114 protein-coding genes, 7 tRNA genes and 1 other RNA gene (2 of these 122 running past the window's edge) are annotated in these 112,987 nt (G+C 58.2%); 36 read left to right on the plus strand and 86 right to left on the minus strand.

What is annotated here, in order from left to right:
• The 20 genes from tyrS to ACOYW0_RS09640 all read right to left on the minus strand — a co-directional run.
• A protein-coding gene (gene tyrS / locus ACOYW0_RS09545; protein ID WP_482418269.1) for a tyrosine--tRNA ligase crosses the window boundary here: on the minus strand, positions 1-1,024 show its 5' portion. 266 nt of this gene lie to the left of the window's left edge; the window shows 1,024 of its 1,290 coding nt (coding positions 1-1,024); its start codon is at positions 1,022-1,024; its stop codon lies off the left edge, out of view.
• Positions 1,025-1,311: 287 nt separating this feature from the next.
• A complete protein-coding gene (gene rny / locus ACOYW0_RS09550) occupies positions 1,312-2,874 on the minus strand; it encodes a ribonuclease Y (RefSeq protein ID WP_482418270.1) in 1,563 nt (520 codons plus the stop codon).
• A gap of 324 nt (positions 2,875-3,198) precedes the next feature.
• Positions 3,199-3,383, minus strand: a non-coding RNA gene (gene ssrS / locus ACOYW0_RS09555) — 6S RNA.
• A gap of 57 nt (positions 3,384-3,440) precedes the next feature.
• Positions 3,441-3,758, minus strand: coding sequence for a cell division protein ZapA (gene zapA / locus ACOYW0_RS09560; protein ID WP_180137604.1), 318 nt, complete (start codon positions 3,756-3,758; stop codon positions 3,441-3,443).
• Positions 3,759-3,769: 11 nt separating this feature from the next.
• Complete coding sequence (gene zapB, locus ACOYW0_RS09565; protein ID WP_180137605.1) at positions 3,770-4,015, minus strand: cell division protein ZapB; 246 nt, start codon at positions 4,013-4,015, stop codon at positions 3,770-3,772.
• A gap of 61 nt (positions 4,016-4,076) precedes the next feature.
• Positions 4,077-4,832 carry an NTP transferase domain-containing protein gene (locus ACOYW0_RS09570; protein WP_482418271.1) on the minus strand — a complete coding sequence of 252 codons (756 nt, stop codon included), beginning with the start codon at positions 4,830-4,832 and terminating at the stop codon, positions 4,077-4,079.
• A 221-nt stretch (positions 4,833-5,053) separates the two neighbouring features.
• On the minus strand, positions 5,054-5,461 hold the full coding sequence (locus tag ACOYW0_RS09575) for a F0F1 ATP synthase subunit epsilon (protein ID WP_180137607.1): 408 nt from the start codon (positions 5,459-5,461) through the stop codon (positions 5,054-5,056).
• 58 nt (positions 5,462-5,519) lie between these two features.
• Complete coding sequence (atpD, locus tag ACOYW0_RS09580) at positions 5,520-6,932, minus strand: F0F1 ATP synthase subunit beta (protein ID WP_482418272.1); 1,413 nt, start codon at positions 6,930-6,932, stop codon at positions 5,520-5,522.
• A gap of 59 nt (positions 6,933-6,991) precedes the next feature.
• Positions 6,992-7,882, minus strand: coding sequence for an ATP synthase F1 subunit gamma (gene atpG, locus ACOYW0_RS09585; RefSeq protein ID WP_482418273.1), 891 nt, complete (start codon positions 7,880-7,882; stop codon positions 6,992-6,994).
• Between the two features lie 53 nt (positions 7,883-7,935).
• Positions 7,936-9,453 (minus strand): F0F1 ATP synthase subunit alpha, encoded by a 1,518-nt coding sequence (gene atpA / locus ACOYW0_RS09590; RefSeq protein ID WP_482418274.1) that lies wholly within the window; start codon positions 9,451-9,453, stop codon positions 7,936-7,938.
• Positions 9,453-10,004 (minus strand): ATP synthase F1 subunit delta, encoded by a 552-nt coding sequence (gene atpH / locus ACOYW0_RS09595; RefSeq protein WP_482418275.1) that lies wholly within the window; start codon positions 10,002-10,004, stop codon positions 9,453-9,455. Before atpH ends, atpA begins: the two co-directional genes overlap by 1 nt.
• On the minus strand, positions 10,001-10,522 hold the full coding sequence (gene atpF, locus ACOYW0_RS09600; protein ID WP_482418276.1) for a F0F1 ATP synthase subunit B: 522 nt from the start codon (positions 10,520-10,522) through the stop codon (positions 10,001-10,003). Before atpF ends, atpH begins: the two co-directional genes overlap by 4 nt.
• A gap of 80 nt (positions 10,523-10,602) precedes the next feature.
• Positions 10,603-11,028 (minus strand): F0F1 ATP synthase subunit B family protein, encoded by a 426-nt coding sequence (locus ACOYW0_RS09605; protein WP_180137612.1) that lies wholly within the window; start codon positions 11,026-11,028, stop codon positions 10,603-10,605.
• A gap of 391 nt (positions 11,029-11,419) precedes the next feature.
• A complete protein-coding gene (rodA, locus tag ACOYW0_RS09610) occupies positions 11,420-12,523 on the minus strand; it encodes a rod shape-determining protein RodA (protein ID WP_482418277.1) in 1,104 nt (367 codons plus the stop codon).
• On the minus strand, positions 12,516-14,393 hold the full coding sequence (gene mrdA / locus ACOYW0_RS09615; protein ID WP_482418278.1) for a penicillin-binding protein 2: 1,878 nt from the start codon (positions 14,391-14,393) through the stop codon (positions 12,516-12,518). The genes rodA and mrdA overlap by 8 nt, the downstream gene beginning before the upstream one ends.
• A complete protein-coding gene (gene mreD, locus ACOYW0_RS09620; RefSeq protein ID WP_482418279.1) occupies positions 14,386-14,913 on the minus strand; it encodes a rod shape-determining protein MreD in 528 nt (175 codons plus the stop codon). Before mreD ends, mrdA begins: the two co-directional genes overlap by 8 nt.
• A complete protein-coding gene (mreC, locus tag ACOYW0_RS09625; protein ID WP_482418280.1) occupies positions 14,913-15,734 on the minus strand; it encodes a rod shape-determining protein MreC in 822 nt (273 codons plus the stop codon). Before mreC ends, mreD begins: the two co-directional genes overlap by 1 nt.
• A gap of 3 nt (positions 15,735-15,737) precedes the next feature.
• A complete protein-coding gene (locus ACOYW0_RS09630; RefSeq protein ID WP_180137616.1) occupies positions 15,738-16,781 on the minus strand; it encodes a rod shape-determining protein in 1,044 nt (347 codons plus the stop codon).
• A 252-nt stretch (positions 16,782-17,033) separates the two neighbouring features.
• Positions 17,034-18,143: a serine hydrolase domain-containing protein gene (locus ACOYW0_RS09635; protein WP_482418281.1), complete on the minus strand. Its 1,110-nt coding sequence runs from the start codon at positions 18,141-18,143 to the stop codon at positions 17,034-17,036.
• Complete coding sequence (locus tag ACOYW0_RS09640; protein WP_482418282.1) at positions 18,136-18,999, minus strand: S66 peptidase family protein; 864 nt, start codon at positions 18,997-18,999, stop codon at positions 18,136-18,138. The genes ACOYW0_RS09635 and ACOYW0_RS09640 overlap by 8 nt, the downstream gene beginning before the upstream one ends.
• Positions 19,000-19,159: 160 nt before the next feature.
• On the opposite strand from ACOYW0_RS09640, the gene ACOYW0_RS09645 reads away from it, so the two are divergent.
• Positions 19,160-19,236: transfer RNA gene (locus tag ACOYW0_RS09645), tRNA-Pro, on the plus strand.
• 133 nt (positions 19,237-19,369) lie between these two features.
• On the opposite strand, the gene ACOYW0_RS09650 is transcribed toward ACOYW0_RS09645, so the two are convergent.
• From ACOYW0_RS09650 to ACOYW0_RS09685, 8 genes are all read right to left on the minus strand, one after another.
• Entirely contained in the window at positions 19,370-20,269 is a 900-nt protein-coding gene (locus ACOYW0_RS09650) for a CBS domain-containing protein (RefSeq protein WP_482418283.1), read from the minus strand.
• Positions 20,270-20,315: 46 nt separating this feature from the next.
• A complete protein-coding gene (locus ACOYW0_RS09655; protein WP_482418284.1) occupies positions 20,316-20,843 on the minus strand; it encodes a hypothetical protein in 528 nt (175 codons plus the stop codon).
• Positions 20,844-21,022: 179 nt separating this feature from the next.
• Entirely contained in the window at positions 21,023-22,876 is a 1,854-nt protein-coding gene (locus tag ACOYW0_RS09660) for an SLC13 family permease (RefSeq protein WP_482418285.1), read from the minus strand.
• Between the two features lie 15 nt (positions 22,877-22,891).
• The gene (locus tag ACOYW0_RS09665; RefSeq protein WP_482418286.1) at positions 22,892-23,356 is read right to left on the minus strand and encodes a sigma-54-dependent transcriptional regulator; all 465 of its coding nucleotides are present in this window, start codon (positions 23,354-23,356) and stop codon (positions 22,892-22,894) included.
• A gap of 363 nt (positions 23,357-23,719) precedes the next feature.
• Positions 23,720-25,399, minus strand: coding sequence for a sensor histidine kinase (locus ACOYW0_RS09670; RefSeq protein ID WP_482418287.1), 1,680 nt, complete (start codon positions 25,397-25,399; stop codon positions 23,720-23,722).
• A 308-nt stretch (positions 25,400-25,707) separates the two neighbouring features.
• Positions 25,708-27,168 carry a sigma-54-dependent transcriptional regulator gene (locus ACOYW0_RS09675; RefSeq protein ID WP_482418288.1) on the minus strand — a complete coding sequence of 487 codons (1,461 nt, stop codon included), beginning with the start codon at positions 27,166-27,168 and terminating at the stop codon, positions 25,708-25,710.
• Positions 27,169-27,607: 439 nt separating this feature from the next.
• Complete coding sequence (locus ACOYW0_RS09680) at positions 27,608-29,068, minus strand: ATP-binding protein (protein ID WP_482418289.1); 1,461 nt, start codon at positions 29,066-29,068, stop codon at positions 27,608-27,610.
• 29 nt (positions 29,069-29,097) lie between these two features.
• Positions 29,098-30,150, minus strand: a complete 1,053-nt coding sequence (locus ACOYW0_RS09685) for a hypothetical protein (protein ID WP_482418290.1) — start codon at positions 30,148-30,150, stop codon at positions 29,098-29,100.
• A 298-nt stretch (positions 30,151-30,448) separates the two neighbouring features.
• On the opposite strand from ACOYW0_RS09685, the gene ACOYW0_RS09690 reads away from it, so the two are divergent.
• The 19 genes from ACOYW0_RS09690 to ACOYW0_RS09780 all read left to right on the plus strand — a co-directional run bounded on the left by ACOYW0_RS09690 (position 30,449) and on the right by ACOYW0_RS09780 (position 48,236).
• Positions 30,449-31,894: a sigma-54 interaction domain-containing protein gene (locus tag ACOYW0_RS09690; RefSeq protein WP_482418827.1), complete on the plus strand. Its 1,446-nt coding sequence runs from the start codon at positions 30,449-30,451 to the stop codon at positions 31,892-31,894.
• A gap of 494 nt (positions 31,895-32,388) precedes the next feature.
• Positions 32,389-32,754: a NifB/NifX family molybdenum-iron cluster-binding protein gene (locus ACOYW0_RS09695; RefSeq protein WP_482418291.1), complete on the plus strand. Its 366-nt coding sequence runs from the start codon at positions 32,389-32,391 to the stop codon at positions 32,752-32,754.
• Complete coding sequence (locus ACOYW0_RS09700; RefSeq protein WP_482418292.1) at positions 32,738-34,474, plus strand: sensor histidine kinase; 1,737 nt, start codon at positions 32,738-32,740, stop codon at positions 34,472-34,474. The genes ACOYW0_RS09695 and ACOYW0_RS09700 overlap by 17 nt, the downstream gene beginning before the upstream one ends.
• Positions 34,471-34,833, plus strand: a complete 363-nt coding sequence (locus tag ACOYW0_RS09705; protein WP_482418293.1) for a response regulator — start codon at positions 34,471-34,473, stop codon at positions 34,831-34,833. The genes ACOYW0_RS09700 and ACOYW0_RS09705 overlap by 4 nt, the downstream gene beginning before the upstream one ends.
• The gene (locus ACOYW0_RS09710) at positions 34,830-35,432 is read left to right on the plus strand and encodes a histidine kinase (RefSeq protein WP_482418294.1); all 603 of its coding nucleotides are present in this window, start codon (positions 34,830-34,832) and stop codon (positions 35,430-35,432) included. Before ACOYW0_RS09705 ends, ACOYW0_RS09710 begins: the two co-directional genes overlap by 4 nt.
• 489 nt (positions 35,433-35,921) lie before the next feature.
• Positions 35,922-37,154 (plus strand): response regulator, encoded by a 1,233-nt coding sequence (locus ACOYW0_RS09715; RefSeq protein WP_482418295.1) that lies wholly within the window; start codon positions 35,922-35,924, stop codon positions 37,152-37,154.
• 67 nt (positions 37,155-37,221) lie between these two features.
• Positions 37,222-37,656 (plus strand): response regulator, encoded by a 435-nt coding sequence (locus ACOYW0_RS09720; protein WP_180137631.1) that lies wholly within the window; start codon positions 37,222-37,224, stop codon positions 37,654-37,656.
• Positions 37,657-37,734: 78 nt separating this feature from the next.
• Positions 37,735-39,207, plus strand: coding sequence for an SLC13 family permease (locus ACOYW0_RS09725; protein WP_482418296.1), 1,473 nt, complete (start codon positions 37,735-37,737; stop codon positions 39,205-39,207).
• Positions 39,208-39,932: 725 nt separating this feature from the next.
• Positions 39,933-40,490, plus strand: coding sequence for a Na+/H+ antiporter subunit E (locus ACOYW0_RS09730; protein ID WP_482418297.1), 558 nt, complete (start codon positions 39,933-39,935; stop codon positions 40,488-40,490).
• On the plus strand, positions 40,483-40,773 hold the full coding sequence (locus ACOYW0_RS09735; RefSeq protein ID WP_180137633.1) for an MrpF/PhaF family protein: 291 nt from the start codon (positions 40,483-40,485) through the stop codon (positions 40,771-40,773). Before ACOYW0_RS09730 ends, ACOYW0_RS09735 begins: the two co-directional genes overlap by 8 nt.
• Before the next feature lie 16 nt (positions 40,774-40,789).
• Positions 40,790-41,137: a monovalent cation/H(+) antiporter subunit G gene (gene mnhG / locus ACOYW0_RS09740; RefSeq protein ID WP_482418298.1), complete on the plus strand. Its 348-nt coding sequence runs from the start codon at positions 40,790-40,792 to the stop codon at positions 41,135-41,137.
• On the plus strand, positions 41,121-41,366 hold the full coding sequence (locus ACOYW0_RS09745) for a Na(+)/H(+) antiporter subunit B (protein WP_180137635.1): 246 nt from the start codon (positions 41,121-41,123) through the stop codon (positions 41,364-41,366). Before mnhG ends, ACOYW0_RS09745 begins: the two co-directional genes overlap by 17 nt.
• Positions 41,363-42,196 (plus strand): Na(+)/H(+) antiporter subunit B, encoded by an 834-nt coding sequence (locus ACOYW0_RS09750; protein WP_482418299.1) that lies wholly within the window; start codon positions 41,363-41,365, stop codon positions 42,194-42,196. Before ACOYW0_RS09745 ends, ACOYW0_RS09750 begins: the two co-directional genes overlap by 4 nt.
• Before the next feature lie 4 nt (positions 42,197-42,200).
• Complete coding sequence (locus tag ACOYW0_RS09755; protein ID WP_482418300.1) at positions 42,201-42,608, plus strand: cation:proton antiporter subunit C; 408 nt, start codon at positions 42,201-42,203, stop codon at positions 42,606-42,608.
• A 2-nt stretch (positions 42,609-42,610) separates the two neighbouring features.
• On the plus strand, positions 42,611-44,101 hold the full coding sequence (locus tag ACOYW0_RS09760; RefSeq protein ID WP_482418301.1) for a proton-conducting transporter transmembrane domain-containing protein: 1,491 nt from the start codon (positions 42,611-42,613) through the stop codon (positions 44,099-44,101).
• A 2-nt stretch (positions 44,102-44,103) separates the two neighbouring features.
• Entirely contained in the window at positions 44,104-45,591 is a 1,488-nt protein-coding gene (locus ACOYW0_RS09765) for a monovalent cation/H+ antiporter subunit D family protein (RefSeq protein WP_482418302.1), read from the plus strand.
• Positions 45,592-45,607: 16 nt separating this feature from the next.
• Positions 45,608-45,838, plus strand: coding sequence for a hypothetical protein (locus tag ACOYW0_RS09770; protein WP_180137640.1), 231 nt, complete (start codon positions 45,608-45,610; stop codon positions 45,836-45,838).
• Positions 45,839-45,869: 31 nt separating this feature from the next.
• Entirely contained in the window at positions 45,870-47,657 is a 1,788-nt protein-coding gene (locus tag ACOYW0_RS09775) for a Na(+)/H(+) antiporter subunit D (RefSeq protein WP_482418303.1), read from the plus strand.
• Between the two features lie 96 nt (positions 47,658-47,753).
• Complete coding sequence (locus ACOYW0_RS09780; RefSeq protein ID WP_482418304.1) at positions 47,754-48,236, plus strand: Crp/Fnr family transcriptional regulator; 483 nt, start codon at positions 47,754-47,756, stop codon at positions 48,234-48,236.
• 368 nt (positions 48,237-48,604) lie between these two features.
• On the opposite strand, the gene ACOYW0_RS09785 is transcribed toward ACOYW0_RS09780, so the two are convergent.
• Positions 48,605-49,468 (minus strand): hypothetical protein, encoded by an 864-nt coding sequence (locus ACOYW0_RS09785; protein ID WP_482418305.1) that lies wholly within the window; start codon positions 49,466-49,468, stop codon positions 48,605-48,607.
• Between ACOYW0_RS09785 and ACOYW0_RS09790 the strand changes: the two genes are divergently transcribed.
• The gene (locus tag ACOYW0_RS09790; RefSeq protein ID WP_482418306.1) at positions 49,467-49,754 is read left to right on the plus strand and encodes a hypothetical protein; all 288 of its coding nucleotides are present in this window, start codon (positions 49,467-49,469) and stop codon (positions 49,752-49,754) included. The genes ACOYW0_RS09785 and ACOYW0_RS09790 overlap by 2 nt on opposite strands.
• 14 nt (positions 49,755-49,768) lie before the next feature.
• On the opposite strand, the gene ACOYW0_RS09795 is transcribed toward ACOYW0_RS09790, so the two are convergent.
• Together ACOYW0_RS09795 and ACOYW0_RS09800 are read right to left on the minus strand one after the other, a co-directional pair.
• Complete coding sequence (locus ACOYW0_RS09795; protein WP_482418307.1) at positions 49,769-51,475, minus strand: FAD-dependent oxidoreductase; 1,707 nt, start codon at positions 51,473-51,475, stop codon at positions 49,769-49,771.
• Positions 51,476-51,856: 381 nt separating this feature from the next.
• Complete coding sequence (locus tag ACOYW0_RS09800) at positions 51,857-52,450, minus strand: hypothetical protein (protein ID WP_180137645.1); 594 nt, start codon at positions 52,448-52,450, stop codon at positions 51,857-51,859.
• Between the two features lie 131 nt (positions 52,451-52,581).
• On the opposite strand from ACOYW0_RS09800, the gene ACOYW0_RS09805 reads away from it, so the two are divergent.
• Positions 52,582-53,622, plus strand: coding sequence for a GGDEF domain-containing protein (locus ACOYW0_RS09805; RefSeq protein ID WP_482418308.1), 1,041 nt, complete (start codon positions 52,582-52,584; stop codon positions 53,620-53,622).
• A gap of 158 nt (positions 53,623-53,780) precedes the next feature.
• Here ACOYW0_RS09805 and rplQ read toward each other — a convergent pair whose 3' ends face one another.
• From rplQ to ACOYW0_RS10040, 47 genes are all read right to left on the minus strand, one after another.
• A complete protein-coding gene (rplQ, locus tag ACOYW0_RS09810; RefSeq protein ID WP_180137647.1) occupies positions 53,781-54,164 on the minus strand; it encodes a 50S ribosomal protein L17 in 384 nt (127 codons plus the stop codon).
• Positions 54,165-54,170: 6 nt separating this feature from the next.
• Complete coding sequence (locus tag ACOYW0_RS09815; protein ID WP_218950962.1) at positions 54,171-55,190, minus strand: DNA-directed RNA polymerase subunit alpha; 1,020 nt, start codon at positions 55,188-55,190, stop codon at positions 54,171-54,173.
• Between the two features lie 55 nt (positions 55,191-55,245).
• Positions 55,246-55,872: a 30S ribosomal protein S4 gene (gene rpsD, locus ACOYW0_RS09820; protein WP_092214354.1), complete on the minus strand. Its 627-nt coding sequence runs from the start codon at positions 55,870-55,872 to the stop codon at positions 55,246-55,248.
• A gap of 53 nt (positions 55,873-55,925) precedes the next feature.
• Positions 55,926-56,315: a 30S ribosomal protein S11 gene (gene rpsK, locus ACOYW0_RS09825; protein WP_092214356.1), complete on the minus strand. Its 390-nt coding sequence runs from the start codon at positions 56,313-56,315 to the stop codon at positions 55,926-55,928.
• A gap of 48 nt (positions 56,316-56,363) precedes the next feature.
• Entirely contained in the window at positions 56,364-56,732 is a 369-nt protein-coding gene (rpsM, locus tag ACOYW0_RS09830) for a 30S ribosomal protein S13 (RefSeq protein WP_180137648.1), read from the minus strand.
• Between the two features lie 13 nt (positions 56,733-56,745).
• The gene (rpmJ, locus tag ACOYW0_RS09835; protein ID WP_092214360.1) at positions 56,746-56,859 is read right to left on the minus strand and encodes a 50S ribosomal protein L36; all 114 of its coding nucleotides are present in this window, start codon (positions 56,857-56,859) and stop codon (positions 56,746-56,748) included.
• A 46-nt stretch (positions 56,860-56,905) separates the two neighbouring features.
• Positions 56,906-57,124: a translation initiation factor IF-1 gene (gene infA, locus ACOYW0_RS09840; RefSeq protein ID WP_092214362.1), complete on the minus strand. Its 219-nt coding sequence runs from the start codon at positions 57,122-57,124 to the stop codon at positions 56,906-56,908.
• A 293-nt stretch (positions 57,125-57,417) separates the two neighbouring features.
• Positions 57,418-58,716, minus strand: a complete 1,299-nt coding sequence (gene secY, locus ACOYW0_RS09845) for a preprotein translocase subunit SecY (protein WP_482418309.1) — start codon at positions 58,714-58,716, stop codon at positions 57,418-57,420.
• 6 nt (positions 58,717-58,722) lie between these two features.
• Entirely contained in the window at positions 58,723-59,160 is a 438-nt protein-coding gene (gene rplO / locus ACOYW0_RS09850; RefSeq protein ID WP_482418310.1) for a 50S ribosomal protein L15, read from the minus strand.
• Complete coding sequence (rpmD, locus tag ACOYW0_RS09855; protein ID WP_180137651.1) at positions 59,150-59,344, minus strand: 50S ribosomal protein L30; 195 nt, start codon at positions 59,342-59,344, stop codon at positions 59,150-59,152. Before rpmD ends, rplO begins: the two co-directional genes overlap by 11 nt.
• 16 nt (positions 59,345-59,360) lie before the next feature.
• Positions 59,361-59,855, minus strand: a complete 495-nt coding sequence (gene rpsE / locus ACOYW0_RS09860; RefSeq protein WP_180137652.1) for a 30S ribosomal protein S5 — start codon at positions 59,853-59,855, stop codon at positions 59,361-59,363.
• 18 nt (positions 59,856-59,873) lie between these two features.
• The gene (gene rplR / locus ACOYW0_RS09865; RefSeq protein ID WP_180137653.1) at positions 59,874-60,239 is read right to left on the minus strand and encodes a 50S ribosomal protein L18; all 366 of its coding nucleotides are present in this window, start codon (positions 60,237-60,239) and stop codon (positions 59,874-59,876) included.
• A 93-nt stretch (positions 60,240-60,332) separates the two neighbouring features.
• Positions 60,333-60,866, minus strand: coding sequence for a 50S ribosomal protein L6 (gene rplF, locus ACOYW0_RS09870; protein ID WP_180137654.1), 534 nt, complete (start codon positions 60,864-60,866; stop codon positions 60,333-60,335).
• A 15-nt stretch (positions 60,867-60,881) separates the two neighbouring features.
• Positions 60,882-61,280, minus strand: coding sequence for a 30S ribosomal protein S8 (gene rpsH / locus ACOYW0_RS09875; RefSeq protein ID WP_482418311.1), 399 nt, complete (start codon positions 61,278-61,280; stop codon positions 60,882-60,884).
• A gap of 65 nt (positions 61,281-61,345) precedes the next feature.
• The gene (locus ACOYW0_RS09880) at positions 61,346-61,516 is read right to left on the minus strand and encodes a type Z 30S ribosomal protein S14 (RefSeq protein ID WP_281374462.1); all 171 of its coding nucleotides are present in this window, start codon (positions 61,514-61,516) and stop codon (positions 61,346-61,348) included.
• Between the two features lie 92 nt (positions 61,517-61,608).
• Positions 61,609-62,148: a 50S ribosomal protein L5 gene (gene rplE / locus ACOYW0_RS09885; protein WP_180137657.1), complete on the minus strand. Its 540-nt coding sequence runs from the start codon at positions 62,146-62,148 to the stop codon at positions 61,609-61,611.
• 20 nt (positions 62,149-62,168) lie between these two features.
• On the minus strand, positions 62,169-62,498 hold the full coding sequence (rplX, locus tag ACOYW0_RS09890) for a 50S ribosomal protein L24 (protein ID WP_482418312.1): 330 nt from the start codon (positions 62,496-62,498) through the stop codon (positions 62,169-62,171).
• Between the two features lie 39 nt (positions 62,499-62,537).
• The gene (gene rplN, locus ACOYW0_RS09895) at positions 62,538-62,906 is read right to left on the minus strand and encodes a 50S ribosomal protein L14 (RefSeq protein WP_180137659.1); all 369 of its coding nucleotides are present in this window, start codon (positions 62,904-62,906) and stop codon (positions 62,538-62,540) included.
• Between the two features lie 18 nt (positions 62,907-62,924).
• Positions 62,925-63,182: a 30S ribosomal protein S17 gene (rpsQ, locus tag ACOYW0_RS09900; RefSeq protein ID WP_180137660.1), complete on the minus strand. Its 258-nt coding sequence runs from the start codon at positions 63,180-63,182 to the stop codon at positions 62,925-62,927.
• 30 nt (positions 63,183-63,212) lie between these two features.
• Positions 63,213-63,395, minus strand: coding sequence for a 50S ribosomal protein L29 (gene rpmC, locus ACOYW0_RS09905; protein ID WP_180137661.1), 183 nt, complete (start codon positions 63,393-63,395; stop codon positions 63,213-63,215).
• Complete coding sequence (rplP, locus tag ACOYW0_RS09910; protein WP_092214385.1) at positions 63,395-63,808, minus strand: 50S ribosomal protein L16; 414 nt, start codon at positions 63,806-63,808, stop codon at positions 63,395-63,397. The genes rpmC and rplP overlap by 1 nt, the downstream gene beginning before the upstream one ends.
• 40 nt (positions 63,809-63,848) lie before the next feature.
• Complete coding sequence (gene rpsC / locus ACOYW0_RS09915) at positions 63,849-64,496, minus strand: 30S ribosomal protein S3 (RefSeq protein WP_180137662.1); 648 nt, start codon at positions 64,494-64,496, stop codon at positions 63,849-63,851.
• Between the two features lie 18 nt (positions 64,497-64,514).
• Positions 64,515-64,850: a 50S ribosomal protein L22 gene (rplV, locus tag ACOYW0_RS09920; protein ID WP_482418313.1), complete on the minus strand. Its 336-nt coding sequence runs from the start codon at positions 64,848-64,850 to the stop codon at positions 64,515-64,517.
• 35 nt (positions 64,851-64,885) lie between these two features.
• Positions 64,886-65,164: a 30S ribosomal protein S19 gene (rpsS, locus tag ACOYW0_RS09925; RefSeq protein ID WP_092214391.1), complete on the minus strand. Its 279-nt coding sequence runs from the start codon at positions 65,162-65,164 to the stop codon at positions 64,886-64,888.
• Between the two features lie 55 nt (positions 65,165-65,219).
• The gene (rplB, locus tag ACOYW0_RS09930; protein WP_180137664.1) at positions 65,220-66,047 is read right to left on the minus strand and encodes a 50S ribosomal protein L2; all 828 of its coding nucleotides are present in this window, start codon (positions 66,045-66,047) and stop codon (positions 65,220-65,222) included.
• A gap of 14 nt (positions 66,048-66,061) precedes the next feature.
• The gene (locus ACOYW0_RS09935; RefSeq protein WP_092214396.1) at positions 66,062-66,349 is read right to left on the minus strand and encodes a 50S ribosomal protein L23; all 288 of its coding nucleotides are present in this window, start codon (positions 66,347-66,349) and stop codon (positions 66,062-66,064) included.
• Positions 66,346-66,969, minus strand: coding sequence for a 50S ribosomal protein L4 (rplD, locus tag ACOYW0_RS09940; RefSeq protein ID WP_180137665.1), 624 nt, complete (start codon positions 66,967-66,969; stop codon positions 66,346-66,348). Before rplD ends, ACOYW0_RS09935 begins: the two co-directional genes overlap by 4 nt.
• Before the next feature lie 76 nt (positions 66,970-67,045).
• Positions 67,046-67,678 carry a 50S ribosomal protein L3 gene (gene rplC / locus ACOYW0_RS09945; protein WP_180137666.1) on the minus strand — a complete coding sequence of 211 codons (633 nt, stop codon included), beginning with the start codon at positions 67,676-67,678 and terminating at the stop codon, positions 67,046-67,048.
• Positions 67,679-67,696: 18 nt separating this feature from the next.
• Positions 67,697-68,005 (minus strand): 30S ribosomal protein S10, encoded by a 309-nt coding sequence (gene rpsJ / locus ACOYW0_RS09950; RefSeq protein WP_092214491.1) that lies wholly within the window; start codon positions 68,003-68,005, stop codon positions 67,697-67,699.
• Between the two features lie 17 nt (positions 68,006-68,022).
• Positions 68,023-69,219, minus strand: a complete 1,197-nt coding sequence (gene tuf / locus ACOYW0_RS09955; RefSeq protein ID WP_482418314.1) for an elongation factor Tu — start codon at positions 69,217-69,219, stop codon at positions 68,023-68,025.
• A 132-nt stretch (positions 69,220-69,351) separates the two neighbouring features.
• Positions 69,352-69,822: a 30S ribosomal protein S7 gene (gene rpsG, locus ACOYW0_RS09960; RefSeq protein WP_180137668.1), complete on the minus strand. Its 471-nt coding sequence runs from the start codon at positions 69,820-69,822 to the stop codon at positions 69,352-69,354.
• Positions 69,823-69,875: 53 nt separating this feature from the next.
• Positions 69,876-70,247, minus strand: coding sequence for a 30S ribosomal protein S12 (gene rpsL, locus ACOYW0_RS09965; protein ID WP_180137669.1), 372 nt, complete (start codon positions 70,245-70,247; stop codon positions 69,876-69,878).
• Positions 70,248-70,404: 157 nt separating this feature from the next.
• Complete coding sequence (gene rpoC / locus ACOYW0_RS09970) at positions 70,405-74,841, minus strand: DNA-directed RNA polymerase subunit beta' (RefSeq protein ID WP_482418315.1); 4,437 nt, start codon at positions 74,839-74,841, stop codon at positions 70,405-70,407.
• A gap of 10 nt (positions 74,842-74,851) precedes the next feature.
• Complete coding sequence (rpoB, locus tag ACOYW0_RS09975) at positions 74,852-78,952, minus strand: DNA-directed RNA polymerase subunit beta (RefSeq protein ID WP_180137671.1); 4,101 nt, start codon at positions 78,950-78,952, stop codon at positions 74,852-74,854.
• A gap of 127 nt (positions 78,953-79,079) precedes the next feature.
• Positions 79,080-79,463 (minus strand): 50S ribosomal protein L7/L12, encoded by a 384-nt coding sequence (gene rplL / locus ACOYW0_RS09980; RefSeq protein ID WP_218950963.1) that lies wholly within the window; start codon positions 79,461-79,463, stop codon positions 79,080-79,082.
• A 73-nt stretch (positions 79,464-79,536) separates the two neighbouring features.
• Positions 79,537-80,067, minus strand: coding sequence for a 50S ribosomal protein L10 (gene rplJ, locus ACOYW0_RS09985; RefSeq protein ID WP_482418316.1), 531 nt, complete (start codon positions 80,065-80,067; stop codon positions 79,537-79,539).
• Positions 80,068-80,288: 221 nt separating this feature from the next.
• Complete coding sequence (rplA, locus tag ACOYW0_RS09990; RefSeq protein ID WP_482418317.1) at positions 80,289-80,993, minus strand: 50S ribosomal protein L1; 705 nt, start codon at positions 80,991-80,993, stop codon at positions 80,289-80,291.
• Between the two features lie 30 nt (positions 80,994-81,023).
• Positions 81,024-81,449 carry a 50S ribosomal protein L11 gene (rplK, locus tag ACOYW0_RS09995; RefSeq protein WP_180137673.1) on the minus strand — a complete coding sequence of 142 codons (426 nt, stop codon included), beginning with the start codon at positions 81,447-81,449 and terminating at the stop codon, positions 81,024-81,026.
• 28 nt (positions 81,450-81,477) lie between these two features.
• The gene (gene nusG, locus ACOYW0_RS10000; RefSeq protein WP_180137674.1) at positions 81,478-82,008 is read right to left on the minus strand and encodes a transcription termination/antitermination protein NusG; all 531 of its coding nucleotides are present in this window, start codon (positions 82,006-82,008) and stop codon (positions 81,478-81,480) included.
• Between the two features lie 18 nt (positions 82,009-82,026).
• Positions 82,027-82,410, minus strand: coding sequence for a preprotein translocase subunit SecE (gene secE / locus ACOYW0_RS10005; protein ID WP_180137675.1), 384 nt, complete (start codon positions 82,408-82,410; stop codon positions 82,027-82,029).
• A gap of 60 nt (positions 82,411-82,470) precedes the next feature.
• A tRNA-Trp gene (locus ACOYW0_RS10010) sits at positions 82,471-82,547 on the minus strand.
• A 66-nt stretch (positions 82,548-82,613) separates the two neighbouring features.
• Positions 82,614-82,763: a 50S ribosomal protein L33 gene (gene rpmG, locus ACOYW0_RS10015; RefSeq protein WP_092214426.1), complete on the minus strand. Its 150-nt coding sequence runs from the start codon at positions 82,761-82,763 to the stop codon at positions 82,614-82,616.
• 16 nt (positions 82,764-82,779) lie between these two features.
• Positions 82,780-83,976 (minus strand): elongation factor Tu, encoded by a 1,197-nt coding sequence (gene tuf / locus ACOYW0_RS10020; protein ID WP_482418318.1) that lies wholly within the window; start codon positions 83,974-83,976, stop codon positions 82,780-82,782.
• 116 nt (positions 83,977-84,092) lie between these two features.
• A tRNA-Thr gene (locus ACOYW0_RS10025) sits at positions 84,093-84,169 on the minus strand.
• A 35-nt stretch (positions 84,170-84,204) separates the two neighbouring features.
• A tRNA-Gly gene (locus ACOYW0_RS10030) sits at positions 84,205-84,280 on the minus strand.
• Between the two features lie 97 nt (positions 84,281-84,377).
• A tRNA-Tyr gene (locus ACOYW0_RS10035) sits at positions 84,378-84,462 on the minus strand.
• Between the two features lie 21 nt (positions 84,463-84,483).
• Positions 84,484-84,559, minus strand: a tRNA-Thr gene (locus tag ACOYW0_RS10040).
• A gap of 398 nt (positions 84,560-84,957) precedes the next feature.
• On the opposite strand from ACOYW0_RS10040, the gene ACOYW0_RS10045 reads away from it, so the two are divergent.
• The 5 genes from ACOYW0_RS10045 to ACOYW0_RS10065 all read left to right on the plus strand — a co-directional run bounded on the left by ACOYW0_RS10045 (position 84,958) and on the right by ACOYW0_RS10065 (position 92,553).
• On the plus strand, positions 84,958-86,703 hold the full coding sequence (locus ACOYW0_RS10045) for a LysM peptidoglycan-binding domain-containing protein (protein WP_482418319.1): 1,746 nt from the start codon (positions 84,958-84,960) through the stop codon (positions 86,701-86,703).
• Between the two features lies 1 nt (position 86,704).
• Positions 86,705-86,779 (plus strand) — tRNA-Arg (locus tag ACOYW0_RS10050).
• A 269-nt stretch (positions 86,780-87,048) separates the two neighbouring features.
• Positions 87,049-89,076, plus strand: a complete 2,028-nt coding sequence (locus tag ACOYW0_RS10055; RefSeq protein WP_482418320.1) for a TOL_0244 family TonB-dependent receptor — start codon at positions 87,049-87,051, stop codon at positions 89,074-89,076.
• 53 nt (positions 89,077-89,129) lie between these two features.
• Entirely contained in the window at positions 89,130-89,675 is a 546-nt protein-coding gene (locus ACOYW0_RS10060; protein WP_482418321.1) for a TOL_0243 family YfiR-like periplasmic protein, read from the plus strand.
• Between the two features lie 19 nt (positions 89,676-89,694).
• Positions 89,695-92,553, plus strand: coding sequence for a response regulator (locus ACOYW0_RS10065; protein WP_482418322.1), 2,859 nt, complete (start codon positions 89,695-89,697; stop codon positions 92,551-92,553).
• A gap of 1 nt (position 92,554) precedes the next feature.
• On the opposite strand, the gene ACOYW0_RS10070 is transcribed toward ACOYW0_RS10065, so the two are convergent.
• Entirely contained in the window at positions 92,555-93,562 is a 1,008-nt protein-coding gene (locus ACOYW0_RS10070) for a response regulator (protein WP_482418323.1), read from the minus strand.
• Between the two features lie 445 nt (positions 93,563-94,007).
• Between ACOYW0_RS10070 and pyk the strand changes: the two genes are divergently transcribed.
• The gene (gene pyk / locus ACOYW0_RS10075) at positions 94,008-95,420 is read left to right on the plus strand and encodes a pyruvate kinase (protein ID WP_482418324.1); all 1,413 of its coding nucleotides are present in this window, start codon (positions 94,008-94,010) and stop codon (positions 95,418-95,420) included.
• A gap of 391 nt (positions 95,421-95,811) precedes the next feature.
• On the opposite strand, the gene trhA is transcribed toward pyk, so the two are convergent.
• Positions 95,812-96,471 (minus strand): PAQR family membrane homeostasis protein TrhA, encoded by a 660-nt coding sequence (trhA, locus tag ACOYW0_RS10080; RefSeq protein ID WP_482418325.1) that lies wholly within the window; start codon positions 96,469-96,471, stop codon positions 95,812-95,814.
• 509 nt (positions 96,472-96,980) lie between these two features.
• Positions 96,981-97,694, minus strand: a complete 714-nt coding sequence (gene ubiE / locus ACOYW0_RS10085) for a bifunctional demethylmenaquinone methyltransferase/2-methoxy-6-polyprenyl-1,4-benzoquinol methylase UbiE (RefSeq protein ID WP_482418326.1) — start codon at positions 97,692-97,694, stop codon at positions 96,981-96,983.
• Between the two features lie 236 nt (positions 97,695-97,930).
• Between ubiE and dnaJ the strand changes: the two genes are divergently transcribed.
• The 6 genes from dnaJ to ACOYW0_RS10115 all read left to right on the plus strand — a co-directional run bounded on the left by dnaJ (position 97,931) and on the right by ACOYW0_RS10115 (position 104,194).
• A complete protein-coding gene (gene dnaJ, locus ACOYW0_RS10090) occupies positions 97,931-99,046 on the plus strand; it encodes a molecular chaperone DnaJ (protein WP_482418327.1) in 1,116 nt (371 codons plus the stop codon).
• A 14-nt stretch (positions 99,047-99,060) separates the two neighbouring features.
• Positions 99,061-99,432 (plus strand): 6-carboxytetrahydropterin synthase QueD, encoded by a 372-nt coding sequence (gene queD / locus ACOYW0_RS10095; protein ID WP_482418328.1) that lies wholly within the window; start codon positions 99,061-99,063, stop codon positions 99,430-99,432.
• 25 nt (positions 99,433-99,457) lie between these two features.
• Positions 99,458-100,216: a phosphoribosylformimino-5-aminoimidazole carboxamide ribotide isomerase gene (hisA, locus tag ACOYW0_RS10100; protein WP_482418329.1), complete on the plus strand. Its 759-nt coding sequence runs from the start codon at positions 99,458-99,460 to the stop codon at positions 100,214-100,216.
• 289 nt (positions 100,217-100,505) lie between these two features.
• Positions 100,506-101,399, plus strand: coding sequence for an acyltransferase (locus ACOYW0_RS10105; protein ID WP_482418330.1), 894 nt, complete (start codon positions 100,506-100,508; stop codon positions 101,397-101,399).
• A gap of 545 nt (positions 101,400-101,944) precedes the next feature.
• Entirely contained in the window at positions 101,945-102,784 is an 840-nt protein-coding gene (locus tag ACOYW0_RS10110; RefSeq protein ID WP_482418331.1) for an MBL fold metallo-hydrolase, read from the plus strand.
• Between the two features lie 408 nt (positions 102,785-103,192).
• Positions 103,193-104,194, plus strand: a complete 1,002-nt coding sequence (locus ACOYW0_RS10115) for an MBL fold metallo-hydrolase (protein WP_482418332.1) — start codon at positions 103,193-103,195, stop codon at positions 104,192-104,194.
• Between the two features lie 437 nt (positions 104,195-104,631).
• On the opposite strand, the gene ACOYW0_RS10120 is transcribed toward ACOYW0_RS10115, so the two are convergent.
• The 3 genes from ACOYW0_RS10120 to ACOYW0_RS10130 form a co-directional block, all read right to left on the minus strand.
• The gene (locus ACOYW0_RS10120; protein WP_482418333.1) at positions 104,632-105,252 is read right to left on the minus strand and encodes an indolepyruvate oxidoreductase subunit beta; all 621 of its coding nucleotides are present in this window, start codon (positions 105,250-105,252) and stop codon (positions 104,632-104,634) included.
• Between the two features lie 417 nt (positions 105,253-105,669).
• The gene (locus tag ACOYW0_RS10125) at positions 105,670-107,610 is read right to left on the minus strand and encodes a thiamine pyrophosphate-dependent enzyme (RefSeq protein ID WP_482418334.1); all 1,941 of its coding nucleotides are present in this window, start codon (positions 107,608-107,610) and stop codon (positions 105,670-105,672) included.
• Entirely contained in the window at positions 107,607-108,752 is a 1,146-nt protein-coding gene (locus tag ACOYW0_RS10130) for a Coenzyme F420 hydrogenase/dehydrogenase, beta subunit C-terminal domain (protein ID WP_482418335.1), read from the minus strand. The genes ACOYW0_RS10125 and ACOYW0_RS10130 overlap by 4 nt, the downstream gene beginning before the upstream one ends.
• 370 nt (positions 108,753-109,122) lie before the next feature.
• On the opposite strand from ACOYW0_RS10130, the gene ACOYW0_RS10135 reads away from it, so the two are divergent.
• Complete coding sequence (locus ACOYW0_RS10135) at positions 109,123-109,917, plus strand: substrate-binding domain-containing protein (RefSeq protein WP_482418336.1); 795 nt, start codon at positions 109,123-109,125, stop codon at positions 109,915-109,917.
• Positions 109,918-109,960: 43 nt separating this feature from the next.
• Positions 109,961-110,554, plus strand: coding sequence for a hypothetical protein (locus ACOYW0_RS10140; RefSeq protein ID WP_482418337.1), 594 nt, complete (start codon positions 109,961-109,963; stop codon positions 110,552-110,554).
• 238 nt (positions 110,555-110,792) lie between these two features.
• Here ACOYW0_RS10140 and ltrA read toward each other — a convergent pair whose 3' ends face one another.
• Together ltrA and ACOYW0_RS10150 are read right to left on the minus strand one after the other, a co-directional pair.
• Positions 110,793-112,070, minus strand: a complete 1,278-nt coding sequence (gene ltrA / locus ACOYW0_RS10145; RefSeq protein ID WP_482417693.1) for a group II intron reverse transcriptase/maturase — start codon at positions 112,068-112,070, stop codon at positions 110,793-110,795.
• Between the two features lie 809 nt (positions 112,071-112,879).
• Positions 112,880-112,987 carry the end of a MotE family protein gene (locus ACOYW0_RS10150; RefSeq protein ID WP_482418338.1) on the minus strand. The gene runs 462 nt beyond the window's last position, so only the last 108 of its 570 coding nucleotides appear in the window; its start codon lies beyond the right edge, outside the window — the gene reads right to left on this strand; it ends in the stop codon at positions 112,880-112,882.

The following is a 112,987-nucleotide window of genomic DNA, read 5'->3' on the forward strand; positions in this document are numbered from 1 at the left end:
TGCCGTCATCCCCCCGGGGAATGCTGCTTGACGGAAGAAGGGTCTCATCGATCTTCTTCGCGCCAAACATGGCCGCAGCAGACTTGTAGGCCTCAAGGGCCGCATCCCGGCCATGGCACAGGGCGGTGGCCTCAAAGGCAAGGACAGCCTTGGCGTTGTTCAGGTCTGCGCCGGACAGGCCGGAGACAGCCCGAATCTCTTCCATGGGAAGGAAGGTAAAGAGAGCCAGGAACCGTTCCACATCCGCATCGTCCGTGTTGACCCAGAACTGATAGTAGTCGTAGGGACTCGTTCGCTCCGGATCAAGCCAGACAGCGCCCTTGTGTGTCTTGCCCATCTTGATGCCAGCCGCGGTCATGATCAGGGGAAAGGTGATCCCAAAAGCCGTCTCGCCCGCCTTGCGTCGCACCAGCTCCACACCGGCCACAATATTGCCCCACTGATCGCTGCCCCCCATCTGGAGGTAACAGTCGTGGGTTCGAGAGAGCTCGTAGAAATCGTATGCCTGGAGCAGCATGTAGTTGAACTCGATAAAGCTGAGACCCTCGTCGGAATCGATGCGTGCCCGGTAGCTCTCGGCCTTGATCATGCGGTTCACGCTGAAATGACGACCCACATCCCTTAAAAAGGGAATGTACTCAAGCCCTGTCAGCCAGTCGGCGTTGTCCAGGAGAAACGCCTTTTCATCGGAAAAGTCGAGGAACCTTGAGAGCTGGGACCTGAGCCCTGCCTTGTTCTCTTCAATTGTCTCTGTGGTGAGCATCTTGCGCATCTCGGTCTTCCCGCTGGGATCCCCGATCATACCGGTGCCCCCGCCCACCAGGGCAATGGGGCAATGACCGGCTCGCTGCATGTGACACAACGCCATAACCGTTACGAGGTGACCGACATGAAGACTGGCCCCTGTGGGGTCAAAGCCGATATAGCAGCGTCTTCCAGGGGTGGAAAGATACGAAATCAGTTCCTCTTCATGGGTTGTATTATCCACAAAACCGCGCGCTCTAAGCGACTCAATGACATTCATAGCATTCTACCTCGTCTCGATTGGTTCGATACCGGCTCAGCGCAGCGAGAAGCGGTCGTTGAATACACACGCTCCGAAGCCTGAGACGGCCCATTGATATAAGGTGCCGATGGACGACACCCCAGCGTTCCCGTTCGTTTTCAGGGACCGGCGGCCGTTGCTTCCGTTCCCCTGATACTAAAATAGCCGAACGACTAAGGCAGGGTCGAAATCATCCATACAGACAATTCCGCCCTGCCCTTAAGCGTTCGGCTTATTACGTTCTCCTTGAAATGGCCGGAGATGCCCTATTTGTTTGCATACCCCACAGCGCGGGTTTCACGAATCACCGTAACACGGATCTGCCCCGGGAAGGTCAGACTCTCTTCGATCTGCTTGGCGATGTCGCGGCTCATGACCACGGCATCTTCGTCGCGGACCACATCCCCCTCCACAATCACGCGGAGCTCTCGACCCGCCTGGATGGCGTAGGAGTTGGCCACGCCTTTGTAGCTGTTGGCGATCTTCTCCAGATCGTCCAGTCGCTTGACGTAGTTTTCCAGGAGCTCTTTTCGGGCACCGGGCCGTGCACCGGAAAGGGAGTCGGCAGCCTGGACCAGAAGGTCATAGACCGATTCGGGGGGCACGTCCTCATGGTGGGCGGCGATGCCCTGGACAATCTTGGGATTCTCCCCGTATTTCTTGGCCAGGTTGGCGCCGATAACGGCATGGGGCCCTTCCACCTCGTGGTCTACGGCTTTGCCGATATCGTGCAGCAGGCCCATGCGCTTGGCCAGCTTCACATTAAGGCCCAGCTCGGCGGCCATGACCCCGCAGAGAAAGCCCACCTCCACAGAGTGCTGAAGCACATTCTGGGCATAGCTGGTGCGAAACTTCAAACGACCGAGGATGGCGATCAAGTCGTTGCTGATGCCGTGAACACCCAGGTCAAAGGCGGCCTGGTCACCGGCTTCCCGGATGGTCTGGTCCACTTCCTTTTCGACGGTCTTCACCACCTCTTCGATGCGCGCCGGATGGATTCTTCCGTCGTTGATCAGCTTGGTCAGGGAGAGGCGGGCCACCTCACGGCGCACCGGGTTGAACCCGGAGAGAATCACCGCCTCAGGGGTGTCGTCAATGATCAGGTCGATGCCGGTGGCTGCTTCCAGAGCCCGGATGTTGCGCCCTTCCCGGCCGATGATCCGCCCTTTCATCTCATCGTTGGGCAGGGGCACCACAGACACGGTACGCTCAGCCACAAAATCCCCGGCGTATCGCTGGATGGCCGTGGCGATGATTTTTTTCGCCTCTTTGTCCGCGCTCTCCTTGGCTTCACTGGTCACCCGCTTGATCATCTTGGCCCCGTCGTGGCGGGCTTCGTTCTCCATGGCATTCAAAAGGAGCCCCTTGGCCTCCTCGGAAGTCATCCCGGAGATCTTTTCAAGCTGCATTTTCTGCTCGGCAACGAGGGCGTCGCACTCCCGGTTCTTGTCGGCGAGGGTATCGGCGTCTTCGGTAAGCTGCTTGCTCCGCTGGGACAGATCGGTTTCAATGCGCTCGATCTGATCCTGCCTTCGATCAAGTTTCTCCACCTTCTGGTTGAGGCGCTTGTCCAACCCTTTGAGTTCCAGCCGCGTCTCATTGGTTTCGGCGTCAAACTCGTTTTTCATCTTGATAAGCCGGTCCTTGGCCTCCACATTGGCTTCCATGAGAAGGTTTTCGGCCCGAAGCCCGGCGTCACGTATTATTTTCTCGGCCTCTTCTTCGGCTTCCTCTGCCCGCCTGCTGTCCACCCGACCTTTGAGCACAAAGGTGAGCGCAGCGCCGACAAGAAAACCGACGATGCCGGTTGCCATAATTTTCACTACCATTTGATTCCCCCGAGAATATATCCACCTCAGTTATGACGGAAAATCCGCCTTACGGACTCCACACAATCGACATTCGCTTTCGCCCAACCATGAGGTCACATGTATTGCATCCCCAACAGACCGCAGCGGGTATCGTACGAACGGACAAAGGGATCCGACGTGTGCCATGCGACGGCTTCACAATCTTAAAAAACGGAGACAATGCCGCATCGACGCGGGGCATGAATATAGCTTTGGATGTCGGAAACCCTTGACAGAGTCATCGACTTCGAGGGGTGGTGGTTGGAAGGAAGGGTCGGGCAAACGGGGAGACATTGATATGAAAATATCCCCACCCGAGTGCCGTGTTGAATTAAGGTCTTTGAACCGATTGTTCAAAGGGGGGTGCCTCTGTAACTTCTTCAGGCTTTTCTGTCAGGCAGAACATGCGCACCAAAGCCAGAGGAGGCTCCCGTGATATTGCCATTGGGTCAAAGGATATACTCCAATCACGAACACGGCAGGGATATTTTTATTCAAATTGTATCGTATTTCGGCAATGCAGAACAGCCTTTTCTGTACCGCCGTTACGGTTGACACCCCCCCAATTTTTCAATGAGGGTGGCCGACTTCCGGGAGAGTTTCTCATGAAGATCCGCATGGCTCTTTTTCACCTCAGCCAACTCCTTTGCGATATTCAAGGTGGCCACCAGAAGCTGAATGAATTTGCGGTTCTCGGTCAAAGGGCCTTTCATGCCCTCACCGGCTCGCGCCACTTCACCCATAATGCTCTCGACAATGGCCGATGCCTCGCTCGGATCAGCGTCGGTCTTGAACTTATACGTTTCCCCAAAAAGGTCGACTGTCAGTATCTCTTCCAATGAATCCGCATTCGCTTTTGTCATTCGGTTAGAGATCAGGAGTCCACATCGATGTAAGTGTTCAGGCGATCCATCAGCCCATCAATCTTTCCTCGAATGGTCTCCCGCTGTTCTGCGAAGGCTGCTTCCGACTGGGTTTTCTCCTGAAGCTGACCTTCAAGTATTTCAATCCTGCCCTTGAGCTCTGCTTTCTCTGATTTCAGGCTGTTGCAGAGTTCAATGAGAAAATCTACCTGTTCTTCTATATAATCAATTTGACCAACTATTGCTTCATCATCCAATTTAGCACCTCTCGAAATTCAAATCACTATAGTCTTCAATTTTCAATAAAGTCAAGGGAATTCATGTGGGCCGCTCTTCCAGCATTTGCCGTACGGTTTCGAGGTCATTTACGGTATTTACACCCGTCACTTCCCGGGCTGATCCCCCGGTTACGACCCCTGCGCCGGCCCCGTCCTGAACGGCTATCTCCACGATATCGGTGAGATAGTACTCCCCTTGTGCATTATCCGATTTCACTTTGTCAAGGGCAGAAAAGAGAAAGTCCGCATCCACGCAGTAGATACCGCTGTTGATCTCTTTAATGGCCTTTTCGTCAGCGCCGGCATCCTTTTCTTCCACGATGCGAAGCAGGGCCCCGTTATCGCCGGTAACCATGCGCCCGTAACCCGTCGGGTCGTCCAGGGAGACCGCCAGGACCGATACGGCCCTTCCGGCGGCTTCATGTGCCCGGACCAACTCCTTGAGGGTCTCGGGCCGGACCAGGGGCACATCCCCACAGAGGATCACCACCTGACGGGTGGCCTCCCCCACGGCCTGCCTGGCGCACATCACGGCATGGCCCGTTCCGAGCTGCTCGTCCTGACGGGCAAAAAGCGCTGCGTGCCGCTGGGCCACAGCAGCCTTCACCGCATCGGCCTGATGCCCGACGATCACAACCACGTCGGAACCTGCGATCTCCGCAGCCGACGCCATCACGTAATCCACCATGGGGCGACCATGGACCTCATGGAGGACCTTGGCCTTGTCCGACTTCATGCGTGTTCCCTTGCCCGCGGCAAGGACAACCACCGCTGTCTTTCCTGTGGTTTTACTCAATTTTCCCCCTTGTTGCAATAGCACCTGACCGGCATGCCAAAAAACATGGTTCCCAATTGCCTCCAAATAGACCGAAGCCTCTTTCGCACAGGGCCCATGCACCGACGACAAAAAAAGGGGCAACCCCACCGGGCCGCCCCTTTGCAACTTACGCGCTGTCGTTCCTGCCCAGGCGACAAAGGAGCCGCTTTAACGACCCATCGTCTGAACTCCCGGAGATGTTACCTGCTCTCCACCGCCTGGATGCGGTGCAGTGCCCGGGCAAGAGCCGCCTTGGCACGGGTCTCGTCAATGGTGGCCCGGTCACCGGACAACCTCTGCTCCGCCCGATTCATCGCCGACTGTGCACGCTTGAGATCAATGTCTCGACGACGCTCCGCGGACTCGGCCAGGATGGTCACCCGATCGGCCAGTGCCTCGGCGAAACCGCCGTTGATGAAGACTCCGCACTCGTTGCCTGCGGCGTCCTTGAACCGGGCCATGCCCACCTTCAGGGAGGTGAGAAACGGAGTGTGCCCGTCGAGCACACCGAACTCACCCTCCGAACCGGGGGCCATGACGATCTGTGCGTCCTCGCTGACCACACGCCGTTCCGGCGTCACGATTTCGAGTCTGATAGTGTCTGCCATATCAACCCCTCATAGGTTTGAAGGGGCAGGAATGCTCCCCTGCCCCGTTCAGATCAAATTAATCGGCCATGTCCTTGGCCTTGGCCACTGCATCTTCGATGGTCCCTACAAGGTTGAAGGCGCCTTCGGGCAGCTCGTCGTGCTTGCCGTCCAGGATCTCCTTAAAGCTTCGGATGGTGTCTTCGAGCTTCACGTACTTGCCCTTGAGGCCGGTGAACACTTCGGCCACGTGGAAGGGCTGGGAGAGGAATCGCTGAATACGACGGGCACGGGTTACCACCACCTTGTCCTCATCGGAGAGTTCGTCGATACCGAGGATGGCGATGATGTCCTGGAGTTCCTTGTACTTCTGGAGCACGGTCTGGACCTGACGGGCCACGGCGTAGTGCTCGTCGCCGATGTAGGCGGCGTCCAGAATACGGGAGGAGGAGTCCAAGGGGTCCACCGCAGGGTAGATGCCCAGCTCGGCAATGGAACGGGAGAGAACCACCGTGCCGTCGAGGTGAGCAAAAGTGGTGGCCGGAGCCGGGTCGGTGAGGTCGTCCGCGGGGACGTACACACACTGAACCGCGGTAATGGAGCCTTTATCCGTGGAGGTGATTCGCTCCTGCAGACCGCCCATGTCCACCGCCAGGGTGGGCTGGTAGCCAACCGCCGAGGGCATACGACCGAGGAGGGCCGACACCTCGGAACCCGCCTGGGTGAAGCGGAAGATGTTGTCGATGAAGATCAGAACGTCCTGGCCTTCCACGTCACGGAAGTACTCGGCGCAGGTCAGGGCGGAGAGGGCAACACGTGCACGGGCTCCCGGAGGTTCGGTCATCTGACCGTAGATCAGGGCACACTTGTCGAGAACGCCGGACTCCTTCATCTCGTGGTAAAGGTCGTTACCTTCACGGGTACGCTCGCCAACGCCGGCGAACACGGAGATGCCGCCGTGCTGCATGGCGATGTTGTTAACCATCTCCATCATGATAACGGTCTTACCAACGCCCGCACCGCCGAAGAGGCCCATCTTGCCACCTCGGGGGAAGGGAACGAGAAGGTCGATCACCTTAATGCCGGTTTCAAGAACGGTCACCGAGGTGTCCTGCTCGGTAAACTCGGGGGCGGGACGATGGATGGGCATGGTGTTTTCCATGCTTACATCGCCGAGGCCGTCCACGGGGCGCCCAACAACGTTGAGGACGCGACCCAGGGAAGCCTTGCCCACGGGCATGACGATGGGGTTTCCGGTATCTTTGACGCCCATGCCGCGGACGAGGCCGTCGGTAACGTCCATGGCGATGGTACGCACCACGTTGTCGCCCAGGTGCTGGGCCACCTCAATAACGAGGTTGTCCTCTTCGTCATTGATGGCGGGGTTGGTCAAGGTCAGTGCTGTAAGGATCGCCGGCAGTTTTCCAGGTTCAAACTCCACGTCAACAACAGGCCCCATGACCTGTGTGATTTTTCCGATATTGTCAGCCATTGAAAAGTACCTCCTATTGTACCTAAATCTATGCTGTATATGCGATAAGCGAGTTACAATCAGCCCTTCAAGGCCTCTGCACCACCGACGATATCCATAAGGTCTGCAGTAATTGCCGCTTGTCGTGCTTTGTTATACACCCTCTGAAGATCAGTGATCATGTCGGAACACGCCTGGGTGGCGTTGTCCATGGCCGACATTCGGGCCGCATGCTCACTGGTCGACGTCTCAAGAAGACCACGGTAAAGCTGAATATACACATTCCTTGGGAGCATCTCGCCAAGGAGCTTGTCCGCGCTGGGCTCACAGATGTGCTCTGCCTGGAACGGCTTGTCCTCGGCAGCCTCCTCTTCCACCACCTCGATGGGGGGGATGGGAAGAAGCTGCTGAAGCACCGGCACCTGCCTGGCCATGCTGACAAACTCGGCATAGATCAGGTAGACTTCGTCGTACTCACCGGCGAGAAAGCCGTCAATCAGCTTCTGGCCACCGGTGGACGCGACGCCAAACCCCACCTTTGTCCCAACGACCCCGACGTACTCATCCGCCCGGGTCTGTCCCTCTTTGCGGGCCCAGTCACGGCCCCGTTTACCAAAGTTGGTGAAGGAAACCTCGGCCCCCTCCCCCACTTTCTCTTTGATCAGTTCTTCCGCTTTTTGGATGAGGTTGATGTTGAAGCCCCCACACAGCCCCCTGTCCGATGTCAGGAGAACCACATGAACCTTCTTCACCTCCTCGCGTGCTTCAAGGAGCGAACTGGCTCCTTCACCTGCCTTCTGAGCAAGGCTTCCCAGCACCTCTGCGTATTTCTCCGCATAGGGTCGGAAGGCCTCCATGGCTAACTGAGCACCACGCAAGCGGGAAGTCGCGACCATTTTCATGGCGCTGGTGATCTGCTTGGTCTTTTTGACGCCAGAGATCTTTAATTGTACTTCCTTTAACGTTGCCATATGCCATTTACCTTTACGTGTCTCAAATTAATAGATCTGCTCTTCAGCGCAAGCTACTTGATGGTGTCCTTGAACTCCTCGGCGTACGCCTCGAGTGCTTTGACAATATCGGCTTCGATTTCAGAGGTGATCTTTTTGGCTTCCGCAAGGGCGGGGAGAATCTTGGGGAAACGGCCTTCCACAAAGGGGTAGAGGCCCGCTTCGTACTTGACCACCGCCTCACGGGGGTAGTCGTCGATGAACCCTTTGGTGCCTGCGTAAAGGATGAGAACCTGCTTTTCCAGGGGCAGGGGTGCGTACTGGGGCTGCTTGAGAACTTCCACAAGCCGCTGACCACGGGTGAGCTGACGCTGGGTGGAGGCGTCCAGGTCGGAGCCGAAGGCGGCAAAGGCCTCGAGCTCGCGGAAGGCCGCCATGTCGAGACGCAGGGTACCGGCCACCTGCTTCATGGCCTTCTCCTGTGCCGCGCCGCCAACTCGGGAAACCGAGAGGCCGACGTCAACTGCGGGACGCATACCGGCGAAGAACATCCCCTTATCGAGGTAGATCTGACCGTCGGTAATGGAGATAACGTTGGTGGGGATAAAGGCAGACACGTCGCCTTCCTGGGTTTCGATGATGGGCAGGGCGGTGAGGGACCCGGCGCCCAGCTCATCGGAGAGCTTGGCGGAACGCTCCAGGAGACGGGAGTGGTTGTAGAAGATGTCCCCGGGGAAGGCTTCACGTCCGGGAGGACGACGAAGCAGCAGGGAGACCTGGCGATAGGAGGCAGCCTGCTTGGAGAGGTCGTCGTAGATGATCAGGGCGTGCTCACCCTTGTCGCGGAAGTACTCGCCCATGGCGCAACCGGCGTAAGGAGCGAGGAACTGAAGGGCCGCGGGGTCGGAGGCACAGGCCGCAACCACAGTGGTGTACTCCATGGCACCGTGCTCTTCGAGAACCGCCACAACCTGGGCAACAGTGGACTTCTTCTGGCCACAGGCCACGTAGACACACTTCACGTCCTGGCCCTTCTGGGCGAGGATGGCGTCAACGGCGATGGCGGTCTTGCCGATCTGGCGGTCGCCGATGATCAGCTCACGCTGGCCCTTGCCCACGGGGGTCATGGCGTCGATGGCCTTGATGCCGGTGTAGCAGGGCTCGTGCACGCTCTTTCGCTGGATAACACCGGGAGCCACCATCTCAAGTCGACGGAACTCCGCGGCATCAATGGCACCCTTGCCGTCAATGGGCTCACCCACGGTGGTCACGACGCGGCCGAGAACGGGCTCGCCCACGGGAACCTCGGCGATACGGCCGGTACGCTTGACGGTGTCGCCCTCTTTGATGTGGGTGTCATCGCCCATAATGGCCACACCCACGTTGTCTTCTTCCAGGTTAAGGGCCAGGCCGAGAATGCCGCCGGGAAATTCCACAAGCTCCAGGGCCATCACTTTTTCCAGGCCGTAGACCCTTGCGATGCCGTCGCCCACTGAAAGAACGACGCCGGTTTCGGACAACTCGACCTTCTTGTCGAAATCCTTGATCTGCTCCTTGATTATTTGGCTTATCTCTTCAGCTTTGATTTCCATTAGACACTCTCACCCCTTTTAAAAGATTCTTTCATGTTCTGCAGCTGTGTGCGCACACTGCCGTCAAGTACAAGGTCACCTATCTTCGTAACAATGCCCCCAATCAACCCGGGGTCTTTTTCTAGATTCAAAATGACGTCCTTGCCTGTCAATGCGGAGAGGGATGCCTTGATTTTCTCCACAGCGTCTTCCGACAGATCCACGGCGGAAACCACATGGGCGTGGGCGATGCCGTTCAGCTCGTCCACCAGCTCCTGGTAGGTTTCATCGATGGAACCAAGGTAACCGAAGCGTCCCTTGTCAAACAAAAGCAGGACATAGGATGCGATGACAGGGGAGAGGCCCAGCTTCTCCACCACCACCTTCAGCACACCGCGCCTGCCGTCACATTCATAAATCGGGTTGGCGATGGCGGTGGAGAGCTCCACCTCCCGTGCAAGAAACGCCGCCACCCCGCTGAGCTGTTCACGGTAGGTCTCTGCCTGGCCGTCCTCTTTGCCGATGAGCAGCAGAGCCTTGGCATAACGCCTGGATATCGCGAAATCTTTCATTGCACCACCACCTTGTTCAGATAGTCATCCACCAGCTTTTCCTGGTCGTCGGTATTGATCTTCTCCTGGATCAGCGACTCGGCCTTTTCCAGGGCCAGGGCCATGATTTCGGCTTTGAGATCCGTACGGGCGGCCTTGAACTCATGGTCAATGTTGCGCTTGGCCTGCTCTTCGAGCTTAGCGGCGTGGAGCTTGGCCTCTTCCATGATGCGCGTGCGGGCGGCCTCCCCCTGCTCCCGGTACTGATCCAGGATCACCTCCACCTCGCTTTCGAGGGTGGCAATTCTGGTCTCATACTCGGCCAGGGTCTTTTCAGCGTCCGCCTTCTTTTGTTCCAGGGTATCCAGTTCGTCGCGAATGGAGCCGATACGCCCGGACAGGGCATTGGAGACCGGCTTGCGCAGAACAAAGAACAGAAACCCCATGAGCACAACAAAGTTGAGGACACGGGCCGTGTCCGTGGTGAGCCAGTGCTTGGCCTCGGCGGCGTGGCCGCCCCCGCTGGAGGCGAAAGCCATTCCCGCACTCAAGGTCAATGCCGCGAAAAGGCCCCAGAACAAAATCCTGCGCCCTCCGGACGATTTCATCTCATCACGCATTACAGAGCCCTCCCCAGAATCTTTTCGCCGATTGCCTTCGCAAAATCGTCCACTTCACTCTGCAGACTCTCCCGCACTGCAACCATCTCTTGAGAAATCTTAACGCGCACGGCGGCAAGATCGTCCTGGGCACGACCGGTAATCTCGCCGATGATGCGCCGCTCTTCACGGGACGCTTCATCGATGATCGCGTCCTTGAGCTCAACGCCCTTGGCACGCCCTTCTTTGATGCCTGCTGCAAACGTCTCCTCCTTCTCGCGCACGCCCACAGATGAGGCATCGATGCTGTCATTGAGGCCGTCTATGGCCTCACGACGCTTCGCAAGAACTCCCCGGATCGGCTTATACAAGACGATATTCAAAATAAGGATCAAGAGGATGAAGTTGACAATCTGCACCAATAAGGAATAATCCACACTGACCATTGGTGACCCTCCAACAAAAGTTAATAAGAATGCCAGATAATATTCATAACAACACAGACCAAGGCTGGAGCAAGCCTTAGAAATTCCCTCATTTTAGCACCGAACCTATATCAGTTTTTCTCTTTTTATGTCAACCTGTTTTAGAAAATCTCTCCATGATTAGCAAGTGATATCAGCTTTTTCCATCTAAGCTTAACCCTTGCGAACCGGAGGCGTCAGGATTTACCAACAAGCATTATGTTGCCCCGAAGTCCACGGTCAAAAGTCACAGGAAGCTAAGCATTTCACCTGCACCTGCTCATACCACAATAAAAGAGTAAAAAGCCACCCCGGAAGGGGCCCCTTTTCCACAGATCCACCCGCCAAAAAGAGAACGGACCGCCAAGGGGCTTTATTTCTTGAAGCGACGCATGCTGACCCCCATGAGGAGACCGATGGCCATAAAGCTGGTCACCACGGAAGAGCCGCCGTAACTCACCAGGGGCAGGGGAACCCCCACCACGGGCATGAGTCCCATGACCATCCCCATGTTGATGAAGGCCTCCCAGAAGAGCATGGCCGTCACCCCCACGGCGGTGATGGTACCGAAGGTGTTCTTGCTTTTGTGGGCGATGTTGAGGCTCCAGACAAAGAGAGTGCCGTACAGGAGCACGAGAAGCACCGTACCCACAAACCCCCACTCCTCTGCCAGGACAGACAGGATAAAGTCGGTGTGCCGCTCCGGAAGAAAGCTCAGGGTGTTCTGGGTCCCCTTGAGGAAGCCCTTGCCCGTGAGCATCCCGGAGCCGATGGCGATTTTGGATTGGATGATGTGATACCCCGCCCCTAAAGGATCGCGGTCGGGGTTAAGGAAGGTCAGCACGCGCTGTTTCTGGTAGGCTTTCAGGAAGAAGAGCCAGGCCGCAACGGCCAGGCCGAGCCCCGCACACACCAGCATGGTGAGGGTGCGGCGCTCGATTTTGACAAAAAGGGTCATGATCCCGGCGATCATCACAATAAGAAGGCCGGTGCCCAGATCGGGCTGAAGGTAGATCAGGAGAAAGGGCAGCAGCACAATGGCCGCTGGCTTGATGAGCTCCCGGAAACCGAGCCCCCGGGTGGTGGCGTTTCGTGCGTAAAACCGCGCCAGCATCAGGATCACGCCCACCTTGGCAAGCTCCGAGGGCTGAAGGGTCATGGGCCCCAGCACCAGCCAGCGCCGGGAGCCGCCCACCATGCGTCCCACGAAGAGCACCGCCACCAGAAGCCCCATGCAGCAGGCATAGATTCCCGGCGTCCAGCGCTCGAACTCCTTGGGATCCACGCAAAAGGTGGCGATCATCACGCCCATGCCTGCGCCGAGCCAGACCAGCTGCTTGACGAACAGGGGCCTGAGGGAAGGATCGTTTCCCGCGTACACGGCGCTGTACAGGGCCACAAGCCCCAGGCCCGACAAGGCCAGGGTGATGAGCAGAAGCCCCCAATCAAAATGTTCCACCACGCGTCGATCAATCACGAACAGCCTCCCCTTTTCCCAGATAAGTCTCAATCACTTTCTTGGCAATGGGGGCAGCCTTGGTGGACCCGCCTTCACCATGCTCCACGATCACCGCCACGGCGATGGTGGGGTTTTCCACCGGCGCATAGGCGACAAACCATGCATGATCCCTGAATTTTCGGATACTCTTTTTGGTACGGGAATCCCTCTTGGCCTTGCTGATGACCTGGGCGGTGCCGGTCTTCCCGGCAACGGTAACCCCTTCCACGGCGGCGACCTTTGCCGTCCCCTTCCGGTCGTTCACCGTGCCCCAGAGCCCCTTTTGAATCAAGGCCAGGGTCTTCTTACTGACGGGAAGCCGCCCGTTTTCCACCGGGTGGGTCTCCTTGACCAGGGCCCCGTCTGCGGTCTCCATTTTCCCTAAGATATACGGCCTGTAGATCACCCCGCCGTTGGCAACGGATGCGATGAGCATGGCCATCTGAATGGGGGTCACCAGGTTGTAGCTCTGGCCGATGGCCAAAGAGAGTGTCTCCCCGCTGTGCCAGCTCTCATGGAGCTTGCGGCGTTTCCACTCCGCCGTGGGGATCAAGCCGGCCCGTTCGTTGTCCAGATCCACCCCCGTGGGCTTGCCCAGACCGCACGCCCGGGCGTAAAAGGCCAGACGGTCTACCCCGAGTTTTTCCCCCACCTCATAGAAGTAGACATCACAGGATTGGGCAAGGGAATCCACAAGGTTGATGGAGCCGTGGCCCGCCCGCTTCCAGCACCGGTAGACACGGTCCCCGAAGGCATGGCTCCCGGAACAGAAATAGCGGGTCTTTTCATCCACCACCTTCTCTTCCAGGGCGGCAATGGAAGAGACGATCTTATAAATGGAGGCAGGGGGGTACAACGCCTGGGTGGCCTTGTTCTCCATGGGCCGTCCCGGATCGTTCTGAAGGGAGTTCCACTTGGCATACGACAGGCCACTCACAAAATCGTTGGGATCAAAGGCAGGGCTGCTGGCCATGGCCAACACAGCCCCGTTGCGTGGATCCAGGGCAACCACGGACCCCACATCCCCCTTGAGCAGCGCTTCGGATTTTTTCTGAAGCTCTGTGTTAATGGTCAGAAAAATATTCTTCCCCGGGTCCGCCTCCACACGTTTGAGCTCCCGAATCACCCGGCCGCGGGCGTCCACCTCCACCTGTCGCCCGCCCTGGGCACCCCGCAACAGGGGCTCCATCACCTTTTCGATGCCGAACTTGCCGATGAAATCCCCGCCGGAGGCCTCCGGGTGCTTACCGCTGGAGAGCTCCCGGGCGTTGATTTCGCCCAGATAACCCAGCAGATGGGCCGCCATGCCCGGGTTGAGATAAAAGCGCTTGGGCCGGACCTTTACCTTCACACCGGGCAGGTCAAAACTGTTCACCTCCACAGGCGCCAGGGCATCCCGGCCGATGTCCCGCTTGAGCACCACCTGCCGGGACGAATTATCTCCCCCCTTCTTGGCAATCTTGGCCGCCATCTCCTCCACGTCGATCCCCGTAAACTCGGAAAGACGCTCCAGGGTCTCGGGAACGGGCTGGGCATCCCGGGGCACGATAATAAGGTCAAAGGCCGGCCGGTTGTCCACCAGGAGACTACCCTGGCTGTCGTAAATCAACCCCCGGGACGGAGGAAGGCTCTGAAGACGGATGCGGTTGTTGGTGGAGAGTTCGCGATAGATCTGACCATTGATGATCTGAAGGTAGAAAAGGCGGACAAGGATAACGGCAAAGGCGATAAAGATGAGAAGCATCGTCCCTTTGAGGCGGTTGTTGAACCACTCCCCGTCAGGACTGTTGAGGTACCCCTCCGAGCCTCCGGCCCTTTCGGTGTTTCGCTTTCGGGGTAAATCAGACACCCTTGCCTCCTTCCAGGCGACAGACAATCTCACGGGCCAGAGCCCCGCCCAGGCGATACCCCAGGGCCATGAGCACATAGACCACAGGCCCCAGAATCGCGCCCCAGAGAAGTTGCCTGCCCCCCTGCTCCACAGCCCACACCATGGTGGAGGTAGCGGCTCCGGATACGCTGAGCACAAGAAGGGCCACGAGATTCTCCAGAACGATCCCGGCCAGAACAGCGAGATAAATAAGGATACGGCTGTAGACGTGCAGGACCTGAATGGCGACCTGAAGAGTAAAAAACAGCCAGAAGTAGCTGGTAAGATAAAAGCCGAAGGGGCTCCCCGACAACCCGTCCACGAGAACCCCCGTCACCAGGACCACCACCCCGCCCTGGATCCTGGGCAGGGCAAGGGCCGTAAAGACCACCTGCACCACCAGCAAATCAAAGGGCGGACGCATGGACATCTGGGGCAACAGGGCCGTCTGGATGAGGATCAGCAAGATGGACACCAGGGTGTATCCGATGACTGCCATCACTCCTCCGCTTCGGGGCTCATGATGACAAGCACCTCTTCCAGGGTCTCAAAATTAACCGAAGGGGCCACGGCCACATCCTGAAAGATACCGGAGACCCCTTTGCGCACCTCGCTGACGGTTCCGATGAAAAACCCTTTCGGGAACACCCCGTCCAGCCCCGAAGAGACAATCCGCTGACCGGGCTTGATGGTGTCGTTCCGGTTGGCGTAAGCAAACCGGCACTCACCGGCCCCGCCCCCTTTGAGAATCCCGCGGACCCGGGTGTCCTGGACCAGGGCGTCCACGGAGCTGTTGCGATCGGTGACGAGAAGCACCTTGGCATAACGACGGGAAGCCTCAATGACCTGCCCCACAATGCCGTCGGGGACCACCACGGGCTGCCCTTTGGCCACGCCGTTTTCCGTGCCTTTATCGATGATGAGGGTGCGATACCAGAGGGAGGCGTCCTTGCCCGTGACCATGGCAGCCACCATGTTGCGGGCTTTGGCCTCTTTAAAGGAGAGGAGGCCGCGCATTCTCCCGTTGAGCAGCTTGAGTTCGTTGTACCCGTTGAGCTGCTCCCGGAGCTGCGCCACCTCTCTGCGAAGGGCCTCATTCTCCTCGGCGGTGGAGACGAGGTTGAAGTACCCGTACCAGATGGAACGGATCCACCCGAGGGATGCGGTCAGGCCTTTTTGAAAGGGAGCCGTCAGGTGCAACGCAATGGGCGCTGCACCTCCGGCAGAATCGGGACGGCTGCTAGAAACGGTCAGAGCGGCAATGTTGAGCAGAAGCAGCACCAAAACCGCCACAACCAGTACCATACGCCGAGAAAACATAGGCTACCTGATGACCACCTGCCGTAAAATTTCGATGCTGTCCAGGGACATGCCCGCCCCCTTGGCCACGGTGGAGAGGGGATCCTCTGCCACGGTAATGGGAAGGCCGGTGTTCTCCTTGAGAAGCTTGTCGAGGTTCTTCAAGAGGCCACCGCCGCCGGTGAGCACAATGCCCCGGTCCACAATGTCTGCGGCCAGTTCGGGAGGAGTCTGCTCAAGGGCGATCTTCACGCACTCCACGATGGCGTCGATCTGTTCACTGATGGCCTGGCGAATCTCTTCGGAGTCGATGGCCAGGATCTTGGGAATCCCGGAGACCAGGTCACGGCCCTTCACTTCGATGGTTTCGATGTGCTCGGTGTCGGGGTAGGCGTTGCCGATGGTGGTCTTGATCACCTCGGCGGTACGCTCGCCGATGAGAAGGTTGTAGCGTCGCTTGATGTACTGCATGATCGCTTCGTCGATGCGATCGCCGGCCACCCGCAGGGAGCGGGAATAGACAATACCGGCCAAGGAGATCACCGCCACCTCCGTTGTGCCCCCGCCGATATCCACCACCATGTTACAGGTGGGCTCGGTAATGGGAAGGCCCGCGCCGATGGCAGCCGCCATGGGCTCCTCCAGGAGAAAGACCTCACGTGCCCCTGCCGACTCGGCAGACTCTTTGACCGCGCGTTTCTCCACCTGGGTAATACCGGAGGGAACGGCGATGATGATGCGGGGGCGGACAAATTTCTGGCGGTTGTTGTGCACCTTCTTGATAAAGTGGCTGAGCATCGCTTCGGTCACTTCAAAGTCGGCGATCACCCCGTCGCGCATGGGGCGGATGGCCACAATGTTTCCCGGCGTTCGACCGAGCATGTTCTTGGCCTCGAGGCCCACGGCCAATACCTTGTTCTTGGATCTGTTGTCGGTGCGAACAGCCACCACGGACGGTTCGCTGAGCACAATGCCCTTGCCTTTCACATAGACAAGGGTGTTGGCCGTTCCCAGGTCAATGGCCAGGTCACTGGAAAAAACTCCCAGCAGCGAGTCAAGAAGGTTCATAGTCAGCCTTTGTTTCCGATAGTAAGTAATGGCCTTTGACAACAGGAATCCCTGTGCCGTCGACATCGTCTCCGCGACGGTCGGGGCGTGTTTCCTGAAGTCGTCGTTACATGAATCGATTGCACACATCCCCGTCCGAAAGAGGGCTTCACCGAAGCTGTCTTCTCCCGTGGGGCGTGTCCCGGGGCCAGCAGGACAAAAAAACGCAATAATCAACCTTCACCGCTATCAGAAATCATGCTTCTTGACAACTTAAAAAGCGGGACCGGAGCAGTGCGGCGCCCCCGTTGCGAAGACGCCGCGACAAACCGTTTCCATAACGATATCATGAACCTCCGGACGAAACACGCGAATCGCCGTGTTTTCCCGGGATGGGTGCACGCGATTGGTGAGCAGCACAACCACCACGCCCCGGTTCGGGTCGACCCAAAACGAGGTCCCGGTAAAGCCCAGGTGCCCCACGCTCCCCGTGGAAAAATAGCGCCCGCTTGCCGACCCCTGGGCCGACGGCATGTCAAAGCCCAGCCCCCGTCCACGCCCTTGGGATTCCCGGAAAAAAGCGGTCACCACATCCCGGCTGAAGGGCGAGCCCGCCACCCCGTCCCTGTGGTGGGATGCCAGGTGCCACACAAGACGCCCCACGTCCCGGGCCGTGCCGAAAAGCCCGGCATGAAGAGCAACGCCCCCCATGGCCCAGGCGTTGTCGTCGTGGACTTCTCCGCAGAGGGTTTTGTGCCGCCAGGGACAGGCTTCGGTGGCAGCCACCGCCCTGCCCTCGGGCAGGTCCGGGGCGTACATCACATCGCGAAGCTCCAGAGGACCACGCACCGTCGCCTCGAAGAGGTGCCGCACATCCGTGCCCGTCACGGCCTCCACCACCGCCTTGAGCACCATGAACCCGATATCGCTGTAACACACCCTCTCCCCGGCCGGAGCCTCAAGGGAGCACCCTTGAAGAAGCGCCCGAAGCCCCTTGCCCCTTTCGGCCACGGGCATGGTCACCAGGGTTTCGTAAAGGGGCATCCAGGCCGGCAGACCCGAGGAGTGGTCCAGTAGGTGTCGAAGGGTCACCGCCTCCCTGCCGCCCCCTGTGAACCAGGGCAGGTAACGGCTCACCGGAGCCTCAATCTCCAGAATCCCTTCGGCCACCAGCACCATGGTAAGGGTGGCCCCAGCCAGGGGCTTGGTGAGGGACGCCAGGTCAAACAACGTGTCAGGGGTCACCTCGGGCCCTCCGGTCCAGAGGGTTCCGGCACACGATTCCCCCACCACCTCTCCGCCCACCATGACCAGAAGCTGCCCCCCGGGAAAAACCCCGGAGGCCACCCCGTCCGCCATCTTTTGCGACAGGGCCTCACACATAACGAAACCCCGCTTCAGACGAGAGAACCACCTGCTCCCCGAAGACCAGGGGAAAGTTTGTGGGGCCGTGTCCAAAGCGCCCCCCGGTCACCACCGGAATCCCCAAGGGGGCAAACACCTCCCGGAGGACCGCCTCAGGCGCCCCTTTTTCTCCGCAATGCAAAAAGTCTCCCACCAACACCCCCTGAACCCCGTCAAAAGCGCCTGAGAGACGCATCTGGGTCAAGGCACGATCCAGGCGGTACGGGGCTTCATGAACATCTTCAAGGGCAAGGACGCACCCGGAAAAATCGGGTTGAAACGGGGTGCCGCAAAGATGGGCCAGGGTGGCCAGGTTGCCCCCGGTGAGCACCCCTTCTGCGTCTCCGGCCACCAGAGAGCCCCAGGCATCGCCCAAAGGATCGGGACGGACACCGGAGCGGAAGAGCCCCTCCAATGCGTCCAGGGTCTCCGGGCAGGCCATGGCCAGCCCCTGAACCGTGGGGCCGTGGACCACCCGCCGCCCCAGCCCCACAAGCCTTACCAGAAACGCCGTGGTATCGCTGAAGCCCATGAGAGGCGGGAGCTCCAGCAGCTCCTCGTCTGTCAATTCAGCCAGAAGCCGCATGGCGCCGTACCCTCCGCGGGCCGCCACCAGAAGGTCGGGGCGCGCCTGGGCCATACGAAGCAGAGAGTCCCTTCGCACGGCCTCACTCCCGGCAAGGTAGCCCATGGCATCCCCCACGGCCGTGTCCACGGCCACGTCCCATCCGGCCGCCCTAAGGACTGCCATCCCCTTTTCCAGTTTTACGGGGTCCACAACCCCGGACGGGGCCACCACCCCGATCTGCGCATCTTGTCCAAATGGAAATATCATCCGGCCGCCTTTCCCCAACACATTGATTTTACGCACACCTTCCATGGCAACATTCCACAGCCACCCTCGCGTTTGGGGCCATTATGGGGTCGGGTCGATTTTTTGTCAAAGAGTGCTTGACATCCCTTGGGGCATGGGGGTATAACCCTCCTGTTTTTGGCGGGGCGTAGCGCAGCCTGGTAGCGCACTTGACTGGGGGTCAAGGGGTCGGAAGTTCGAATCTTCTCGCCCCGACCAAAACACAAAAGCAAAAAATACAAAGGACCTGATCGATTTCGATCAGGTCCTTTTTTTTTGGTTTTGTGGTAACTATTCAGCTCCAGAAAACAGCCTCCGGCGGCAAGGTGTGCCACCTTGAAGAAGGCAATACTCACCCTTCCGAGGCAACCCTCTCGATCTCAAAGAAGAGCTCCTCCTCCCGGATAATCCCCTGGCACTGGCCCCAGGCCATGACAGCCAGCCTGCGTTGCCGCAGGGACGTCATCATGTAGGCAGCCTCCATGAGGTTGGCCTCGATATCCACTTCCGGCGGTGCTTCGGTCATCACATCCGAGACCTTGCGCGCCATGAGCTTTTTCGCCTCGGAGGTAAAGAGCCCCTTCCAGAACATGGGAGAGTACCGGATGGTGGAGGCCGTGCTGGGAAGGTCGGCATGAATATAAGCGGGCAGCAGGGATTCCATGAGTCCCCTTACGGAGATCACCCCCTTGACCTCACCGTCGGCGAGCACCAGCAGGGACCGCTGGCCCGACTCAATGAGGGAGCCGGACAGGGTCCGGGGCGAAAAGGAGGCCCGCAAGGCCCGGACCGCGTACTCCACGGTCTGATTGGGCCGGGCCGTTTCATACTCTGCCAGGGGAATCATCACCTCCCCGACGGTCTTTTCCTCATCGAAGTCCATTCCGTGCCCTCGCCCGGCTTCGTAGATCTTGGTAGACAAAAGATCAATGTCGCAGGGTTTTGCCAGAAAATCATAGGCCCCTGCGGCCAGGGCCTCCTCGGCGGATTCCCCGGTGCCGTGGCCGGTGAGCATGATCACCGGGACCTTGGGCTTGCGGGCCTTGATCAGCCCCAGGGCCGTGAGCCCGTCCATGCCGGCCATGCGGATATCCAGCACCACCACGTCCGGCGCCTTGTCGAGGCGCTCCAGGGCCGCCTCCCCCGATTCCGCAGAAATCACCTCAAAGCCCCGGCGTTCCAGGACCTTTTGCGTGGCCACGCGAAAGCGTTCCTCATCATCCACTATCATCACACGTATCTTTGTACTCATCGTTGTCTTCTCCTTTCACGTCAATCAAGTGCTGTGCACCGATGCTTCACACGCCCTGCAGCATGAAAATCACCTTGAACAGAGCCACCAAGGCCACAAGAATGAGCCCCACCGCAGCAAAGGCGCGTCGGCCGCTCATCCCTCCGAGTTCCCGGAAACCGATCCCGATGACACCCCATTTCCAGGGTTCTGTGAACCAGAAAGCCCCGGGAATCCATGAGACAAGCAGGGTCACCCCAAAGCCGTAGGCCACACAGGGCGCCACAACGGCCAGGCCGGACCGGCGAGCCCCCACCACCTTCAGGGCCATCCAGCCCAGAAGGGAGGAGAGCAGGGCCATGCCCAGGGCGTTGGCCGCAGACACCGTGGCCAGGACCACCCGGCCACCGCCCGGCACCAGCATGCCTGTAAGCAGACCGTGGAGCACCACCGCTGCGGACAAGCCCCACAGCAGCCGGTGAAGGGTTCCCCGGGCCGCCAGGGCGCCATAGACCCGAGAGGGCGACAGCAGCACGGCTGTAACCCCGATCTTCTCCACGGTGGGGGTCGGGCCCCGTTTCAGGTCAGCATCCATGGCTACCCTCCCAGGGCCCAGGTCACGGCGCCGTACACCAGCATGACCAGGGTCAGCACAAAGCACACACGGCGCTCTGCCTCAGCAGTAAAAAAGAGCTTTCCGCGTTTCCATCTCATCGAAGGTTTCATGGTGTCTTGTTCTTTCACCGGTCCTTTCTCCTTACGATTCATGGGTGATTAAAACCCCGGCAGGGCGTTGAACCCGCGCAGGACCCAGTACGCTCCGGTGAGGAGCAGAAGGATCGCGTTGGCCACAAACCACAGGGGAAGCCCCACCCGGAGGTAGTCCTTGGGCTCCAGGTAACCGGAGGCGTACACGATGGCGTTGGGAGGTGTGCCGATGATCAGGCAGTAGGCAAAGCTGGATGCAATGGCTGTACTCATGGCCATGAAGGGCAGAAAGGTGGTCCCGGGATGCACCAGACCCGCCATGTTCAGGGTAATGGGACCTACGGCCGCAGCGGCCGGTCCATCTGCCATGAGGTTGGTGAGCACGGCGGTGAGCCCGTTGGAGACCGCCATGAGGGGAAGGCCGGAGTCCATGCCGAAGGGCGCCAGAAAATCGATGACGGTGCGGGCCAGCCAGTACGCGGCACCCGTGGTGTCCAGGGTCCTGCCGAAGATGATGGCACCAGCGTAGAGCCAGACCACGCCCCAGTCCACCTTTTCATGGTAATCACGCCAGTTCACCACCCCGGTGAGCAGGTAAGCCACGGCACCAGCCACGGCAATGACCCCGATGCCTAAGCGAATGGGGTAGATCCCCAGGTTGTAGAACTCTTTTTCCGTGAACCAGCCGAAGACCATCACCAGGAACACCACCAGGGCGATGATCTGCTTGCGGTTCCAGGGCCCCATTTTATGAATCTCCACACGCAGGTGATCCATGGCCGGAGCCAGGCTGGTGACCTGCGGCTTGAAGCGCCAGTTCACGATGAGCCAGGTGATGGGAATCATCACAAAAAGGAAGGGGAAGCAGTAGGTGATCCACTGGAAATACCCGATGTCAAACCCGAACATGTCCGTAAGGTAGGTCATCATGATAACGTTCCTGGCTCCGCCGGATGGGGCGCCCGGCCCGCCGATGTTGCAGGCCATGGCAATGCCGATCATCAGCATCTTGGCCAGCTCCGGGTCTTCCGGCACCTCGCTGGTGAGGCTGTTCTGATAAAGAAGCATGCCGATGGGAAGGAACATGGCAGCCAGGGCATGGTCGGAGATAAAGGCGGCCAGGGGCGTGATGATGAGGAAAAAGATGAGGGTGATCCACCGGACGTTGGGCACGGCGAGCTTTTCAAACATCATCAGGCAGACCCGTTTGTCCACCCCGGTCTTTACAAAGGCCGCGGCAAACATAAGGGAACCCATGATGAACCAGCAGGCATCCGACCAGTAGAGCATGGCCACCTGCTTTCGGGTCACCACCCCGGTGAACACCAGAATCAGACCGATGCAGAAGGCCACCCCGGGCAGGGGAATGCACTCCGTAAGAAAACAGATCACCACAAAGACAACCATGGCGATGGCCACCTTGATATGCCAGCTCCCCTTGTCGGCGGCGGCCTTATCCTTGCCGGCCAGCTCGCCGTAATCCAGAACATCGCGCCTCTGCTTCAGGGCGCCCTCCATGAGGGCAAGGAACCTGGCGTCGTCCACCTCGTCCCTGATAAAGGCGTGGGCGCGCTTGAAGTTGGCCCCGGCCGCAGGGATCTTGTATTTTTTGCACCATTTTTCGTTTCGTTTCAAAAAACGGGCCTTGGTCAGGGCGCCCATGCGCATGTTGCGCTCCATCATCTGGGCCGTGAGAAGCTGCCACTGGGACAGCTCCGTGCTTTCGGCCCCAAAGAGCTCCTGGCTCAGGTAGGCGATCACCGCCTTGGGGCCCACCTTGTATTCGGCCCCCACATCCTTCATGCCGCCGGGCGTGGGCATGAGCAGGATCAGAAAAAAAAGGACAACGGGAATGGAGAAAATCTTCCAATCCACGTACTTGTCATACCCGGTCACCTTTTGCTTGTCGCGTTCTCCCATGAGTATTCCCCCTTCCTAGGCGTCGATATCCGACCCCTGCTGCTTCATGATATCCCTCGGGCTCTGCATGCTTCGTTCAAGCATGGCCAACCGAATCTTCTCCGCATGCCGTCGGTACGAATCCCAGGCCTCGCTGACCTTGCCCCAGAGCAGGTCGATGTCCGCCGGTTTCACCAGGTAATCAAAGGCCCCGGCCTTCAACCCTTCCACCGCCGAATCCACGGTGCCGTGGCCCGTCAGCAGGATCACCTCCACCAGGGGATGGCTCTTTCGTATGGCACGAAAGGTTTCATGGCCGTCCATCCCGGGCATCTTCACATCCAGAACCACCACGTGGACCGGGTCTCTGGACAGCACGGACAGGGCCTCCATCCCGGAGCCGGCTGTCAGCACGGTGCACCCCTTGCGGGCCAGAAACCGTGAGGTGGTTTCGAGGTAACGGGGCTCGTCGTCCACGAGCAACACATAAAGAGTATCCATTCACTCCTCCTCAATTAATCTAAGGTTCTTCATTCCCAAACGAATGCCTTAAAGATTGACTCTCACGAGGAAATGCACGGGACATGCCAAGTCAGACAGGTGCGCCAACAAACTGTTTTAAAAGACGATTCACAAAACACCCCTCAAGATTATCCCGTTGTATTGTCAGCCCGGTTTACAAGGTGTCGGGCAATGTAAAAACCGGGCATAAAAAAACCCCGGCCACGTCCTCATGTAAGAGGTCATGTACCGGGGCCTGAAATGTTTAATGGATGAAACCCGATTGATGTGAGCAGAGGGCAAATCGCAATGGCAATAAGCTTTCGAGGTGGCTCACCTCGCCGCCGGAGGCACGCTTTTACGTCATTGTTCGAGGTGGCGAGGCAGGGAGATGGTGAACACAGAGCCCTCACCCACGGTGCTGGAGACATGAATGCGACCGCCCATGCCCTCGATGATGCCGAAGCAGACCGAGAGCCCCAGGCCCGTACCGGAACCCGGGGGTTTAGTGGTGAAGAAGGGGGAAAAAATCTTGGACCGGGTCTCTTCGTCCATGCCGCTGCCGTTGTCCGACACGTCCACGCACACGGTGTCTGCCTCCTCACGCACCGCCACGCTGACCTTGCCCCCGCAGCTGCCGTGGCGGGCTTCCACGGCATCCAGGGCGTTGTTGATGAGGTTGAGAAAAACCTGCTGGAGCCGCGAGGGATCTCCCCAGACCCGGCTGCCGTTTTCCGGCACCTCCGTGAGGAACTGCACCCCGCTCACCTCGGCTCTGGAGCGGACCATCTTGGCCACGTCGGCAAGGAAGTCCCCCATGACCACGGCCTGGTCCCGGGTGGTGCTCTTGCGACCGAAGTTGAGGACCGACCGGGTGATGTCCGAACAGCGGCCGATCTGAAGGCGCATCTGGTCCAGGGACTCCCGGATCATGCCCACCTCCTCGGTACCCTCCTCCACGTCGCGGACGGTCTCGGCCATGTAGGCCAGCTCGCTTTGCATCACCTGCAAGGGGTTGTTGATCTCATGGGCAAACCCTGCGGCCATCTCCCCCAGCTCGGCCAGGCGGGCTGCGCGGTAGAGCTGCTCTTCCAGGTGCACGGCCGCGTCGTCGCTTCGCCGGATCCGGGAGACGATGCGGGTGGTCAGCCCGTAGCCCACACCCAGAAGCGCCCCGCTGCCAGCCACCATCACGGCAAAGATCACCAGGTAGATACGCATGCGGTTCTCAAAGGCCTCGCGGGTGTCCTGCACCACCACCAGCCGCCAGGGCTTTTCCGTAAGCCGCACCGAGGCAAAGACACGCTTGACCCCGTCCCGGCAGGCAATGACACGGGCACCGGCCCAGCCGTCTCCCATGACATAGGCGTCGCTGTCCGGGTCCTTTTCCATGAGCTTGCCCCTGGAGGGGCGAATGCTCTGGTACACGCCCTCGTCGTTCAGGAGAAAGGCCTCTCCGGTCTGGCCGATGCGCACCTCACCGGTGACGGCCTGGAACACGTCGGTATCGATGGTGGCCCTCAGCACCCAGGGACGCCCTGCCCCTTGAGCCCGCACCGCCACCACCACATGGGGGGTCTTGCGGAACCCGGTGAATACATCGCTGATCCAGGAGCCGGTGGCCATGGTCTTTCGAAACCAGAACTCCTCCTGATAGTCGATGCCCTCCAGACGGTAAGGCCCGGTGTAGGCCACGTGAACCCCGGCCTCGTCAAACACCCCCAGGTCCATGAAAGCCCCTGAGCTGGCCTGGAGATTCCCGAAGGCCGTCTCCAGATTCTCGGGGGTGGACAACGCCTCAAAGGAAGAGATGGAGGCCAGGAGCGCCAGGTCGGCACGCCGCTCTTTTAAAAAGGTGTCCACCATCATGCCGTGATCCCGGGCCGTCTGGGAGATCCGAGCCATGATGCTTTTTTCCATGGCCCCTGAAAAGAGGATGGCCCCCACCACCAGCAACACCAAAAACGGCACCAAAGGGACGATCGTCATGTTGCCGAGAATAAACCGCGCGATCTTCCGATCGTATGCCCTGCCTGTCATCATCGCCTCCTTATCTGGAGAAAAACGCCTCCGGCGGCAAGGTGAGCCACCTTGAAAGCTGGTTGCGGATGCGCTTTGCCCCTCGTTCCTCGGGTCAAATCACATCCGCCTTTCAAAAAAAATTGTAACTATTCAGCTTGCCTCCGGCGGGTCGCTTTTTTGAAAAAAAGCTCCGCAAAAAACTTTCCCGAAAATGGCAAACTACCAAAATTGGTTCGGCGAAGCCTGGAAAGACTTACTGAAAACCTGTTTATCAAACTTTTCAAAAGTTTGGCCCCCGGCAGGGCCGCCGGAGGCATGCTTTTCCATGTTTACTGCTTTGCCGGGTCCTCTGTGTCTCCGGCATTGATGCGAGCGCCCACGGTAATGCCGTACTTGTCCATGCGAGCATGGAGAGTGGGCCGTGAGATTCCCAGGAGCCGTGCGGCCTGGGAGCGGTTGCCCTCGGTGGCGGCCAGGGCTTCGGAAAGGATCACCCGGGAGCATTCGTCCAGGAGGCGTTCGAACAGGTCGTCTTCCCGTCGTTCCAGTCGCCCCCTGACCCAGCGGCGGATGATCTCCTCCGGGTCCTTCCAGGAATCCTCGGAAACAACATCCTGACCGAGGCTTCGTGCTATGCTCTCCTGGGTAATGGCCCCGCCCCGGTGAAAAATAAGCAGCTTCTGGATCACGTTGGAGAGCTCCCTCACGTTGCCGGGCCACTCATAGCTTCCCAGGAGCTTCAGCCCTTCCTGGCTGATGCCGGGGTTGGCCATGCCCAGTTCCAGGGCGTGGCGCCGGAGAAAGTAGTCGGTGAGAAGGGCAATGTCCCCTTTGCGCTCCCGTAAAGGGGGCAACGCAAGGGTCACCACTTTGAGGCGGTAGTAGATGTCTTCTCGAAACCGCCCCTCCTTGATGGCCCCTTCCAGGTCCCGGTTGGTGGCGGCGATGATCCGCACGTCCACAGGAATGGTCTCCCGGCCCCCGATGCGCTCGATGCTCCGTTCCTGGAGCAGGCGCAGGATCTTGGTCTGGAGCTCCAGGGGCATGTCCCCGATCTCGTCTAAAAAAAGGGTCCCGCCGTTGGCCTGCTCGATCTTGCCGATCTTCCGGTGGGTGGCTCCGGTAAAGGCCCCCCGCTCGTAGCCAAAAAGTTCACTCTCCAGAAGGGTCTCGGGTATGGCCACACAGTTGATCACCACAAAGGGCCGCCCGCTCCGGTTGCTGTGCTGGTAGATGGCCCGGGCCGCCAGCTCCTTGCCGGTGCCGGACTCGCCCCGGATCAGCACGGTGGCGTCGCTTGCCGCCACCCGGCCGATGGACTTGTACACTTCCTGCATGGCCGGACTGATCCCCACAATGCTCTCTTCATCCCCTCCGGGCACGGCGCCTGCCCCGGTGCCCCCCAAGGTCACGGTGGACTTCATGAAGCGCCCCGCCTCGGCCGCCTGACCAATGAGACGCAGCAAGGCAGGAATATCAAAGGGCTTGAGCACGTAATCAAAGGCTCCCATCTTGGTGGCCTTGATGGCCGTCTCCGTGGTGCCGTAAGCAGTCATCACAATGACCGGCATCAGGCTCGCCACCTCCTTGAGACGCTCAAACAACTCCAGCCCGCCCATGCCCGGCATCTTCATGTCGATGATGGCAAGGTCCGGCTTCAAGCGCTTGGCAAGTTCAATGCCCTCAAGGCCGTTGGCCGCGCTGTGCACCCGGTACCCCTCGGCCGCAAGCAGCTTTTCAAAGGACGCCCGCAACGAATCATCGTCGTCCACAATAAGAATGGTAACCATATCGCTCCTTATTTTAAGGAAAAGCCTCCGGCGGCAAGGTGGGGGTACCTTGAAACCCTATGGCGAATGCATGAATGCCGCCGCTATGCTGCCGTTTTAGGGGCATTCGCACGACGGATGACATAATGCGATCGCCCCTGCAAGAGAGACCCGTCTCATATTTCTAAAAAACAAACTCGAAGCTTTTCGTATTGAATTGGCTTTCACCCGAATACCCCCAGCCCCCTGCCGGGAAACAACCTATAAAAAAGATTTACACATATTTTTTAAAGATCTCACACGTTGATCTTCACCATGAAATCAAGTTTCATTCTCCACGGGCAAAGCCCATCAGCGAATGTGATCGGCCTGAGGAACGAAGGCCGGGAGCATTCGCGACCCTGGGGTCAAGGGGCTTTAGCCCCTTGACGCCGGAGGCGTTTTTCCATGCACGTTCCCCTTATCCCCTTTCTTCGCTGTCCATGGGCAGGTAGACCACAAAGGTGGTGCCTTTGCCCTGGACGGAGTCCACGTCGATCCAGCCGCCGTGGTTTTCGATGATGCGTTGGGAGATGGGCAGGCCCAGGCCGGTGCCGTCCTCCCGGGTGGTGAAAAACGGTTGAAACACCTGCTCAAGTTCCTCTTCGGGGATGCCGCACCCGGTATCGGCAAAGGAGATCTCCGCAAGACCCGCGCCGTCGGTCTCGGAGACCACGCGCTCGGTGATCACGATGCGGCCTCCGCCGCCCATGGCTTTGCAGGCATTTTCCATGAAGTTGACAAAGGCTTCCTTGAGCTGCTCGGGGTCACAGGTCACGTCGGGCAGGGGCTTTTCGCGCTTCACCTCCACGGTGACCTCGTAGGAGCGGAGGCGATGGGAGAGGAGCTGGAGGACCCGGTCCACCACGGTGGAGGGGCTTTCCAGCTGCATGGCCAGGCGCGGGGGGCGGGAAAACTCCAGGAAGTTCTGGACGATGGTGTCCACCTGGCCGATCTCCCGTGTGATCACCTGAAAATCCTCCTCCTGCTCCCGGGTGAGGGGCAGGGAGCGGTTGAGGGAGAAGAGGCGCATCTTCACCGAGGTCATGGGGTTGCGGATGCTGTGGGCCATGCCCGCGGCCAGTTTCCCCACCAGCACCATCTTCTCGGCCATGAGCAGGTTCTCCCGGCTCCGGGCCAGTTCGGTGTGGGCTTCTCCGGCGCTGCGGATAAGGTTCTCGATGCGGTGGGTCACGGCCTTGACCTCATTGGGCTCCATGAGGGCCAGTTCACCCGCCTCTTCCCGGGCCAGGCGACGCAGGGGAGCCAGGACCTGACGTCCCAGCATCAGGGTCAGGACGCCCCCTAAGCCGGTGACAAACACAAGGGCCGCCACCGTGACCCAGCGCAGCTGCTCGGCCCGGGCGTGCACTGCCTGGCGCGCGGCAAAAAGCTCTTCCTCATGGGCCTTTTTATACGCCTCGCAGTGATTAAGGATCTTGAAGAACTGATCCCTCACCCCGGCATGGGCCTCTCCCCCGGCGATTTCATCACCCTTGATGTAAAGGCCCAGGGCCTCGTCCTTGGCCGCCACATAGAGGTCATACGCATCTCCGATGGACGCAAGGGTATCCCGTTCCTCGGCCGTTCCGGCAAAACCCTGGGCCCGCTCCAGCCGCATGCGAAACAGCTGCCGGTACTCCCCCAGGCGCTGGAGCCATTCGGGATTTCTGTCCATGACATAATAGGACATGAACCCCTTTTGGTTCACCAGGGCCGTTTCCAGGGCCTCGGCCGCCTGGTACGCCGCCACCGAGTCGCTCACCATGCCTTCGATGAGGCGATCCACCCGGTAGGTATTCCATATCATCACCCCGCCACAGGCCATGGTCACGGCCACCATCAGAGCCACAATGGATGTCGTCTTTGTTCGCAGACTCAAAAAACCCGGCATCCTTCTTTCCTCCTTGCTTACTTCTGAGCATCCACCGCCCATGGGACCGATTCCGTTTCAAGGCCCATGCGGTCGGCCAGCCAGGCGTACCGCTGAGCAGGCACCACCAGTGTGCGCCCCGGGTGCAGGGCCATGAGCCGCCACACCGCCTCCTGGGGATCCACCAGGGAGTCGGGCAGATCCACCACAAGCCGTCCATCCCATCCGATACCACCGTAAACCATGACCTCACAGGTCGATGAGGCTGTGCGTCCCCCGTTTCGCCCGGCCACGGTTGCCATCACCTCCGGCAGGCCTCGGTCTCCTTCAACCCGCATGGACAGGGTGTAGGCAAGCCTCTCCTCAAAAAGGGGCGGTGGATTGCCCCGCCGACACAAAAAAGAGCCCAGGGCGCAGGTGCGCCTCACCCGCGCTTCCAGCTCGGCGTTGTCCAGGGCCGAGGCGTTCCACACCGTCACCCCGCCTCCGTGGTGCCAGAACACCACCTCCACCCCGCGGCGCACCAGGTCGATTTCGGCTTCGGCCATGTCCATGGCAAGCCGCAGGCGATCCCGGGTCAGGGGGCGCCCGGGATCCCCCACGGCAACGGCCACCCGTTCCAGGATGGCCCTGGCCGCGTCCCCCACCGAAAAGGTCCCGCAGGGGAGGTACATGTCGTAAAACCTGTGGTGGAGAAAGCTCCGCCCGAACAGGCGCCTGCGACGCCTTACCCAGCTGCGACGCCCGGCCCCGGGGACATCGGCCATGAGGACCCGGAACACGGCCACGGGAAACCGCTGCAGAAGGTGCCCCAGGTCCCCGTAAAAAATCCTCACGCCCCGCTCCAGGGCCGATGCCATGGCCCGGCACAGCCGGGCCCTTGCGCATGCACGCTCCTTGACCATGCGATCCGCCAGGGGGTGAACGCCGAAAAGCGCCCACGACAGGGACAGGTGTCCCCCGCCCCCATGGGCCGCCATGGCAATGAGTTCGTCATCTCCCATGGCAACTCCGCCGGTCTCCCGCTCCAGGTGCCGGACCAGCGCCCGGACCTGCTCGTTTTCACCGCCTGAAATCACAATGGCCGTCATATGTATTCTTCCTCCGCCCTGTAAATCGGTGTGTGCCGGTGTGTGTCGTGCCCGGGCACGGCACCCTGACGGTGCCTTGCCTGCCCGGAGCCGGCGTTCCATGGCTCTCTTGGTGAGCAAGACCCATGCCAGCATCCCCCACCTGAAATCCTTTGAAAATTTCCGATGGAACAGGGTGGTTTCGGGCTTCAGGTTTACACAGTGGAAACTTTTCTGACACCCTTTTTTCCCGGGAGCCTGCCGTTTACATTCCCCTTGACACCGCTTCCCGGGTAGGCAAAGGATAAGGGGCGTGATCATGCCACCGGCCCAGGTGCTGACCCAACAGACAAAGGAGTCCCCCATGCCCGTCCCCACTCCGGCCATCGTCCACCTTCTCTCCTCCGAACTCTCCTTCGGCCGGTTCATGGATGAAATCCCCCTGGCCACGGCGGTGATGGACAAGGACTTAAACATTGTCTGGCTCAACCGCGCCTTTGAGGCCCTCACCGGCTTTTCCCGGAGCGACGCCTACGGCATGCCGTGCCGCCATGTGGTAAGAAGCCGCGCCTGTGTGGAGAACTGCCCCAGGCAAAATGGGGTGGTCACGGCCCCGGCCCCCTGCGAGAGCGACATCATCAACCGGGACCGGGTGCGCCTGCCCGTCAAGCTGAACCTGGCCCCCCTCACCGACGCCAACGGCAACCACACCGGATACATGGAAACCATCGAAGACCTGCGGGCGGTCCGAAGCCTGGACAGCCAGAAGAGCCAGGCCTTCAGCTTCGAAGGAATCATCGGCCGCAGCGAAAAGATGGACAAGATCTTCCAGACCCTGCCCATCCTCGCCCAGAGCGACGCCTCCATTCTCATCACCGGGGAGACCGGCACGGGCAAGGACGTGGTGGCCGAAGCCATCCACCAGACCTCCCTTCGGGCCGGAGGCCCCTTTGTCAAGGTCAATTGCGGTGCCCTTCCCGAGACCCTTCTGGAGAGCGAGCTCTTCGGCCATGCCAAGGGCGCTTTTACCGGAGCCGTGGAAAACAAGCCCGGCCGATTCCGCATGGCCCACAACGGCACCCTCTTCCTCACGGAGGTGGGGGATCTTCCCCTGGCCCTGCAGGTGAAGCTGCTCACCTTCCTGGACGACCAGGTGATCTACCCCCTGGGCGAAACCCGCCCCTTCCACGCCAACGTCCGCGTCATCGCCGCCACCCACCGCAACCTGGAGCAGATGGTGACCCAAGGGACCTTTCGCCAGGACCTGCTCTTCCGCCTCAACGTGGCCCGGGTCCACCTGCCCCCCTTACGGGAGCGCAAAGGGGACATCCGCATCCTCCTGGACCACTTTCTGGAAATCTACCGGCGCCAGCTCGGCAAGCGGGTCACCGGGTTCTCCCGGGACGCCCTGGCCCTGCTCGCCCACTACCGGTTCACCGGCAACATCCGGGAGCTGCGAAACATCGTGGAGTTTGCCGTCAACATGGCAACGGAACCCACCATCGACGTGGAGTCCCTGCCCGCCTACCTTTTGGAAGGACCGCCCCAGGCACCGCTGCCGGAGACGATCGAGCCCTCCTCGCCTCCGACGCCCGACACTCAGTCGCCTCAAGCCGCCCCCCGCACCTGGGCCACGGCCGAGCGGGAGATGATCCTGGACGCCCTGCAAAGGGCCCGGGGCAAGCGACAGGAGGCGGCCAAGGCCCTGGGCTGGGGCCGCAGCACCCTTTGGCGCAAAATGAAACAATATGGCATCAATGAATAGGCACGTGTTCAGGATGGTGCCTCCGGCGGCCCTGCCGGGGGCCAAACTTTTGAAAAGTTTGACAAACAGGTTTTGCTCAATTTCACAGAAGCCTTCGCGGAAGCTCTCACCCTGAGGAACGAAGGGGAAGGGCTTTCGCAACCTGGGGTCCAGGGGTGGCGAAGCCACTTAGTCCAAAAATCCCCTGGCCGCCGGAGGCAGGCTTTTCCATGCACGTCAACCATAAGAAGGCAATACGGTTAAATCGACAATGAGCAAGCAGCGACAACGTATCCTGTGATGTCGAAGCTTGTGAACCAGTCAGCACAAACCATCAGCGTTTATGTCGGGCGCAGCCCGAGCCGAAGGCCCTTGCGCTTTGACCCGAGGAACGAGGGGCAAAGCGCAAGGGCAATAAGCTTTCGAGGTGGCTCACCTCGCCGCCGGAGGCACGCTTTAACGCAAACACTTTAAGCGCTTGAAACAATTTAAAACCCTATGATACAGTTTTCCCTATGTTAACAAAGATCCTCATCCCCATCGCCGCCGATGAGGTGGCCCCCCGCTTTGATCTGGCCGCCGAGGTGCACATCGTCACCCTGCTCCGGGGCGGCGACACCGAGGACAAGACAGTGGTGCTGCCCCAGGCCTCTGCGGAAAAACTCTGCCACCTCATCCTCACCGAGAACATCACCTGCGTAATCTGCGGCGCCATCGAGGAAGAGTATTTCCAGTTCCTTGCCTGGAAAAAGATCACCGTCATCGATGCTGTGGCCGGGCCGTGGGAAAAGGCCCTCATCCACCACCTTCAAGGGGACCTCTCCGAAGGGGAGATGCTCTTCGACCGCATTGTGGAGGGACGCCATGTGGACCATCCGTAGCTTCATCGACAAGATCGATGACCTGTTCAGCCGTGGAGCCGACTCTCCGGGCCACTACCGGAACCTCACCCGCAACATCATCATCACCATGCTGGTGGTCACCATCACGCCCTTGACCGTCATGGGGATCCTCAACCACTTTCAATACGGACGCCACCTGCAAAACGAGCTCATCACCCCCCTGGCCAACACGGTGAGCAAAGCCAAGCACTCCTTTGAGCTCTTTTTTGAAGAGCGCCTCTCCACGGTGCGGTTCATCGCCAACGCCTACGACTTCGAGGAGCTCAACGACAGCCGGACCCTGCACCACCTCCTGCGGATCCTGAAGACTGAGCTGGGCGGGTTTGTGGACCTGGCCATCATCAACGCGGACGGGGACCTGGTGAGCTACGCCGGACCTTACAACCTGGCGGGGAAAAACTACGCCAGCCAGCGCTCCTTCCAGGAGGTGCTGGTCAAGGGCTCCTACATCAGCAACGTCTTCATGGGCCACCGCCAGCTCCCCCACATCGTGCTGGCCGTGCAGCGGTACACCGACGACGGCACCAACTGGATCATCAGGGCCACCATCGACACGGAACGCTTCTACACCCTGTTGGGAAGCCTGAGGCTCTCTCCCCAGAGCGACGCCTTTCTCGTCAACTCCGAAGGGATCATGCAGACCAACTCCGCCCTGTACGGCAAAACCCTCAAGGCCTGCCGCCTCACCATCCCCACGGGCACCCGGAGCACCTTTGTGTCGGAGACCACCGACCCCGACGGCCGCCAGATCCTTCTGGCCTGCTCCGGCTTCAACAACGCCGATTACGTTCTGGTCATCGCCAAGCCGCGCTCCGTGGTGCTGAGGTCCTGGTATGCCCTGAAGTCCGACGCCCTTCTGGTTTATGCCTTGAGCCTTCTGGTGATCATCTTCATGGTGGTGAAGATGACCGGCACCCTGGTGCGGCGCATCAAAGAGTCGGACGAGCGTCGGGAGACGGCCCTCACCGAGCTGCAGCACAACCAGAAACTTTCCTCCATCGGCCGCCTGGCCGCAGGGGTGGCCCACGAGATCAACAACCCCCTTGCCATCATCAACGAAAAGGCAGGCCTCATGAACGACCTGGTGGCCGCAGGGGAAGACTTCCCCCACCGGAAGCGCCTGGCAGAGCTCACCGAGGCCATCATCGGCTCGGTCTCCCGCTGCAAGACCATCACCCACCGTCTCCTGGGCTTTGCCCGCAAACTCGACACCCTCATGGAGCCCCTCTCCATCAATGAGATATTAAAAGAGGTCATGGGCTTTCTGGAACGGGAAGCCCTCTATCGCCAACTGGACGTCAGTATCGACCTGGACCCGTCCCTTTCCGACATTCTCTCGGACCGGGGACAACTCCAGCAGGTCTTTCTCAACCTGCTCACCAACGCCTTTGCCGCCGTGGAAGACGGCGGCACCGTGAGGCTCGCCTCCATGCCCACCCAGGGGAAGGGAGTCACGGTCACCGTCGCGGACAACGGCTGCGGCATGACCGAGGATGTGGCCAAACGCATCTTCGACCCCTTCTTCTCCACCAAAAAAGGCAACGGCACCGGCCTGGGCCTCTCCATCACCTACGGCATCCTCAAGAAACTCGGGGGCACCATCACATTGAACACCCGGCAGGGGGAGGGCACCACCTTTACGGTGACGCTGCCTGAAAAGCCCCCGGCCGACACACGCAAAGGAGGATCCACCCCATGACCACCCATGTCCTGCTGATTGACGATGAACGGGAGTTTGTCACCACACTGGCCGAGCGCCTGGATATCAGGGGATTTTCAACCGCCACGGCCGAAGACGGGGACACCGGGCTTGCCCTGATCCGCCAGGAGACCTTTGACGTGGTGATCCTGGACCTCCTCATGCCGGGCATGAACGGCCTGGAGACCCTGAAACATATCCGCCACATCGCCCCGGACCTGCCCGTGATCCTTCTCACCGGCCACGGCTCCACCCGGGAGGGCATGGAAGGAATGCGCCTGGGCGCTGTGGACTACCTCATGAAACCCCTGGCCATCGAAGACCTCTTGGACAAGCTCAAGGAGGTTGTCGCATCATGAGCCTGACCCCTGACCAGGAGACCACGGTCCTCATGGGGGCCGTCACCGCCCCAGCCACCCACGACCTCATGAACGTGCTGGCCATCATCAATGAACACGCGGGGCTCCTCTCGGATCTTCTCCATCTTAAGGGCAGCGGCGAGCTCCCACCGGAACAGCTGGAAAAAAGCATCGCCGCCGTGGAGGCCCAGGTGGTACGGGGCCGGGAGCTCCTCGCCCGGCTCAACAGCCTGGCCCACGCCCCGGATCCCGGTCCCGGCGGCCCTGCCGATGCCGGGGCCGCCCTGGAGGAGGTGGTCTGCCTCACCCGGCGACGGTTCCACGGACGACTCACCGCGCCCGCCCCCTCCGCCACGGTCCAGGCCGACCCCATGAAGCTGCGGCTACTCATCTTTCGCCTCCTGGAAGCCGCAAGCCACCCGCAGCAGGCCCGGGAAACAGACATCACCCCGACCCTTGGCGAGTCTACCCTTGCCCTCACCTTTCAGGGCCACGATGCCATGGAACTGCCCGGGGCTTTAAGCGCCCTGGCCCAGGACCTCGACGGTTCCCTCTCCCACACCCACCACACCCTTTGCCTCACCCTGAAACGGGGTTAGCCCCTCTTTGCCTCCGGCGGCCCTGCCGGGGGCCAAACTTTTAAAAAGTTTGATAAACAGATCTTAAGAAAGCCTTTCCAGGCTCCGCCGAAATAATTTCCACTTTTTGCATTACAAAAGTTTTTTGCGGAGCTTTTTTCCAAAAAAGCGACCCGCCGGAGGCAAGGGTGGCGAAAGCACCTGGAAACCCCAATGGCTAAGGCGGATTAAACATTTGGCCACCGGGCAGAGTCGTTGGGGGCATGTTTGAGGTACACAGCCACCATTGAACGAACAGTGCCCTGCCCCGGCACACCCTTTCTCGTCCCGTATTGTTTCAAATTGTTTGTTTCATTTAGTTTCATTTTGTTTCTATCGATATCTCCCACCCCACTCTCCCGCCACACAACCCACCGTTATAAATAAGCATTCCACACATGGCACACCCCTTGCAATCCATCAATTTAACTGAATCAATTCATCAACAACCCACATTGCAAGGAGCCGCATATGCCTTCCATCACCATCACCAACGGCGCCTTCAGCCAAGCCGGAGCCATTGTCGACGCCCTCAGCAGCGCCACCGGCATGAAGGTATTCACGGACCGGGAGATCATCACCCTCACCGCCCAGCGCGAAGGGCTGAAAGAGGCCTCCCTCCTCAAGATCCTCAAAGGACAGACCCCCACCTTCAACACCTTTACCAAGGAGCGTGAAAAGAGCCTGGCTGCCGTCAAGCTCACCCTGGCCGAACTCCTGGCCGAAGGCGACATCATCCTCCACGGTCTGAGCGGCCATCTCGTCCCGGCCTCCCTCACCCCGGTGCTACGCACCCTCATCATCACCGACAAAAAACGACGCATCGAAAATGCCCGGGAGGCCCGCAACATCACGGACAAAGATGCCACCGCACGGATCCAGGCCCTGGACGAGGCGGCCCAACTCTGGTGCAGCGCCCTCCACGGCAAGAGCGCCTGGGATCCTGAGCTGTATGACGTGGTCATCCCCACGGACAAGACCCCGGTGCCCGAGGCATTAAGCCTCATCACCGAGAGCCTCTCCCGCATTGAGGTGGACCCCGAAGAGGGGGCTCGGCTCGCAGCGGATTTCTCCCTGGCAGCCCGGGTGGAACAGGCCCTCGTCGACACCGGAGAAGGGCTCACCGCCGAGGCAAGGGACGGCCACGTGACCGTGACCATCAACAAAAACGTCCTCATGCTGGGAAAATTCAAGCAGAAGGTGGAGGCCGACGCCGCGCGCATCAACGGGGTGACATCCGTGGAGACCCGTATCGGCAAGGGGTTCTACAAGGCCAACGTCATGTACGACTTCGACCTGCCCACCCCGCCCCGGGTCCTTCTGGTGGACGATGAAAAAGAGTTTGTCCAGACCCTGTCCGAGCGGCTCCGCATGCGGGAGGTGACCACCTCCGTGGCCTATGGCGGGGAAGAGGCCCTGGCCATGGCCGGCAAGGAGGAGACCGACGTCATGGTCCTGGACCTCAAGATGCCCGGCGTCAACGGCTACGACGTGCTCAAGAACATGAAGGCCAATCGCCCCCACGTGGAGGTGATCATCCTCACGGGCCACGGATCCGAAGAGGACCGCAAGCGCTGCCTTGCCATGGGGGCCTTTGCCTACCTGCAGAAACCCGCGGACATCGAGCGCCTCACCGAGACCATGAAAGCGGCCTACGACAAGATCCGGGCAAACCGCGCCGAAAAGACCCCGGCCAAAGCCTAAGAGACAGCGCATGGCGGCAACGCACCGCACCCCGCGCCGACACCTTAATTTGGAGGAGAAAGAAAAGATGACCTACACACCCCATGTACTTGTGGTGGACGACGAAAAAGAGTTCGCCAACACCCTGGCCAAGCGCCTGGAGCTGCGGAATTTCAAAACCAAGGTGGCCTATTCCGGGGAGGAGGCCCTGGAGATCCTCACCGAGGGCCTCACAGACATGGTGATCCTCGATGTCCTCATGCCCGGACTCGACGGCTGCGAGACCCTGGTCCGCATCAAGGCCGACCACCCGCTCATCCCGGTGCTCATGCTCACCGGGGAGGCCACGGTGGAACGGGCCATCACCGGCATGAAGGCAGGGGCCCTGGATTTTCTCATGAAGCCCTGCGACATCGGCGTCATCGCCGAAAAACTCGAGGCGGCCTACAAGCTCAAGTGCGACCACGAGGCCCGCATCCGCGATGCGGAGATCAACAACATCATTGAAAAAAAAGGCTGGTAACGGGCCCTGAGCGCACCACTCCGCCCCCCTTCGGGGCGGACGCCACCTTCTCGAGACTCCCTGCATGGAGGTTTATTTATGGTAACGGAAACCCTTCAGGCCGAAACACGGCCCATTGACTGGAAACGCATCTTCTTTCTCGGCCTGGGGCTGGGCCTTTTTGTCCTGGTTTACTACAGCTCCGCCTGGCCCGACGCCGTCGACCCCAACGGCAAACGCTTTGCCCTCACCACCGAGGCCAAGGGGGCCATCGCCGTCTTTCTCCTGGCGGGGATCTGGTGGATCTTTGAGGTCCTGCCCATCGGGGTCACCAGCCTCACCATCGGGGTGCTGCAGGTCATGTTCATGATCCGGCCCGCCAACAAGGCGTTTAAAGACTTCATGGACCCGTCGGTCCTCTTCATCTTCGCCTCGTTGGTCATCGGCATGGTGTTCACCAAGACAGGGCTCACCCGCCGCATCGCCTACAAAATGCTCTCCATCGTGGGAGAGCGCACCAGCATGATCTACCTGGGCAGCTTTGTGGTGACGGCCGCCCTCACCCACATCATGGCCCACACGGCCGTGGCCGCCACCATGTACCCGCTGCTGCTCACCATCCACGCCATGTACGCCGACGACCGCGAGCCCACCCGCTTCGGCAAGGGCCTCTTCATCGGCATGGCCTGGGTGGCCGGGGCCGGCTCCATCATCACCCTGCTGGGGGCGGCCAGGGGAGCGGTGGCCGTGGGCTTTTTCCGGGACATCGTGGGCCGTGAGGTCTCCTTTTTCGGGCTCACCTATTACATGGCCCCCGTGGGATGGATCATGGTCTTCGTCCTCTGGGCCTTTATCATGCTCTTTTTCCGGCCGGAAAAGACCCGCATCGAAGGCATCAAGGAGCGTTCGGCCTTTATGCTCAAAGAGATGGGCGCCTTGAGTCGCACCGAGGTGGTGTCGGCCATCATCATCTTCGGCTGCATCTTCTGCCTCTCCATGCGGGCCTTTATCCCGGCCCTGTCCGGTGTCAACAAAACCGCCATCATCCTGGTCTCCACCATCCTCTTTTTTGTCCTCAACATATTGGACATCAAGGACCTGGAGGCCATCCCCTGGAACATCATCCTTCTTTTCGGCGGCGCCATGAGCATCGGGTTCTGTCTCTGGGAGACCGGGGCGGCCCAGTGGATGGCGGTGAACTGGCTTACCCTGTTTAAGGAAGCCCACTGGTTCGTCTTTGTCATGAGCATCGCTTTTTTTGTCATGGTGATGACCAACTTCATCATGAACGTGGCGGCCATTGCCATCTCCCTGCCCGTGGCCCTGGTCATCGCCCCCTACCTGGGAGTGGCCCCGGAGGTGATTCTCTTTGCGTCCCTCATCACGGCGGGCATGCCCTTTATCCTTCTGGTGGGGGCAGCCCCCAACGCCATCGCCTACGACTCCGGACAGTTCACCACCGGTGAATTTTTCTCCTACGGACTCATCGCGAGCCTGATCCTCATGGTGGTTACCGCCCTGTTTGTCCTGATTGTCTGGCCCATGATGGGCATGCCGGTTTTACTTCCTTAATCAAACAACGCATACTGGCGCCGGAGTCAGGTAATCCGGCGCCAAACATACTGACACATAAGACAAGATATCAGTAACATGAGGCTGAACAGAACAAGCTCACCAAAGTCATTTACAGCAAGCAATAGGAGGAACAGGACCAAAGGCATGAACATGTTTCCCGGAAAGGAAAACCCAAAAAAGGCAGGGAACTAAAGGGGGATGTTCCTTGGCGACACAATGCGCCAAAGGCGAAAAGGTAGGTATATTTATCAGCAACTTACGGCGTTTTTTTTAATGCTAATTCATAAATTTAATTGAACATATTCATCAATCGCGGAAACTTCTTGACACCCCAAATGATCTTTTGCAGAATACCCATTTATCCACGGTCGTCACACCTCTGCAAGGCCCTGGTTTACTCGGTCTCAGCGTGCATTTCGAGCAGTTGAGGGCTATGAGAAAAATAAAATATACACGCATTGGCTAATAAAACAGCACTCTTTGAGTACTGCCTGCCCAATACTTTACGCTGTATCACTATTATTTTCCGGCCGAGCCCCCACATACTTCCCGGATAGATGATGCACCCGCACCGACCGTAAGGTGTGACGAGCGGACACGTTCGTCAACCGTGTCCATGGTCCGTGACACGCGGGCGCTTCTGCCCGACATTTCTGACACTGCCCCGGATCATCCCCCGGGTTGTCTCAGCGACAGTGTCAACACTGAGGAAGGTAACAACTGTGACAAGACAAATGAACACCCCGCCGCCGCACGCGGGCCGGAAAAAAGTCGATAACGGCTTCAGGCTGGTCCCCTTTGCGGTCACCTTCGCGGTCATGATGACAACCTGGGTGGCCTTGTCGGGAAAACTCGACATTTTCCACCTCTCCCTTGGCGTCATCTCCTGCGTGATCGTCTCACTCTTCTCATCGGATCTTCTCATCACCGCCACCACATTCAAGGGAATGCCCGGCCTCTGGCTGCGCTTTTTCCTCTACCTCCCGTGGCTCATCAAAGAGATTGTCCTGGCAAACCTCCACCTCCTCAAGCTTGTCTTTCATCCCAGGCTGCTTGATGAGATCAACCCAAAGCTCATCCAGTTCCGAAGCCGCATGAGCGATGACATGGGCCTGGTGACCTTTGCCAACTCCATCACCCTGACCCCCGGAACCATCACGGTCTCCCTCTCCGTCTTCGGGGATTATGTGGTACACGCCATCGACGACGCGTCGGCCGAGCCCCTGCCCGGCGAGATGGAGAAACGCGTCGCAACCGTATTCGGAGAGGACCATGACTGATTTTTTTCTCTGCGCAGCCATTGCCATCTGCCTGATCTCTCTGCTCTCGCTCTACCGCGCCATAGCAGGGCCCACCATTCTGGACCGCATCATCGGCATCAACGCCCTGGGCACCAAGACCACGGTGCTGCTGGTCATTATCGGGCTTCTCTTTGACCGGGTGGACATGTTTGTGGACATCTCCCTGGCCTACGCCCTGCTGAACTTCATCACGGTTCTGGCGTCGGCCCGCTATTTCCACAAGAAAAAGGGGCTCCACGGCGAGTCCCTCACCCAGAAATAAGGAGCGACGAACGATTATGACCATCTTAAGCCTTCTGCTCATCGCCCTGGGCATCTTCTTCTTTTTTGCCGGAGCCGTGGGCGTGATCCGATTCCCCGATTTTTACTCCCGGCTCCATCCCGCCGGGATGATCGACTCCATGGGCCTGCTCCTCTCCATGAGCGGCCTGGCCCTTTTTGTCCTCAGCCACCACGGCCTCTCCGGGACCACCATCCTCACGGCCATAAAACTCATCCTCATAGTCATCTTCGTCTACATCACCAGCCCCACCGCCACCCACGCCATCGTGGACGCCGGCATCCGGGCGGGACTGGCTCCGTGGACAAAAAAGAATAACGGAGGCAGCGATGACGATACCCATTGATCTGGCGATACTCACCCTTGTGGTCATCAGCGGCATCGGCGCCCTGGCCGTCAAGGACCTCCTCGGAGCCGCCATTGTCTTCAGCGCCTACAGCTTTCTCATGTGCCTTGCCTGGGCCGTCATGGGGGCTGTGGACGTTGCATTCACCGAAGCAGCCGTCGGGGCGGGCGTCAGCACCGTCTTTTGCGTGGCAGCCGTCTTCCACACCACACGGAGGACCAAAGATTGAGATTTTTAGCCATCATCGCCGTCGTCCTCACGGGCGGGCTCATCATCTTCCACACCGGGGCCTTCCCCGATTTTGGTGATGCAGACTCTCCGGCGAACACCTACCTTTCGCCCTACTACCTGGAACACGGACAGGCCGACACCCACGCTCCCAACGTGGTCACCAGCGTCCTGGCCGACTACCGTGGCTATGATACGATGTTCGAGACCACGGTGGTCTTTGCCGCGGGCCTGGCCTGCTTCTTTCTGCTGCGCCGGAAAAAAGGTCCGGAAGAGACCACCCGCATGTACCGGCACCTGCCCACGGGGGTGACCTTGCACATCAAGGAAGGGGGCAAGCTCCCGGCGGAAGACTCCAAGGTCTTCCGACGCCTGGACTCCCATTTCGTGCCCCATCAGATCATCATCAAAAACACCTGCCGCCTTGTGATCCCCTTTATCCAGATCTTCGCCCTCTACGTGGTGGCCCACGGCCACTACAGCCCCGGGGGCGGGTTCCAGGGCGGGGTGCTTTTGGCGGCGTCCATCATCCTGTACGCCATCAGTCACGACCTGCGGCGCGCCATCCGGCGCTTTCCCGAAAAGATCGCGGCCCTGTTCGGCTCCCTGGGCGTTCTCATCTACGCGGGCACCGGGGCCCTGTGCCTCCTGTTCGGGGCCAACTTCCTCAACTACGAAGCCCTGGCCCCCCTTCTGGGGGTCGATGCGGTGATGGCGCGTTCCCACGGCATCCTCATCGTGGAGATCGGGGTGGCCTTTGCCGTCATGGCGGTGATTATCTGGATTTACTACAACCTGTCCTCGGCAGGGAAACACGACGAGGGGCTCTGATATCATGACCGACCTGTTGCCGCTCCTTGCGGCCAAATACAACTACTGGATCTACACCATCCTCATGATGATCGGCCTCTACGCCATGATCGCCAAGAACAACCTGGTGAAAAAAATCATCGGCATGAACATCTTCCAGACCGCCATCATCCTCTTTTACGTCTCCATTGCTTACAAAAAGGAGGGGACCCTGCCCATCATCATGGGCGACGCCCACGGCGGGGGCCACGCGGCTGTCCACGCGGCGGACTACATCAACCCCCTTCCCCACTGCCTGATGCTCACGGCCATTGTGGTCTCTGTTGCCACCCTCGGTGTGGCCCTGGCCCTGGCCATCAAGATCTTTCGGCAGTACGGCACCCTGGAAGAGGATGACATCAACCACCAGATTCGCATGCAGGCAGGACAGTAAGAATGACACAGCATTTTCCGGCACTCCTGATTATCATACCGCTGCTGTCGGCGCTCATCGTCTCCGCCATGGGGTGGATCGACCGGCGCTGGTGCTTTCCCCTGGCCGTGGCCTCTCTGGCCGGGGCCCTGGCGGTTTCCGTCGGCCTCTGCGCCCAGGTCATGGCAGCAGGCCCCATTGTTTACAAAATGGCGGGATGGCGCCCTCCCATCGGCATCGTCTACGTCATTGACTACCTTAACGCACCGGTCCTTGTGGTGATCCTGTCCGTGGCCCTCTTGAACCTCATCAGCGCCAAGACCTGGATCGAGAAGGACTTTTCCGACAAGCTCAGCGCCTACCTGGCCCTGTACCTTCTCTTTCTGGCCGGCATGGTGGGCATCGTGGCCACAGGCGACGCCTTCAACCTCTACGTTCTCCTGGAGATCGGCTCCCTCACCGGCTACGCCCTCATCGGCCTGGGCAAGGAGCGGGCCCCGCTGTCCAGCCTCAACTATCTCTTCATGGGCACCATCGGCGCCTCCTTTTACCTTCTGGGCATCGGCTACATCTACATCGCCACCGGCACCCTGAACATGGCTGATATCGCCCGCCTGATGCCCACCCTTACAGGCTCGGGGACCCTTTTCCTGGCCCTGATCATCTGCATGGCCGGGCTCTTTGTGAAGATGGCTCTCTTCCCCTTGCACGGCTGGCTGCCCAACGCATACAGCAACGCGCCCTCGGCCTCGGCCGGGCTCATCGCCCCGCTGACCACCAAGGTGATGATCTACGCCATGGTAAGGGTGGGGCTCACGGTCTTTACCCCGGAGTTCACCTTCTCCCGGGCCCTGCTCTCCGAGGCCATCGTCTGGCTGGCGGTGGCGGCCATCGTCACCGGGTCCCTTCTGGCCCTGATGCAGCGGCGGCTCTCCCGGATGCTCACCTACATCATCGTGGCCGAGGTGGGCTACATGGTGGGGGGCTTCTGGCTGGGCAACAAGGCTGGCGTCACCGGCGCCACCCTTCATATCATCAACGACGCCGCCATGACCCTGACCCTCTTCATGGCCGTGAGCGCCATCGTCTGGAAGCTGGGGAGCGACCGCTTCGAAGACCTCCAGGGGCTCTTCGGCAAGATGCCCTTTACCATGACAGGCTTTGTCCTGGCGGCCCTGGCCGTCATCGGCATTCCGCCCACCTGCGGGTTCTTCAGCAAGTGGTACCTCATCACCGGCGGCATCAACGCCGGGCAGTGGGGCTTTGTGGGCGCCCTTCTCTTCAGCAGCCTGGTCAACGCGGTGCTCTTCTTCCGCATCTTTGAGATCGCCTTTTTCGAGCCCTTTGCAGAGGGCCACGGCCACCACGACCACGGCCCCGCCCTGAGCGAGGCCCCGGTCACCATGGTGGTGCCCCTGATCCTTGCGGCCCTTTCACTCATCGCTTTAGGTCTCTATACCGGCGACATTGTCACGAAACTCATTCAGCTGGCCATACCGGCAGGGATTGCATAGATATGGAACTGCTTTACTCAGTCAAACCCCTTGCTGCGATTCTCGTCTCCTTTTTCGTGGTGCCCATCATCTTCTCCGCACGGTCCGAGAACGTGCGTGAGGCATGGACCTTTGTCGCAGCCATCTTAAAATTTGCCATTGTCCTGTCCATGCTTCCCTTTGTCTTAAAGGGAGGGCAGATCGCCTGCACCCTGGCCGAGGTGCTCCCCGGGCTGGCCATTGAGTTCAGGGTGGATGCCTTCGGCATGCTCTTTGCCCTGGTCTCCTCCAGCCTGTGGATCGTCACCTCCATGTACTCCATCGGGTACATGAGGACCTTAAAAGAGCACGGGCAGACCCGCTACTACGCCTGCTTTGCCCTCTCCCTGTCCGCCACCCTGGGCGTCGCCTTTGCAGGGAACCTTCTGACCCTCTACCTCTTCTACGAGATGCTCTCCTTTGCCACCTACCCCCTGGTGACCCACCACCAGGACCGGGAGGCCAGGAGCTCGGGCAGAAAGTACATCACCTATATCCTGGGGGCCTCCATCGGCCTGGTGCTGCCGGCCATGCTGATCATCTACAGCCAGACCGGCACCTTTGAGTTCGCCCCCCAGGGCTTTATGAACGGCCACTTCTCCCAGGGCGCCATGGCCGTGCTGCTGCTTATGTTTGTCTTCGGCTTTGCCAAGGCAGGGGTCATGCCCTTTCACTCCTGGCTGCCCGCCGCCATGGTGGCGCCCACGCCGGTCTCGGCCCTGCTCCACGCCGTGGCCGTGGTAAAAGTCGGGGTCTTCTGCGTGGCCCGTGTCATCACCGGGGTCTTCGGCACCAAGATGCTGGCGGAGATGGGCCTGGGCACCCTGGTCTGCTACGTGGCCTCCTTTACCATCATTGTCTCGTCCCTCATCGCCCTGTCACAGGACGGGCTGAAACGGCGGCTGGCCTTCTCCACCATCGGTCAGCTCTCCTACATCATTTTAGGGGTGGCCCTGCTCTCGCCGTCCGGCATGACCGGCGGCATGCTGCACATCGCCATGCACGCCTTCGGCAAGATCACCCTCTTCTTCTGCGCCGGGGCCATCTTTGCCGCCTCGGGCATCAAGAACATCAGCGAGATGGTGGGCATCGGGCGGCGCATGCCCATCACCATGTCCGCCTTCCTGCTGGGGTCCCTGTCCGTCATCGGGCTGCCCCCTCTGGGAGGCTTTATCAGCAAGTGGAACCTTGTCATCGGCACCCTGGAGTCCGGCCAGATCTTTTTCCTCTTTGTGCTTTTGGCCAGCTCCCTTTTAAACGCCGCCTACTTTCTGCCCATCTCCTACAAGGCCTTCTTCTGCACCGACGAAGAGGCCATGTTTGAAAAGAAGGTGGACGAGGTGCCCACCTGGTGCCTGGTGCCCCTGTGCATCACGGCCACCTGTTCGGTGATCTTCTTCTTCTACCCCCAGCCGTTCCTGCAGCTGGCGAAAATGACGGTGAGCACCATCATCGGCGCTCCCATGCCCTAAGGTTCAGAGGTACGATATGACGTCAGACAACACACTTTTCAGCAGCCCAAAAACCTTAAAGACCGTGATGGTCATTTTCGCGATCTTTCTGGGATGCCTGCTGGGGGCCGACTTTCTCATTCACCCCCACGCATCGTTTACCGTCGACGGATGGCCCGAGTTCAACCCCATCTTCGGGTTCCTCTCCGGCCTGGCCCTGCCCGTCCTCGCCCTGGGACTCTCGTTCCTGGTGAAAAACGGAAAATAACAGGTAATCCTTACAGGAGATGTTCGATCCAATGACACTTTCCATGCCTTATATAGATATCCCCCCGGCCCTGATCATGGTGGCCGGGGCCCTGGTCCTGCCCATCCTGAAAGGGCGCTTAAGGTCCGCCTGGATGACGGTCCTGCCCCTTCTGGCCCTGGTGACCCTGCTCTCGGTGCCCAACGGCACCCACTGGACAGTCCCCTTTCTGGACTACCAGCTTGTCTTCGGACGCATCGACGCCCTCTCCCGCGTCTTCGGCACCATCTTCTGCATCGCCGCCTTTGCCGGCAGCATCTACGCCATGCACGAAGACGACGCCCTGGCCCACACCTCGGCCATGATCTATGCGGGCAGTGCCGTGGGCGTGACCTTTGCCGGTGATTTTTTCTCCCTGTATGTCTTCTGGGAGTTCATGGCCGTGGCCTCCACCTTCCTCATCCTTGCCCGGCGCACGGAAAAAGCCCAGAAGGCGGCCTTCCGCTACATCATGATCCACATCCTGGGGGGGCTCTCCCTCATGGCGGGCATCGTCCTCCAGATTCAGGAGAGCGGTACCATCGCCTTTTCGGCCATCGAGCTGGCCTCACCTGCCTCCTGGTTCATCTTCGTGGGCGTGGCGGTGAACGCAGCGGTCTACCCCATGCACGCCTGGCTCAAAGACGCCTACCCGGAAGCCACGGTGACCGGCGCGGTGTTCTTAAGCTCCTTTACCACCAAGAGCGCCGTCTACACCATGGCCCGCATCTTTGCCGGGACCGAGATCCTTATCCCCTTGGGCCTTGCCATGGCGCTCATTCCCTTGTGCTATGCGGTCATTGAAAACAACATGCGACGGGTCCTGGCCTACAGCCTCATCAACCAAGTGGGCTTCATGATCGTGGGCATCGGCATCGGCACCGACCTGGCCATCAACGGGGTGGCGGCACACGCCGTCTGCCACATCCTCTACAAGTCCCTGCTCTTTATGAGCGCAGGGGCCGTGATTCACCAGACCGGCAAACAGAACCTGAGCGACTTAGGGGGCCTCTTCCGCTTCATGCCCTGGACCGCCACCTTCTGCATCGTGGGCGGCCTGGCCATGTCCACCCCCTACTTCTGCGCCTTTGTGAGCAAGTCCATGATCATCTCGGCGGCAGCCCACGAACACCTCACCCTGGCCTGGTTTATCCTCCAGTTCACCGCCGTGGGTGTCTTTGCCTATGTGGGCATCCGGGTGCCCTTCCTCACCTTCTTCCACAGGGATTCCGGCTTAAAGCCCGCCGAAGCCCCCTGGAACATGCGCATCGCCATGGGCTTTACCGCCCTGGGCTGCGTCTACGTGGGCATCCACCACGAGGTGCTCTACAACATGCTCCCCTTTGCCGCGGATTACGAGCCCTACACCGCGGCCCACGTCATCGGCCAGCTCCAGCTCCAGTTCTTCGGCACCCTGGCTTTTTTCCTTTTGCTGGCCAAGGGGCTCCTGCCAAAACTCTCCAAGGCCACCTTCCTGGACACGGACTGGTTTTATGCAGGCGCCGGGCGCGTCCTCTACGTGATTTTCGACAAAGTGCTCAACAGCATCAACGCCGCCTGCGACGCCCTGTTTGTCAAAGGGCTCACCGGACGTGTCAATCGATTCGCCCAGGGAGCGCCCGAGTCCATTGCCGTGGCCCTCATGGCCCCCTTTACCCACCTCTTCGGCAAGGGGAACCCCAGCCAGGCGGACGTCTCCGACCGGGTGAGGCTGGCCTTCAGGACAGGCACCGTCCCCTCCGGGGTCGGCGCCTTCATCGCCGTACTTTTCATCTTCCTGCTCTACGCCGTCAGAGGATAGCCCACGCGGGGTGAGGGGACCTTGCCGGTCCCCTCGAAAACGGACACCACAACCCGGCTCTTTGAAGCTGCAAGCCCAACACAAGGACAACAGACCATGATCTCACGAGACGATATAAAAAACGCCTTTCTCTTCTCCACCCTTCCCGATGAGCTGGTGGACCGCATCATCGCCATCTCCAAACCCCGTTCCTTTGAGGAAGGAGAGGTGATCTTCGGCGAAGGGGGCCAGTCCGGCACCTTCTACCTGGTGCGCTCCGGCACCATCCTCATCGAACAGGAGATGACCCGCCACATGACCGTCACCGTGGCCACCCTCAACGCAGGTGAATGCTTCGGCTACTCCTCCCTCATGGAAGAGATGTCCTTCAGCACCACGGCGATCAGCTCCGAAGCCTCCGAGGTGATCCTCATCGACGGCAAGGCCCTGGTGGAAATCATGGAAAAGGACCACAGCCTGGGCTACCTCATCCACCGACAGATGGTCCAGATGATGGCAGGACGCCTCCAGCGGCGCACCGAACAGTTCCTCCGCGCCCTCTCCACCCATCCGGAGATCCACGAACTCGAAAAATCGTAAAACCCATACGGCCGCAGTGCTTTACCCCTCGTTCCTCGGGGTAAAGCACTGCGGCATTCATGGTCGATTTGTATTTTTTCCCCCTGATGCCTAAATCCAATTCGAATCGAATAACAAAACCGAATACCCGCCACACAGACACGACGACAATCCCCATCTATTCTCCGGCATTGATGACGAGCCACCCGGCAATGGCAATCCGCTTTTTCTGATACCCTTTATTGCTCATAGCCTTCACATTTTTCACGGGCGCAGCCCGTCAGCATATGTGATGGCCCTGAGGAACGAAGGGACAGAGCATGTGCGAACCGATTTATCCCCTGCCCGCCGGAGGCTTTTTTGGTTTTTTACCTGAGGGATGCGTAACGTTAGCTCTTTAAGAAAAACAGGATTGCGGAGACCAGGGGCGGAAAGAGGGAAAGGGCCACTTCGCGGCGTTTCGGGGTAAAGGCTTGGGTGTGGCGCACGGCCATGACGGCCAGGTAGAAGAGGGCCAGCACAGGCAGGGCCGGGACAAAGGCGCCCAGGGCCCAGGCGGTAGCAACAGCCAAAAAGAGGCCGAGAACGGCTGCGGGGATTCCTGCAAGGCGATCCGGCATGGAGAAAAATTGGGAGGCGCTGCCCAGAAATACCACCATGAACCAGTCGGCCACGCCGAAAAAGGGGTGGAGGGCATCGGTGCCGGGGCTGGGAAACTTCATGAGGAGTACTTCGGAGAGGGGGTAAAGGCCCTGTCGCCCCCCGGTGTAGTAAGCAGCCACGTCCTGGGCGATATGGTGGGTGGGACCCACAAGAAAACTCACGGCATCGGCACACACCATCACACTCACCAGGGGCAGCAGCTCGGCAGGGGATTTTAAAAAACGTGGCAGGTAGCCCGCCGCCACAACAACAACCAGAAGCTGACCGCAGGTGCTCAATGCCTCCCAGCTAAGCCGAAAAGGCAGGCCAAACCGAAGGGCGGCCCAGCTGCCCGCCGTGATCATAAACCCCACCGCCAGGATCCCCCAGCGATGCAGCGCCGGAACTTCTGGAACGGCCACACGGCGCATACACCACAGGGAAACCGCCCACAAGGCCCCGAGGATCAACGCAAGAACCGCCAGCCCCCCCACAAACCCCGAGACCACGCCCACACGCCCCATAAGGGCAGCCCCCGCCATGGAGACGCCCCACCATCCGGCCACCAGCACCAAAGCAGCCCCAAGTCCGCTGTATAAAGAAGATTTCATGGCGGTCATTACACCACAAAGCCCTCGGACAGGCACAGAAAAAAATAAAAAGCATGCCGCCGGCGGCCAGGGGATAAACCGGTTCGCACATGCTCTGCCCCTTCGTTCCTCAGGGACATCACATGTGCTGACGGGCTTCGCCCGTGCTAAATACGAGGGCAACATTTTCTCATTAGGAACGTTTTTTGCGGAGCTTTTTTTCAAAAAAGCGACCCGCCGGAGGGAAAAAAAAACACCCACGTTCTGCCCGCAGGATGCGGGCAAAGCGTGGGTGTCGATAACTTGATCAAGGGCCAGGCGTTACTCGGCGACCTTGGAACCCCAGGTCTTGAGGGTGGCCATGCCGCCCTGGACGCTCACGGTGTTGGTGATGCCCATTTCACGCAGGTTGATCTGGGCCTCAAAGGAGCGCACGCCGGTGTTGCAGACCAGGACCACCAACTTGTCTTTGGGGACCTCTGCAATGCGGTTTTTGATCTCTCCCTGGGGAATGGTATTCCACTTACCGGGGAATTTCTCCTTGAAGGGGGTGGAGTCGGGCAGCTCGCGGCAGTCGATGAAGACGCAGTCGCCCTCTTCCCAGAGCCCTTCGAAGGTGGCCAGGGGGATGGACTGAAGCAGGCCGTCCACAGCGTTGTCCGCCACGTTGGCCAGGGAGTTGACGATGTCCATGGCAGAGCTGAAGGGCGGGGAGTAGGCAAACTCCAGGTTGCTGATGTCTAAAATGGTGGGCTTGTACTTCAAGGTGGCTGCCACCGCGTTGATGCGGCCCACCATGGCATCGCCGCTGCCGGCAAAACCCTGGATGCCGAGCACCCGCTTGGTGGCCTTTTCCACCACCAGCTCCAGGAACATCAGTTCCTTTTCGGGGTAGAAGTGAGCGCGGTCCAGCTGGCACATGGAGACGCTGATGGCGTCGATGCCGGCCGCTTCCGCGGCCTTGAGGGTCAGGCCACTGCCCGCAAGGGACTTATCGAAGAGCTTGACCACAAAGCTGCCCACCGGGGCTTCGGTGGTGGCGTTGCCGCCTGCCAGGTTGGTGCCGATGACGCGGCCCTGGCGGTTGGCAAGGGAACCCAGGGGATAAACCCCGGGGGCTCCACTCACGGCGTGGTTGAGCTCGATGCAGTCGCCCCCGGCGTAGATATTGGGATCCGAGGTTTCCAGGCGCTCGTTGACAACGATTCCGCCGGTGGGGCCCACTTCCAGGCCGGCTTCCCGGGCCAGTTCGCCGTTAGGGTTGATCCCCACGGCCATGATGACCAGGTCGGCTTCCAGGGTGCGCTTGTCGGTGACCACCCGCTGGACGGCTCCCTCCTCGCCTTCAAACCCCTTGACGGTTTCTCCGAGGTAAAAGCTCACCTCGTTTTCTTCCATGGAGCGCTGGGCCATATGGGCCATCTGCTCGCTGACAAACCCCGGCATGATCTGGTTGCCGATCTCCACCACGGAGGTCTCGATGCCCCACATGTCGGCCAGGGCTTCGGCCATCTCCAGGCCGATGAACCCGGCCCCCACGATGACAGCTTTTTCCACCTGTCCGGCGGCCACGAGCTTTTTGATCTCCATGGCGTCTTCCAGGTTGCCCACGGCGTGGATGTTGGCCAGGTCCTGGCCCGGAATCTTGAGATCCCGGGTGCGGCTTCCCGCGCCGATGACCAGCTTGTCGTAGGGGTAGCTCTTCTCCACTCCGTCCTTGCCCTTGGCCCAGACCACCTTGGCTTCCCGGTCGATGCGGGTAACCAGGGTTCCGGTGACCAGGGCTTCGAAGCCTTTGATGGTCTTGAAGAACTCTTCGTTACGAACCATATGATACGCGGTGCTCTGAAGGGCCGTATGATCCGCCACATCGCCAGAGACATAGTAGGGAATACCGCAGCCTCCGTAGGAGATGTAGTCATCTTTGTCGATGAGGGTCACATGGGTCGAGGGATCGATGCGTTTCACTCGGCAGGCAGCCTTGGTCCCCAAGGCAACGCCGCCGATGACAACAACTCGTCTTGACATTTTCTTGTCTACCTTTTTGCTTGTGCTTATCGCCACTGGACCGGCGTCTCGGGACCCATTGACCCTGTCCCGGAGCGTCGCGCCCAACACGCTGAAATTGCGTCTCCCGGCCTGAAAAAGAGCCTGGTTTATGTACGAAACCAGCCACCTCTTCAGCCCGGCCACCACACGGTTGTAGTATCTTATCCTCTGAATTACAAGAAAAACAAAGGTGAGGCAAAAGCCGCGAGGTTTCACGCTCTTTTGAGGCTTTAAAGGGCCTGGTCTGAAACCCGGATAGACTTGTTTTCAAAGGGGGCTGCCAGAACGCAAAAAACCGGTCATGGGAACCCCACAACCGGTTTGACCAACGCGCAGCCCCGCATCTTGCCAAAAAGGGCCTCAGACCCTCAGGTGATGCTTCTCCCGCTTCAAAAGGTCCGAAGCATCGTTGAGGGTGGGAACGTCAAAGATGGTCAGGCCATTCTCTTCAAAAATGGCATCCACCATCTCCTTGAGTGTTTTGGGCATGCCGTCTGAGATACGAATGATGCGGGAAACGCTCATCTGGGCCAGGGTGCAGGCCACTTTGCGGATATGGAAGGCGTTTTTCTTGTCGCCGTTTTCCCTGATACGGCTGATGTCCACGATAATGTCGCACTCGCTGCGAAGGGAGTCGAGGACGGAGAGGATGTGGTTGGAGAACTGTTTGGCGCCTTTGTAATCAAACTCACCGGCCATCTTGACGTAGAGGCGGTTTTCAGCAGTGAACCCGCGGATGGCCCACATGGCAGTGCGTGTACGCCCCACCTTGCTTTCGCCCTTCTTCTCGCGCTCCAGCTCCTTGATGCGGCGCTTGGCCCAGAGGATCTCCTTTTCACGCTCGTCGACCTCTTCCAGGAGGTTGAAGATATCCTGTAAAATCTCCTCCTCGCCCAATCCGTCCAGGTGGTTCGTCCTGTATTTTTCAGCAATACTGGAAAGTCGACTCTCCATATCGGCCATGCCTGTCTAACCCCGCTTTAAGGCGTTCATATCTATTCTCTTGACTTTATTATCGGATTTACACTATTTTTTTTTAGCTTCTTTTGGCTTTTTTTTAACAATCCTTCGATAAAATCAGGCATATGCTGACATTCCAAGAGCTTCTATACCTTGTCAAAGACAACGAAATAAAATCTCGTAAATTCAATCAGGTTGAAACCAAAATCCTCACAATTTTGAATTTCAAGGACCTGTTTGAAACCCTCCTTTCCGAAATATCCAAGCAGTTTAACATCCCGTATGTTTGGATTACCCTGGTCAAGGGGAGCGATACGTCCCGGCTCCTCCTCAAGGCCTTCGGCTCATCGGAACTCCTGCCCGAACGGGTCAACCTGGCGACACGCTCCCAGTTCCAGGGACTTTTGGGGACCGGTACCACCCCCACCCTCGTCAATCAGGATATCCACGAGTACCGGGCCCTGATCCCCCCCACCAGCAACTGGCTGATCCGCTCCATGTCCATGTCGCCCATCACCCTGGACGGTGAGGTGATCGGCTGCCTCAATCAGGCGGACGTCTCGTCAGACCGATTCTCTCCGGACAAGGACCCGGTCCTCCTCGCCCAGCTGGCCTTAAAATTTTCCCTGTGCCTCTCCAATGTAACGGCCCATGAAAAACTGCGCCTGCTGGCCTTTAACGACCCCTTGACAGAACTGCTGAACCGACGGGCCATGGAACATGCCCTGGAGCAGGAGTTCCGCCGGGCCATCCGCTACAACCGGGAACTCTCCGTGGCCTTTCTCGACCTCGACAAGTTCAAGGCCGTAAACGACCGCTACGGCCATGACGCAGGGGACAAGGTCCTCATGGACGTGGCCAGAGCCCTGTCCCGATACACCCGGGAGAGCGACATCCTCTGCCGGTTTGCCGGAGACGAGTTCGTGCTGGTCCTGCCCGAAACCACCCTGGAGAAGGCCCAGGCCATGATGACCCGCATCCAGAATGAGATGGCGGCCATGCCCATCCCCATCAACGGCCACACCCTGCACCAGCACGTCAGCTTCGGTATCGCCTCCCTGCGCGTGGAAAACACCGCCACCTACCCCGCCCTTCTCAAGCGAGCGGACAAGGCCCTGTACCGAAACAAGACCCGCCTCAAGCCGGTGTGTGAGGTCACCCCCTAAACCGGAAGAACAGATCACCAAACAAAAAAAGCCCGCGGCATGAAATGCCGTGGGCTTTTATGTGCAACAGGTCACAGCCACCTCCTGAGCTAACGCTCCTTGGCTGTTACTAACTGTTCATGCAGAGGGACCGGAAAGGGCGGATGCCCTTTACGGATTTACGCGTCGGTTGCTGCGCTTTCGACCTTGGGAGCGGTGAACTCCACAATAGCCATGGACGCTGCGTCACCGGCACGGAAACCGATTTTGGTCACTCGAGTGTAGCCGCCGTTTTTACCGCCGAAGCGTGCGGGAGCTTCTTCGAAAAGCTTGTGCACCACTTCTTTTTCCATAATAACGGCCATTGCCTGGCGACGGGCGTGGAGGTCTCCACGCTTGGCCAGGGTAATCATTTTATCCGCCCAACGACGAAGCTCTTTGGCTTTGACGTCGGTGGTTTTGATCCTCCCGTGCTTGAACAGAGAGGTCACCATATTGCGAAACATCGCTTTGCGATGGGCAGAAGTCCTGCCCAGCTTAACGCCTGCTTTTTTATGTCTCATTTCCTCTTACTCCCCTTCAGCTCCGTCTTCCTCCTTCGGGCTGAAACCGTCAAGTTTCATACCGAGGGAAAGTCCCATCTCCGCCAAGACCTCTTTGATCTCATTCAGAGACTTCCGACCGAAGTTCTTGGTTTTGAGCATTTCGGCTTCGGTTTTCTGCACGAGCTGATAGATCTTGATGATGTCGGCATTTTTCAGGCAGTTGGCACTACGTACCGAGAGTTCAAGCTCATCCACATTTCTGTAGAGGTTTTCGTTGAAATCTCTGTCCCCACCCTCTTCACTGACGCTGTCGTGTTCAGGCTCGATATCCTCATCAAAGTTGATGAAAGGACTCATCTGCTCTTTCAGGATTTTCGCGGCGTACGCCACGGTGTCCTCAGGAAGCAGACTGCCGTCCGTCCACACCTCGAGGGTCAGCTTGTCGTAATCGGTTTTCTGCCCCACGCGGGAGTTAGAAACCGTGTAGTTGACCTTTTTGATGGGGGAAAAGACGGTGTCGATGGCTATGGTCCCGACCGGTGCGTCCTCGTCCTTGTTATCCCTGGCCAAAGCATACCCGCGACCCACTTTAACAGTGAGGATCATGTCGAGTTTGCCGCCCTCGTTCAAGGTCGCAAGATGAAGATCTGGATTGAGGATCTCCACCCGGCCATCGGGACTGATGAGGTCTCCGGCGCACACCTTGCCGGGGCCTTCGGCCTTCAGCTCCAGGGTGCGCGTCTCGGTGTCGGTCACCTTCAACTTAATCTCTTTAATGTTGAGAATCAGCTCAGAGACATCCTCAAGAACCCCGGGGATTGGAGAGAACTCATGCAGAACATCCTCGATCTTAACCGACACGACGCCGGCGCCGTAAAGGGATGAAAGGATGATCCTCCGGAGGGCGTTACCGATGGTAATGCCGTATCCCCTTTCAAGAGGTTCGCATACAAACTTACCGTAAGTTGAACTGCCGGACAGCAGCACTTTGTCCGGACTGATCATCTCACGCCAGTTCCTGTATATCATTTCGTTTGATGTCATATTGATCTCCAGAATTGTGCCAAGAACAACAGTTTACTCACGTTAAAAGGCTCCGCTACTTGGAGTAGAGCTCGACGATCAACTGTTCCTGAATCGGCAGGGTGACGTCTTCGCGTACAGGAAGATTTACAACTCTGGCTTTCATATTGTCTTTGTCCAGTTCAAGCCACTGGGGCACGCCTCGGCGAACCACGGCGTCAATGGCGTCCTGCACAAACTGAACCTTCTTGCTCTTTTCACGAATTTCGACCACATCGTCTTTGCGGACAATGTAGGAGGGGATGTCAACCTTGCGGCCGTTCACGAGGAAGTGCCCGTGGCGTACGAAGTGACGTCCCTGGGTGCGAGAGTTGACGAAACCGAGTCGGTAGACCACGTTGTCAAGTCTGCATTCGAGGGCCTGAAGCAGGTTGGTACCGGTGATCCCCTTTTTCTGGTCCGCTTTCTTGAAGATGATGCGGAACTGCTTTTCGGAGACACCGTAAATGCGTCTTACTTTCTGCTTTTCCCTGAGCTGGATGCCGTAATCGGAAAACTTGCTGCGGCGCTGACCGTGCTGGCCGGGTGCGTAGCTGCGTCGATCGAAGCTGCATTTGTCTGAGTAGCAACGATCGCCTTTAAGGAAAAGCTTCATGTTTTCACGTCTGCAAAGACGGCAGACGGAACCCCTGTATCTAGCCAAATCCTCCTCCTTTGATACTCGGAATATTTGGTATCATGTTCAAATAGTCTTTTTTAAACTCTTCTCTTCTTCGGGGGGCGACAGCCGTTGTGAGGAACAGGGGTGACGTCCCTGATCTTGGTAATCACAAAGCCTGCAGCCTGGAGAGAGCGGAGAGCCGATTCCCTGCCGGCGCCGGGTCCCTTCACTTCTACTTCCACGGTTTTCATGCCGTGTTCCTGAGCCTTTTTGGCCGCATCTTCAGCAGCCAGCTGGGCAGCAAAAGGGGTGCTCTTGCGGGACCCTTTAAAGCCGTGCATACCGGCACTGGACCAGGAAATGACGTTACCATTGGTGTCGGTAACAGATACAATGGTATTGTTGAATGTGGACTGGATATGAACCACTCCACTGGATATGTTCTTTCTGACCTTTTTCTTCTGTCGTGCGCGTGTCTTCGCCATGACGCTTAAAAGCCTCCTTTAATCGTGACCAGGTGTCCCAAGCTGCACCTACTTCTTCTTCTTAACGGCAGCTCGTCTGGGGCCTTTACGGGTACGTGCGTTGGTTTTGGTTCTCTGTCCGTTGACAGGGAGGGATTTACGATGACGAAGTCCACGGTAGCAACCAAGATCCATCAAACGCTTGATGTTCATGGACACCTCAGTGCGGAGTTCACCTTCCACACGGTAGTCTGCATCAATGGTCTTCCTGATAAGGTTGACGTCGGATTCGGTCAGATCCTGAGTCTGGGTACTCGGGTCAATATCGTGCTTAGAGAGAATCTCTTTGGAAGTGGAGAGCCCTACACCGTAGATGTAGGTGAGCGCGATATCGATTCTTTTTCTTCTGGGTATGTCTACCCCTGCAATCCTTGCCAAAATTTATCCTCCTCTATCCCTGTCTCTGCTTATGACGTTTGTTTTCGCAGATAACCCGTACAACGCCGTGACGACGAACAACCTTGCACTTAGGACATATCTTTTTTACTGAAGCTCTGACTTTCATTTGGGTTATACTCCCTCGTCTTATCCTTCAAATTTCGTAAGGATACCTACTTGGAACGGTAGGTGATTCGTCCTCTGGTCAAGTCATAAGGCGACAGTTCAACGGTCACCTTGTCCCCGGGTAGAATCTTGATAAAATGCATGCGCATTTTACCCGAGATGTGAGCCAGGATCTGATGCTTGTTTTCCAGTTCCACTTTGAACATTGCATTGGGCAAAGTCTCAAGTACAGTTCCCTGTACCTTAATGGGCTCCTCCTTTGCCATAACTCTCCTCCCACGATAATCGCATCTGTCTGGTCCAAATGGGTTAAAACGGCTCACACCGCTTTCGACCAGATTGCAGAGTTTACCTTACGAATGATATCCAAATATCGAGTATCTCACACATTGCAACTCAACCGGCAGTTCCATGGAGAGGTGGCCACGAAACAAAAAAAACCAGCATGATGTGATACTACACTCGCAAATGGATGACAACCCCTTTTTTCCGGACACCTTGAAATAGGCGCCCGGTGCAAAGGGGTGACCATCCATATACGTTCTAAACTTACCTGTCGCTATCGGCGACCTTTCATCGCTTTGCCGTCCCCGAGAAACCCGCTGTAGTTTCGCATCACAAGATGCGATTCCATCTGGGCAACGGTATCGATGGCAACACCCACCACAATGAGGAGGGCCGTGCCGCCGAAGTAGAAGGGAACATTGGCCTTGGTGATCAGCATGGTCGGCAGCACGCAGATGGCGGAGACGTAAACAGCCCCCACAACGGTGATGCGGGTAAGCACCTTGTCGATGTAATCCGCGGTGCGCTTGCCGGGCCGAATCCCGGGGATATAGCCCCCGTTCTTTTTCATGTTCTCAGCCACATCCGTCGGGTTGAACTGGATGGCGGTGTAGAAAAAGCAGAAGAACACGATGAAGGCCACAAAGATGACCGTATAAAGCACGCTGCCCGGAGCCATCAGGTCACTGATGGTTTTCATCACCGGAACGCCGGGAAAAAACGAGGCAACGGTGGTCGGGAAGACGATGATGGAGGAGGCGAAGATGGGCGGGATCACACCGGAGGTGTTGATCTTCAGGGGCAGATGCGAGCTCTGCCCCCCGTAGACCTTGCGGCCCACCACGCGTTTGGCATACTCCACGGGGATCCGGCGCTGAGCCGTCTCCATGTAGATGACAAACCCGATGACGCCAACCATCATGACAACGAGCATCAGCGCAGTAAAGGGGCTCATCTGACCAGACCCCATGAGGTTGAACACGTTGGCAACCGCAGCGGGCATACGGGCAATAATCCCTGCAAAGATGATCAGGGAGATACCGTTCCCGATGCCACGCTCGGTGATCTGCTCACCCAGCCACATGATAAACGCGGTGCCGGCCGTCAGGGTGATGACGGTCATGATGCGAAAGCCCCAACCCGGTGAGGTTGCGGCGTGCATGGCTTCCAGGCCCACACTGATGCCAAAGCCCTGGATCACGCTCAAGAGCACCGTCCCGTACCGAGTGTACTGGGTGATCTTCTTCTGACCCTGCTCCCCCTCCTTCTTGAGCTGCTCGAGGTGGGGGACCACCACGGTCATCAGCTGAAGAATAATGGAGGCGCTGATATAAGGCATGATACCCAGGGCAAACACCGAGAGTCTCTCGAGTGCCCCCCCGGAGAACATGTTGAACATGCCCACGATGCCCTCGCCGTGCGTGCGAAAGATCTCGGCCAGGGAGTCGGGGTTAATCCCGGGTGTGGGAACGTGCACACCGATGCGGTAGACGAGCAACAGCATCAGTGTGGTTACGATCCGTTTCTTCAATTCCGGCAATTTGAATAGGTTCTGGAATCCGCTGGTCGTCATATGGTCTTAGGCCTCTACTGTTCCACCTGCTGCTTCAATTTTCTCTCGGGCGCTCTTGGACACCTGGCACTCTTTGATGGTGAGCTTCATGGTGATCTCACCGTTGCCGAGGATCTTGATGCCGTCACGACGGCCTTTGACGAGGCCAGCCGCTACGAGAGCCGCTTCATCCACCACCTGGCCCTCTTCAAAGCGGGCAAGGTCCTTGACGTTCAAGATGGCGAACTCTTTTTTGAAGATGTTGGTGAAACCGCGTTTGGGAAGACGCCTGTGGATCGGCATCTGGCCGCCCTCAAAACCGGGACGGACGTTGCCGCCGGAACGGCTCTTAAATCCCTTGGTACCACGACCAGCGGTTTTGCCCCAACCGGAGCCTACACCGCGACCGATACGCTTGCGCACTTTAACCGAGCCTTCGGCCGGTGACAGTTCATTAAGCTTCATTGGCGTTCTCCTCCACTTTCACAAGATGAACGACCTTGGAGACCATGCCTCGAATGGAGGGGGTGTCTTCCAGCTCGACTGTTTTGTTCATCTTCGTCAGGCCCATGCCTCTGAGTACCTTGCGGTGCTTTTCGGGTCGGCCGATCATGCTTCTGACAAGAGTGATTTTCAGCTTCTGTGACATTTGCTAACTCCCCCGATTACAGATCTTCAGGTCTCAGACCCCTGCGTCGGGCCACTTCTTCACGGCTCTGGTTTGCTTTCAGGCCGGCGATGGTGGCTTTGACTACGTTATGGGGGTTGTTGGAACCCATGCATTTGGTCAGAATGTTTTTCACACCCACGGCTTCGAGGACGGCGCGAACAGCACCGCCGGCGATGAGGCCGGTACCTTCGGAAGCGGGCTTGAGCAGCACGCGACCGGCACCGAACTTGCCGATTACCTCAGAGGGGATGGTCCCATTCACGAGATTTACCTTCACCATGTTTTTCTTGGCGGCTTCCACGCCCTTACGGATGGCTTCGGGAACCTCACCGGCTTTGCCGAGCCCGAAGCCGACGCTGCCCTCTCCGTCACCGACGACAACAATGGCACTGAAGCTGAATCTGCGACCACCCTTGACGACCTTGGCGACGCGGTTGATATAGACAACCTTGTCAATCAATCCGTTATCTTCTGTGTCTTTCTTAAACAAAGGACGCCTCCTTCAGAATTAAAATTCCAGTCCTGCTTCACGAGCCCCTTCTGCAAGGGATTTCACACGACCATGGTAGATGTAACCGCTGCGATCGAAAACGATGCTCTTGACACCTTTTTCCATGGCCTTCTCCGCGACAAGCTTGCCGACCATCTTGGCCTTGGCAGACTTATCGGCACCCTCTTCTGCGCTGTAGCCTTTACCGACGGTGGAGGCAGATGCGAGTGTCACACCAGCCGTATCGTCGATGAGCTGCGCATAGATGTGCTTGGCGCTGCGAAACACACAGAGACGGGGACGTTCCTGAGTTCCGACAATCTTCTTACGGATCCTGATCTTTTTTTTGAGTCGCTTCTCTTTGCGAGAGTTTGTAGTACCCATATCTTTATCCTGTATATGATAAGCTGAACCTTGGCGGGACCTGAAGAGTCAGGCCCCGGCCACACCATAGCTGGCGCCACAAAGTCAGGCTTATTATTTTCCTGTCTTTCCAGCTTTCCTCTGGATGTGCTCGTCGACATATTTGATCCCCTTGCCCTTGAAGGGCTCGGGGGGACGAACGTCACGGATGTTGGCGGCAACCTGGCCCACCAACTGCTTGTCGGCACCCATGATCTTCAGGATGTTCCTGTCCACCTTGGCTTCAATGCCTTTGGGGAGATCATAGCTGACAGCGTGAGAGTATCCGACGTTCAGGATGACCGTCTGACCTTTGACTTCCACCTTGTAGCCGATACCGTTGACCTCAAGGGCCTTTTCAAATCCAGTGCTGACGCCAGTCACCATGTTGGCGGCGATGGCTCGGACCATACCATGATACGCTCCCGCATCACGAACGTTGTCGATGATTTCAACGGAAATGACGTTGTCCTCAATCTTCAGGTCCACTACAGGATGAATCTCCTGTTCCAGCTTGCCTTTGGGGCCTTCAACCACAAGTTTTCGATCCGCATAGGCCGCCTTGACGGATGCAGGCAGCACAATGGGCTTTTTTCCAATTCGAGACATAATGTCGCTCCCTTGCTACCAAATATTGCAGAGAATCTCGCCGCCGAGTTTCTGCGCTTTCGCCTGCTTGTCGGTCATCACACCCTTGGAGGTGGAGACCACGGCCACGCCGAGTCCGTTGAGGACCGGTTTCAGGTCCTTGTACTTTGCGTACACACGTCGGCTGGGCTTGCTCACTCTTGTGATTCCGAAAATGGCGTGCGTACCTTCCTGATCGTACTTAAGGTACAGCCTCAGCATGCCCTGCTTTCCGTCGTCGACAAACTTGTAGTTCTTGATGTAGCCCTGTTCCTGAAGAACCCGTGCGATCTCCACCTTGATCTTGGATCCGGGGATATCGACTTTGGGGAACTTGGCTCTGCCGGCATTGCGGATGCGTGTCAACAAATCCGCAATAGGATCACTCATCGTCATGATTTACTCCGTTGAATAGTACTGTAAAGGTTTATACCAGTATCGAGGGTAAAGGAAAAAATCCCTTACCAGCTCGACTTAGTAACACCGGGTAACTTGCCGTGCGATGCAAGGTTCCTGAAACAGATACGGCAGATACCGAACTTTCGCATGTAAGCCCTGGGCCTCCCGCACATCGGGCATCTGTTGTTCGCACGGACTTTAAACTTGGGCTTGCGTTCGGCTTTCACCATCATTGATTTCTTTGCCACAGCTTTCTCCTTGCAGACTTCCTTGCGGGGACTCGGTCTCCCTTATCGCCCCCTTCATGAAGTCAGGTCTTTTTCCTCTAATTCCGGAAAGGCATTCCAAGGAGCCTGAGAAGCTCTTTGCCTTCCGCGTCGTTCTTGGCAGTGGTCACGATCGTGATATTCAGCCCCTTGATCTGATCGATTTTATCGTAATCGATTTCAGGGAAAATAATCTGCTCACGAACGCCCAGAGAGTAGTTGCCTCGGCCGTCGAAGGCCTTGCCGGAAATACCGCGGAAGTCCCGAACGCGAGGAAGGGAGATGTTGATCAGCCTGTAGAGGAAATCCCACATCTTCTCCTTGCGCAGGGTCGCCATGCACCCAATGGGCATGCCTTCGCGCAGCTTGAAGGCTGCGATGGACTTCTTGGCTTTGGTGATCACCGGCTTCTGACCGGAAATGGTCGCCAGCTCGGCAGCTGCCGAGTCGAGGATCTTTCCGTTCTTGATGGCTTCGCCCAGGCCCATGTTCAGGACAACCTTCTCAACCTTGGGTACCTCCATGAGGTTTTTATACCCGAAGGTTTCCATAAGCTTGGGAACCACTTCTTCCTGATACTGTTTTTTAAAATCTGACATTTACATCCTCCGCCTTGGCCCTAAGCTTCGATGGTTTCATTGCATTTTCTGCAAACACGGACCTTCGAACCATCTTCCAGGACCTTCATCTTTATCCGGACGGGGTTGAGGCAGTGGTTGCACATCAGCTGAACATTGGACAGGTGAATGGGCGCCTCGGCTTCAATGATACCGCCCTGGGTGTTCTTGAAGTTAGGCTTCTGATGGCGCTTCACCTTGTTGATGTTCTCCACAACAACCCGGTTTTCCTTCCGGATGACTTTGAGGACTTTGCCGATCTTGCCCCTGTCCTTTCCGGTAAGAACCTTAACTTTATCATCTCTTCGGATATGAGATTTTTCACTGTTCATAATTTGTCTCCAAAATAGCGACCGGGGTCTTTTCCGGCATTAAAGGACTTCAGGAGCCAGTGAGATGATACGCATAAATCGCTTCGCCCTCAGCTCCCTTGCCACCGGGCCGAAAATACGCGTTCCGATGGGTTCCTGGCTCTGATTGACCAGTACCGCGGAGTTCTCGTCGAAACGGATGTAAGATCCATCGGCTCGTTTGATGGCCTTCTTCGTGCGTACAATCACGGCCTTCATCACATCGCCTTTTTTTACCTTGGCGTTGGGAATGGCCTCCTTGACAGACACGACGATGATGTCGCCGACACCTGCGTATCGCTTTTTGGAACCGCCCAATATCTTGATGCAGTACAGCTCCTTGGCACCGGAGTTGTCTGCCACGGTCAATCTAGTTTCTGTCTGAATCATCGTTGTCTTCCTTCTTTATCAAACCGCCTTTTCAACAATCTTGCTGACGCGGTGCCGTTTGCTTTTGCTCAGGGGCCTGCACTCGGTGATGACGACCTTGTCGCCGATGCCGCATGCGTTCTCCGCGTCGTGGGCTGCATATTTGTTGTGGCGCTTGATATATTTCTTGTAAAGAGGATGCTTAACCAGCCTTTCCACAAGAACGACGACGGTTCGATCCATCTTATCGGACACCACAGTTCCCTGCAGCTGTCTCTTCATTCCTCGTTTTTTCATAGCGGTAACTAGTCTCTACCTTTAGAAAGTTCAGTTTTCCCGGATGACCGTCTCGACCTTGGCAATGTCCCTTCGCACGCTTTTGAGCATGGAGGTCTTCTCAAGCTGCCCCACGCCGTGCTGGAAGCGCAGGTTGAAGTGCTCTTCCTTGAGGTCCTGAAGTTTCGCCTTCAGATCATCCTTGCCCATGGCACGAATATCTTTGATCTTCATTAGTAGTCGCCCCTCTCAATAAAACGTGTTTTAATGGAAAGCTTGTGGGCGGCAAGACGCATCGCTTCGCGAGCCAGATCTCTGGGAACACCTTCGAGTTCATAAAGGATCTTGCCGGGTTTGACAACGGCAACCCATGCCTCGGTGGAACCTTTACCTTTACCCATTCGGACTTCGGCAGGTTTCTTGGTGATGGGCTTGTCCGGGAAAATCCGGATCCACATCTTTCCGCCACGCTTAACGCGACGGTTCATGGCAATACGGGCAGCCTCGATCTGGCGTGCGTTAACATAGCCGCACTCCAGGGCCTGCAGCCCGAATTCGCCGAAGCTGAGGGTGGAGCCACGGTAGGCTTTCCCCGTCATTCTTCCACGCTGCTGCTTTCTGAATTTGACCTTTTTAGGACTCAGCATTTGGAAACTCCTTCATTATCCTGTCAAAGCAAGGGCCACATCAGTCCTTACCCAGGATCTCTCCTTTGAAAATAAACACTTTGATGCCGATGACCCCATAGGTCGTATGGGCTTCGGCAAAACCGTAGTCGATATCCGCACGGAGGGTATGAAGGGGCACCCTGCCTTCCCGGTACCATTCGGTACGGGCCATTTCAGCGCCACCCAGACGGCCGGCACAGATGATCTTGATGCCCAGTGCGCCGAAACGCATAGCCGAGGAGACGCAGCGCTTGATGGCGCGGCGGAAGGCCACACGGCGCTCCAGCTGGAGGGCCACGTTTTCAGCCACCATCTGGGAATCAAGCTCGGGACGTTTGATCTCCTGAATGTCGATCATGACGTCGCGCTTGTCCCCACCGGCAGAAATCAGCTTCACCAGGTCGGTCTTGAGCAGACCGATCTCAGAGCCCTTCTTGCCGATGACGATCCCGGGGCGGGCAGTGTGGATGCGGAGGCGGATCCTCTTGGAGGATCGCTCAATCTCTACCTTGGAAATACCGGCATGGTACAGTCGCTTTTTGAGAAACTTGCGGATCCGGAAATCTTCCATGACAAAATCCGCATACTGCTTGTCGGCGTACCAGCGGGAATCCCAGGTCTTGTTGATTCCGAGTCTAAGTCCTATTGGATTTACTTTCTGGCCCAACTTTTTATCTCCTTTTCGTTACGCCTCATCAGCCACGACGACTGTGATGTGACTGGTTTTCTTCAGGATGCGGGATCCTCTACCGCGCGCTCTGGCCCTGAACCGCTTCAGGCTGGGCCCTTGGTCAACCGTAATATTCTTAATAAAGAGCGCGTCAACGTCGAGTTCGTTGTTGTGATCGGCGTTGGCGACAGCTGACCGCAGAGTCTTCTCGACGATTGCAGCGGCTTTCTGAGGCATAAATTTGAGCGAATTGAGGCCTGATTCGACAGGCTTCCCCTTCACGGCGCCGACAATCTTCCGCACCTTCTGAGGAGAAATTCGCACATACCTTGCTACAGCTTTAACCTCCATTGTAAGTCATCCTCTACTTAAAGGTTTGCGGGGCGCTATTTGCCCTTGGTCTTTTTATCAGCCGCATGCCCCCAGTAGGTGCGTGTCGGTGAAAATTCCCCCAGTTTATGGCCAACCATATTCTCGGTAACGAATACCGGAATGAATTTACGACCGTTGTGTACTGCAAGCGTCAACCCTACCATCTCGGGGAAGATGGTAGATCGTCTCGACCATGTCTGGATGACCTGGTTGGATCGGCTTTCCTGAGCCAAGAGCACTTTCTTGACAAGCTTTGCATCAACAAACGGCCCTTTCTTAAGCGAACGTGGCATTTTGTCTCCTGTTCTTAATCTTTCAAATTACCCGTAATTGCTTTACGCGAGCCTGTTACTTCGTGCGTCGCTTCACGATGTAACGGTTGGTGGTCTTGTTCTTTCTGGTGCGGAAGCCCTTAGAGGGTACGCCCCAGGGTGAACAGGGGTGACGGCCGCCGGAAGAGCGTCCTTCACCACCACCCATGGGATGGTCAACAGGGTTCATGGCCACACCGCGGACACTGGGACGAACGCCCATCCAGCGGGTACGGCCGGCTTTGCCCTTGTTGATGCTGCTGTGCTCTGTATTTCCAAGTCGCCCGATGGTCGCCTTGCACGTGGCAAGGACCATGCGTACTTCACCGGAGGGAAGTCGAACCATGGCGTAGGCCTTCTCTTTGGCCATCAGCTGTGCAAAGGTTCCGGCGCTGCGAACGATCTGCCCACCTTTGCCCACCTTGAGCTCAATGTTGTGGATCTGGGTACCCAGGGGAATGTTCTCCAGGGGGAGGCAGTTCCCGGGCTTGATGTCGGCCTCAGGGCCGGACATGATCTGATCGCCCACATTGAGGTTGATGGGTGCCAGGATGTACCGCTTCTCGCCATCGACGTAGTGAAGCAGAGCGATCCGGGCGCTGCGGTTGGGATCGTATTCGATCGTCGCTACTTTAGCAGGGATACCGACTTTGTCACGCTTGAAGTCGATGACCCTGTAATGTCTCTTGTGTCCACCACCCTTGTGACGGCAGGTAATCCGGCCGTTGACGTTACGACCGCCGCTTTTCTTCAGGGGCCGCAGCAGACTCTTTTCGGGTTTGTCGGTGGTAATCCCTTCAAACGTCGAATATTCCTGGTGCCTGCGGCCAGGTGATGTCGGTTTGGTTTTTCTAATTGCTGCCATTTATCGCTCCCGGTCTATACGCCTTCAAAGAATTCAATGGTACTTCCAGGCACCAGCGTCACAATCGCCTTTTTCCAGTCTTTGCGCTTTCCGACGATTTTGCCTCTCTGCTTGACCTTGCCCTTCACGTTAACCGTGCGGACATCTTCCACGCCGACTTTGAAGATCTTCTCGACAGCCTTCTTGATCTCAATCCGGTTGGCCTTCGGGGCGACTTCAAAAGATACCTGGTTCAGCGTCTCTTTCTGAATCGTGGTCTTTTCCGTGTTCAACGGCTTGATAATGATATCGAATGTATTCATGCTGAAAGCCTCCCTTCGATGCCTTTGATGGAAGACTCAATGAGGACCAGCTTGTTGTACTTGAGAATATCATACACGTTCAGGCCCTCGGTGCGGATCACCTTGACGCCTTTGATATTGCGCGCTGACAGCTCAAATTTGATATCTTCCGCGTCGGTCACGATCAGAGCGTTGTCGACCTTAAGGTCGGTAAGGGCCTTGACAACGGTCTTGGTTTTGATCTCGTCCACTCCGAAGGTATCGACAACCATGAGGTTATCGCCCTGGAAACGGCTGGAAAGAGCCATTTTCAGTGCAAGCTTCCGCACCTTCTTGGGCACTTTGTACGCCCAGCTCTTGGGCTGGGGGCCAAAGATAACCCCACCACCACGACGCAGGGGCGACTTGATGGAGCCGGAGCGGGCGTTGCCGGTACCCTTCTGCCGGTAAAGCTTCTTGGTGCTACCGGTAATATCGGAGCGGTTCGTAACAGATGCAGACCCGGCGCGCCGGTTGGCCAACTGCATCTTGACCACTTCGTGAAGGACACTTCCTTTTACGGCTACATTGAAGATATCGTCCGCAAGCTCAGCCTGCGAGACCTTATCTCCTGTAACATTCAGTACATCAACGACAGCCATAACTTCCCTCGTTTTTTATTTTCATGCACCCACTTCGCAGGGTCCCTGCGGTTGGGCACACGTTGATGTTCATCGTTTACTTGCCAAACTTCGGCTTCTTGATCTCAACAAGACCGGACTTGGCGCCGGGAATGCAGCCCTGAATGAGAACCACATTTTCGTCGGCACGAATGTCCACAACGGTCAGGTTTCGAACGGTCTTTCTGACGCCGCCGTACTGTCCGGGAAGCTTCTTTCCTTTAAAAACCTTGGCAGGCCAGGCGCTGCAACCGATGGAGCCGGGGGCCCTGTGGTTACGGCAACCGTGGGTCTCGGGGCCGCGGGAGAACCCGTGGCGCTTGATGGTACCTGAGAAACCGCGGCCTTTGGAGGTTCCGGTCACGTCCACGAGTTCACCAACCTCGAACATCTCGGCGGTGATTTCCTGGCCCAGGGAGTACTCAGCGGGATCAGCCACTTCAAACTCACGGACATCGGAAAAAAAGCTCTCGCCGCTTTTGGCGAAGTGGCCCTTCAGGGGCTTGGTGGTGTGCTTTGCTTTTTTCTCACCGAATCCGAGCTGAACGGCGTTGTACCCGTCCGTGTCCACGGTTTTGATCTGAGTTACGACGCAGGGGCCTACCTGTACTACAGTGACGGGGATGTACCTCCCGTCTGAGGAGTAGACGCCTGTCATCCCCAATTTTTTACCCAAAAGTCCTCTACTCATTGGTAATATACCCCTTAACTACAGTTTAATCTCTACATCGACACCGGGCGAAAGATCCAGCTTCATCAGAGCGTCCACGGTCTGCTGGGTGGGTTCGAGAATGTCCAGCAGTCTCTTGTGGGTTCTGATCTCAAACTGCTCACGTGATTTTTTGTTCACGTGGGGTGAGCGAAGAATGCAGAATTTGTTGGTACGCGTGGGCAATGGAATGGGCCCGCAGATCTTTGCGCCTGTCTTCTTGGCGGTGTCGACAATATCAAGGGCTGATTTGTCGAGAAGCCTGTGGTCGTATGCCCTGAGTCTGATCCTGATTTTGGTATTGATCATCATGATTTGGGTCCCACCTATTCAATAATTTCAGATACGACGCCAGCACCAACGGTACGACCGCCTTCACGGATAGCGAAGCGGAGCTCTTTTTCCATGGCGATGGGGCTGATCAGTTCAGCAATGATGGCGGTGTTGTCGCCGGGCATAATCATCTCAACGCCTTCGGGGAGGTTCAGGATCCCGGTGACGTCGGTGGTACGGAAGAAGAACTGGGGACGGTAGCCGGAGAAGAACGGGGTATGGCGGCCGCCTTCCTCTTTGGAGAGGACGTAGATCTCTGCCTTGAACTTGGTGTGGGGCGTGATGGTACCGGGCTTGGCTACGACCTGGCCGCGCTCAACCTCGTCACGCTTGGTGCCGCGGAGCAGCAGGCCAACGTTGTCACCGGCCATGCCTTCGTCCAGAAGCTTGCGGAACATCTCAACACCGGTACAAACGGTCTTGGCGGTGGCACGGATGCCCACGAGTTCCACTTCGTCGCCGGTGTGGATCACACCACGCTCGATACGACCGGTTACAACAGTACCACGGCCGGAGATGGAGAAGACGTCCTCGATGGGCATGAGGAAATCTTTGTCGGTGTCACGCTCGGGCTCGGGGATGAAGCTGTCGCACGCGTCCATGAGCTCGAAGATGCAAGCAGCGGCTGCGTCTTCGTGGGTGTCGGCTTCCAGGGCGCGCAGGGCGCTGCCGCGGATGATGGGGGTGTCGTCGCCGGGGAAATCGTACTTGGAGAGAAGCTCCTGGAGCTCCATCTCAACGAGCTCGATGAGCTCTTCGTCGTCGACCATGTCGCACTTGTTGAGGAACACAACAATACGGGGAACACCAACCTGACGGGCGAGCAGGATGTGCTCACGGGTCTGGGGCATGGGGCCGTCGTCTGCGGACACAACCAGGATCGCACCGTCCATCTGGGCGGCGCCGGTGATCATGTTCTTAATGTAATCGGCGTGACCAGGGCAGTCAACGTGTGCGTAGTGACGGTTGGGAGTTTCGTACTCCACGTGAGCGGTTGCAATGGTGATGCCGCGCTCTTTCTCTTCCGGTGCCTTGTCGATCTCGTCGAAGGCAACGGCTGCGCCTGCTCCGGCTCGGAGGGCGTTCTGCTTGGTAATCGCAGCGGTGAGCGTGGTCTTGCCATGGTCGATGTGACCGATGGTACCGACGTTTACATGCGGTTTGGAACGTTCAAATTTTTCTTTTGCCATGGGTTGTTTTTTCCTCCTCCGACCTTGGCGGGTCGGAATGTGATGGTGTTTGCCTTCATGCAGGCTGACATAAAGCGCGCTTCAAAGCGTCTCGCATACAGTGCAATCGGTCGCGTAACAATTGGATCCGGATTACCACCTGTAGTGGGCGAATGCCTTGTTTGCGTCTGCCATCTTGTGGGTGTCTTCACGCTTCTTAACGGAAGCACCGCGGTTGCTTGCTGCGTCCATCATCTCGGCGGCCAGCTTGGCTGCCATGGATTTTTCGGAACGCTTGCGGGAATACTCGATGACCCAGCGAATGGCCAGGGCCCTGCGCCGTGAGGGACGGATCTCAGTGGGAACCTGGTAAGTGGATCCCCCCACCCTTCGGGACTTAACCTCGATGGCGGGTCGCACGTTTTCAAGGGCTTTTTCGAACACCTCAAGGGGAGGCTGACCGCTCTTCTCCTTGATGATGTCAAAGGCGCCATAGAAAATTTTCTCGGCGGTGCTTTTTTTCCCGTCAAGCATAATGGCCGCCACGAATCGTGAAACCAGCTCACTGTTGTATCGGGGATCGGGCATTACCGGTCTATGGGGAACTTCCCTTCTTCTTGGCATAGCTACTCACTCTTTGAACAAATCTTGGTTAACGAATCAGATGAAGAGTCGTCTTACTTAGGCTTGCGTGCACCGTACTTGGAGCGACTCTGCTTCCTGTCTTCCACACCCAGCGTATCAAGGGTACCCCTTACAATAGTGTAACGGACACCCGGAAGGTCTTTTACACGACCACCGCGAACCAGGACAACGGAGTGTTCCTGGAGGTTATGGCCGATGCCGGGGATATAGGCGGTAACTTCCACGCCTGTAGTGAGGCGAACCCTGGCCACCTTCCTGAGTGCTGAGTTTGGTTTTTTCGGAGTCGAAGTATACACACGAGTACAGACACCACGCTTCTGAGGCCCACCCATCAGGGCTGGCGTGCTGGTCTTTTTCTTCGCGCGCGTTCTTCCTTTCCGGACCAACTGGTTAATCGTAGGCATTTCGTACCAAACTCCTTTAATTGTTTGTCATTTTCCTAAAACGCAAAATACGGCATGATACATATACCACCCCGTTTTGTCAAGGAATAATTTCCTTACCCAATTGTATCAAAGGCGGGTTCCCCCGAAAAAACCCGAAGAAACCCGCCTTTTTTTTCTACAGATCGATGACGTTGCTCTCTTCAACAACCTCTTCGAGGTCGCTCTGCACTTCAATATTGCGGTACTGAGCGATGCCGGTACCGGCGGGAATGAGCCGGCCCATGATCACGTTTTCCTTGAGACCCCGCAGGGTGTCCACCTTGCCGCGGATGCCCGCTTCGGTGAGGACCTTGGTGGTCTCCTGGAAGGAAGCCGCCGAGATGAAGCTGTCCGTGGAGAGGGAGGCCTTGGTGATCCCGAGGATCAAAGGCTCGCCCTGGGCGGGCTGAGCACCCTCTTCCACCAGTGCACGGTTCACGTCTGCAAACTCGGTGCGGTCCACATGCTCTTCCATGATGAAGTTGGAGTCGCCGGAGTCGGTGACTTTGACCCGCTTCATCATCTGGCGCACGATGACCTCGATGTGCTTGTCGTTGATGCGGACGCCCTGGAGACGGTAGACCTGCTGGACCTCGTCCACCAGGTAGCTGGCCAGAGCCACCTCGCCTTTGATGTTCAGGATGTCCTGGGGGTTTTCGCTGCCGCCGGTGAGCTTTTCACCCGCACGGACATAGTCCCCTTCGTAGACGTTGATGTGACGCCCTTTGGGGATCAGATACTCGCGCTTCTCGCCGGCATCGGCGTTGGTCACGGTGACCTTCTGCTTGCCCTTGGTGCCCTTGGCAATACCCACGTAACCGTCGATCTGGGTCAGCACCGCGGTCTCCTTGGGCTTACGAACTTCAAAGAGTTCGGCAACACGGGGAAGACCACCGGTGATGTCCTTGGTCTTGGTGGTGGCTCGGGGCAGCTTGGCGATGATGTGACCCGCCTTGACCTCGTCGTGCTCCTCCACCAGGATAACCGCTTCCACGGGCAGGCTGTACCGGGCCAGGGCCCCGCCGCCGAGCTGGACGGTCTTGTTGTTCTCGTCCTTGATGGAGATGCGGGGACGGGCATCGCCGATGCGGCTCTCGATAATGGTACGGCTGGACTTGCCGGTGACGGGGTCCAGTTTTTCCTGCATGGTCTTGCCGGACTCGATGTCGCCGAATTTGACCTTGCCGGATACCTCGGTGATGATGGGCACAGTGAAGGGGTCCCAAGACGCCAGGAGCTGACCATTCTCCACAGAGGCTCCGTCTTCCACCAGGAGGTGGGCACCATAGATAACGTGGTGCTTCTCACGCTCACGGCCGGTGTCGCTCACAATGGAGAACTCCCCGCCGCGACGGTTCATGACGATGAGCTCGCCCTCTTCGTTCTTGACCACCTTGAGGTCGTCGAGGAACTTGATGTTGCCGTCGACGCGGGCCTTGATCTCAGCAACCTCAACCTTCCGGCTCGCCGTACCACCGATGTGGAAGGTACGCATGGTGAGCTGGGTACCGGGCTCGCCGATGGACTGGGCGGCCATGATGCCCACGGCCTGTCCGATCTCCACGGTATCCCCGTGGGAAAGGTCTCGGCCGTAACACTTGGCGCACACCCCGCCGCGGGTCTTGCAGGTGAGGACGGAGCGGATCTTGAGGCTGGTGATGCCGGCATCTTCCATGATGGAGAGGATCTTCTCGTCGATCTCAACACCCTCTTCCACCAGCACCTCGTCGGTGAAGGGGTCGTAGACGTTCTCCAGGGTGGTTCGACCGAGGATACGCTCACCAAGGCGCTGAATCACCTCGCCGCCTTCCATGAGAGCTTCCACTTCGATACCCATGGTGGTGCCGCAGTCGGGCTCGATGACGGCACAGTCCTGGGCCACGTCGGCAAGACGACGGGTGAGGTAACCGGAGTTAGCCGTTTTAAGGGCCGTATCCGCCAGACCCTTACGGGCACCGTGGGTGGAGACGAAGTACTGAAGCACCGAAAGGCCTTCGCGGAAGTTCGCCTGGATGGGCGTCTCGATGATCTCACCGGAGGGCTTGGCCATGAGGCCTCGCATACCGGCCAGCTGACGCATCTGGTCCTTGGAGCCTCGGGCCCCGGAGTCAGCCATCATAAAGATGGAGTTGATGTTGTCCACGTTGCGGGTATCCAGGCGGATGTCGTGCTCTCCCTTTTCGGGGAGTTCCACAGGCACCTTGGGCTCGCTCATGGTATCCATCATGGCGTTGGCGATGTCGTCCGTGGCCTTGGCCCAGATATCCACCACCTTGTTGTATTTTTCGCCCTGGGTGATGAGACCCTCGGCGTACTGACGGTTGATCTCCACAACCTTGTCTTCGGACTCCTTCATGATGTCCCATTTGTTGCCGGGAATCACCATGTCGTCGATGGAGATGGAGAGGCCGCCGATGGTGGAGTATCGGTACCCCAGGTTCTTCAGGCGGTCCGCCAGGAGAACCGTGGCCTTGGGGCTGATGTAGCGGTAGGCAAAGTCGATGAGGTCCCGGGCCGCCTTTTTGTCCATGACCTTGTTGATCATGGCGAAGGGCACGCCGGGGCGCCTGTTGGCCACATAGAAGATATTGTATCCGCCCTGGGTCTCGATGGGATCGCTGATATCACCGATCTCCATGGCAAAGATGACCTCCAGGGTGTCGTCGTCGATGCGGAAGACCTTGCGCATCTCCTCGTGGTCCATGTACCCGATGTCTCCGCCGCGCTTCTTGTCGGAGGTTTCGGATCGTTCCACCAGGTCGGCAAAGGGGGTTCCGGAAGTCAGGGCCTCTTTGATCTCATCGGCCTTGTCGCGGTCTTTGACCACAATGCGGCGGAAGCTCAGCTCGGGGTGGGAAGGAATGATGTCCCACAGCAGGGTTCGACCCACGGTGGTCTCCACCATCTCTTCGCCCATGCGTACCTTGATGGCAGCATGGATACCCATCTTGCCGTGATCGTAGGCGGTTCGGACCTCGTCGAAGCTGCCGAAGAGGGTCCCTTCGCCGCGGGCGCCGTCCACCTGGCGGGAGATGTAGTACAGACCGAGGACGATGTCCTGGGTAGGCACGATCACCGGCTGGCCGTTGGCGGGCGACAGGGTGTTGTTGGAGGCGAGCATCAGCACGCGGGCTTCCACCTGAGCCTCAATGGAGAGGGGCAGATGGACGGCCATCTGGTCCCCGTCAAAGTCGGCGTTGAAGGCGGTACAGACCAGGGGGTGCAGCTGAAGGGCCTTGCCTTCCACGAGCACCGGCTCAAAGGCCTGGATGCCGAGACGGTGAAGGGTGGGCGCACGGTTGAGCATCACGGGATACTCTTTAACCACCTCGTCCAGGGTGTCCCACACCTCGGGGACTTCACGCTCCACCATCTTCTTGGCGCTCTTGACCGTGGAGACCAGGCCCTTTTTCTCAAGGCGATGGTAGACGTAGGGCTTGAAGAGCTCCAGGGCCATCTTCTTGGGCAGGCCGCACTGATGCAGGCGCAGGTTCGGGCCGACGGTAATAACGGTACGGCCGGAGTAGTCCACACGCTTGCCGAGGAGGTTCTGACGGAAGCGGCCCTGCTTACCCTTCAGGGTATCGGAGAGGGATTTCAGGGGACGCTTGTTGGTGCCGGTAACCACGCGGCCGTGACGGCCGTTGTCGAAAAGCACGTCCACAGACTCCTGGAGCATACGCTTTTCGTTGCGCACGATGATGTCGGGCGCTTTGAGCTCCATGAGGCGGCTCAGGCGGTTGTTCCGGTTGATCACCCGGCGGTAGAGGTCGTTCAGGTCCGAGGTGGCGAAACGACCGCCCTCCAGGGGCACCAGGGGACGCAGGTCCGGCGGCAGGATGGGCACAACGCTCATGATCATCCAGATGGGGTCCACGCCGGAGTTGTAAAAGGCGTCGACGATCTTGAGTCGCTTGCTCAGCTTCTGCTTTTTGGCCAAAGAGGTGGTGGTCTTGAGCTCCTCGCGCAGGTCGTTGTAGATCTGCTCCAGGTTCAGCTCTTCCAGAAGGGTTCGCACCGCTTCGGCACCGATGCCCACCTCAAAGGCTTCCTTGCCGTACAGGTCCAGGGCCTCGATGTATTTGTCGTCGGAGAGGAGCTGGTACTTGGTAAGACCGGTCTCCTTGGGGTCCATGACGATGTAGCTGTCAAAATAGAGGACCTTCTCCATATTCTTCAGGGTGATGTCCAGAAGGTTGCCGATCTTACTGGGCAGGCTCTTCAGGAACCAGATATGGGCCACGGGGGTAGCCAGCTCAATGTGGGCCAGACGCTCGCGGCGCACCTTGGACTGAATGACCTCGACGCCACATTTTTCGCACACCACGCCCCGGTGCTTCATGCGCTTGTACTTGCCGCAGTTGCACTCATAGTCCTTGGTGGGACCAAAGATCTTGGCACAGAACAGGCCGTCCCGCTCAGGCTTGAACGTACGGTAGTTGATCGTCTCGGGCTTTTTGATCTCCCCGTGGGACCACTGCATGATCTGCTCGGGGGAAGCCAGGGCAATCTTTACGCCGGAGTACATCTTGGGATCTATCGGCTTGGCGAAAAAATCGTATAGGGTTTCCAATATCTGCTCCTTAGTTAGTGCCTTCGATTAAGGTTACGTCCAGTCCGAGGCTCTGCAGTTCTTTGGTAAGAACGCGGAAGGATTCGGGCATTCCCGGCTCGAGAACGGCCTGTCCCTTCACGATCTTTTCGTACATTCGGGTACGACCGGCCATGTCGTCGGACTTGACCGTAATGAACTCCTGGAGCGCATGGGACGCACCATACGCTTCCATGGCCCAGACCTCCATCTCCCCGAGACGCTGGCCACCAAACTGCGCCTTGCCGCCCAGGGGCTGCTGGGTCACAAGGGAGTAGGGACCGATGGATCGGGCGTGGAGCTTGTCGTCCACCAGGTGGTGGAGCTTGAGCATATACATGGTGCCGACCGTCACCTCACCGTCGAAAGGCTCGCCGGTCCGGCCGTCGAACAGACGGGCCTGGCCGGAGGTTTTGTACTCCGCCTCTGTCAGGTAGTGCTTGATGTCTTCTTCTTCGGCGCCATCAAAGACCGGGGTGGCCATGTGGACCCCGCGTCGATAGTTTTCAGCAAAGGTATAGATGTCGTCGCCTTCCAGGCTGTCCATCATCTCGTGGTCCGCCTCGCCGGTAAAGATCCGCTTGAGCTTGGTTCGCAGGTCTTCGGCCTTCTTGGCGTCGATGAGGTCGGCAATCTGGTTGCCGAGACCCTTGGCGGCTCGACCCAGGTGAATCTCCAGAATCTGCCCCACGTTCATTCGCGAAGGAACGCCCAGGGGGTTCAGGATCATGTCCACCATGGTGCCGTCTTCAAAGTACGGCAGGTCTTCCTGGGGAAGGACGCGAGAGACAACACCCTTGTTCCCGTGGCGGCCCGCCATCTTGTCACCCACGGAGAGCATGCGCTTCATGGCGACGTAGACCTTGATCATTTTGATGACGCCCGGAGGGAGGTCGTCCCCCTTCTCGTAGCGCACCACCTGATCTTCAAAGGTCTTCTTGATCTTTTCGATCTCTTCGTTCTTGCGGTCCAGGATCTCGTTGACCCGCTCGGTGACGGTGTCGTCGTCCAGGATGATCCCCTCCAGCTGAGAGAGGGAGACCTCGGCGAACATCTCGTCAGTGATGACGGTGTCGGCCGGGATCACGACCTTCTTGGCCTTGCGCAAGGGGGTGGGGCAGCTCTTGCCCACCACCATGGCTTCGATCATCTCGCGGGCTGTTTTTTCGATCACCTCGATCTTGTCGTTGCGATCTTTTTCAAAGCCTGCGATCTCGTCGTCCTCGATGTGACGGGTACGGTCGTCCTTGTCCACGCCGCGTCGGGAGAAGACCTTGGCGTCCACCACGGTGCCGGTGACACCGGGGGGAACCCTCAGGGAGGTGTCCTTGACGTCCCCTGCCTTCTCACCAAAGATGGCGCGGAGCAGCTTCTCCTCGGGGGAGAGCTGGGTTTCGCCCTTGGGCGTGATCTTGCCCACGAGGATGTCCCCGGGGTTGACCTCGGCGCCCAGGCGGATGATCCCGCTGTCGTCCAGATCTTTCAGGGCCTCTTCCCCGACGTTGGGGATGTCCCGGGTGATCTCTTCCTTGCCCAGCTTGGTGTCACGGGCCACCACCTCGAACTCTTCGATGTGGATGCTGGTGTACACCCCGTCGCGGACAATGGCTTCGGAGACGAGGATGGAGTCCTCAAAGTTGTAACCGCCCCAGGGCATGAAGGCCACGGTGACGTTCTGGCCCAGGGCCAGTTCGCCCTTCTCGGTGGAGGGGCCGTCGGCCAGGACCTCGCCCTTTTTCACCTTCTGACCGTTGACCACGATGGGTCGGTGGTTGAAGCAGGTGTTCTGGTTGGAGCGAATGAACTTGGAGAGGTTGTAGATGGTCACCGGGTTGAACCCGGGCTTCTCCATGTCCACATCGTGCTGAAGCACGATGCGCTCGGAGTCCACCTCCACCACGGTGGCGTCGGCCTCGGCCACAATGGCCACGCCGGAGTCACGGGCCACAACGCCCTCAACGCCGGTGCCCACCAGGGGCGCGCGGCTCTGGGTCAGGGGCACGGCCTGGCGCATCATGTTGGAGCCCATGAGGGCTCGGTTGGCGTCGTCGTTTTCCAGGAAGGGAATAAGCGACGCGGAGACGCTCACCAGCTGGTTGGGGGAGATGTCCATGAGCTCGATCTCTTCGCGCTCCACCATCTCGAATTCCCCTTCCACGCGGGAGGTCACCAGAGGGTTCACATAGTCGTTGTTGTCGTCCATGGGCGCGTTGGCCTGGGCGATGGGCAGGGCCTTCTCCTCGAAGGCGCTGAGCATGCGAACATCGTTGGTGACATGGGCGTCGTTGACCACGCGGTACGGGGTCTCGATGAACCCGAAGTCGTTGACGCGGGCATATGTACACAAAGAGACGATGAGGCCGATGTTGGGGCCTTCAGGGGTCTCAATGGGGCAGATACGGCCGTAGTGGGACGGGTGCACGTCTCGCACCTCAAAGCCTGCGCGCTCACGGGTCAGACCGCCGGGTCCCAGGGCCGAGAGACGACGCTTGTGGGTGGTCTCCGACAGGGGGTTGGTCTGGTCCATGAACTGGGAGAGCTGGCTGGTGCCGAAGAACTCCTTGACCACGGCGGACACCGGCTTGGGGTTCACCAGGTCGTGGGGCATGAGGGCGTCTACTTCCTGCATGCTCATGCGCTCTTTGATGGCACGCTCCATGCGGACCAGGCCGATGCGGTACTGGTTCTCCAGGAGCTCGCCCACGGCGCGGACGCGTCGGTTGCCCAGGTGGTCGATGTCGTCCACCACACCCTGGGTGTCGCGGAGCTGGACCAGGGTCTTGGCGGTGAGGAGGATGTCCTCACGGCGCAGGGTCTTGATATTGATATCGGTGTTGAGGCCCAGACGGTGATTCATCTTGAGTCGGCCCACACCTGACAGGTCGTAGTATGCCTCTTTAAAGAAGAGGTGGTCGATGAACTCCTGGGCGACCTCGGGGGTGGCCGGGTTGCCGGGACGGAGACGGCGGTAGATCTCTACCAGGGCCTCTTCCTTGGTGTTCACCTTGTCGGCCACGATGGTCTTGCGGATGGCATCCGAAGAGTAGGCCGTGTCCTGATAGAGGAGTTCGAAGCCCGTTACGTTGGATTCGGAAATGCGCTCGAGCACCTCCTCGTCCACCAGGTCCCCTGCCATGGCAACCACATCGCCGGTCTTGGGGTCCACCAGTCGGGTGGCCAGGCCACGCTGCTGGATGTCGTCGGGGCTGATGGGCAGGGTCTCGGTGCCCAGGGCCTTGAGCTGCTTGATGGCACGCTTGGTGAACAGGCGGCCCTGCTTGACGATGACTTCACCGGATTCGGGATCCGTGATGTCCTCGCTGGCACGCTGGCCCTTGAGGAAGTCCTCGTTGAAGACGCGCTTGAACACGCCGCCTTCCAGGAGAATCTTCTCTTTGGCATAGAAATAGGTCAGCAGGTCTTCGTTGGTGTATCCAAAGGCCTTGAACAGTACGGTAACGGGAAACTTCCTGCGGCGGTCGATGCGAATGTAAACGATATCCTTGGGGTCGACTTCCATGTCGATCCAGGAACCACGCACGGGGATGATCCGTGCCGAATAGATAATCTTGCCGCTGGAGTGGGTCTTGCCTTTGTCGTGGTCAAAAAAGACACCGGAGGATCGGTGGAGCTGGCTCACCACGACACGCTCGGTGCCGTTGATGATAAAGGTTCCCCGCTTGGTCATCAGGGGGATGGTGCCGAAATAGATCTCCTGCTCTTTGATGTCCCGGATATTGGAGATACCGGCGTCCTTATCAATGTCGTAGACGACGAGGCGAACGCGAATCCGAAGGGAGATCTCATACGTCATCCCACGCTGGATGCACTCCTCCATGGAGTGCTTGATCTCACCGAAGGAATACGATACGTACTCAAGGGAAGCGCTACCTGTAAAGTCCTTGATGGGGTAAACGGACTTGAAGACTGCCTGGAGACCTATATCCTCCCTCTTCTCAGGCGGAACATCCATCTGCAGAAAACGGTTGTAAGAATCTCGCTGCATACCGATAAGATCAGGAATCTCAGCGATTTTATGCTTCCCTCCGAAATTCTTCCTTAATCGCTTTTTCGCCAAGGGGCTTCCAGTCATATCATCTCCAAATTTTTTGTTGAGACTGCAGAAACAGGATTAGCGGATTAAAAGGCAGGCACAAGTGCCCGCCTTTCATCCGCAAAGGTGATAGTAATTGGGTATGGTAGGCTAATTAAGCGTTTGATTACTTAAGTTCAACCTGAGCGCCAGCTTCTTCGAGCTGAGCCTTGACTTTTTCTGCTTCGTCTTTGGCGATGCCTTCTTTAACGGGCTTGGGAGCTTCGTCAACGAGAGCCTTGGCTTCTTTGAGACCGAGGCCGGTGATGGCGCGGATCTCTTTGATCACGTTGATCTTCTTGTCGCCGGCAGAAGTGAGGATGACGTCGAACTCAGTCTTCTCTTCAGCAGCACCGCCTGCATCGCCTGCAGGGCCAGCAGCCATCATGGCTACGGGAGCGGCAGCAGAAACACCAAATTTATCTTCGAGTTCCTTAACGAGCTCGGAAAGCTCGAGAACAGTCATGTTTGCGATAAACTCAATTACGTCGTCTTTGGTAATATCAGCCATTGTTTTATAACCTCCAGAAAAACTTATCTTGTTCTAGTGTATCGATTGTGTCGTAAACGGAAACCCGCGCAAATTACGCCGCTTCCTTCTGATCCTTGATGGCCGAAAGGACGTTGACCATCTGTCGGGGGACTTCTGCAAGAACGCGTACCATACCAGTGGGCACCGCATTCATGGCGGAGAGTACCTGGGAGAGGAGAACCTCGCGTGAAGGCAGCTCGGAGAGCGCCTTGAGGCCATTCAAATCCAGGGTCTTGCCTTCCATGACGGCTGCCTTGATCTGCATCTTCTCGTTCTCTTCGACGAACTTGGAGAGGATCTTGGCAGGAGCCACCGGATCATCAAAACTGATGGCGATGGCCGTGGGGCCCTTGAAGGAGTCGGTAATAAGCGCTGCGTCTGTCTCTTCGGAAGCGCGCCGAAGCAGGGTGTTTTTGGCAACGTGGAACTCGACGCCGACCTTGGTCAGTTCGGCTCGGAGCTTGGTCACTGTAGCCACGTCCAGTCCCTTGTAATCCGTCGAGATGACGATGGCGGACTTCGCAAGCTTTTCGTGCAGGCTATCTACAACAGCCTTTTTCTTATCCAGATTCAATTCTTTCACACCTCCTTTAAGCAGATTTTTCTACATGAGGTGCCAACTGTACCAAAACGAGTGTCTCGGTAGGCCGGCCTCGCCGATTAAACACGGTGAACCTAACGTGTGCACCTACTGTCTGTGACATATATAGAACCCGGGCCTTGCCGCACCAAGTGCGGCAGGCGGGTTATGCCCAAATGAAAAAATCGATATAGTATATACCTTGAGCAGATCAAAGGCAAGATCTATTTTGCAACTTCTTTCAGAGCGGTGGGATCGACCCGGTAGCCGTGTCCCATGGTAGAGGAAACAGTGAGGCTCTTGAAGTAGGCGCCTTTGGCTGCGGAAGGCTTGAGCTTGATGAGCACCTCAAGAAGTGCGGTCAGGTTTTCGGTGAGTTTTTCAGCACCGAAGGAGACCTTTCCGATGGGGGCATGGATGATCCCTGCCTTTTCCACACGGAAGTCGATCTTACCGGCCTTGAGCTCTTCAACGGCCTTGGCCACGTCAAAGGTGACGGTGCCGGTCTTGGCGTTGGGCATCAGGCCACGGGGACCGAGAACGCGACCGATCTTGCCGACCACGCCCATCATGTCGGGGGTGGCAATGGCCTTGTCGAACTCGAACCAGCCGCCCTGGATCTTTTCAACGAGATCCTGGCTTCCTGCGAAATCAGCACCGGCGTCCAGTGCCTCTTTCTCTTTTTCGCCCTTGCAGAACACAAGGACCTTCACCTCTTTACCGAGGCCGTGGGGAAGGATGCAGGTGCCGCGCACCATCTGATCCGCATGACGGGGATCGACCCCGAGACGGATGGCCACGTCCACGGTTTCGTCAAACTTGGCGTATGCGTTGGAAACAGCAGCCCCCACGGCTTCAGCCAGTTCAAACTTCTGCAGGGGAGTTACATCTTTCCCAGCTTCTATGTATTTTTTACCACGCTTTGGCATCGTACCCTATTGCTCCTTATCTAAATCCAATTAGACGACGTCAATTCCCATGCTTCGGGCTGTGCCTGCAATGATCTTGCTTGCAGCCTCGAGATCGTTGGCGTTGAGGTCTTCCATCTTGATCTTGGCGATCTCTTCCACCTGATCCATGGTAATTTTTGCGACCCTGTTGCGAAGGGGATCGCTAGAGCCCTTCTGAAGCTTGGCTGCTTTTTTCAGAAGCACCGATGCCGGAGGGGTCTTGGTGATGAACTTGAACGTCCTGTCGGCAAAAACGGTAATCACCACCGGGATGATCATGTCAGGCTCTTCCTTGGCGGTTCGTGCGTTGAACGCCTTGCAGAAGTCCATGATGTTCACACCATGCTGACCAAGCGCAGGACCAATGGGTGGTGAGGGGTTGGCTTTGCCGGCCTTTACCTGTAATTTTATCTGTCCAATAACTTTTTTTGCCATTGTACTTACTTACTCCCGATAGTGAATGCTATAACTTCGTTACCTGAACAAAGTCCAGTTCAACTGGCGTAGCACGTCCAAAGATACTCACCAGCACTTTGATCTTTCCCTTTTCAGGATTGACTTCTTCTACCGTGCCGTTGAAATTCGTGAAGGGCCCGTCGATTACGCGAATCTCGTCGCCAGTTTCAAATAGAAATTTCGGTTGAGGCTTCTCTTTGCCCGCCTCCATGCGGTTCAGGATCTTTTCGGCCTCGTCATCCGAGATCGGCGCAGGCCTGTTCCTTCCCCCAAGAAAACCGGTAACTTTCGCGGTGTTGTTGACGATGTGCCAGGTATTGTCGTTCAGCTCCATTCGGACAAGGATGTAGCCCGGGTAGAATTTTCTTGAAGACTCACGCCGCTTCCCCTTGACCAGCTCAACGACCTGCTCCGTGGGAACAACGATCTCCTCAAATTTCTCCTTGAAGGGTGATGCGGTTATCCGCTCTTCCAGGGCAGCTTTGACCTTATTTTCAAAGCCCGAGTATACGTGAACCACATACCATTTTAGAGCCACTGAACTATCTCCTCGGTTTTAGTGAAGAACGAGACTGATTAGGCCCTTTAAACCCACATCGACCAAGCCCAGAAAGGATGAGATGAGAATCACGAGGACAATGACCACCGAGGTGGAGGCAATCGTCTGTTTCTTTTCAGGCCATACAACCTTTTTTGTCTCTAATTTCACCTCGTTAAAGAAAGTTTTCACCTTCTCAATCAAACCAGGCTCATTATTGATTCCGGTCGTCTTCACCGAATAATGAGCCTTGGTCTGAATCTGCTTTTTCTGATCAGGTAACTTCTTTGACGAGGGCCCTTGGTCCGCCAGAACGTCAGCTTGTGATTCCCTTCGAAGCTTTTGCTTCTCCTTTTGCTTCAGTTTCTGGCTCTCTGTCTTTTTGCGCTGTATACGACCCATACCTCTCCTTCTGTATCTGTCGATAGGGAGGTCCCAGGGAGCCCCTCTAATCAAGGTTTGTGGCAGGTCAGGAGGGACTCGAACCCCCAACATTCGGTTTTGGAGACCGACGCTCTACCAATTGGAGCTACTGACCTGCAAGGTAAACCTTTTTCAAGCGACCGGGGTGAATTCGGTGGGACCCACCCCGGCTATGGACCTGATTACTTCGTCTCCTTGTGAGCAAGATGCTTCTTGCAGAAGGGACAGTACTTCTTGAATTCAAGCTTGTCAGGCGTCGTACGCTTGTTTTTTGTCGTGGTGTAGTTTCGCCTTTTGCACTCGGTGCAGGCGAGAGTCACTAGAGTTCGCACTTATCGGCTCCTCGATCTATTCGATGATTTCGGATACAACCCCGGCACCGACGGTACGGCCGCCTTCGCGAATCGCGAAACGAAGCTCTTTTTCCATGGCGATGGGGCTGATCAGTTCAGCAATGATGGCGGTGTTATCGCCGGGCATGATCATCTCAACACCCTCAGGCAGGTTCAGGATACCGGTCACGTCCGTGGTACGGAAGAAGAACTGGGGACGGTAGCCGGAGAAGAAAGGAGTATGACGTCCGCCTTCTTCCTTGGAGAGAACGTAGATCTCTGCCTTGAACTTGGTGTGGGGAGTGATGGTCCCGGGCTTGGCCACAACCTGGCCGCGCTCGACCTCGTCACGCTTGGTGCCGCGGAGAAGCAGGCCTACGTTGTCACCGGCCATGCCTTCGTCGAGAAGCTTGCGGAACATCTCAACACCGGTACATACGGTCTTGGCGGTGGGACGGATACCCACGAGTTCCACTTCGTCGCCGGTGTGGATCACACCGCGCTCAATACGACCGGTAACAACGGTACCTCGGCCGGAGATAGAGAAGACGTCCTCGATGGGCATGAGGAAATCCTTGTCGGTGTCACGCTCGGGCTCGGGGATGAAGCTGTCGCAAGCGTCCATGAGCTCGAAGATGCACTGAGCAGCGTCGTCTTCGTGGCTGTCGGCTTCCAGGGCGCGCAGGGCGCTGCCGCGGATGATGGGGGTGTCGTCGCCGGGGAAATCGTATTTGGAGAGAAGCTCCTGGAGCTCCATCTCAACGAGCTCGATGAGCTCTTCGTCGTCGACCATGTCGCATTTATTAAGGAAGACCACAATGCGGGGAACGCCAACCTGACGGGCGAGCAGGATGTGCTCACGGGTCTGGGGCATGGGGCCGTCATCAGCGGAAACAACCAGGATTGCGCCGTCCATCTGAGCAGCACCGGTGATCATGTTCTTAATGTAGTCGGCGTGGCCGGGGCAGTCAACATGAGCATAGTGACGATTGGGGGTCTCATACTCCACGTGTGCGGTGGCAATGGTGATTCCGCGCTCTTTCTCTTCAGGAGCCTTGTCAATCTCATCGAAAGCGATGGCGGAACCTGCTCCGGCACGGAGTGCGTTCTGCTTGGTGATCGCAGCGGTCAGCGTAGTCTTGCCATGGTCAATGTGACCGATGGTACCGACGTTCACATGCGGCTTGGACCGCTCGAATTTTTCCTTTGCCATGTCAACTACCTCCCTGTACGTTTGGTGCTTTACCCAAATTGTGTTCTTAATATAATATGGTGTGACTTGCTTACTTACACCTGCCGCAATATCAGAAGGCTAAACACAAATCAGCGTGGAGCCCATGATCAGAGTCGAACTGATGAACCTCATCCTTACCAAGGATGCGCTCTACCAACTGAGCTACATGGGCTAAATCGCTGATTATGCGGCCGGGCAATAGCCAAATGGAGCGGGAGACGAGATTCGAACTCGCGACATTCAGCTTGGAAGGCTGAAGCTCTACCAACTGAGCTACTCCCGCCGACCTAACCGGTGTAAAACACCGGAAGCAAGTTTTATGCAGGCAGCCGTGTAGTCGCGGCCATTTGGCCTCCTACACCCGGCTTGCTTTTCCGGGATGGTGGTGGGGGGAGGATTTGAACCTCCGAAGGCTGAGCCGTCAGATTTACAGTCTGATCCCTTTGACCACTCGGGAACCCCACCATTTTTGGAACATGTTCTTTTTGGAGCCGGCACCCCGAATCGAACGGAGGACCATCTCATTACAAGTGAGACGCTCTGCCAACTGAGCTATGCCGGCTCGATTTGAAGACTGCCGTCGTCAAAGAACGAAGCCTTTTTACCCATGAGGCCATAATTTATCAATGCCGATTATAGGTGATTAGATGGAAATATTAGCCTCAAAGCCCAATTTATCTCCCAAAAGCTCCGTATTTCTCCCGCAAATGCGATTTTGCAAAAAACCAGCATGCCCACCGGACATCTTCGGACCTAATTGTCGGATATTACCATACAATTGGTTTTTTATCCCCTTAAATTTGTCTCCCCTTTTTTCCCGCTGCCGTCTCCTTTTTTCTTCGTCTGCCCGTAGCCGCTCACCGGGCTTCCACCCAAATCACTTGACACCTCCTGCCCAAGCCTGTAATTCCCCTGTATTCAGATAACAACAACTTACAGCCATATAAGAGCCAAAACCCTATGAAAAAGACCTCCCTTATCACATGCGCCTTCGTGCTGCTCACCACCGCATGCACAACGCCGACGGCCCCCCTCAATACCAAGGCGCCACGCTATCCTTATATAGGCATAGAAAAAACAGCGCCCGAGCCCACGGATTTCAACTTCGCCACCAACCGGCGCAATATCTCCCTGGAATTGCCTGAAGAAGCCCAGGAAGAGCTCCCCCTCTTCGACCATGCCATCGAGTACTGCAAGGCGGCCCAGTCATTCTGGGAAAAGGGCGACATGGACGGGGCCCTCTCCAGCCTTGACGAGGCCTACGGCCTGATCCTCAAGGTCGACACAGGCAACGATCCCCTGCTTCTCCAGCAGAAGGAGGACCTCCGGTTTACCATCTCACGCCGGATCCTTGAGATTTACACCTCCCGGGCCACCACCACCTCCTTTACGCGCAACGCCATCCCCATCACCATCAACCAGCAGGTGCAGCGGGAGATCGACATCTTCACCAAAAAGGACCGCCGCTTCTTTGCCGAATCCCTGAAACGATCCGGGCAGTACCGGCCCATGATGGTCAAAAAACTCCAGGAAGCCGGCCTGCCTGCCGAACTCTCCTGGCTGCCCCTGGTGGAGAGCGGGTACAAGGTCAAGGCCCTCTCTTCTGCCCGGGCCCTGGGTCTCTGGCAGTTCGTCCCATCCACGGGGTACATGTACGGCCTGAAGCGCACCACCTTCGTGGACGAGCGCCTGGACCCGGAAAAATCCACGGACGCCGCCATCGCCTACCTCGACAGGCTTCACAAGCTCTTCGGGGACTGGTCCACGGTCCTTGCGGCGTATAACTGCGGCGAGGGCCGGGTGCTGAAGATCATCCGCCGCCAGAACCTCAACTACCTGGACAACTTCTGGGACCTCTACTCCCGGCTTCCCTCGGAGACGGCCCGCTACGTGCCCAAGTTCATTGCCACGATCCACATCGTCAACAACCTTGAGAAGTACGGCTTCCACACCGTCACGCTGAACACGCCGCCCACGTTCGACACCGTCACCGTCAAAAAGCAGGTAAAACTCGCGGATGTGGCCAAGGCCATCGGCGCCCCCTACGCCACCCTCAAGCGCCTCAACCCCGAGCTGCGCTACGGCATCCTTCCCAAGGAGAGCTACAGCCTCCGGGTTCCCGTAGGCAAGAGCAAGGCCACCCTCACCGCCATGAGCTCCCTGAGGGTCTCCCTGCCGCCCCAGCGCGCCTTCGTCTACCACAAGGTCCGCCCGGGGGACACCCTCTCCACCCTGGCCAAGCGTTACGGCACCTCGGTAAAGGCCATCTCAAGGGCCAACGGCCTCTCCAACCGCCACATCATTGTGGCCGGAAAGAAGATCAAAATCCCCCAGCGGGGCTACACCACCAAGGGATATTACGCCAACACCGCCATCCCCAACGCCAAGCGCCCCACCAAGCATGTGGTGCGCAAGGGCGAGTCCCTCTGGCTCATTGCCAGAAAGTACGGCACAACCCCCACGGCGCTCAAGGAGACCAACCGTCTCTCCAGCAACACCCTCACCGTGGGCCAGGTCCTCAAACTGCCCAGCCCGGCTTCGCCCAAGGCCCGCCAGGCAAAAAAATCCGTCTATTATGTCAAACGCGGTGATAATCCCTTTACAATTGCCACAAAACATAATATCTCAGTCGCGAGATTGCTTGACCTGAATAACCTGACTTCAGGAAGCACCATCTATCCGGGTCAGCGTCTCTATATAGATTAGTGCCCCCATAGCTCAGTGGATAGAGCATTGGATTCCTAATCCATGTGCGCAAGTTCAATTCTTGCTGGGGGTACCATCCTATAAAAATATACGTAAGTTTCAAAGGGTTGGGACGATTGTCCCGACCCTTTTTGCGTTTGAAGCTGCCCGTTTCCCACCGCCTTCGCATTGCTGCCTGACCGTCCCCGTGGTATATTAACAAAGTTAGCGCATTTAACGCCCCTTACCCGGCACTTGTCTCCCGTTTCCTCTCCTCCGCCGGGCAGGTCAACATACCGCGGCCCATTGCCCTTCCCGCTGCCGCCCGTATGGTGCACCGACCACATCGGCAGCCTGGAGATCCCCATGAAAAAGTCACGCCCCCCACATTGTCGTGCCATCCTTGCGTGGACCCTCGCCATCGGGCTTTGCCTGGCCTTGCCGGCCGGTGCCACCGAAGACTTTACGGAACTCTCCATCGAAGAGCTCGCCAACATCGAGGTCACCTCGGTCTCCCGCAAGCCCCAGAAGCTCTCCCACGCCCCGTCAGCCATCTTCGTCATCACCTCCGATGATATCCGCAGGTCCGGGGTCACCAATATCCCGGATGCCCTGCGCATGGTCCCGGGCATCCAGGTGGCCCGCATCTCCTCAAGTAAATGGGCCATCACCGCCCGGGGGTTCAACAGCCAGTTCGCCAACAAACTCCTCGTCCAGATGGACGGCCGCACCCTCTACTCCCCCCTCTTTTCCGGGGTGTTCTGGGAAGACCAGACCACCCTTTTAGAGGACATCGACCGCATCGAGGTGATCCGGGGCCCCGGTGCCAGCCTCTGGGGAGCCAATGCCGTCAACGGCATCATCAACATCATCACCAAGACATCGGACAAAACCCAGGGGGCCCTTGCCACCAACCGCGTCGGTACCCTGGAACGCAGCGGCGGCGGTGCCCGCTACGGGGGCGAGGCCGGATCCAAAGGCCACTACCGCCTCTACGCCACCTACGCCAACCGGGATGAGTCCGTCAGCCCTGAAGGTGAGGGCAACGGCGACTCCTGGGACACCCTCCAGGGAGGCTTCCGCAGCGACCTTACCCCCACGGCCGATATGCGCCTCACCTTCCAGGGCGACGTTTACTCCGGGCGATTCAACGAGCGTACAAATCTCCCGTCCCTTTCCGCGCCATACACAACCTTGTACGAAAACGAAAACGACTCCAAGCACATGAACCTGCTGAGCCGGGTCACCCGCACCCTGTCCACCACCTCGGAGTTCACCTTCCAGGCCTACTACGACCGCTCGGAAAAAGAAGAGAACGACCTCTCCTGGGAAGGAGACCTTGCCGACCTCGACTTTCAGCACCGGTTCCAGCCCCTTTCAGGCCACGAAGTGATCTGGGGGTTTGGGTACCGTTATTATTCGGACACCATTGAATTCAGTGACAACTTTACCCTGGCCTCCCCATCCACCACCGACCATCTCATCAGCACCTTTCTCCAGGATGAAATCACCCTCACACCGTCGCTGCAGCTCACCCTGGGTACCAAGCTGGAACACAACGACTACACCGGAACGGAGATTCAGCCCAATGCCCGGATTCTCTGGGCACCCAATGCCATCCACAGCACCTGGTTTGCCGTCTCCCGGGCCGTTCGCACCCCCAACCGATCCGAAACCCAGATCCGGATCCGCCAGGCTGTTGTACCTCCGGGGACCCCGGTCAATCCCTCTCCCCTTCCCCTGGAAGTGCTCATCACAGGAGACGAGGACTTCGAATCCGAAAAACTCATCGCCTTAGAGGCCGGCTACCGCCTGACCCCGGATCCCGCCTTCTCCCTGGACCTGGCCCTCTTTTTCAACAGCTACGACGACCTCAGCGGCTACCTCACCGGCGAGCCGGTGCCGGACCCGGGGGCCGACCCGCCCCGCGTCACCCTGGAGACCTCCATCAACAACGGCATGGAGGGACACACCTGGGGCCTGGAGGTTGCTTCCAACTGGGCGCCCCGTCCCAACTGGCGGCTCCAGGCCTCCGGCACCCTCTTCCAGGCCAGCTACGACACCAAGTCCGGCTACGCGGGGAGTTTTTCCGATGACACCGACGACGCCGCGCCCAAGGTCCAGTTCTCCCTGCGGTCCGGCCTGGACCTCTCACCGAAGGTGACCCTGGACCTCTGGCTCCGTCACATGGACGACATCCAGGAGGGGCGCGTGGATGCCTACACCGAACTCGACGCGCGCCTCGCCTGGAAACCGACTAAGGGCGTTGAGCTCTCCGTCACCGGGCAGAACCTCCTCCACGAAAGCCACGCAGAGTTCGCCGAGTCCCTTTTGTGGGTCGCGCCCACGGAAGTGGAGCGTTCCGTCCACGCCCAGGCGACCCTGGCCTTTTAACCCCAAACGCGGCAGGCCCCGTTTCGCGGTATTCCGCACGTTTTCTCAAGGTCATGAACAGCAAGCAACGCCTCACCATCACCGTTCTTGTCTTCTGCATCGCTCTTTTCAGCGTGGGGCCTGCCCGTGTGTCTGCGGAGCCGGCAACGGAGAGCCGCATCAAAGCGGCTTATCTCCTGAACTTTGCCCGGTTCGTGACCTGGCCCGAAGAGGCCTTTGACAACAGCGTGGCTCCCATCGTGCTCTGTGTTCTCGGTGACGACCCCATTGATTCGGCCCTGCCCACCATCCAGTACAAACGGGTCCAGGACCGCCCCCTGGAAATCCGCCATATCAACACCCTAGGGGAGTTGCCACGCTGCCACATGCTCTTTGTGGGGGAGACAACCCCGAAAACCATCCAGCAGATCCTTGCGGCCATCGGGACCCGGCCCATCCTGACCGTCAGCAGCCTCCCGGGATTCTCCAGCCGGGGGGGCATGCTCACCTTTATCAAGACGGAAAACAAAATCCGTTTTGAAGTCAACCTGTCCACCACCCGGACAGCGGGACTCGCCATCAGTTCCCGCCTGCTCAAGCTCGCCCGGCTGGTGCCCTAACACAGATACAGGCGACCCCATGCTCACCTACTTCAAAGCCCTGCCCCTCCGGCAGAAACTCGTGGCCCTGATGACCCTTATCTCAGGCTTCATCCTTATTCTGGCCACCTTGCTGCTGCTGGCCACCGAGGCCTTTACGTCTCGACAGGAGATGCACAACAACCTCTCCATGCTGGCCCGCATCATCGGATACAACTCCGTGGCCCCCCTCACCTTCAACGACACCAAGGTGGCAAGGGAAAACCTGGAGGGGCTCTCCGTGGACCCCAGCCTGGACCGGGCCCGCATCCACAAACCCGACGGGACCCTCTTTGCCCAGTACCGGCGTCTTCCGCCGCCCTCCCAGGCCCCGGAGTCCGCTCCGCCCCACCGCCTGCTAAACGACCTTCCCTTTCCTGCCACCCACATTGAGGTGAAAGAAGAGATTCGCTTCGACGGTGAGCTCCTAGGCACCGTCACCCTGCAGGCAGACCTCACCCGGGTCTACCGCCGACTCCTCTTCTACCTGGCCGCAGCTATGGGAATCCTGGCCCTCTCCATTTTTGCCGCCTACACCATCTCCTCTCGCCTCCAGGTTATCGTCTCCGGACCGATCCTGGAGCTCACCGGCATGATGAGCGAAGTCTCGGAGGGAAAAAACTACGCGGTCAGAGCCGTCAAGCACACAGAAGATGAAATCGGCCTGCTCATGGAGGGGTTCAACGACATGCTGAGCCAGATCCAGCGCCGGGATGCCGAGCTCCTGAAACAGCATGAGGGCCTGGAGGAGACCGTGGCCCTGCGCACCGCAGAGCTCCGGCAGACCGTGGCGGACCTCAAGGACGCCAAGGCCGCCACCGAGGCCGCCAACTTCCACTTAAGGGAAGCCATCCACAACGCCAAGGACCTGGCCCGGGCCGCCGAAGCGGCCAACCGGGCCAAGAGCCGCTTCCTGGCCAATATGAGCCACGAAATCCGCACCCCCATGAACGGCGTCATGGGCATGACCCGGCTCCTCATGGGCACCCCCCTGTCCGAAGAGCAGACCCACCGGGTACACACCATCCAGAAAAGCGCAGATGCCCTGCTGACAATCATCAACGACATCCTGGACTTCTCGAAGATCGAGTCGGGCAAGCTGGAGCTGGAGGCCATCGACTTTGACCTTCTGACCATGCTGGAAAACATCAACGACATCATGGCGGTCAAGGCCCAGTCCAAGGGCCTTGAGTACATCTTCCGCATGGACCACGACGTCCCCTTGCGCCTCTCCGGGGACCCGTCCCGCCTGCGGCAGGTACTGATGAACCTCATCAGCAACGCCATCAAGTTCACGGCTAAAGGCGAGGTGCTCATCCACGTCACCCGGTGCACCGAGCGGGAAGGGGCCTCCCGGATGAAAATCCCCCTGTGGTTCGCTGTCTCCGATACGGGCATCGGCATCCCCGAAGAGGCCCGCGACAACCTGTTCTCTCCCTTTACCCAGGCCGACGTCTCCACCACCCGACGGTTCGGCGGTACAGGGCTGGGGCTCTCCATCTCCAGACAGCTCATCACCCTCATGGGTGGTGAGATCGGGGTGGAGAGCGAGGAGGGCAAAGGGAGCACCTTCTGGTTTACCGTGATGCTGGACGCCTGCCCACGCGAAGGAAGCTTCTGCATGACCCCGGCAGCCGATATCCGCGGCTGCCGCATCCTGCTGGTGGACGACAACAAGAGCAGCCGAAAGGCCCTGAAAAGCCAGCTGGAGGCCTGGCACTGCCGCACCGACGAAGCGCCCAGCGGAGAGGCGGCCCTTGACCTGCTCGTTTCAGCCATCCACCGCGATCCCTATGCCATCGCCGTCATCGACAGCGACATGCCGGACATGGACGGCGAAACCCTGGGCAGGCGCATCCGGGCCCACGGGTCCCTGCAGGGGCTCTCCCTCATTTTCATGGCCACCCTCTGGCAGCGGGGCGATGCCAGCCGCTTCAAATCCGCTGGTTTCGACGCCTACTTCACCAAGCCCTACAAGCGCTCTCAACTCTACAACTGCCTGGCCACGCTCCTGGGAGGAACCCCCGTGGAGAACCAGCCCGAGAAGCCGTTTCTCACCCGCCACACCATGGCCGAGCTTTCGCGGCGCAACCACCGGATCCTCCTGGTGGAAGACTTCCCCATCAACCAGGAGGTGGCCCTGGGCATCCTGGAGAGCTACGGTTTCCGGGCCGATGTGGCGGAAAACGGTCTCCAGGCCGTCAAAGCCATGGAAACCACCGCCTACGACCTCGTCTTCATGGACCTCCAGATGCCGGAGATGGACGGATTTGAGGCCACCCGCGTGGTGCGGGATCCCCAGTCGGCAGTCATGCGCCACGATGTCCCCATCGTTGCCATGACAGCCAACGCCATGGAAGGGGACCGGGAAAAATGCCTCAAGGCGGGCATGAACGACCACATCCCAAAACCCATCCTGCCCGAAGCGGTGTATCACGCCCTGCAGACCTACCTCCTGACCCCTCCCCGCCCCCAGGCCCAGCCGTCCCTGCCGGAACCCCGGGAAAAGGAGAAGCCCCCGGAAGAACTCCTGCTTTTTGACCGGGAAGATCTCCTCCTGCGTATCCAGGGCAACACCCGGCTGCTGGACAAACTCATCACCCTTTTTCTTGAAAAAACACCCCAGGAGCTGGAGCGCCTGAGGGAAGCCGTGGCCCAAGGGGATCCCGAACCCATCCGTGCACAGGCCCACAAAATGAAGGGGTACTTTGCCAACATCTCGGCCAAGCGGCTGGAACAGCTGGCCGCAACCCTTCAAAACACAGCGGAAAAAGGAGATGTAAAGGCGTGCGCCGACCATGCGGCAGCCATTGAGGAGGGGGTGGAACGGTTTGTGAAATGCCTGGAGGAAGGCATGTAGCTTACATGCCCCGGCCCTGACTCTTCACGATGGCCTGGAACGTCTCTTCCAGCGCCAGGAAGGCCTCCACCACATAAGGGTCGAACTGGGTGCCGTCCCCTTCCATGATGAGGTTTTTGGCCACATCGTGGCTGTAGGCAGGCTTGTACACCCGCTTGGAGATAAGGGCGTCGTAGACGTCGGCAAGGCTGAAGATACGTGCAGCCAGGGGGATGTCCCGCCCTTTGAGGCCCCTGGGGTAACCGGTGCCGTCAAAGCGTTCATGGTGACACAGGGCGATATCCCGGGCGACTCGAAGAAAAGAGGCGTGGGGGGCCACCTTGAGGACGGAGTTAAGGGTGGCGGCCCCTTCGGTGGTGTGGCGTTTCATGATCTCAAACTCCGCATCGGTGAGGCGCCCGGGTTTGAGGAGCACGTAATCGGGTATGGCCACCTTGCCGATATCGTGCAGGGGGGTGGTGAGGTACATGTTCTCAATAAAGGCGGTGTCGATCTCCCCGCTTAACGGTCCTTCGGCCCCCATGCGAACGGCCAGGGCACGGGAGAACCCCCGCACCCGTTCCAGGTGAGCCCCGGTTTCTGGATCCCGGGACTCGGCCAGCTTGGCCAGGGCAAAAATCGTCATGTTGCTCGCCTCAAGGGACATGAGACGCAATCCGGAGCGCAACCTCACCTCCAGCTCCGCGGGATGAAAGGGCTTGGACATAAAGTCGTCGGCCCCGGCCTCCAGCCCCTCCACCACGTTGGCCGTGCCCCCACGGCTGGTAACCATGATGATGTAGACATAGTGCCCGATGCTGTCCTGGCGGATGCGCCGGGTCAACTCCAGGCCGTCCATGTCCGGCATCTCCCAATCGGTGATCACAATGCGGCACTCCCCATGGTCCCGAAGGTAGGCCAGGGCCTCACTCCCGTTCTCGCGCACAGCCACCTCATACCCCGTACGGTTCAACGCCTCTTTCAGAAGTTCCACGGAGAGGATCTCGTCATCCACGACCAGTACATTCATCGGCTTGTCTCTCTGATGGGTTGTTGTAAGTGAAGGCTGAGCCCCAAAGGCGGCGCTTGCAGCCGGGGGCCTGGGTGTCGGATTGTGTCTGGAGGGGCTGCCGTGCAGGCGGGGTGTGCCGAAGGCCTGGGGACACGAGGGGCAAAAGAGGAATACCCGTCTGAACGATACCTGTTTTTTTACTCTACCACAAAACAGCGGTTACCCATAGGGTAATCAACGGATTAGCACCACCTGCGCGCCCCTCCGATGACCCGGGCTCAACCCGGATGATCCCTGGGGGAGCCGGGAAGAAAGAACCGTTTTCATTTGATAACGCTTCCTGTAGAGTAACCTAAGGAATCAAGGCAGCCGCAGCCTCGCCCTGCCCCGGCAATGCCGCGGGCACGACGCGGGACGCCTCGGATTGCGGCAAAACCCAGATGACGGACAAGGCGGGTAACCTGTGCAAAAAAAGACAAAAATCGTAGCAACGATCTCCAACTTGAAATGTGATGTGGACTTTTTACGTGAGCTCTACGACGCCGGGATGAACGTGGTGCGCCTCAACACGGCCCACATGACCACGGACGACGCCCAAAAGGTCATCGACAACGTCCGGGCCGTTTCCGAAAACCTGGCCATCATGGTGGACACCAAGGGGCCGGAGATCCGAACCGTGGCCATGGACGAAGGCCTGCCCGTCATCGCAGGCGACCTCATCGACGTGCGGGGTGATGCAAGCGGCACCTCAAAGCCCGGCCTTCTTTGCGTTTCGTACAACGACCTGGCCGCAGACGTCCCCGTGGGAAGCCAGCTCCTCATCGATGACGGTGACATCGCCCTGGCCGTCACCGGCAAAACCGACACCACCCTCCACTGCACCGTGGAAAACGACGGCACCATCAAAGGGCGCAAGAGCATCAACATCCCGGATGTCACCATCAACCTGCCCGCCCTCACCGAAAAAGACATCGCCTTTGTCAAGTACTCCGCAGAACAGGACGTAGACTTCATCGCCCACTCCTTTGTCCGTAAAAAAGAGGACGTTCAGGCCGTTCAGGAGATCCTCGATGCCATGGACAGCGACGTCAAAATCATCGCCAAAATCGAAAACCAGGAGGGGCTGGACAACATCGACGAGATCCTGGACCACGCCTTCGGCGCCATGATCGCCAGGGGGGACCTGGCCATCGAGATCCCGGCCGAGCGGATCCCCCTCATCCAGAAGCGCCTCGTCAAAAAGTGCGTGGAGAAGAGAAAACCGGTCATCATCGCCACCCAGATGCTCCACTCCATGATTCACGCCCCGCGTCCCACCAGGGCCGAAGTCTCGGACGTTGGCAACGCCTGCCTGGACGGCACCGACGCCATCATGCTCTCCGGTGAAACCGCCAACGGCAAGTACCCGGTGGAGGCGGTCCAGACCATGGCCCGCATCGCCCTGGAGGTGGAGGAGAGCCGCAGCACCTTCAACGACACCCCCTACACACCGGAAAGTATCACCACAGACTACCTCACCAAGGCCGCGGTGAAGGCTGCCCTTCGCCTTCCCACCAAAGCCATCGTGGCCGATACCCTCACCGGGCGCACCATCAGGGGCCTGGCCGCTTACCGTGGGGAAAACCCCATCTACGCCCAGTGCTACAGCAAACGGGTGATGCGGGAACTCGCCCTCTCCTTCGGGGTCCTCGGGAGCTACATGAAACTGAACCAAACCACCAACGAGTTCCTCCACGAAGCCCTCACCCGCCTCCTGTCCAGGGGCTCCTTCAGCCAGGAGGACCTCATTGTCGTCCTGGCCGGTCACTTCGGTGCGGCAAACGGCGCCTCCTTCGTGGAGATCAGCACCGCCCAGAACCTGTTGAGCAGGGGATAATCCCCAGGTTCGCACATGCTCCGGGCCTTCGGCCCTTCTCATTTTTCTGACGGGCTTCGCCCGTGAGAATCACACCAGACACAAAGAGCCATGGGACGTCCTTCCCATGGCTCTTTGTGTTTGGTTGTAAGTAACTATTCAGCTCAAAAAAAACAGCCTCCGGCGGCAAGGTGTGCCACCTTGAAAGCAGATAGCAGATGTGTTTTGCCCCTCGTTCCTCGGGTCAAATCACATCTGCCTTTAAAGTAAAAATTCACTCAAAAAGTTTTTTTAAAACCTGTTTGTTAAACCCGCCTTTATAAAATCAGGCAAACGTTTAGCCCCCGGCAGGGCCGCCGGAGGCATAAGCTGAATAGTTACGGTTGTAAAACGGATAAATGATCAGCCCCTTTCAGCTGAAAACGGGGATCACATAGAAGAGTACGGCGAAAAAGTGGAGGATGCTGCCTGTCAGCACGAAAAGGTGCCAGATGGCATGGTTGAAGGGGAGTTTCTCCCAGGCATAGAAGACGATGCCGAAGGTATAGGCGAGACCTCCGAGAGTCAAAAAAATAAGCCCCCCCGTGGGCAACGAGGAGAGAAGCGGTTTGACCGCAACAACCACCGACCACCCCATCCCTGCATAGAGCCCGAGGGAAAGGGCCTCCCAGCGATGGATGGAGATGATCTTCAAGACAATGCCCACAAGGGCTGCACCCCAGACGGCCCCGAAGAGAACCCAGCCCCAGGCGCCGCGAAGGCTCACCAGGGTAAAAGGGGTGTAGGTGCCTGCGATGAGAAGATAAATGGCGGAGTGGTCAAAAACCCGAAACACGGATTTCAAGCGGGGAACGGTGACGCTGTGGTAGAGGGTGGAAAAGGTATAGAGCAGAACAAGAGCCGCCCCGAAGACGCTGCAGCCGACGATATGCCAGGCATCCCCGTAAAGGGCGGCGAAGGTGGTCATGATGCACAACGCCGAGATCCCGAAAAGAATCCCCACGCCGTGGGTAATGCTGTTGGCGAGCTCCTCGCCGGCACTGTAGCAGGGCAACGCCGCAACTGCACTCATTGTCTCCTCCCGATAAAAGCCTTGGGGCAGGTGTAACCCGTTAAATCAATGGGAAAGATTACACCCTGGCCCGATTTATCGCAAGAAAAAATGCCCCAAAAAAACAGGGTAACTGTTCAGCTCAAAAAAAGAGCCTCCGGCGGCAAGGTGGGGGCACCTTGAAACCCTGAGGCGAATGCATGGAGGCAACTACTCTGCCTGCGTTATCGAGGCATTCGCGTGATGTGCGACAACTGGCAACCGCCTTTGCAGGGGAGGTCCATTTCATTCTTCTAAAAACACGATGAAGAACCTTTGGGACTCGCTTGACGTTAACCGGAATAACGCCGGCGGCAAGGTGCGCCACCTTGAAAGCAGGGTGCGGATGTGACCCTCGTTCCTCGGGTCACATCACATCCGCCTTTAAAAAAGCATTCATGCACATTTTTTGTATCTATTCAGCGGCGGAGCCTGGAAGCCTGTTTGTCAGACGTTTCAAAAATTTGCCCCCCGGCAGGGCCGCCGGAGGCTTACGCTTTTTTCCCTGTGAAAAGGGTCACGATGCCGAAGGTCATGGGGCGGGCGTGGACCTCCGAGAACCCGGCCTCAGCCATGATGGCCTTGAACTCCTCGTGGCTGGGGAACTTCAGGACCGACTCGGGCAGGTAGGTGTAGGCCCCCCTGTTTTTGGAAAAGAGCCCGCCGATGACGGGAAGGATTTTCTGAAAATAGAGAAGGTAAAGACTTTTCAGGACCTTGTTGGTGGGGGTGGTGAGCTCCAGAACAGCCACACGCCCCTCCTTTTTAAGGCAGCGGTGGAACTCGGTGAGGGCACCCTTGCGGTCCATGATGTTGCGGATACCGAAGGCGATGGTCACGGCGTCAAAAGCATCGTCAAAGCTGGGCAGGGCCAGGCCGTTGCCCTGGGCCAGGGTAATGGCCTTTCCGTGGGGCTCTTCCGCCACCTTGGCCTTGCCCAAAGCCAGCATGTTGAAGGAGAAATCCGTGGCCACCACGGAAAGGCGCCCCTGGGTTCTTCGCACCGCCTCGATGGCCATGTCGCAGGTGCCGCAGGCCACGTCGAGCATTTTTTTTCCGCGTCCGTTGCCAAGCTTGAGAGAGGCAATGGCCCTGCGCCTCCAGATCACGTCCTGGTACAGGCTCAGGCTCCGATTCAACACATCGTACTTCGGGGCAATGGCGTCAAACATCTCCCGAATGAAGGGCAGCTCTACATTATTCATTGACAACACCAAATTCTGATTTAATTTAGTCCATGGTTCTGCCGACATGGGAGGGGTGCGCCCTGTATGAACGTCACCTGATGGTGGCGGAACCACGCCGACGGCCGAGCCCCATATTCCGGGCAGCCTAAAGGGATGACCCCGCGCCCGCAAAGGGCGTATCGCAGGACCAAGCCATCGAAATTATCACAATTGGTCAACCGTGACAACCTGTTGGAAGCGTATCGGAAATATACATGACGACGAAAAGAGACTACTACGAAATCCTCGACGTCGATCGCGAGGCAAGTGCCGAAGAGCTGAAAAAGAAATACCGCAAGCTGGCACTGAAATACCACCCCGACCGAAACCCCGGGGACAAGGAAGCCGAGGATAAATTCAAAGAGGCGGCCGAAGCCTACGACGTCCTCACCGACCCCAAAAAACGCCAGATCTACGACCAGTACGGCCACCAGGGCCTTGAAGGCAACGGCTTCTCCGGCTCCGGCGGGTTTGACGACATCTTCTCCAGCTTCGGCGACATCTTCGAAGACTTCTTCGGCATGGGCGGCGGAGGCCGGGGACGCGGACGCGGCAGAAGCCGGGTCCAGCGCGGGGCCGACCTGCGTTACGACCTCACCATCGATTTTGAAGAGGCCGCCTTCGGCACGGAAAAAGAGATCAAGCTGGACAAGCGCCAGACCTGCACCACCTGTGAAGGCAACGGCTGCAAGCCCGGCACCGAACCCGAGGTCTGCCATCTCTGCAAGGGCACGGGCCAGCACACCCAGAGCCAGGGATTTTTCACGGTGCGCTCCACCTGTCCGGCCTGCCAGGGCCGCGGCAAAACCATCAAGACCCCCTGCCCCGACTGCAACGGCCGCGGCCAGGTGGCCGTGAGCAAGACCGTCTCCCTGAAGATCCCGGCCGGCGTCGACACCGACTCCCGCCTGCGCCTCACCAGCGAAGGGGAAGCCAGCCCCAACGGCGGCCCCGCAGGAGACCTCTACGTCTTCATCTCCGTGCGCCCCCACAAGCACTTCCAGCGCAACGGCAACGACATCATCTGCCTGGTGGAGATCTCCTTTATCCAGGCAGCCCTTGGAGCCACCATCACCATCCCCACCCTGGAAGGCGAAGAGTCCCTCAAGATCCCGGCAGGGACCCAGTACGCCGAGACCTTCCGCTTCCCCGGCAAAGGCATTCCGTCCCTGCGGGGCGGCAGGCGCGGGGACCAGATCATCCAGGTGGAGATCACCACCCCCAAGAAAATCTCCAAAAAGCAGGAGAAGCTCCTCCGGGAATTTGAAAAGCTCGATTCGGAAAAGTTCACCAACAGGCTGAAGAACCTCCTCAAGGGGTCTGGCTACTAAACGAAGGAGAGCCCATGTTTGAATTGAAAGTCACCACCCGTTTTGCCGCTGCCCACCGCCTCACCATGGTGGGCGAACAGTGTGAGAACCTCCATGGCCACAACTGGCACGTGGAAGTGTACGTTCAGGGAGAAAAGCTGGACAAAGGCGGGGTCCTCATGGACTTCGGCATCGTCAAAAAAGAGCTGAAAGAGGTGATCGATACCCTGGATCACACCTACCTGAACGAGTCGGACATCTTCAAGGACGCGCCCCCCTCCTCCGAGCACATTGCCATGTACATCGCAAAAGAGCTCGACCGCAGAATCGACGTGGACGGGGTCAAGGTCTCCCGTGTCTCGGCCTGGGAATCTGAAAACTCCTGCGCCACCTACATCGCCGACTGATCGCACCCCAACGGGACAGGAGACCATGAAATTCAGACCGTGCATCGACCTCCACCAGGGGGTCGTCAAGCAGATCGTGGGCGGCACGTTGACAGACTCGGACGAGTCGCCCACCACCAACTTTTCCGCCACCCGGCCCGCCTCCTGGTTTGCCGAGCTCTACCGCAAGGACAACCTCACCGGCGGCCACGTCATCCAGCTGGGCCCGGGCAACAAAGACGCGGCCTGCGGTGCCCTTGCCGCCTGGCCCGGCGGATTGCAGGTGGGCGGCGGCATCACATGCGACAACGCTGTCTCCTGGCTTGACCGGGGGGCTGCAGCCGTCATCGTCACCTCCCACGTCTTCCACGACGGCCGCATCGACGAAGAGCGCCTGGCCAAACTGGTCAAGACCGTGGGCAAAGAGCGACTCGTCCTGGACCTGAGCTGCCGGCGCAGCGACGAAGGCTACCGCATCGTCACCGACCGCTGGCAGACCTGGACCGATGAGGTGATCACCCTCCCCCTGCTGGACCGCCTGGCAGACTCCTGCCATGAGTTCCTCATCCACGGCGTGGACGTGGAGGGCATGGTCTCGGGCATTGAAGAGCCCCTGGTGGAACTCCTTGGGAAATGGGGGAAGCGCCCCGTCACCTACGCAGGGGGAATCCGCTCCCTGTCGGACATCGAGACCATCGACACCCTGGGCAACGGGGCCATCGACTTCACCGTGGGAAGCGCCCTGGACATCTTCGGGGGCGACGCCCTGGCCTACGAGACCCTGAGCCAGCGCTACAGCACCTGACACGCCTTTGTACAAATCGTGCAAACCAACCTGCTTGGTTTGCACACCCCATTCCCCTTTCCGTCCCGAAACCAGCCGTCACCCCATCGTGAACCCCCTGCATTTCCGAAGCATCCCACCGACATACGCACCAGGCACAAAGTTTGCATAAACCTGTTGCCGAACCCCGGCCGGTCAGCCTGCACCACAGGCCCGTCCGCGCCATCACCGGACCCGTCACGCATGGGCGAACGAGGTGTCCGAAACCGGCCTGTCACCAAGGCCCACAACCCCACGGAGGTCACCGACCATGAGATCCATTCTGCCCGGCCCCATCAGGGGGGTCCTCGCTTTTCTGCTTTACTTTCTCAACTCCATTGTCACCATTGTGCCCCTGGTGACCGTTGCCATCACCAAGCTGGTGATCCCCTTCTCCTTCTGGCAACGAGCCTCCCGGAAGATCCTGGATGTGCTGGCCACAAACTGGATCGACGTCAACACCTTCAACATGAGGCTCATGCAGAACATCGACCTGGAAGTCACCGGAACCGAAGGCCTCAAAAGGGACATGTGGTACCTTGTCATCAGCAACCACCAGAGCTGGGTGGACATCCTCATCCTCCAGAGGGTCCTCAACCGCAAAATCCCCTTTCTGAAGTTTTTCCTCAAAAAGGAGCTCATCTGGGTCCCCATCATGGGCCTCGCCTGGTGGGCCATGGACTTTCCCTTTATGAAGCGCTACTCCAAAGAGCAGCTCAAAAAACACCCCCACCTCAAGGGAAAAGACATCGAGGTCACCCGAAAGGCCTGCGAAAAGTACAAAACCATCCCCGTCTCCATCGTCAACTTTGTGGAGGGCACCCGCTTCACCCCGGGCAAACACACCCGGCAAAGCTCCCCCTTCACCCACCTGCTCAAACCCAAGGCCGGGGGCGTCGCCTTTGTCCTGGGTTCCATAGGCGAGCTTATGACGGGCATCGTCAACGTCACCATCGTCTACCCCAACGGGACCAAGAGCTTCTGGGAATACCTCTGCGGTAAGATCGACGCCGTCAAGGTCCACGTGGAGCTCATGGAGGTCACCGACGACATCATCGGCTCCTACGAAAACGATCCCGACTTCCGCGCCCACTTCCAGACCTGGATCAACGGCGTCTGGGAGGCAAAAGACCGACGCATCGACCAACTGCGCAAAGCAGCATAAAAACCGAGATGCCTCCGGCGGCCCTGCCGGGGGCCAAACTTTTGCCCGATTTTATGAGTCGGGTTCGACAAACAGGTGTTAAGCAAGTCTTTCCAGGCTCCGCCGAAATAATTTCCACTTTTTGCATTACAAAAGTTTTTTGCGGAGCTTTTTTTCAAAAAAGCGACCCGCCGGAGGCAAGCTGAATAGTTACTGCCGTTTTAAATGCAGATGTGATTTGACCCGAGGAACGAGGGGCAAATCACATCTGCTGTCAGCTTTCAAGGTGGCACCTTGCCGCCGGAGGCTGTTTTTTAGAGCTGAACAGTTACGGGATTTTTTCCTTCCTGACGTCCCCCATGGCCACATGCCACGCCCCATTCTCCTCAGACCCATCCAACACTCTGCTTCCACAGCCGGCCGACGCTCCTCATTCAGCCCCCCTGAGGTAACATTATCTATGGCCCATATTCAGCTATTTACAGGCTAAATCAAGTAGGATACGGTTTTTCAGGACGGACCGGAAGGTGATGTGGAGCAACTCTTTTTTACCGGGGAGACAAACGATGGAATTCGGTGGTTACAGGTGTCATGGGGTGGAGATGTGCGATTTTCTTCTGGACGGAGGCGCCATGTTCGGGGTGGTGCCCAAGCCCCTCTGGGAAAAAAAGATCGCCTCGGACGACAAAAACCGCATCCCGCTCAAGGCGCGGTCCCTGCTCCTTCGCGGCAACGGCCGCAACATCCTGGTGGACACCGGCTGCGGCACGAAGTTCAGTGACAAAGAGCTTGCCATCTACGGGGTCACGTCCACCCGCAGCCCGGACCAAGCGCTGAGCGACTTCGGCCTCTCCACGGCGGAGATCACCGACGTCATCCTCACCCACCTTCACTTCGACCACGCAGGGGGCACCACCTTTCTCAAGGACGGCAAGGCTGTCCCTACCTTTCCCAACGCCACCTACTACACCCAGAAACGCCAGCTCAACTGGGCCAAGCACCCCACCTTGAGGGATCGGGCCAGCTTTTTTGCCGACAACTGGGCGCCCATGGAAAAAAGCGGGCAACTCACGGTCCTGGACGGCAACACCCTGCCCATCGACGGTATCGACCTGCTCTTCTCCGACGGCCACACCTGCGGCCAGCAGCTCCCCCTCATCCACGACGAGAAGGGCGCCCTTCTCTACTGCGGCGACCTGATCCCCACCTCGGCCCACATCCCGGTCCCCTGGCACATGGGCTACGACAACCAGCCCCTGCTCATCATGTCCGAAAAGGAGAACGTCCTTAAACACGCCGTTGCCGGCAACTGGACCCTCTTTTTCGAACACGACCCAGCCATCGCCGCGGCCACCGTCAAAGAGGGCCGCAAAGGGATCGAAAGAGACCGGGTCGTAGAAATATAATAATACGAGGTAACGATTCAGCGCCAAAAAGCCTCCGGCGGCCCTGCCGGGGGCCAAACTTTTATAAAGTTTGACAAACAGGTTTTTAAATCTCCCAACATCTTGGAAGTAGTCCGGTTAAAACTGATTATCAACGGGTTACGATAACGCATCCTGGTCCTCCAAGGTTTGTGGGATAGTTTGTACAATCCACCAGCTTACGTATCGGGCGAAGCCCGGGCCGAAGGCGCGTGCGCATTTTTCTGAGGAACGAAGGAAAATGCGCACGCGCAATCAGCTTTCGAGGTGGCTCCACCTCGCCGCCGGAGGCTGTTTTTTGAAGCTGAATAATCACAAAACAAACTGCTTTACCACGGACGTATACCTTACGCGTCATTGTTAAACCCCACACCAGCCCCGGAGGCGCCCATGCTCACCTTCATGCTCACGGTTATGATCATCCTCGCCCTGATCCTCCTTACCCCCCTGGCCCTGCTCAAGATCAAGCTCGCCCGCGGCATCAAGCGGCAGCAGATGGAGAATGCCGCGTATCGGGCACCAAAGCTCGACGCTTCCAATGGGGTCTCCTCCCTCACCGTGCTGCCCCTGGTGGACTACCACGCAGCCGAGCCCGGCCTATCCACCGAAGCCGGGGTCTCCTACCTCGTCACGGCTGGCGACACGAAGATCCTCCTGGACGTGGGCGCCAATGAAAAGGGGGAGCACCCCTCTCCTCTGCTGGCCAATGCCGAAGCCCTCGGCGTGGATTTAAACACCCTCGACGCCCTGGTCCTCAGCCACCTCCACCGGGACCACGTGGGGGGCATCCCCGAAGAGAAGGAGAAACGGTTCTCTTTTTCCCAAGGGCCCTTTTCCATGGCCGACCTCCCTGTCTACACCCCGGAGCCCCTCACCGGTCACCTGCCCGAGGGGTGCCGTCCCGTCACCGTCACCGAACCCCGGGAGATCGCGCCGGGTGTCTGGTCCCTGGGCCCCATGGGCCGGTCCCTGTTTTTCATGGGCTATACCCTGGAACAGGCCCTGGCCGTCCACGTTAAGGGCAAGGGCATGGCCCTTATTATCGGCTGCGGCCACCCCACCATTGAGGGCCTCATCGAACGCTGTGAAGCCCTTTTTCCCCACCCTGTTTTTGCTGTCATCGGCGGGCTCCACTACCCCATCCGCGGAGGACGCATCAAGGTAGGCCCAGTGAACATCCAGAAATACGTGGGCTCCGACAGAATGCCGTGGAACGGCCTCACCGAAGCCGACGTGCGAAGCGGCATCGAAACCATCAAAAAAGCAGGTGCCACCACCGTGGGCCTCTCTCCCCACGACAGCTGCGACTGGAGCCTGGACCAATTCCGAAAGGCCTTTGGCAAGGGCTATGCCGAAGTGCAGGTGGGGCGCCCCATTGCCCTGTCTCAATAGAACCCTTCAGGATTCAAAAAACAAGCCTCCGGCGACAAGGTGTGCCGCCTTGAAAGCAGATTGCGAATGCGCTTTGATCATCGTTTGGTCCATCGGCCTGTTACCCCCCCCCCGAACACCCTTGTGCCCTGGAGCGCCTCACTCCTGAGGCGTTGTTAAGCCGAACAATCATTCTATGCGCATAAAAAAACCGCTTGGTGAGACTTTTTTATCCACCCGGCGGCATCGGGTGACTCCAATGGAGTCACCCGGATCTTTTTATCCATTTTCCCATCCCTGCCCTTCAGGTCCCCAAAAAGGCCAAAAGCCCCGTTACTCATGGTTCCATAAATTATTTTCCCATCTTGGCACGGACTGTGTATTAGGTAAGGGTACTCCCACACAGGGAGTTTCTTCATCATATTCTCCTATCGTTCACAGCTTGGTGGGGGGGACGCTCAGCCGGAAACGGCCGCGACCCCCACATCAAATGCTGTGAGATTCTGAGCCAGTGTCTCCCCGTCAAACCGCTTTTCCGCAGCCCCTTCAAACAGCTCCCGCGCCAGGGGAAGTTCACCGGTACCCGCCAGGGCACCTGCCATGATGACGTTGCCCAGCACCGGCGCTCCGATCTTAACGGCTTCTTCCGTGGCATTGAGAAACCAGGCAGCCTCTGTCATCTCCAGGATCCAGCCCCTGATCTCCCCATCCGAGGGGTAACTGAGCTGCCCGGAGATCACCCCCACCGGCAGAAAAGGACGCGTATTGGTGATCACCTTCACCTGACGGTTCCCAAAATCCTTTAGCACCCGAATCGCCTCGGAGGGCTCCATGGAAACAACCATGTGCGCCTTGCCCAACGGAATCTGCGGCGACCAGCTGCACCGGGCGGAAATACGAAGGTGACTCATCACCGAGCCCCCACGCTGGGACGCCCCGAAGGTCTCCCCGATGGTAACAAAAAAACCCTGGGCCGCCAGCATGGAGCCGATGGTCCGCGACGTCATCACGTTGCCCTGCCCGCCCACCCCCGCAACAATCAAATTGTACGGATCATGGGGAAGTCCTCTGCCATCCATATGCTCTCCTCTGTCCGCAATACAGGTTCAAAAAAAGCCTGCCTCCGGCGGCCAGGGGATTTTTAGCCTAAGTGGCTTCGCCACCCCTGGACCCCAGGTTCGGGAATGCTCTTTCGCCTTCATTCCTCAGGCCCATCACATTCCCTGACGGGCTTCGCCCGTGCTGAGTACCGAAGGCAAAGGGCAACACCCTGGATCAGGGATCCTTAACATTCCAAAACTCCGCCTTGGAATGAAGGAATGAAACCGTAGCCACACCCCTCCAAACCTTGTGATAATACCAGTAAAATCTCCGGTTTTGGAGGCGGGCGCAGCCCGCGGCGAATGCCTCTGCGCTTTGTCCTGAGGAACGAAGGGCAAAGCGCAGAGGCAATCAGCTTTCGAGGTGGCACACCTCGCCGCCGGAGGCACGCTTTTTCACAGGCTTTCTGCCACATCCCTCCGGATGGCGCCCACAGGGCATATATCCGCGCAGACGCCACAGCCGGTGCAGACCACCTCATCGATGCGGGCTGTGCCTTTTTCTTTGTCCCAGACAAGGCCTGGGCAGGCAAAGACCCGGGTGCAGAGGCGGTTGCATCCGCAGGTTTCTCCCAGACATGCGGACTCGTCCACGCTCATCTCCCAGGCTTTGGTGCGTTTTTTTTCAGGGCTCAGGGCGCAGGCCTGCTTGAGAACCAGAACGCCCACGCCCTCCTGATCCATGAGGTCAAAGAGGGTCTCCCGGGTGGTGGCCACCTCAAAGGAATCGGCCACGCTGACGCGTGCTCCCATGGCTTTGCACACTGCGGGGATATCAATGGAGAGAGCGGGGCTTCCCATGGCATCGATGCCAAGGCCCGGATGGGGCTGGAAGCCTGTCATGGCCGTGCCGCTGTTGTCCAGGACCACGAGGGTCAGGTTGGCCTGGTGGTGGATGGCGTTGGCAAGGGGGGGAAGAATGGAGTGAAAAAAGGTGCTGTCCCCGCAGACCGAGAGCACGGGCTGGTCCATGCCAAAGGGAGAGAGCTTGCCGAACCCGCTTGCCACCCCGGTGCCGGAGCCCATGGCGTGGAGGGTCTTGAGGGTCGAGAACCCTGCCGGGAGTACGGCCATGGAGTAGCAGCCGATGTCTCCACAGACAAAGCCGTTGCGGTTGTCCATGGACAGGGCCGTATTGATGGACCAGAAGGAGGCGCGATGGGGACAGCCCGGGCAAAAGGTGGCCTCCCGGTTGGGGGAACCCATGAAGGACACCTCGGTGGCCCGCTGGGCGTAGGCTGCTTCCAGGCCTTCATAGGGAATCTCCAGGATGGTGGACAGGGCCCCTACCACGCGGTCCGAGTTCATCTCCCCGGTGGAGGCGAGGTTCCCCTCTTTTTTACCAAAAAATTGTTTAACGCCGATCTCCCCTGCGGACTCGGCGGCCAGGATCTTGATCTCCCCTTCCAGGAACGGAAGCACCTCTTCCACCACCAGGACCTTTTCAGCAGAGGCCAGGTGTTTTTTCACCAGGGCCTCGGGCAGGGGCCAGGTGGTGCCGAGCTTAAGGATCCCCACCCTTTCTTCCGCTTTGAGAAGGCTCACGGCCTCCCTGCTGTAGAGACCACAGACCGAACTGGTGATGATGAGCAGCTCCGGGTTCTCCGGGCCTTCGTAGGTGTTGAAGGGGGAGGTTTCAAAAAGGACCCGGGCCTTTTCGAGTTTCTCCTGCTGCTGGCCGTGTTTCCACTCCACGGGCGGGCTCATCACCACCCCTTCCATGGGGTCGATGATAAACCCGTCGTGGGTAAATCGCGCCCTCTTTTCTGTCTCCTGCATATCTCCCATCACCACGGTGCCGCTGGCATGGGAGAGCCGGGTCACGGTCCGCAGCAGCACCACGTTGCGAAGGGTTTCGGAGAGCTCGAAGGCCCAGGCCGTCATCTCCCTGGCCTCCTGGACATCCCCCGGCTCCAGCAGAGGCACCTCCATGAGTTTGGCGTAGGGCCGGGTCTCCCCCTCGTTGACGCTGGAAAGCGCCCCGGGATCGTCGGCGGAGACCAGCACCATGCCCCCCCGGGTACCGGAGCCCGACAAATGAAGCAGGTAGTCTGAGGCCACATTGAGGCCCGGCTGCTTCATCACAGCCAGGGCCCGCAGCCCGGCAAAAGAGGCGGCAGACGCCACCTCCAGGGCCACCTTCTCGTTCACCGACCACTCCACATAGAGCCCTTCGGATTCAGCCGACTCCGAAAGGGTCTCGATGATCTCAGACGACGGGGTTCCCGGGTAGCCTGCGGCCACGGCCACCCCTGCCTCCAGGGCCCCACGGACAATGGCTTCGTTTCCCATGCAGAGCCGGCGGGTTCCCGGCCTCTCTTCATGTAGATGGCTCATCGCTCCTCCCTGGCGCCTGGGGTCGGTGCCCCCCGGCCCATGATCTTGTCCACGACGGCAGGGGCAAGGCGAAACATCGACGCCCCCTCCTCACTGTTGAGCCCTCCTTCGTCACGGGCCTTTTCCATGGCCCGGGCCTTTTTGACTGCTGCGGCCTCCATGAGGCGGTCTGCCTGAGCCGGGTCCACTGGCGTGGTGTCGAGGTAGCCCCTGCTGACAGCCATTTCAACCAGGGCATCCCCCACCTCGGTGCGGCAGATAAGAAGGTTCCAGGAGGTATCCCCTTCCATGGCTCCCACGGAGAGATCGGTGAACTCTGCGGTCATGTCCGGACAGACCCGGCAGCCGTCCGGGATGGCTTTACGAATGGTCTCCAGGGGAAGATTCACGGTACCGTTCGAGGTGTGAAGGGAAAACACCGAGGCAGGGGGTGGGGGCACGTCCATGCCGGTAACGGACTCAGGGGCTACCCCGTCGGGAATCAGGCCGGAAAAGAGGCGAGCGTCCAGCGCCCAGGTACAGAAAAGGCCGATGGTCAGGGCCACTGGATCGGTTTCAGAGCGGTCCAGGGGGTCGCACCGCATCTGTCCCACCGAGGTGACCTGACAAGGAGTCCCCACCACGGCGATGCGCCGAAACCCTTCGGCAACAGCCTCGTGAACCGCCGCCACCGTGGGGGATGCCATGTACTTGGAGGAGGCACAGGCCAGAACTCCGGCCACGTCGGTGACCACGCGGGGCCGGGGCATCAGCCCCTTGCGATCGGTAAGGGCGGCGGCATCGATGAGACCGGTATCAAGGGCCAGGGCCAGAAGGGAAGAGACGGTCCCCCCGTTCTGGTACGGCGCCCTGCCCGCCATCTTCTTTCCGGCACGGGCCTTGACCATGCGAAGAAAGCGGCCTGCGGGCTCACCGGTGTAATGGCCCCCGGGAAGCTTTTTGCTTACGGCGTCCAGGTCCACTTCCGCCCTGGGGCAGTGGGCATGGCACCTCCCCTTCTCGAGGTTGCAGTCGAAAAGCATGGCCACGCGCCCCTTATGGCTCCGAAAATAGGGACAGAGCCCCACGCAGCCACCGCAATCCACACACAGCCCCTTGTCCAGGACATCACGCACCAGCTCCATCCCTCCGCGAATCTCCATGGCAGTCTCCCTTGCATCGCACAAACGGGTGAATCGAAACCAGTTCTCCGGTTCCACGGAACAGGGGCCGGACGTGAGCCGTTGGCCCTCGATTGTTCGACATTATCAAACAGCGTATATCATTATAAAAAAAGTATACGGGCATCCCATTTTTCCTGTCAACAAAATTATCGAACACTATTTTTATGTTGCGATCGTCGTTCATTTTAAGATACACACCTCATATTCCCTCCCATGGCTGCCCGGCCTGAAATATTTCACTTTACCTCGGGGCAGCATATTCGTATCGTGGTTTTCGGCATTACCAGGAACCGAACAGCTCTTTATGTTTCGATATACAGATCGTCAACCTTCCACTCGGAGAGATGCCATGTCACCCAGGAATAACGCTCTTTTCGTTTTACTCATCGTCCTGTTATGTCTTCTGCCTGCCTCGGTGTCCGCCCAGGGCATGGTCAACGCCAGCTGCTCCTCCCAGATTGCCGAGGCCTTCGGCAAAACCGTCCTCAACGATTTCAAACAGACCACCGGCCTCAATGTCACCCTCCATATCTTCTCCTCCCAGGTGTCCATCAACCGACTGAAAAACGGCTTCTGTGAGCTGGCCGCCTCGGCCCTGCCCCTCTCTCCGGAGGATCGAAAGCAGGGCCTCGTGGCCATCCCCATCTGCAAGGACCCCATGGTGGTCATTGCCTGTACGGAGATTCCGGTGGGGGATCTCTCCCTCACCGAGGTAAGGCGCCTTTTCAGCGGCAACATCCCCAACTGGAATGAGGTGGGGGGACCGGACCTGCCCGTGCGCATCATCACCCCGGTCAAGGAGACCGGGGCCTATGTCAACTTTGTGCGTCAGGCCATGGGCGCGTCCCAGATGAAATTCGATTACCAGGCGGCCCACTCCTCGTCGGCCGTTGAGGCAGTGAGCCACATTCCCGGGGCCCTCTCCTTTGCCACACGCAGCGTCGTGGCCAAATACGACAACGTCAAAATCTTCACCATCGACGGCCTTGAGCCCGGTTCCGAAGATTACCCCTACACGCAGACCTTCTCCCTGGTGACCCGGGGCCAGCCGTCCGGGGTGGTCCGGGAAGTGCTCAATTACACCCTGTCGGAAAAGGCCAGGGCCAACATGACGCGCCGGGGGCTCACCCCCCTTATCCAGTGATCCGTTTGGAAGCCAACCGCCACCAGCGTAACGGGAGAACACCATGTACCTGAAAAGAACCATCGGCCTCATCTGGCTTTCAAGTCTCCTTCTCGCCATGGGGTGCGCCTCGGCCCTGACCATGTCGGCCCCGCGCGTGGAGGAGACCCGCACCGGAGACAAAGGGGTAGGCCAGCGCATCAACGCCGTCTACATGCTCGAAGAAGACGAAGGAATCTACACCCTCACCCGCCAGCCCTACTGCAAAGAGACCATCGAGGAGATCCAGATCTCCCGAAAACGCCCCAGGGGCTTCATCATTGCCCTGTGCGAGCTGCCCCTCTACGGCCTGGGGGCCGTGGACTACCTCATGGCAAAGATCTATGCCAACGCCAGCGAAGAGGAGCTGGGGCGCCTCATGGCCGACTCCGGCGACGTCATCCCCTGCGGGGACGTGGAAAACGCCCCGGGGGAAAAGGTCCTTCTCCAGTTCCCGGATTCCGGGAGGCTCAAAAACCTCCTGACGGACGAAAACGCCGTCATCCAGCTCGACGAATGCTTCAAAAAAAGCTGCCGGGACCTCCAGATCCATGTGTTCGTCAAAAAAGAGAACGACATCCTCTACATCTCAACCATCGACAAAACCTATACGCACTGAACAGGTGACGTTGAGCAAGAAAAGCAGGCCTCCGGCGGCGAGGTGAGCCACCTCGAAAGCTGATTGCCATTGCGCGTTGCCCTTCGTTCCTCAGGGCAACGCGCAATGGCCTTCGGCAGGGCCGCCGGAGGCATGCAAAACCCACAAAATCGAGTAGGGTGAAGCAGAGTGATCAGCTCTGCTTCATCCCTCTCACAGAACCGTGCGTACGGGCCTCGTACACGGCTCCTGTCCAACCTTATCCCAGCATTGGCTGGGGAAGCACTCCCGTCTCTATCTTGTCCATCTGGAACAGTCCGAGTTTTTCAAGCCACTTATTCGATATAGCCCAGTGGCTCAGTTGGCATGCCGCATTTCGCCACGAACTCATCCGGATGTTCTCGAACTCACCGGTGTAGCCCAGTTGCCTGAGTCTGCGGTGAAGCTTTCGAGGTTTCTTCCATAACTTCATCTGGATTGCTCGCAGACGTCTTCGTATCCACCCCATCATCTCCCTGAACCATCCCTTGCAGTTTGCCACTTTAAAGTAGTTGGCAAAGCCCCTAAGAATAGGATTCAGATCATAAATGACTTTCGCAAGATTCACTGGGGTGTTGCGTCGGGTGCACTTCCGGACTTTTTCTTTAAAGGCCTTCTTCCGTTCGGGTTTCACCTGGGTGTACCTCGAACCGATAACCACCCCGAGATACGGTACTCCCTTCCACAGACTCGTTATATGAGTCTTCTTCTGGTTAACCGTCAGCTTTAGCTTCACCTCGAGATAGCCCGTTGCCACTTCCCGTGCTCTTTCTGCCCCTGCCTTGCTCGCTTTGAAGATGACAATATCATCTGCATAACGTGTGATTCGATGCCCCCGTCGCCTCATATACTGATCAAACTTATCCAGATAAATATTGGCTAACAGTGGACTGATGACGCCACCCTGCGGACTACCGACGGTTGTCGGTTCCAGTTCGCCGGAGGTTAACACTCCACCTGTCAGGAACATTCGAATCAAATTCAGGATACTGCGATCTGCTACTTTCTCTCGAACTGCCTGAACAATCAGGTCGTGGTCTAACGTGTCAAAACACTTACTCAAATCCATATCCACAACCCATTTCAGGTTGTAATCGCGCATGAACATCGTTGCTTTGGCGATGGCATCCTGCGCACCTCGACTGGGACGGTACCCATAGCTCGATGGATGGAAGCCCGGGTCGAAGATGGGTTCCAGTATGGTCTTTAACGCCTGTTGGACCACTCGGTCACGAACCGTAGGGATACCGATTTTCCTGATGCCGCCATCCGGTTTGTCGATTTCGACTCGCTTCACAGGAGACGGCAGGTAGCTCTTCCCCTTTAGTTCCATCAGAAGAGATTGGATATTTGTGTCCAGTTCCAAGGCAAAATCTTTGCAGGACTGCCCGTCTATCCCGGGAGCTCCATTCGCCGATTTCACCTTTTTGAATGCCCCTGTAAGTGCCTCTTGATGAAGAAGCCGATCGTAAAGGCTGTACCAGACTCGTTTTCCCATCTCTTCCTCTTGCTTCGCTTCTTCTGTCAGATCGTTCCGGTGATGCGTTTCGAGTCTTCGGCAACGCCTGCCTGCTTTCTATCCGTATTCGGCAATGTACAGCCATCTGCGTCGCTTACTCCGATGAGAGCAGTTTGCTTAAAGAGCCCTGTTCCCAGGGGGACTTCATTACCACTTGCCCGCCTCGTCAGGCGGCTTGTTCTCCGCTCATCTTCACGTTCTGCTTCCAAAGCTTTCGATTAAACTTCACCCCTTCGCAACTGTCGGCGCTTTTGGCTTTCCGGCAGCCTCAACAGTCCATGCTGCTGATCATCTCTGTTTTCTCCTCCACTCCGTTACCGGGCTTCTCAGGCTGAGATTTCATCACTACTACGGGCTCATCTGCCACCCTGCAAAGCATCTCCCCCTCCTTGAGTCTCCTCTTGTCGGGTGATATCTTTTTTTTTTTTTAGAACTCTGCAGGGCTTCCCCGGTTAATTTCCGGTCCCTGTGAACGATCCCATCCTCAATCACTCTTGCAGTCTGTCCGAGTATCGGGCATTGCCTTATTTGGCAGGCTTACCCACTGCACGAGCCGTATCAGGTTCGCTTGCGCTATGTACCGTTCACTCCCTATCGCTTCCTTCAGACCCTTCCGTTACCAGAAACGCCCTTGCGATTAGGATTGATTTCCCCTCGGACGGGGTATCTCTGCTCTCTTTCAAGCAGACGGGGTGCCGGCTTTGCCGGGCAAACCAAAAAAGGCCGTGATTCCCATGGAATCACGGCCTTTTTGCGTTTGGTTTGTCTGAAGTTCACCGATGGGTGTGCTACTCCACCTCCGGCAGGTCGGCTAACGTTTCGGCGAGGCGTTCGCTGATGCGCGCTGCCTTGTCCTTTGCCACATAGGCGAGGATCTTTCCTGCCACGTCCCCTTT

This window comes from Desulfoluna sp. HI9BLuna, from assembly GCF_056829775.1.

What these genes read in the sequence shown, in the direction of transcription:
- rny (WP_482418270.1), bottom strand. Translation starts at nt 2,874, where the DNA reads ATGGTAGTGAAAATTATGGCAACCGGCATCGTCGGTTTTCTTGTCGGC.
- zapA (WP_180137604.1), bottom strand. Translation starts at nt 3,758, where the DNA reads ATGACAAAAGCGAATGCGGATTCATTGGAAGAGATACTGACAGTCGAC.
- ACOYW0_RS09575 (WP_180137607.1), bottom strand. Translation starts at nt 5,461, where the DNA reads ATGGCAGACACTATCAGACTCGAAATCGTGACGCCGGAACGGCGTGTG.
- atpD (WP_482418272.1), bottom strand. Translation starts at nt 6,932, where the DNA reads ATGGCTGACAATATCGGAAAAATCACACAGGTCATGGGGCCTGTTGTT.
- atpG (WP_482418273.1), bottom strand. Translation starts at nt 7,882, where the DNA reads ATGGCAACGTTAAAGGAAGTACAATTAAAGATCTCTGGCGTCAAAAAG.
- atpA (WP_482418274.1), bottom strand. Translation starts at nt 9,453, where the DNA reads ATGGAAATCAAAGCTGAAGAGATAAGCCAAATAATCAAGGAGCAGATC.
- atpH (WP_482418275.1), bottom strand. Translation starts at nt 10,004, where the DNA reads ATGAAAGATTTCGCGATATCCAGGCGTTATGCCAAGGCTCTGCTGCTC.
- atpF (WP_482418276.1), bottom strand. Translation starts at nt 10,522, where the DNA reads ATGGCTTTCGCCTCCAGCGGGGGCGGCCACGCCGCCGAGGCCAAGCAC.
- ACOYW0_RS09605 (WP_180137612.1), bottom strand. Translation starts at nt 11,028, where the DNA reads ATGGTCAGTGTGGATTATTCCTTATTGGTGCAGATTGTCAACTTCATC.
- mreD (WP_482418279.1), bottom strand. Translation starts at nt 14,913, where the DNA reads ATGGCAGTCATCGGATACACCCTGGTGTCCATCTTGCTGATCCTCATC.
- mreC (WP_482418280.1), bottom strand. Translation starts at nt 15,734, where the DNA reads ATGTTTTCTCGGCGTATGGTACTGGTTGTGGCGGTTTTGGTGCTGCTT.
- ACOYW0_RS09630 (WP_180137616.1), bottom strand. Translation starts at nt 16,781, where the DNA reads ATGAACCTTCTTGACTCGCTGCTGGGAGTTTTTTCCAGTGACCTGGCC.
- ACOYW0_RS09635 (WP_482418281.1), bottom strand. Translation starts at nt 18,143, where the DNA reads ATGTGTGAGGCCCTGTCGCAAAAGATGGCGGACGGGGTGGCCTCCGGG.
- ACOYW0_RS09640 (WP_482418282.1), bottom strand. Translation starts at nt 18,999, where the DNA reads ATGATATTTCCATTTGGACAAGATGCGCAGATCGGGGTGGTGGCCCCG.
- ACOYW0_RS09650 (WP_482418283.1), bottom strand. Translation starts at nt 20,269, where the DNA reads ATGAGTACAAAGATACGTGTGATGATAGTGGATGATGAGGAACGCTTT.
- ACOYW0_RS09655 (WP_482418284.1), bottom strand. Translation starts at nt 20,843, where the DNA reads ATGGATGCTGACCTGAAACGGGGCCCGACCCCCACCGTGGAGAAGATC.
- ACOYW0_RS09660 (WP_482418285.1), bottom strand. Translation starts at nt 22,876, where the DNA reads ATGGGAGAACGCGACAAGCAAAAGGTGACCGGGTATGACAAGTACGTG.
- ACOYW0_RS09665 (WP_482418286.1), bottom strand. Translation starts at nt 23,356, where the DNA reads ATGGATACTCTTTATGTGTTGCTCGTGGACGACGAGCCCCGTTACCTC.
- ACOYW0_RS09670 (WP_482418287.1), bottom strand. Translation starts at nt 25,399, where the DNA reads ATGATGACAGGCAGGGCATACGATCGGAAGATCGCGCGGTTTATTCTC.
- ACOYW0_RS09675 (WP_482418288.1), bottom strand. Translation starts at nt 27,168, where the DNA reads ATGGTTACCATTCTTATTGTGGACGACGATGATTCGTTGCGGGCGTCC.
- ACOYW0_RS09685 (WP_482418290.1), bottom strand. Translation starts at nt 30,150, where the DNA reads ATGACGGCCATTGTGATTTCAGGCGGTGAAAACGAGCAGGTCCGGGCG.
- ACOYW0_RS09690 (WP_482418827.1), top strand. Translation starts at nt 30,449, where the DNA reads ATGCCACCGGCCCAGGTGCTGACCCAACAGACAAAGGAGTCCCCCATG.
- ACOYW0_RS09695 (WP_482418291.1), top strand. Translation starts at nt 32,389, where the DNA reads ATGTTAACAAAGATCCTCATCCCCATCGCCGCCGATGAGGTGGCCCCC.
- ACOYW0_RS09700 (WP_482418292.1), top strand. Translation starts at nt 32,738, where the DNA reads ATGTGGACCATCCGTAGCTTCATCGACAAGATCGATGACCTGTTCAGC.
- ACOYW0_RS09705 (WP_482418293.1), top strand. Translation starts at nt 34,471, where the DNA reads ATGACCACCCATGTCCTGCTGATTGACGATGAACGGGAGTTTGTCACC.
- ACOYW0_RS09710 (WP_482418294.1), top strand. Translation starts at nt 34,830, where the DNA reads ATGAGCCTGACCCCTGACCAGGAGACCACGGTCCTCATGGGGGCCGTC.
- ACOYW0_RS09715 (WP_482418295.1), top strand. Translation starts at nt 35,922, where the DNA reads ATGCCTTCCATCACCATCACCAACGGCGCCTTCAGCCAAGCCGGAGCC.
- ACOYW0_RS09720 (WP_180137631.1), top strand. Translation starts at nt 37,222, where the DNA reads ATGACCTACACACCCCATGTACTTGTGGTGGACGACGAAAAAGAGTTC.
- ACOYW0_RS09725 (WP_482418296.1), top strand. Translation starts at nt 37,735, where the DNA reads ATGGTAACGGAAACCCTTCAGGCCGAAACACGGCCCATTGACTGGAAA.
- ACOYW0_RS09735 (WP_180137633.1), top strand. Translation starts at nt 40,483, where the DNA reads ATGACTGATTTTTTTCTCTGCGCAGCCATTGCCATCTGCCTGATCTCT.
- mnhG (WP_482418298.1), top strand. Translation starts at nt 40,790, where the DNA reads ATGACCATCTTAAGCCTTCTGCTCATCGCCCTGGGCATCTTCTTCTTT.
- ACOYW0_RS09745 (WP_180137635.1), top strand. Translation starts at nt 41,121, where the DNA reads ATGACGATACCCATTGATCTGGCGATACTCACCCTTGTGGTCATCAGC.
- ACOYW0_RS09755 (WP_482418300.1), top strand. Translation starts at nt 42,201, where the DNA reads ATGACCGACCTGTTGCCGCTCCTTGCGGCCAAATACAACTACTGGATC.
- ACOYW0_RS09760 (WP_482418301.1), top strand. Translation starts at nt 42,611, where the DNA reads ATGACACAGCATTTTCCGGCACTCCTGATTATCATACCGCTGCTGTCG.
- ACOYW0_RS09765 (WP_482418302.1), top strand. Translation starts at nt 44,104, where the DNA reads ATGGAACTGCTTTACTCAGTCAAACCCCTTGCTGCGATTCTCGTCTCC.
- ACOYW0_RS09770 (WP_180137640.1), top strand. Translation starts at nt 45,608, where the DNA reads ATGACGTCAGACAACACACTTTTCAGCAGCCCAAAAACCTTAAAGACC.
- ACOYW0_RS09775 (WP_482418303.1), top strand. Translation starts at nt 45,870, where the DNA reads ATGACACTTTCCATGCCTTATATAGATATCCCCCCGGCCCTGATCATG.
- ACOYW0_RS09780 (WP_482418304.1), top strand. Translation starts at nt 47,754, where the DNA reads ATGATCTCACGAGACGATATAAAAAACGCCTTTCTCTTCTCCACCCTT.
- ACOYW0_RS09790 (WP_482418306.1), top strand. Translation starts at nt 49,467, where the DNA reads ATGGCGGTCATTACACCACAAAGCCCTCGGACAGGCACAGAAAAAAAT.
- ACOYW0_RS09785 (WP_482418305.1), bottom strand. Translation starts at nt 49,468, where the DNA reads ATGAAATCTTCTTTATACAGCGGACTTGGGGCTGCTTTGGTGCTGGTG.
- ACOYW0_RS09795 (WP_482418307.1), bottom strand. Translation starts at nt 51,475, where the DNA reads ATGTCAAGACGAGTTGTTGTCATCGGCGGCGTTGCCTTGGGGACCAAG.
- ACOYW0_RS09800 (WP_180137645.1), bottom strand. Translation starts at nt 52,450, where the DNA reads ATGGAGAGTCGACTTTCCAGTATTGCTGAAAAATACAGGACGAACCAC.
- ACOYW0_RS09805 (WP_482418308.1), top strand. Translation starts at nt 52,582, where the DNA reads ATGCTGACATTCCAAGAGCTTCTATACCTTGTCAAAGACAACGAAATA.
- rplQ (WP_180137647.1), bottom strand. Translation starts at nt 54,164, where the DNA reads ATGAGACATAAAAAAGCAGGCGTTAAGCTGGGCAGGACTTCTGCCCAT.
- ACOYW0_RS09815 (WP_218950962.1), bottom strand. Translation starts at nt 55,190, where the DNA reads ATGACATCAAACGAAATGATATACAGGAACTGGCGTGAGATGATCAGT.
- rpsK (WP_092214356.1), bottom strand. Translation starts at nt 56,315, where the DNA reads ATGGCGAAGACACGCGCACGACAGAAGAAAAAGGTCAGAAAGAACATA.
- rpmJ (WP_092214360.1), bottom strand. Translation starts at nt 56,859, where the DNA reads ATGAAAGTCAGAGCTTCAGTAAAAAAGATATGTCCTAAGTGCAAGGTT.
- infA (WP_092214362.1), bottom strand. Translation starts at nt 57,124, where the DNA reads ATGGCAAAGGAGGAGCCCATTAAGGTACAGGGAACTGTACTTGAGACT.
- secY (WP_482418309.1), bottom strand. Translation starts at nt 58,716, where the DNA reads ATGACGACCAGCGGATTCCAGAACCTATTCAAATTGCCGGAATTGAAG.
- rplO (WP_482418310.1), bottom strand. Translation starts at nt 59,160, where the DNA reads ATGAAGCTTAATGAACTGTCACCGGCCGAAGGCTCGGTTAAAGTGCGC.
- rpmD (WP_180137651.1), bottom strand. Translation starts at nt 59,344, where the DNA reads ATGTCACAGAAGCTGAAAATCACTCTTGTCAGAAGCATGATCGGCCGA.
- rplR (WP_180137653.1), bottom strand. Translation starts at nt 60,239, where the DNA reads ATGGGTACTACAAACTCTCGCAAAGAGAAGCGACTCAAAAAAAAGATC.
- rplF (WP_180137654.1), bottom strand. Translation starts at nt 60,866, where the DNA reads ATGTCTCGAATTGGAAAAAAGCCCATTGTGCTGCCTGCATCCGTCAAG.
- rpsH (WP_482418311.1), bottom strand. Translation starts at nt 61,280, where the DNA reads ATGACGATGAGTGATCCTATTGCGGATTTGTTGACACGCATCCGCAAT.
- ACOYW0_RS09880 (WP_281374462.1), bottom strand. Translation starts at nt 61,516, where the DNA reads ATGATGGTGAAAGCCGAACGCAAGCCCAAGTTTAAAGTCCGTGCGAAC.
- rplE (WP_180137657.1), bottom strand. Translation starts at nt 62,148, where the DNA reads ATGTCAGATTTTAAAAAACAGTATCAGGAAGAAGTGGTTCCCAAGCTT.
- rplX (WP_482418312.1), bottom strand. Translation starts at nt 62,498, where the DNA reads ATGAACAGTGAAAAATCTCATATCCGAAGAGATGATAAAGTTAAGGTT.
- rplN (WP_180137659.1), bottom strand. Translation starts at nt 62,906, where the DNA reads ATGATTCAGACAGAAACTAGATTGACCGTGGCAGACAACTCCGGTGCC.
- rpsQ (WP_180137660.1), bottom strand. Translation starts at nt 63,182, where the DNA reads ATGAAAAAACGAGGAATGAAGAGACAGCTGCAGGGAACTGTGGTGTCC.
- rpmC (WP_180137661.1), bottom strand. Translation starts at nt 63,395, where the DNA reads ATGAAGATCAAAGATATTCGTGCCATGGGCAAGGATGATCTGAAGGCG.
- rplP (WP_092214385.1), bottom strand. Translation starts at nt 63,808, where the DNA reads ATGCTGAGTCCTAAAAAGGTCAAATTCAGAAAGCAGCAGCGTGGAAGA.
- rplV (WP_482418313.1), bottom strand. Translation starts at nt 64,850, where the DNA reads ATGGAGGTTAAAGCTGTAGCAAGGTATGTGCGAATTTCTCCTCAGAAG.
- rpsS (WP_092214391.1), bottom strand. Translation starts at nt 65,164, where the DNA reads ATGCCACGTTCGCTTAAGAAAGGGCCGTTTGTTGATGCAAAGCTTGTC.
- rplB (WP_180137664.1), bottom strand. Translation starts at nt 66,047, where the DNA reads ATGGCAGCAATTAGAAAAACCAAACCGACATCACCTGGCCGCAGGCAC.
- ACOYW0_RS09935 (WP_092214396.1), bottom strand. Translation starts at nt 66,349, where the DNA reads ATGAATACATTCGATATCATTATCAAGCCGTTGAACACGGAAAAGACC.
- rplD (WP_180137665.1), bottom strand. Translation starts at nt 66,969, where the DNA reads ATGGCTGTCGTTGATGTACTGAATGTTACAGGAGATAAGGTCTCGCAG.
- rplC (WP_180137666.1), bottom strand. Translation starts at nt 67,678, where the DNA reads ATGAGTAGAGGACTTTTGGGTAAAAAATTGGGGATGACAGGCGTCTAC.
- rpsJ (WP_092214491.1), bottom strand. Translation starts at nt 68,005, where the DNA reads ATGATCAATACCAAAATCAGGATCAGACTCAGGGCATACGACCACAGG.
- tuf (WP_482418314.1), bottom strand. Translation starts at nt 69,219, where the DNA reads ATGGCAAAAGAAAAATTTGAACGTTCCAAACCGCATGTAAACGTCGGT.
- rpsG (WP_180137668.1), bottom strand. Translation starts at nt 69,822, where the DNA reads ATGCCAAGAAGAAGGGAAGTTCCCCATAGACCGGTAATGCCCGATCCC.
- rpsL (WP_180137669.1), bottom strand. Translation starts at nt 70,247, where the DNA reads ATGCCTACGATTAACCAGTTGGTCCGGAAAGGAAGAACGCGCGCGAAG.
- rpoB (WP_180137671.1), bottom strand. Translation starts at nt 78,952, where the DNA reads ATGACTGGAAGCCCCTTGGCGAAAAAGCGATTAAGGAAGAATTTCGGA.
- rplL (WP_218950963.1), bottom strand. Translation starts at nt 79,463, where the DNA reads ATGGCTGATATTACCAAAGACGACGTAATTGAGTTTATCGCAAACATG.
- rplA (WP_482418317.1), bottom strand. Translation starts at nt 80,993, where the DNA reads ATGCCAAAGCGTGGTAAAAAATACATAGAAGCTGGGAAAGATGTAACT.
- rplK (WP_180137673.1), bottom strand. Translation starts at nt 81,449, where the DNA reads ATGGCAAAAAAAGTTATTGGACAGATAAAATTACAGGTAAAGGCCGGC.
- secE (WP_180137675.1), bottom strand. Translation starts at nt 82,410, where the DNA reads ATGGGTCGTATACAGCGCAAAAAGACAGAGAGCCAGAAACTGAAGCAA.
- tuf (WP_482418318.1), bottom strand. Translation starts at nt 83,976, where the DNA reads ATGGCAAAGGAAAAATTCGAGCGGTCCAAGCCGCATGTGAACGTCGGT.
- ACOYW0_RS10045 (WP_482418319.1), top strand. Translation starts at nt 84,958, where the DNA reads ATGAAAAAGACCTCCCTTATCACATGCGCCTTCGTGCTGCTCACCACC.
- ACOYW0_RS10055 (WP_482418320.1), top strand. Translation starts at nt 87,049, where the DNA reads ATGAAAAAGTCACGCCCCCCACATTGTCGTGCCATCCTTGCGTGGACC.
- ACOYW0_RS10060 (WP_482418321.1), top strand. Translation starts at nt 89,130, where the DNA reads ATGAACAGCAAGCAACGCCTCACCATCACCGTTCTTGTCTTCTGCATC.
- ACOYW0_RS10065 (WP_482418322.1), top strand. Translation starts at nt 89,695, where the DNA reads ATGCTCACCTACTTCAAAGCCCTGCCCCTCCGGCAGAAACTCGTGGCC.
- ACOYW0_RS10070 (WP_482418323.1), bottom strand. Translation starts at nt 93,562, where the DNA reads ATGAATGTACTGGTCGTGGATGACGAGATCCTCTCCGTGGAACTTCTG.
- trhA (WP_482418325.1), bottom strand. Translation starts at nt 96,471, where the DNA reads ATGAGTGCAGTTGCGGCGTTGCCCTGCTACAGTGCCGGCGAGGAGCTC.
- ubiE (WP_482418326.1), bottom strand. Translation starts at nt 97,694, where the DNA reads ATGAATAATGTAGAGCTGCCCTTCATTCGGGAGATGTTTGACGCCATT.
- dnaJ (WP_482418327.1), top strand. Translation starts at nt 97,931, where the DNA reads ATGACGACGAAAAGAGACTACTACGAAATCCTCGACGTCGATCGCGAG.
- queD (WP_482418328.1), top strand. Translation starts at nt 99,061, where the DNA reads ATGTTTGAATTGAAAGTCACCACCCGTTTTGCCGCTGCCCACCGCCTC.
- hisA (WP_482418329.1), top strand. Translation starts at nt 99,458, where the DNA reads ATGAAATTCAGACCGTGCATCGACCTCCACCAGGGGGTCGTCAAGCAG.
- ACOYW0_RS10105 (WP_482418330.1), top strand. Translation starts at nt 100,506, where the DNA reads ATGAGATCCATTCTGCCCGGCCCCATCAGGGGGGTCCTCGCTTTTCTG.
- ACOYW0_RS10110 (WP_482418331.1), top strand. Translation starts at nt 101,945, where the DNA reads ATGGAATTCGGTGGTTACAGGTGTCATGGGGTGGAGATGTGCGATTTT.
- ACOYW0_RS10115 (WP_482418332.1), top strand. Translation starts at nt 103,193, where the DNA reads ATGCTCACCTTCATGCTCACGGTTATGATCATCCTCGCCCTGATCCTC.
- ACOYW0_RS10120 (WP_482418333.1), bottom strand. Translation starts at nt 105,252, where the DNA reads ATGGATGGCAGAGGACTTCCCCATGATCCGTACAATTTGATTGTTGCG.
- ACOYW0_RS10125 (WP_482418334.1), bottom strand. Translation starts at nt 107,610, where the DNA reads ATGAGCCATCTACATGAAGAGAGGCCGGGAACCCGCCGGCTCTGCATG.
- ACOYW0_RS10130 (WP_482418335.1), bottom strand. Translation starts at nt 108,752, where the DNA reads ATGGAGATTCGCGGAGGGATGGAGCTGGTGCGTGATGTCCTGGACAAG.
- ACOYW0_RS10135 (WP_482418336.1), top strand. Translation starts at nt 109,123, where the DNA reads ATGTCACCCAGGAATAACGCTCTTTTCGTTTTACTCATCGTCCTGTTA.
- ACOYW0_RS10140 (WP_482418337.1), top strand. Translation starts at nt 109,961, where the DNA reads ATGTACCTGAAAAGAACCATCGGCCTCATCTGGCTTTCAAGTCTCCTT.
- ltrA (WP_482417693.1), bottom strand. Translation starts at nt 112,070, where the DNA reads ATGGGAAAACGAGTCTGGTACAGCCTTTACGATCGGCTTCTTCATCAA.